This window comes from Carboxylicivirga sp. M1479 (assembly GCF_007097485.1).
In the GTDB taxonomy this organism is placed as follows: Bacteria; Bacteroidota; Bacteroidia; order Bacteroidales; family Marinilabiliaceae; genus Carboxylicivirga.
Window position 1 is genome coordinate 1 of sequence record NZ_VKDE01000019.1, and the last position, 87,338, is coordinate 87,338.

Annotated in this window: 50 protein-coding genes; 11 read left to right on the forward strand and 39 right to left on the reverse strand. The window is 38.6% G+C overall.

Annotated elements, in window-relative coordinates; genetic code table 11:
- From FNN09_RS12775 to FNN09_RS12790, 4 genes are all read right to left on the reverse strand, one after another.
- Window positions 1–725: hypothetical protein (locus tag FNN09_RS12775; RefSeq protein WP_143302758.1), on the reverse strand; the 725-nt coding region annotated here is incomplete at its 3' end.
- A 125-nt stretch (window positions 726–850) separates the two neighbouring features.
- Entirely contained in the window at window positions 851–1,270 is a 420-nt protein-coding gene (locus FNN09_RS12780) for a DUF4625 domain-containing protein (protein WP_143302759.1), read from the reverse strand.
- 255 nt (window positions 1,271–1,525) lie between these two features.
- Window positions 1,526–9,223, reverse strand: a complete 7,698-nt coding sequence (locus FNN09_RS12785; RefSeq protein WP_143302760.1) for a S8 family serine peptidase — start codon at window positions 9,221–9,223, stop codon at window positions 1,526–1,528.
- An 854-nt stretch (window positions 9,224–10,077) separates the two neighbouring features.
- Window positions 10,078–11,661, reverse strand: coding sequence for a hypothetical protein (locus FNN09_RS12790; RefSeq protein ID WP_143302761.1), 1,584 nt, complete (start codon window positions 11,659–11,661; stop codon window positions 10,078–10,080).
- Between the two features lie 459 nt (window positions 11,662–12,120).
- Here FNN09_RS12790 and FNN09_RS12795 point away from each other — a divergent pair, with 459 nt between their 5' ends.
- Entirely contained in the window at window positions 12,121–12,942 is an 822-nt protein-coding gene (locus tag FNN09_RS12795) for a nitroreductase family protein (RefSeq protein ID WP_185968984.1), read from the forward strand.
- Window positions 12,943–13,085: 143 nt separating this feature from the next.
- Here the strand turns inward: FNN09_RS12795 and FNN09_RS12800 are convergent, their stop codons facing one another.
- Complete coding sequence (locus FNN09_RS12800; RefSeq protein ID WP_143302763.1) at window positions 13,086–14,714, reverse strand: hypothetical protein; 1,629 nt, start codon at window positions 14,712–14,714, stop codon at window positions 13,086–13,088.
- A 3-nt stretch (window positions 14,715–14,717) separates the two neighbouring features.
- Window positions 14,718–15,503, reverse strand: coding sequence for an ABC transporter ATP-binding protein (locus tag FNN09_RS12805; protein WP_143302764.1), 786 nt, complete (start codon window positions 15,501–15,503; stop codon window positions 14,718–14,720).
- A gap of 158 nt (window positions 15,504–15,661) precedes the next feature.
- Between FNN09_RS12805 and FNN09_RS12810 the strand changes: the two genes are divergently transcribed.
- The 3 genes from FNN09_RS12810 to FNN09_RS12820 all read left to right on the forward strand — a co-directional run bounded on the left by FNN09_RS12810 (window position 15,662) and on the right by FNN09_RS12820 (window position 21,944).
- Window positions 15,662–18,928: a S41 family peptidase gene (locus tag FNN09_RS12810; protein WP_143302765.1), complete on the forward strand. Its 3,267-nt coding sequence runs from the start codon at window positions 15,662–15,664 to the stop codon at window positions 18,926–18,928.
- A gap of 183 nt (window positions 18,929–19,111) precedes the next feature.
- Window positions 19,112–20,395, forward strand: coding sequence for a serine dehydratase subunit alpha family protein (locus tag FNN09_RS12815; RefSeq protein WP_143302766.1), 1,284 nt, complete (start codon window positions 19,112–19,114; stop codon window positions 20,393–20,395).
- 151 nt (window positions 20,396–20,546) lie between these two features.
- Entirely contained in the window at window positions 20,547–21,944 is a 1,398-nt protein-coding gene (locus FNN09_RS12820; RefSeq protein WP_221932494.1) for a Na+/H+ antiporter NhaC family protein, read from the forward strand.
- A gap of 94 nt (window positions 21,945–22,038) precedes the next feature.
- Here FNN09_RS12820 and FNN09_RS12825 read toward each other — a convergent pair whose 3' ends face one another.
- The 7 genes from FNN09_RS12825 to FNN09_RS12855 all read right to left on the reverse strand — a co-directional run bounded on the left by FNN09_RS12825 (window position 22,039) and on the right by FNN09_RS12855 (window position 31,986).
- Window positions 22,039–22,902: an SDR family oxidoreductase gene (locus tag FNN09_RS12825; RefSeq protein WP_143302768.1), complete on the reverse strand. Its 864-nt coding sequence runs from the start codon at window positions 22,900–22,902 to the stop codon at window positions 22,039–22,041.
- 135 nt (window positions 22,903–23,037) lie between these two features.
- A complete protein-coding gene (locus FNN09_RS12830; RefSeq protein ID WP_143302769.1) occupies window positions 23,038–24,573 on the reverse strand; it encodes a sulfatase-like hydrolase/transferase in 1,536 nt (511 codons plus the stop codon).
- Between the two features lie 330 nt (window positions 24,574–24,903).
- Complete coding sequence (locus tag FNN09_RS12835) at window positions 24,904–25,806, reverse strand: SMP-30/gluconolactonase/LRE family protein (protein WP_143302770.1); 903 nt, start codon at window positions 25,804–25,806, stop codon at window positions 24,904–24,906.
- A gap of 231 nt (window positions 25,807–26,037) precedes the next feature.
- Complete coding sequence (locus tag FNN09_RS12840) at window positions 26,038–27,033, reverse strand: fibrobacter succinogenes major paralogous domain-containing protein (RefSeq protein WP_143302771.1); 996 nt, start codon at window positions 27,031–27,033, stop codon at window positions 26,038–26,040.
- A gap of 293 nt (window positions 27,034–27,326) precedes the next feature.
- A complete protein-coding gene (locus tag FNN09_RS12845) occupies window positions 27,327–29,084 on the reverse strand; it encodes an Ig-like domain-containing protein (RefSeq protein ID WP_185968985.1) in 1,758 nt (585 codons plus the stop codon).
- 427 nt (window positions 29,085–29,511) lie between these two features.
- Window positions 29,512–30,165 (reverse strand): DUF6261 family protein, encoded by a 654-nt coding sequence (locus FNN09_RS12850; RefSeq protein ID WP_143302773.1) that lies wholly within the window; start codon window positions 30,163–30,165, stop codon window positions 29,512–29,514.
- Between the two features lie 690 nt (window positions 30,166–30,855).
- The gene (locus FNN09_RS12855) at window positions 30,856–31,986 is read right to left on the reverse strand and encodes a M14-type cytosolic carboxypeptidase (protein WP_221932495.1); all 1,131 of its coding nucleotides are present in this window, start codon (window positions 31,984–31,986) and stop codon (window positions 30,856–30,858) included.
- 211 nt (window positions 31,987–32,197) lie between these two features.
- Here FNN09_RS12855 and FNN09_RS12860 point away from each other — a divergent pair, with 211 nt between their 5' ends.
- Entirely contained in the window at window positions 32,198–33,841 is a 1,644-nt protein-coding gene (locus FNN09_RS12860; RefSeq protein ID WP_143302774.1) for a M28 family metallopeptidase, read from the forward strand.
- A gap of 349 nt (window positions 33,842–34,190) precedes the next feature.
- On the opposite strand, the gene FNN09_RS12865 is transcribed toward FNN09_RS12860, so the two are convergent.
- The 5 genes from FNN09_RS12865 to FNN09_RS12885 form a co-directional block, all read right to left on the reverse strand.
- A complete protein-coding gene (locus FNN09_RS12865) occupies window positions 34,191–34,790 on the reverse strand; it encodes a MarC family protein (protein ID WP_143302775.1) in 600 nt (199 codons plus the stop codon).
- 94 nt (window positions 34,791–34,884) lie between these two features.
- Window positions 34,885–35,388 (reverse strand): lipocalin family protein, encoded by a 504-nt coding sequence (locus FNN09_RS12870; RefSeq protein WP_221932496.1) that lies wholly within the window; start codon window positions 35,386–35,388, stop codon window positions 34,885–34,887.
- 5 nt (window positions 35,389–35,393) lie between these two features.
- Complete coding sequence (locus tag FNN09_RS12875; RefSeq protein WP_143302776.1) at window positions 35,394–35,822, reverse strand: pyrimidine dimer DNA glycosylase/endonuclease V; 429 nt, start codon at window positions 35,820–35,822, stop codon at window positions 35,394–35,396.
- Between the two features lie 125 nt (window positions 35,823–35,947).
- Window positions 35,948–36,763, reverse strand: coding sequence for an alpha/beta hydrolase (locus tag FNN09_RS12880; RefSeq protein WP_143302777.1), 816 nt, complete (start codon window positions 36,761–36,763; stop codon window positions 35,948–35,950).
- A 91-nt stretch (window positions 36,764–36,854) separates the two neighbouring features.
- Window positions 36,855–37,574: a Crp/Fnr family transcriptional regulator gene (locus FNN09_RS12885; RefSeq protein WP_143302778.1), complete on the reverse strand. Its 720-nt coding sequence runs from the start codon at window positions 37,572–37,574 to the stop codon at window positions 36,855–36,857.
- Between the two features lie 341 nt (window positions 37,575–37,915).
- Here FNN09_RS12885 and FNN09_RS12890 point away from each other — a divergent pair, with 341 nt between their 5' ends.
- Window positions 37,916–39,025 carry a methyl-accepting chemotaxis protein gene (locus tag FNN09_RS12890; protein ID WP_185968986.1) on the forward strand — a complete coding sequence of 370 codons (1,110 nt, stop codon included), beginning with the start codon at window positions 37,916–37,918 and terminating at the stop codon, window positions 39,023–39,025.
- 92 nt (window positions 39,026–39,117) lie between these two features.
- Here FNN09_RS12890 and FNN09_RS12895 read toward each other — a convergent pair whose 3' ends face one another.
- From FNN09_RS12895 to FNN09_RS12920, 6 genes are all read right to left on the reverse strand, one after another.
- Window positions 39,118–39,375: a hypothetical protein gene (locus FNN09_RS12895; protein WP_143302780.1), complete on the reverse strand. Its 258-nt coding sequence runs from the start codon at window positions 39,373–39,375 to the stop codon at window positions 39,118–39,120.
- A 121-nt stretch (window positions 39,376–39,496) separates the two neighbouring features.
- Entirely contained in the window at window positions 39,497–39,934 is a 438-nt protein-coding gene (locus FNN09_RS12900; protein ID WP_143302781.1) for a DUF4625 domain-containing protein, read from the reverse strand.
- On the reverse strand, window positions 39,934–40,812 hold the full coding sequence (locus FNN09_RS12905) for a hypothetical protein (RefSeq protein WP_143302782.1): 879 nt from the start codon (window positions 40,810–40,812) through the stop codon (window positions 39,934–39,936). Before FNN09_RS12905 ends, FNN09_RS12900 begins: the two co-directional genes overlap by 1 nt.
- Before the next feature lie 25 nt (window positions 40,813–40,837).
- Window positions 40,838–42,370 carry a RagB/SusD family nutrient uptake outer membrane protein gene (locus FNN09_RS12910; protein WP_143302783.1) on the reverse strand — a complete coding sequence of 511 codons (1,533 nt, stop codon included), beginning with the start codon at window positions 42,368–42,370 and terminating at the stop codon, window positions 40,838–40,840.
- Between the two features lie 8 nt (window positions 42,371–42,378).
- On the reverse strand, window positions 42,379–45,495 hold the full coding sequence (locus FNN09_RS12915) for a TonB-dependent receptor (protein WP_143302784.1): 3,117 nt from the start codon (window positions 45,493–45,495) through the stop codon (window positions 42,379–42,381).
- Window positions 45,496–45,549: 54 nt separating this feature from the next.
- The gene (locus tag FNN09_RS12920) at window positions 45,550–53,286 is read right to left on the reverse strand and encodes a S8 family serine peptidase (RefSeq protein ID WP_143302785.1); all 7,737 of its coding nucleotides are present in this window, start codon (window positions 53,284–53,286) and stop codon (window positions 45,550–45,552) included.
- 389 nt (window positions 53,287–53,675) lie between these two features.
- On the opposite strand from FNN09_RS12920, the gene FNN09_RS12925 reads away from it, so the two are divergent.
- Window positions 53,676–55,307 carry a tetratricopeptide repeat protein gene (locus FNN09_RS12925; protein ID WP_143302786.1) on the forward strand — a complete coding sequence of 544 codons (1,632 nt, stop codon included), beginning with the start codon at window positions 53,676–53,678 and terminating at the stop codon, window positions 55,305–55,307.
- A 75-nt stretch (window positions 55,308–55,382) separates the two neighbouring features.
- On the opposite strand, the gene bglX is transcribed toward FNN09_RS12925, so the two are convergent.
- From bglX to FNN09_RS12965, 8 genes are all read right to left on the reverse strand, one after another.
- Window positions 55,383–57,662 (reverse strand): beta-glucosidase BglX, encoded by a 2,280-nt coding sequence (gene bglX, locus FNN09_RS12930; protein WP_143302787.1) that lies wholly within the window; start codon window positions 57,660–57,662, stop codon window positions 55,383–55,385.
- Window positions 57,663–57,776: 114 nt separating this feature from the next.
- A complete protein-coding gene (locus tag FNN09_RS12935; RefSeq protein WP_143302788.1) occupies window positions 57,777–59,333 on the reverse strand; it encodes a RagB/SusD family nutrient uptake outer membrane protein in 1,557 nt (518 codons plus the stop codon).
- Between the two features lie 17 nt (window positions 59,334–59,350).
- Window positions 59,351–62,677 carry a TonB-dependent receptor gene (locus tag FNN09_RS12940; RefSeq protein WP_143302789.1) on the reverse strand — a complete coding sequence of 1,109 codons (3,327 nt, stop codon included), beginning with the start codon at window positions 62,675–62,677 and terminating at the stop codon, window positions 59,351–59,353.
- 88 nt (window positions 62,678–62,765) lie between these two features.
- A complete protein-coding gene (locus tag FNN09_RS12945; RefSeq protein ID WP_143302790.1) occupies window positions 62,766–63,779 on the reverse strand; it encodes a FecR family protein in 1,014 nt (337 codons plus the stop codon).
- A gap of 162 nt (window positions 63,780–63,941) precedes the next feature.
- On the reverse strand, window positions 63,942–64,508 hold the full coding sequence (locus FNN09_RS12950) for an RNA polymerase sigma factor (protein ID WP_143302791.1): 567 nt from the start codon (window positions 64,506–64,508) through the stop codon (window positions 63,942–63,944).
- 108 nt (window positions 64,509–64,616) lie between these two features.
- Complete coding sequence (locus FNN09_RS12955; RefSeq protein WP_143302792.1) at window positions 64,617–67,052, reverse strand: GH36-type glycosyl hydrolase domain-containing protein; 2,436 nt, start codon at window positions 67,050–67,052, stop codon at window positions 64,617–64,619.
- A 10-nt stretch (window positions 67,053–67,062) separates the two neighbouring features.
- On the reverse strand, window positions 67,063–68,679 hold the full coding sequence (locus tag FNN09_RS12960) for an MFS transporter (protein WP_143302793.1): 1,617 nt from the start codon (window positions 68,677–68,679) through the stop codon (window positions 67,063–67,065).
- Window positions 68,680–68,688: 9 nt separating this feature from the next.
- A complete protein-coding gene (locus FNN09_RS12965) occupies window positions 68,689–69,423 on the reverse strand; it encodes an NUDIX domain-containing protein (protein WP_143302794.1) in 735 nt (244 codons plus the stop codon).
- 535 nt (window positions 69,424–69,958) lie between these two features.
- On the opposite strand from FNN09_RS12965, the gene FNN09_RS12970 reads away from it, so the two are divergent.
- On the forward strand, window positions 69,959–71,743 hold the full coding sequence (locus FNN09_RS12970) for a methyl-accepting chemotaxis protein (protein WP_143302795.1): 1,785 nt from the start codon (window positions 69,959–69,961) through the stop codon (window positions 71,741–71,743).
- Between the two features lie 243 nt (window positions 71,744–71,986).
- Here the strand turns inward: FNN09_RS12970 and FNN09_RS12975 are convergent, their stop codons facing one another.
- From FNN09_RS12975 to FNN09_RS12995, 5 genes are all read right to left on the reverse strand, one after another.
- Complete coding sequence (locus FNN09_RS12975; RefSeq protein WP_143302796.1) at window positions 71,987–72,172, reverse strand: DUF2892 domain-containing protein; 186 nt, start codon at window positions 72,170–72,172, stop codon at window positions 71,987–71,989.
- A 19-nt stretch (window positions 72,173–72,191) separates the two neighbouring features.
- Window positions 72,192–72,494 carry a hypothetical protein gene (locus FNN09_RS12980; RefSeq protein WP_143302797.1) on the reverse strand — a complete coding sequence of 101 codons (303 nt, stop codon included), beginning with the start codon at window positions 72,492–72,494 and terminating at the stop codon, window positions 72,192–72,194.
- Window positions 72,495–72,763: 269 nt separating this feature from the next.
- Window positions 72,764–76,030: an efflux RND transporter permease subunit gene (locus tag FNN09_RS12985; RefSeq protein WP_143302798.1), complete on the reverse strand. Its 3,267-nt coding sequence runs from the start codon at window positions 76,028–76,030 to the stop codon at window positions 72,764–72,766.
- 25 nt (window positions 76,031–76,055) lie between these two features.
- Window positions 76,056–77,132, reverse strand: coding sequence for an efflux RND transporter periplasmic adaptor subunit (locus FNN09_RS12990; protein WP_143302799.1), 1,077 nt, complete (start codon window positions 77,130–77,132; stop codon window positions 76,056–76,058).
- 34 nt (window positions 77,133–77,166) lie between these two features.
- Complete coding sequence (locus tag FNN09_RS12995; protein WP_143302800.1) at window positions 77,167–78,504, reverse strand: TolC family protein; 1,338 nt, start codon at window positions 78,502–78,504, stop codon at window positions 77,167–77,169.
- Between the two features lie 293 nt (window positions 78,505–78,797).
- On the opposite strand from FNN09_RS12995, the gene FNN09_RS13000 reads away from it, so the two are divergent.
- Together FNN09_RS13000 and FNN09_RS13005 are read left to right on the forward strand one after the other, a co-directional pair.
- Window positions 78,798–79,628, forward strand: coding sequence for a S1 RNA-binding domain-containing protein (locus tag FNN09_RS13000; RefSeq protein ID WP_143302801.1), 831 nt, complete (start codon window positions 78,798–78,800; stop codon window positions 79,626–79,628).
- A 155-nt stretch (window positions 79,629–79,783) separates the two neighbouring features.
- Window positions 79,784–80,296 carry a hypothetical protein gene (locus FNN09_RS13005; RefSeq protein WP_143302802.1) on the forward strand — a complete coding sequence of 171 codons (513 nt, stop codon included), beginning with the start codon at window positions 79,784–79,786 and terminating at the stop codon, window positions 80,294–80,296.
- A gap of 61 nt (window positions 80,297–80,357) precedes the next feature.
- On the opposite strand, the gene FNN09_RS13010 is transcribed toward FNN09_RS13005, so the two are convergent.
- Window positions 80,358–81,899 (reverse strand): acyl-CoA dehydrogenase family protein, encoded by a 1,542-nt coding sequence (locus FNN09_RS13010; RefSeq protein ID WP_143302803.1) that lies wholly within the window; start codon window positions 81,897–81,899, stop codon window positions 80,358–80,360.
- 233 nt (window positions 81,900–82,132) lie between these two features.
- Complete coding sequence (hydG, locus tag FNN09_RS13015; RefSeq protein WP_143302804.1) at window positions 82,133–83,566, reverse strand: [FeFe] hydrogenase H-cluster radical SAM maturase HydG; 1,434 nt, start codon at window positions 83,564–83,566, stop codon at window positions 82,133–82,135.
- Between the two features lie 458 nt (window positions 83,567–84,024).
- Here hydG and FNN09_RS13020 point away from each other — a divergent pair, with 458 nt between their 5' ends.
- The gene (locus tag FNN09_RS13020; protein ID WP_143302805.1) at window positions 84,025–87,201 is read left to right on the forward strand and encodes a methyl-accepting chemotaxis protein; all 3,177 of its coding nucleotides are present in this window, start codon (window positions 84,025–84,027) and stop codon (window positions 87,199–87,201) included.
- Window positions 87,202–87,338 lie beyond the last annotated feature (137 nt).

Here is an 87,338-nt window from a genome sequence, read left to right on the forward strand (position 1 = left end):
AAGTAAACATTATCGCCAGCCACTTCAAATGCATTGGCATTACTTCCCCATGGTATAAATGCAAAACCATTATAGCTTGTTATCTGGGTAAATTCAGGCGTAGCAGCACTGAAATCAATCATTGATACCTGAAATTGCCCTCCATTAAAAGTTTCTAAATATCCATTAATAAACAGCTTATTTCCAACGACTGCGAAATCAGAAGTACGAGAAGCTAAGTAATTTGTCTTTACTGGACCTAAATCACTACTGTGGTAGATATATCCACAATTTACATAGTCATTATCTTTCCAAACATCATCTTCTCCTATCCAAACATAAGTGCCATTTCCCATGCGGTATACTTCATTACGAATAGCAACAGGCGATGTAGCTACGGTAGATACTGTTCCACTTGCTAACTCCATAATGTCAGAACCAACTACATAATGAGCATTCCACGATGTACTTGAACCTGTTAAATCCATAACACTTCCACTTGTGTATGAAGGATTAGATGCGTCAACCACTTCTAATGTAAAATCAGTACTCATTGGTACTGGTTTAGCGAATTTTAATACTTCATTGGTCCCATCATCAGACAAATACACAAAGTTACCCATATAAGGTACAACTACCTGTGCCTCACCATCTGTATTACCTGCACTAGTCAGGCAAAACGTATTTTGACCAAAACTGGTCATAACAGCCATTACAGCTGCCAATAAAAGTGTAAATCTTTTCATGATTATATATTTAATTAATAAAGGTGTGGTTCCGTTGAACCACTGATTAAATTACATTACTATAGCGTGGTAAACCACCCCGCCTTTGACACCCCGCCTTGAAAAAAGGAGGGGAAGTAGTTTCTTTATTCTATCTCAATGTTTCTACTGAATTGGGTGAGGTTACCATCGCGGTCGCTCACACGCACACTAATAACATAAGCCCCAGACATAATGTCGTAGGGTATTTCGCCATTAAATACAATGTGATCTTTTACTGTCATGCTACTACCGCTAAGCTGAACTATCTCTTCGTCAGGTATCCACGCATCGTCCCATCCTTTTAATACTGAATGTATTTGTAAGGCACACTCTTTTAAGCCACTGCCCCCCTCGTCGCTAAAGTGAGCATTCAGCTTTATAATTTCGCCACGGTAATATTTTTGTCCTATGGCTGGTGTTTCCATGTCCACTATTGGGCTAATAGTATCTTTTTCCTTTTCACAAGCTGTTGCCACCATTAGTAATAGCGCCAGAGCTGAGATTATGTATTTAAATTGCTTCATATATTGTTTTCTTTAATGAATACCCTGATTTAAGCATAAATGATAAACTAAACACAGAGACGCAAAGACACAGAGTCGTTTTGGAGCCTGATTATAAAACTCTGATAATCAGTATCTCTGTATTAACTTTCTATTTTTTAAGTTTTGTCCTCGTTTTATGCATAATTACGGATATTCAAATGTTCTTTTATTGCTTAGATAAAACCGGCCCGCTAATCATGGGAATCGCTGCGAGCCGGCTTATCACAACCTAACCTACGCTTTTACAAATCGTTTTACCGTTTTATTGTTATCAGTAATAACCTCAATCAGGTATATACCTGGCGCTAAATCCGAAACATTCAGCTGAGTTGTTTCGCCTAAGCCTTCAGTAACAACCTTAATCAATTCACCCGATAAACCAAGTACTCTTACTTCTTGTAGCTCTTCACCTTGTTCTGTTAGTTGAATATTTAGTACATCGCGAACAGGGTTAGGGTACAGTACAAAATTGTTATCCATCACATCGTCAATACCTACACGACGTTGTACCCTGGCTGTTAAGTCAAATACTGCCGTGCCAAAAAAGCCATCGAAGACTGATATTTTAATACGTGCTGTTCCCAGTGCAATTGGATCTAATACAATGCTTCGATCCATTTCAAACATATTCACATAGTTCACACCTGTATTGATTACCGAATATGATATAGCATCACCATCAGGATCTTTAAAATAATCATCTAGGTTCAACTCATATGTATAGTCCCCATCCAGAATCATAACCAAATCATCCAAGGCATTCACCATTTCCGGCGCACGGTTGGTATGACTCACGTTCAGATTAATCTTTGTCATGTTGGCATTACCATGCTCGTCTCTTGCCATTATCTGTAGGCGATAAGCATCGGATGAGGACTCATAATCAGGCGTTAGGGTTAAATAAACCGCACCATCCTTCTCTTCGTATTTGGCAAAATCAACCGTTTCGAATAACTCGTAACTAAAGGCATCACCTTCAGGATCACTGGCAGTTAATACCTGTACAAGCGTATCTCCTTCTTGCATGTTAATATTCAGGAACAAATCGTTCACAAACTGAGGCCCGTTGTTCTTGTTCAAGGTCATTTCTACTTCCACTTCCTTATTGGCCGGATCATTGGTAGCAATGCTTAGTATCACCTTGTTCAAACCCTGATCGGCTTGCTCCGGATTAAACTCAACAGGCACTGTTAAGCTTTCGCCAGCCGCAACGCTACCGATATATTCAATTTGAGGAGTGGCCCAACCAGCTACTTTATAGGTTTCTTCACCAGCCATAATCATGTGCATGGCACTGCTAAAGGCCGCACCGGCAGTTATTAAGTCGGCCCACATGTTTTCATCGCCATAGTAGGAAACACCTTTCAAAGCCTCATCTAACTTAACATAGCCTTGAGGGAAGTTTATATCTCCCGGGAAAGTGAAACTGATATAAAACTCTTCATTGGGGAAAAAGGTCATTTCTTCTTCCAGTTCAATCGTAATAATCTTTCCTTCACCTGGTTCAGAAGCATCTGCTTCCTGATGCACATACTCCATGGCATACAAGACCTCTGAGTCGTTAGGGTTGGCCTCTCCTGATAAAATCTCTATCTGGATGCGGGCATTTAAGTTTTCTTCCCATACAAAGAAGTTTTGCACATGGGTTAAATTAAAGCCATTTTCAGGCGCTTTAAACTTAACAGCCGTACGGAAGGTATTACCGTTACCCCAACCAATAGCTCCATCGGGCTCACGCTTATCACTATAATCCAATAAGCGATTAAAATTAACATCGTTATAGGTCGATTTTAGCGAAGGTGAACTGTGCGCTTGCCCTCCTTTAAGCTCGGTAGTGTGCAGTATTGACTTTGAATAATTTACAGAACTTGCTTCCACCGATTCTTCAACGCGCTCATAAGCCATGCTAAAGCTATAGTTCAATTCCGATTCACCAGCTGTGTTATCAATAATCATGTTACGCATTTGCACATCGGCATCCGATTGCGCATACACATTCAAATCATCACCCGTAATTGAAATAGATGGTGGGTTAAAATAACTCACTGTTAAAGGAATTTCAATATTGGCATTCTCCGATTTATCAGTGTAAACCGTAATAACATCAGAGTACTCACCCACTAATTCAGGCGTCACACGTATGGCAAAGGTTTCACTCTGGCCTGGTCGTAAAGTATAGTTCAATAACGAATATGAAATATCGTACCAGCCATCAATAGCTTCACCTGTTCCAAATTTGGCATCATCACCCAATAAGTAGCCTTTATAAGCCGATGCGCTCTTCAATCGCAGTCCTTTTATTAAGATATCGTCGCTACCAGTGTTAGTAACAGTAAAAGTACTGTCGTAAGTCATGTAGGCACCTTCTTCTAGCGCTACCACCATCTTGCCGCCTAAGTCCATACTTGTTGGTAATTCAAGCTTTTGCTCTCCTGTTACAATTAAACTGGCAGGGATACTAAACGCTGCTTGATCAGGTGTGTTATTGCTTAAACTTATAGCTCCACTATACTCACCACCAAACACAGTGCTTGCATCAAATACCACATCAAAATCCTGATAGCTTTGTGCCGCTATGCTATAAGTCATTTTAGGCACATAGGTCAAGGTTAAACCATCGGTTAAGAGCTGCTGACCACGTTTTTTATAAGTGCTTCCTTTACTACCATCGTGGTTTTCCATGGCTACAATACCCATTTTGGATGAGTAGTCAAAAGCAGGATCATGGAACTTATACATCATTTTAATGGTGCCATCTTTGTACAATACTAACTGGAACGACATGGGTTCCCCATCCATAAACATGGTAATCATGTTGTTGTACTGGATAATCACCTTCTCTTTGTCGGCTAAAAAGTATTGACCAGGATTACGGTACCAGGCAGGATTATGCGAAGTAAGAAAGCCATGATAAGGCGCTATGTAGTTGGTGATACCAGCATTAGGATCGGGTGCCACTTCATTACCCCCATAAAATAAACCGTTAATATCTTGTCCTTCACTAAAAGTAACAACACCACCCCATCCTACATAGAGGGTATCGTATTCCATTCCATAGAAGTTGAAATCAAAAGGTAAAGCACGTTTTTCGAAGTATTCACCTGCATTAAAGAATTCACCGTATTCAATAGCGTTTTCAGGTTCAGCAATATCAAACCAATAATGTTCAGGATCATTGGCATTTGTATGCTCGATCAAATGGTATTCAAAGTCAGCACCCAGAGTATTGTTACCCTGCTCCCATATTTTTAACCATTGGTTACCAGAAGTAGATAACTCCATCGGGTTCAAGCCATCGTTATTCACCCTTAAGCTGCGTATCACCGTTTCACCCACATTTAATGTTTCGGCATAGGAAGCTACATTGGCACTTATGACCGGTGCTTCAACAATAGAAGCATCTAGGTTCAACGTAAAGGTATTGCCCTTGTCATCGGTAAAAGTGATGACATCATTAGTAGTACCTAAAGTACTGGAATCAATGCTGAATGTGTATTTGGTTTTACCATTCGGATTTAACTTGGCCGGTAAATAACCATCTATAGTATAATTTCCATTGGCACTAACAGCTGAGACGATGGTTCCAGTTGCTTTACCTTCGTTTGCTACCAGAACAGACAGTTCCTTTGTTCCACCTTGAAATACATTGCCAAAATCAAGACTGTTTTCAGACAATTGATAATCGACCACACCTCCTGAAGTAATGTTCAGCTTAGCTGCATGGAAGATACTTCCGTTAACAGGGTCGTTGGAGGCCACACCTATTCGCTCCACAAAGTCACTCACAAACAAGGTATCCGTATCAATGGTGTAGTCAATGGTTACCGACTGGCCAGCAGGTAATGTACCCGATGCATTTGTTACTGCTGTTACCGCACCATAACCCGGGCTCTTAAAACCATAGTAATAGCCTGAACGAGGTGTGACCGATGCAGGGTTATAAGATGCTGGTGCGTCAGAGATCCCTTGATAGTTATAATGCCATTGACCGGCCAGCATTAAACCATCTTCTAGTTCTTTATCTTCAATGGCTATCAGCGTTTGAAAACGACCATTAACATCATCCCCTGCTTCTCCTATATCTTTCATTAACATGTCGATATCACCACTGTCCCAAAGGATAACCTGATAAGTTATGTCCTCTTCAAATGATGGAGGAGCTATACCATCTTCTACAGACTCTCTAAAGGATTGACGAATGCCATCATATTGTACCACAAAACGGTCGGGGAACGATTGTACATAGATATGCCCCAAGTCTCCTTTAGTTACGTCCATGCTAAACATTTGCCCATTAGCCGAAATGTAACGGCGGTTATTATCGCGGTAACGATACCTTAAATTACTGGTATTAAAACGGAAGCGAGTATCAAATGTTAATAAGCCAGAGCGCTTAGTCAGGTAAATACTATCTTCGGACAGACCGAAGAAAGGAAAATCAAATCCCATCTCCACCTGATAATAGGATTCTTGTGGATTGTCCAAAAAGAAAGGTAAAATATCGGTACCTGTTGCTGCAATATCGTTCCATGTAAAGGCTGGGTTATCCAGGTTACCTTCTTTTACCACACCCGTATAACCAGACTTATGGTCCCAGCTATCGGCATCCACCACTGTTTCCTCTCCAAACTTAGGCACATAGTAGTCCAGTGGGTAACCACCAGTATTAGTTAAAGTAAACGAACCAGTTACCACATCCCCTAATGTCAAACCATTAAAGTCTGTACTTAAAGGCGTAATTTCAGCTTTTGGTGGTTCAATACCTACTCCGTATAATGTAAAGCGGTATTCATAACCTGTTTTGTCGCTGAGTGTTACTTCACAGTTTTGAGCCCCCACAACATCTGGCGAAAAGCGCACATTTAATCGAATGGTCTCCAAAGACTTAACATTAGGCCCTAGACTGTAATCCAATGAAAATAATGGGTTAGATAAAGTTACATCCAAGGCGTTGCCCTCAGAAGCAAAATGTCCATAACCCAGGTTGGCAATCTCAATTTCTTTTTCTACACTATTACCTACAAAAACGGACTGGTAATCGACAATACCAGCTGATTTTAACTGCGGTACATGTCCGCGTACTGTAAAATCAACCGGAACACGTTGCAATTCTTTTCCGGTTTCGTTAGTAAACAAACTAAGACCTGCCTGGTAGTCGCCATTGGCCAGCGTTGCAGCATCCAACTCCATGGTCACCAATTGATTTCCTCCAGCACTTACACGACCGCTATCAGGCGTTAAGGTAATGTAGTTTTCTAAGGCTTCGTATTCGCTACCAGCGCCTATTACCCATACACGATCATTCTGCCAAATCAGATCTTCAAAAATCGCCCATGATTGCCCCAAGTTGGTACTGTAATAACAATTTTCTGAATTAGCATTGAATTCCTCAATACCAGCTGCCAAAGGATGAGTTGCTCCCGCTGGAACATGCAACGCAATCCAGAAATAACTATCTGGCTCAAAATAAAACTGATCTTTCAATTCAATTTGATAGAACCAGGCACCATCAGGTTTATCCGCTTCAAACTGATCTTCATAAATAAGCTGTGCATTATTAATATCGTAACCTGCATACAGCTGATAGGTAATTGTTCTATCTAAGTCTTCTGGAATATGGTTTAAAGCTAATTCAATGTTAGTTAGATTAAACCCACTTACTACTTTATTGTTGCCACCTAAAATATCATTATTCGTATCATCACCTTTTTCAATGTAATAGCGGATAGCTGCTGAGTTAGATAAACTCAAATCTGACTCGCCCATGAACATCATAAATGGCGGAATATCCTGCCACAACCAATTATAAGTTTCTTTTTGGCCATAAGGTACTATCTCAGGTCTATCAACCTCGTAAGATGAAATTGAATGGCGTAATGGCACAGGCGCTGTATTACCAATAACAATTGGTTCATTGGCTCCAAACACATCTATTACAGATGAGTGGCGAGGTGTACTCCACCACTTTAAATCGCCTTCACCAACATTATTGATCGTAAATTCACCCTCACCCATTATTGATTGACTAGCATCAATGGCGATTGGTCCAACATTATCTGGATTAATCTCAACCGTAGGTCCCGAATTGGTGCGGCGCATCAATACATCCGTTAGAGGACCAAAATTCATAAAACGATCAACCGCACGAAGGGCAAAATAGTACTCTGTTAATGCATCCAGTTCCTCTAAGGTATGCTCCATGGCATCGCCCACCGAACGACGCTCTACTTGTATAATTATTTTTTTAGCTTGCTCTAACGTTGCCTCCGTAAAAGCAACTGTTGAGTAATATAATTCGAACTCATATGGGGTTGTATCATCTTCATCAGCTGGCACCGACCAATTTAAAATCGCATAATCCTGTGCAATGTTACTTACCTCAAAATCAACAACCGCATCGGGAGCAATACCACTGTTCTCTTTCATGGAAGCTACAGCATCAATTAAACCAGCACCCAGCTTACCCATGTACTGTTCGTTAGACTCAACACCATAAATAGCATCGTAATTAGCACCCGTTATTAAACGGCGCTTTAAATCATCACGCGTAAAGTCAGGCCCCTGGTACTTTGAAACAATCAATGCTGCTAAACCGGCCACATGGGGGCAAGCCATTGACGTTCCATTTAAATACCCGTATTTATTATCAGGCATGGTACTTAATACCCCTTCTTTATCATCGTAATCGGTATCACCTCCTGGTGCTGATAAATCAATATAAGAACCATAGTTACTATAACTAGCTCTTTCATTGTTATGTATTGATGATGATACGGCTATTGCACTTTCATAAGCTCCCGGATAATGAGGCTCTGGGTCGTTATCATTACCCGATGCAAATATTACAACACCACCGCGCATCGGACTTCCTGTGTAATCACCTGCTTCGGCCACAAAGTAATCAATGGCATCTAATACAGATTGCTCATAGATATGCGGTATGGTATAACCCCACGAATTTTGCGAAATAACCGCACCATTATCAGCCGAATACATAAAAGCCTGTGGAACATACAACTTAGATCCAGAATACCCCCAAATATCACAAGACATCAGGCGTACACCATCACCATTACCAGTACCTCCGGCAACGCCAGCGACACCAATACCGTTATTATTAACAGCAGCTACCGTACCGGCCACATGTGTTCCATGGTAACCAGGGTTAATCTCACCCATTTGGTCAGAAAAATTATAACCGTGTACATCATCAATAAAACCATTTCCATCATCATCAACTCCAACCACTCCATTGAGTTCAGCTTCATTCACCCATAGGTTATCGATTAAATCCTCATGCTCGATATCAATACCATGATCCATAATGGCCACTACCACATTATTAGCACCGGCGGTCTCTTTCCATACTTCTTCCACATTTATATCAGCACCAACCAATCCACCTGTTTGTCCGGTATTTTTATAGTGCCACTGCTGCGGTAAGTAACGATCATTAAAAACCTCATTATTTGTTCCTTTTAAAACAGTAGTATTTTCAACTATCGTTGCTTTAATAGGTCGCTGCACCTTTTCATATTCAGGCTCAGCATATTGTATTTCAGGTAATGCATTATATAAAGCTGCAATTTCCTTAGAGTCAAGACTCTCATCAATTTCCATAACGTACCACAAGTGTAAGCTATGTTTGCGATGCCTCTCATCGTACTTAGCCGAATAAGGAAATAAGCGCTTCATCTCAACAGCTTTAACATCGCTGTTTAATTTATCAATACGTTCAAAACCAGTTACAACTACACCTGTTTTGCGTGCCGACTTCATCTTACTTTCAATCCCTTGCAATTCAGGCTGAAGTTTTACCTTTATAATACCCTTTTGGATACCGTTGATAAATTCCTGACCATTAGCATTCCAACTAATCCCTATAAGGATTAATAAAAAAACTAATTGGTTGATTCGTAATAATTGTTTCATTTGATTTTATCTGTTAACTGTTGATTTAGTAGAGTGCATGCTTTTGACAATAAATTGTTCCTTATGCGTTTATTAAACGCCTTATAGTCTTCCTAATCTTTTTTAATAGACCATCTGAACTAGGCTTTAACTTTGTCTTTTTTTGATCCTCCTTTAAATGAGTCATTATTTTTTTTAATGCTTCATTTTCCAAAAGTCTCATCTCATATAAGCTGCTAATCTCTTTTTCTAACTTATCGTTTGATTGCATCTTGTTATTGGATTTTAGGATTGCCCAAATATATTAGCGCCTAATAGCAGCCCCAATTATTCAACCCCCACAACACTAGCAGAAATTAAAATTCAACCCATATTTCAATACAACACCCCAATATCAGACTACAACATTCATACAACACAAAATCCATAATAACTAATAGTCAGTACTTTAAGTAAGCACATAGAATTACATACTTTTGTGAAGATTTTGAATCTTACAACTGGCTTTTAGTACATTCGAATGGTAAATAAATAGTTATCTTTAAAGAACGAATACCCCTTCGCATGAAAGAATGAGCGGAAGTAAAATGAAGAAAAATAAGTTGATTGAAGTTCACATAACGTTACCGCAAAGGGGGAATAGCAATTGTTTTTCAAAGTGAGTCTTTGTATAAGCTTTGTTATTACAATAGTAATGCCGATGGATAAATGGAGAAACATGGTAAGATGCAATCAAGAATAAGGCTTGTTGCAATGAACAATCTGTAGAAGAGCAAAAAAATAATTGCTACTTAACTTGTACTATCTTTAAACAGGAATGAAAGATCTACTCAAATTGTCGATCTCAACTTAAGTTGTGCAAAGTTTTAACACGATTAAATATTGGATAAGTAAGTAACCAAATTTACTTCTGTATTGGTTAAATCCAGTTTCTTACGCAAGCGGGTTCGTGCAGCCTCCACGCTTCTGATATTCTGGTGGGTTATGGCAGATATCTCTTTAGTAGTCATATTAAGGCTTAAGAAAGCACTTAGTCGAATGTCATTGGGTGTCAAATCAGGGTGTGCATTTTTCAAGTTGGTGTAAAACTCTTCATGCACTTGTTGAAAACGGTATTCAAAGTCTTCCCATACATCTTTATCAGTTATACTTTGCACCTCATAAATAACACCTTGTACTTTCGTGGTTAGTTTTGAAGGCAATTCAGCTTTAAGCTCTAATAAACTATTGGTTATTGAATTAAGCACTTCATTTTTCTTTACAAGGTACATTACATTCGTAGCCAGTTCCTTATTTCTATTGACCAAGTCTCCCTCTAACTTTTCATTCTCTAGGCGTCTTTTCTTTGATTTTAAACGCGTTAGATTAAGTATTAATAAGACTATAATTAAACCAATAAATAAAAAGGCAAGTAATAATGTTATATACAAGCGTTGCTTTTTAGCCTTTAATAACTTTTGCTCTTCCAGTTTTGAGTAATCGTACTTGAGCTGCATTTTTGCCAGTTCAGCTATCTTTTTCATATTGAACAAACTATCCTGCAAGGCTCTATTTTCCTCCAAAGCACTCACTGATTCTTTAAACAAACCGAGTTGCTTTGCTGCCTTAAACTGCACTTCTGTTGCCTCGAGTCTGTGATGCATGGAATGCACCTTTTCTGCGTGTTGGTACGCTAAATTACTGTACTTATACGCTTCATCAAATTCCTCTACATATAAATGAAATATTGCTTTATGCGTTGCCGCTAAGCTTATCATTCTGCTGTCATTCATTTGAAATGCCAAATCATAAGATACTTTTGAATAATGTCGGGCACTGTCGATTAATTCAAGTTGGCGGTAGGCGTCTGCCAGGTTATTGTAAAGTGGTATGATAAAATCTTCAGCCGGATTATTTTTATAATTATTAATACCCTTATGGAAATAATTGATGGCACTTTTATAATCCTTCTTCTCATTGTAGATTAAGCCAATATTATTATAAGTTCCGCTGAGGTGCTTTCTTTCGTTTTCGACTTCTTCTGCATTAAATTCTTTAAATACATTCAGAGCTTTAAAAAAATACTCCAAACCATCATCTAAATCATCGAATTTGAGATTTAGTGTTCCCAAATTATTAAATGAATAAAAGACAAACTTCTTATAACCTTTCTCCTCTGCCGTATTTAATGCATCGAAATAATACCTACCGCCCAATTCGTAATTCCCAATGTTCACATGCAAGGCTCCCAACTTATTATTGATATCCGTAATTAAGTAGGCATGATTTATTTCATTGGCAATTTTTAATGCATCTTGTAGAATTTCAATCGCTTTTAATAAATCACTCTTCCTTAGGTGACCGGCCAAAACCAGTAAATTACGAATTTCATCTTCTCCTGCTTCTGCATTTTGAACTTCCAAGCGAAGGCTATCCTCAATAAATTTATTTTGCCCGTTTAATTTTATTGTACAACTCATAAACAGGATAAAAGTAACAACGATAAATATGAAAGATAGCTTACCCAATTAGTTCAAAGTTTAATTTATAATTAGACCTAGTATACTGCAAGTCAACCAAAATTATAAAAAATACCCATTATAAAAAATATCTATACCTATATGAAATCCCACTTTAATGAGGTGCTCAATGAAAAATACACAAAATCTATGGCTTTGTTAATTCCACACTTCTTTATTCTACAAGTCGTCTGTTTTGTAACCCATATAGTAATAAAAAAAAAGAGATTTTAAACGAGTAGTGCTTAACATCAAGAAATAGTAACCGGCAATCAAATTAAAACTATTACTGCGTATATACAACACGTTATAAGACTAATCTCTTTATGATTAAACATGATAATTTACCTTAAATACCATAGAATAAAATGGCTCTTATTAATATATTATCTACTTTCGCAGCCCAGATAAAAAGACATGATGTTAGATTTTAAAATTAACGAGGACCAGTGTACGCAATGTGGCATGTGCTCTAAAGAATGCCCAGTACTAATTATTAATGGCAAAAACGGTATTCCTGAGATTAAAGAAGGGAAAGAAAAAAATTGTATAAAATGTCAGCACTGCTTGGCAGTATGCCCCACGGGTGCTCTTTCTATTTTTGGTAAAAATCCGAATGATAGTTTATTGCTTAATTCTGAAGTACCCAGTGCAGATGAACTGGAGCGTTTGATTAAAACGCGTCGTTCTGTACGTCGATTCAAAAAGGAAGCTGTTAATCCAGAAACTATTAATAAACTGTTACAAACAGCGGCCTATGCACCCACAGGTCACAACAAAAATCAGGTTCTTTTGTCGGTAACAGATTCTAAAGAACGCCTAGCTGAAGTGAGAAACTTGGTATACGACACCATTAAACAGCTACATTCAAATGGTCAGTTACCAGAAAAGCTAGGCATGTATGGTAATTTTCAGCAAGTGTGGGAGACCAAAGGTATTGATGTATTGTTTCGCGATGCTCCTCACCTACTTATTGCCTCAGCGCCACAAAAGAATAGTAACGGAGTGGCTGACGGTGTTATCAGCCTTAGTTACTTTGAATTATTAGCTAATTCAATGGGAATAGGTACACTGTGGAATGGCTTTTTAAAAGAAGTATTTGAGAAAGTGGCTCCTGAATTAAAAACTAAAATAGGCATACCTGAAGATCATTCTATTTCTTATATGATGATTTTTGGTTACTCAGCAGTAAAATTCTCAAGGTCTATTCAATCGGAAGGATTAAACCTTAATCGCATTTAATTATCCATTTGCTGTACCATTGGTGTCAGCCATATAATAATTTCAATACAGAGGCCTTAATGGGAAATACCATTGAGGCCTCTGTATTTATAGTACGATAATCTTCTAATCCATCGTTACTTTAGGAATACAGCTTCCATTCATTAATTACTGTTACGAATAGTTCTGTAACTCAATGATATTACAAAAGGCATAAGTACACACAAAGCAATTGCTATACCTACATGCGCCATAGAAACCAGGTAAACTAAGCCTATAATCAGGCCCATCAACATTAATCCCAAAAACATTTTCATGGTGTATTCTCCTTTGTTCATCATCTCACGGCATTGAGTAAATGGCAATTTATCACCCTGTATACGTACCAATAGTACAGCCAAAGTGGTGCTTAATAAACCTCCTAACACAAACAAAGGAACCGTTGTCCATCCCCAAATAATGACAATTGGAATCAGAAATAAAACATACAATGGAAGAAAAAAGGTAAACAACAAGGACTTAACTGCACCTGAATGGATGTGGTGTTTCTTGTTGGTTGATGCCATTGAATATATCCAGGCGGCTTTGGGCGTATCAGTAAAAGATATGATAGGAATGCCGAGCGTACCAAAAAAAGCAGCCAACATAAACATCAGGTATTTTGATGACTCGCCCAATTCAACAAAATAATTTGTTTCGCTCTTAAAATCGGGCTTGAGCAAAATCACAACCATTATTAAACTATAGGCCAACATCGGATAGAGTTGCTGCTTTAGTTTTCTATCACTCTTGATATGACTCTTCGTTAATCGCCAACCTGTTTTCTCTTCTTCAGAAATACAAAGCATGTTTAATACTTTATTGAGCCATTTTCCAGTTTTAGCAAGCTTTACGCTTTTTGTTTTAGTACTGCTACTTGCACTGCCACTTTCCGATATAATGGCACTAAAACCTGATGACAATACCCTTACTAAAAGAATACTACCAAAAATAGTAACGCCCAAAGTCATTAAGAACAAATACAGATTTGAACCAATCCCTCCGGCATATTGTGTAAATCCTGCAAACCACACCGATGGCACCAAGTTAGTCCACCACGCTGATTGAAAAGTTAACTGTTCCATGTTGGCATCATCAATAAAATGAGGTACCAATTGGTAACTTCCCATAATTATAATCGCCAGCCCAATTTGGAAATAATTCAATACATCTTTAAAACGATTGACACTCACCAATTTTGAAAGCCACATATAAAAACCAACTACCAACAACAGTGTAAACCAGGCACACAGAAGCACACCGAGTACAAACACCAAAGCTAAAATCCCATGCTGAAAAGCTAAATAAATAGTAAAAGGCAGACTTAAAGCCAATGCAATATTGGACATATAAACCAATATATGCGCCAAACGCACAAGTAATAGGGTGCGCGATGATACAGGTCGGGGTAGTAGCACATGGTTCTCATGCTCATCAAAAATTACCGATGTAAACTCAGTGAGTAAAATAGTACCAGCAAACACAATTAGAAAAGCATAAAACACCGATAACTGCAACATTAAATCGGGTATCTGATACAAACTTCCCACCATAATTCCGCCCAATACACCATAGACGAGGAGCTGCTTAAGTAAGGTTTGTTTTTTACCACCTGATTGAAAACTATTAGGAGGACGTCGAAAGTCCATTTTAAGTTTGGCACCAAGCAAAACCCAAAAATGACGAACATCAACACCCAGAACCACCAGAATAACATTGACTGGCGATTGAATAATTTGTTTAAAAGTGCTCATTTCTTAGTTTTTAAAAACTTCGTCCAACACACTTGTTTCACTCTCACTTCTGTTAGCGCCGGTAAGTTTGGCAAACACTTGCTCCAATGATGCTTTGCTATCCTGTCGTAACTCATCAAAGGTCCCATCGGCCACCACTTGCCCATCATCAATTAAAATAATACGGCTCGATATTTTCTCCACAACATCCATTAAGTGAGAGCTGTAAAAAATGGTTTTTCCTTGTGCCGATAATTTCGTTAACAAGTCTTTTACCAAGATGACTGAGTTAGCATCTAAACCCGACAATGGCTCATCTAAAAATAAAATTTCAGGATTATTAATTAGGCCAGCAATGATGAGTATTTTTTGTTTCATCCCCTTGGAGAAAGTATCCATTCGCTGGTCGGCATGCTCTTGCATTTGAAAATACTGAAGCAAAGAAGTGCTTCGTTCAGCTATTAACGCAGGCGACATATCAAACAACACACCAACTAAGTTTAAATATTCATTGGGAGTAAGCGCCTCATATAAAGCACCGTTCTCTGGAACATAACCAATTAAGCGCTTTACTGCCAACTCATTTTTACGAATGGGTAATCCCGAAACTTCAATCTCGCCCTCAAAATCGGTCAGCAATCCACACAACACTTTCACAGTAGTGCTCTTACCTGCTCCGTTGGGTCCTATGTAACCTATAATCTGTCCGCGTTCAATACTAAGGTCAATACCTTTAAGCACCTCCTTTTGATCACCTTTTTTGCCAAAAGATTTACGCAATCCTTTAATACTAATGCTTGTCTGTTTCATAATTTTGGTTCAGTTCAGTAAAAGATTAACAAAAGTAGAAATTAACTCTAATTTTTCAACTTGTTACAAAGCTTTTAAATGAGTACATTTCGATGACTTTTATAAAGCACTTTAACACCATCAAACATAAAGAGTTAATACCTTAAATTATTATCACAATGTCTAAAACCTTCAAATCGTATTTCTTACTATTCGGTCTATTTTGTTGCACCGCCTTACTTTTCAACACCAAAGCACAGGGTACAAGACTATTACGCCAACCCAACTTAAATGGCGAACAAATTGTATTTGCTTATGGTGGAGATTTATGGCTAACTACCAAAACTGGAGGCTTAGCCACTCGCTTAACCAGCACAGCCGCAGTGGAAAAAGATCCATTCTTTTCTCCCGATGGCCAAACCATCGCTTTTACATCTAACCGCTCAGGTGTAGATGCTGTTTATACCATGGCATCTGCAGGCGGAAGCGCTAAACGCTTAACCTGGTACCCGGCAGCTTCGCAAGTACGAGGATGGACACCTGACGGAAAACGTATTTTATATGCTTCAAGCAGAGAAACGGCACCGAGCTCATACGACCGACTGTGGACTGTTGGTATTAATGGTGGCCCATCTACTTTATTGAGCAAACAATGGGGAACCAAAGCATCATTTTCGGCCGATGGCAAATACATGGCGCTGGATAAGATGCGCCGATGGGACTGGGAATGGCGTGCCTACAGAGGTGGCCAAAACACACCTCTCATTTTACTTAATCTGGAAACCTGGGAAGAAGAACTGCTGCCCAATGATCGAACGACCGATACGCAACCTGTTTGGGTTGATGATAAGGTTTATTTTTTATCGGACCGCGATTGGGTCAATAACATCTGGCTCTACTCTAGAGAAACAAAACAAGTACAGCAAGTCACAACCTTTGCAGCTACAGATATCAAACACCTTGCAGCTCATAAGCATGAATTGGTTTTTGAACAAGATGGCTATATCCATCTATTCAACACCACTACTCAGGAAAGCACTCAGCTTAATATTGATGTGACTGGCGATTTTCCTTGGGCAGAAACAAAATGGGAAGACCTGAGTAAAAACATCCGCCATGCTCGTTTGTCTCCCAACGGCAAGCGCGCTATCCTATCAGCCAGAGGCGAAATATTTACAGTACCCATTGAACATGGTAGCACGCGAAACATCAGCAATAACTCCTTAACAGCCGATCGCCAACCATTGTGGTCTCCTACAGGGGATAAAATAGCTTGGTTTTCCGACATGAACGGGCAATATGAATTACACATTACCAATCAAGATGGCTTGGGAGAGGTTGAGCACATTGGTTTAGGCGAATCAAAAATGATATGGGAACCAAGTTGGTCGCCCGATGGTAAACACATTGCTTTTTGCGATGATGATGTGCGCATACAGGTATTAACAATTGCCAACAAAAGCATTAAAACAATTGATACAGGTGGCAATAATCTGGAACGAGGAGACATGGGCATTACCTGGTCGAAGGACTCCAAGCACCTGGCTTATGCCAAATCTGGTGCCAACCATTTTCGACGAATCTACATTTGGTCAATGGCTAACAACCTTACCCAGGCGGTAACCAACAGCATGGCCGATGCATTTTCTCCTGCTTGGGACAAAAATGAAAAACACATATACTTTTTGGCCAGCACTGATTTAGGCCTTGCATCAAGCTATGTCAATACCAGTGTTATGTCGCCCGATGATGCTAATTACAGTGCTTTTGTTATCAACCTACAAAAATCAGAACCCTCTCCTTTTGCGCTTCGCAGCGATGAAGCTGAGCTTGTAAAAAAAGAAGAAGCAGATGATGAAAAGGACGATAAGAAAAAGAAAAGGTCAAAAAAGGATAAAAAAGAAGCTGAAGTCAAAGGCATGATCATCGACTTTGATGGCATAGAACGACGAATTATCGCCATGCCAATGCCAGCAAAAGCATACCAATATATGATAACTGGTGTTGCAGGAACTGTTTTTATTAGCGAGAGCACTGATAAAGGAAGTAGCATACATAAGTTTACGCTTAAAGATCGTAAAAGTAAAGAATTTGTGTCTGGTGCACGCTCTGTTTCCATCTCAACAAATGGCAAACATATGTTAGCGAAAATGGGCTCATCGTGGACCGTTATGGATACCAATAAACCCAACGGCAAGGATGGCAAGAAGCTGAAAACTGAATTAAAAACAAAGCTTAACCGTTACCAGGAATGGCAGCAGATGTTTGATGAGGCTTGGCGTTATCAGCGTGATTTCTTTTATGCACCAAATATGCACGGCCGCAATTGGGACGAGGTGTATGAACGCTATGCTCCTTTGGTACCATACATTCAGCACCGAAGTGACCTCAACTATGTACTCGATATGATGAATGGAGAACTTTCTGTGGGACATAGCTTTGTATTTGGTGGGGATATGCCAGAAATTGAAAAAACAATGGTAGGCCTTCTTGGCGCCAACCTAAAGGCCGAAAGCGGATACTGGAAAATTGAGCGCATTTTCAACACTGAGGTATGGAACCCGAAGCTTTCGAGCCCGCTTGAACAGCCTGGCTTAAAAGTGGAGGAAGGGCATTTTATTGTTGGCATTAATGGTCAGGAGTTAAAAAGCGACAGTGATCCATACATGGCACTCGATGGTACACGCGGTGTACAGACAGTGCTGCACATAAACGATAAAGCCTCTTTTAATGGAAGTTGGAAAATTACCGTGAAGCCAATCTCCAGTGAAGGTGCCTTACGCCAGCGTGCCTGGGTTGAGGACAACCGTCGCTTGGTTGATAAATTATCGGATGGAAAGCTGGCCTATGTGTGGGTACCTAACACCTCAGGAGCTGGATTTGTATCGTTTAACCGCTACTATTTTGCGCAGCAAGATAAAGAAGGTGCGGTGATTGATGAACGTTTTAACGGTGGTGGTCTGTTGGATGATTACATGGTTGATCTGATGAAGCGCGATCTACGTGCGGCTCTTACGAACGAAGTACCCAATGGCTCTCCCATCCTTTTACCAGCAGGTATAAAAGGACCAAAAGTTTTAATCATTAATGAATTGGCTGGTTCCGGTGGCGATTTCTTCCCATGGGCATTTAAGCAGCAGAAGATTGGACCTGTGGTTGGCGCACGCACCTGGGGTGGATTGGTTAAATCATCGGTTCACTACCGCTTGGTAGATGGTGGCGCTTTAACAGCACCCGACAATGCGGTATTTGACCCAATCAACAATCAATGGGTAGGCGAAAACGAGGGTATAGCCCCAACCATTGATGTACGCATGGATGCTGCTTCGATGCAGCAAGACGTTGACCCACAATTGGAGCGAGCAGTTAAAGAAGCCCTTTCCTTACTTAAGGAAAAGAAAAAAATAACGCCTCCGCCATATCCAAGTCCTGCTACTAAAAAATAAATAATGAAAGGCCACTCTGCAAAGGGTGGCTTTTTTCATTCTAAAGCCTCAGACTTTTTTTCTGTCCGTGTCATTTATCATATTCTGTCAATTTTAATCAAATTACTTTCGCGCCAATTCTGATATATTTCATATTAATAGGCAGATAGAGCTTGATATTGATCAACTTTAAAAAGGGCAATAATGGACACGAATGATATAAGGTACAACGCATACATTGATATACTACACGAAGAATTAATACCAGCCATGGGCTGCACCGAGCCCATTGCCATTGCCTATGCAGGCGCCATGGCACGTAAAATACTTGGTTGTGAACCCGAAAGAGTAGTCGTTGAAGCCAGTGATAACATTATTAAAAATGTTAAAAGCGTGGTGGTGCCAAATACAGGTAACCTTAAAGGCATTGAGGCCTCTGCTGTTGCAGGTATTGTGGCTGGCGATGCCGACAAAGTGCTGGAAGTAATTGCCAGAGTTGATGATGAGGGTAAAAAAGCAATTGCTGATTTCCTAGCTGCCAAAGAGGTAAAAGTTATTAACTCGGAAAGTGGCATCATATTCGACCTGATTGTGAATGTTTATAATGGAGAAGAATCTGCATCAGTACAAATATCGCACTACCACACCAACATTGTTAAAGTAACCAAAAACGACGAGACAACGATACACAAGCAACACTGTGATGACGTTGGCTCAAGCCATAAAACCGACCGCAGCATAATGACGGTTGAAGACATTATTGACTTTGCTGATTCGGTTGACTTAAGCAAAGTAAAAGATGCATTACAACAGCAGGTGAAATTTAATTCGGCCATTGCCAATGAGGGCATTTCCAATAAGTGGGGTGCCAATGTGGGATCGGTATTGCTACAATCGTGGGGCGAGAACGACATTAAAGTGCGTGCCAAAGCATTTGCCGCCGCCGGTTCTGATGCGCGTATGAGCGGTTGCGAATTACCTGTGGTAATCGTATCAGGAAGTGGTAACCAGGGATTGGCAACCTCAGTTCCTGTCATTGAATATGCCAAAGAACTTAAAGCTGACGAAGACACCATGTACAGAGCTTTATTGGTATCTAACCTGGTCACTATCCACCAAAAAACAGGCATTGGACGCTTATCAGCCTATTGTGGAGCTGTATCAGCTGGCGTAGGTGCTGGTGCTGGAATTACCTACCTGTATGGCGGAAGATATAAAGAAGTAGCACACACCATTGTAAATGCACTGGCCATTGTATCAGGTATTATCTGTGATGGTGCTAAACCATCGTGTGCAGGTAAAATTGCCTCTTCGGTTGAAGCAGGCATCTTGGGCTACCACATGTATAAAAATGGTCAACAATTTTATGGTGGCGATGGCATTGTGGTGAAAGGCGTTGAAAACACCATTAAAAACATTGGTCGACTGGGAAGTGTTGGAATGCGCGAAACAGACAAAGAAATTATAAGAATAATGCTTGGCGAATAAGCTTATTCTAATCAAAATAGACAAAGAAGCTACTCTTAAAGGGTAGCTTCTTTTTTTTTGCATACGATTATCATTGGCTACACCTGCCTATGTGTCAATTGGGATTATCAAACTTACATGGTTGCTTAAAGCATTATCCTCACGAATCAGAATGGAATTTCAGATTCATATTTCATATCTTGATGCGATGCCAGAAAATAGTATTAGTCTTCTTCCTCCTTTAGTTGCCATTCTCATTGCTCTGTGGCGAAAAAATGCCCTTATCGCGCTCCTCTCAGGGGTCATCCTAAGTTGGGTAATGGTTAATAATTGGAATATACTCCATGGCTTAGGGGAAACTGTCACATCCATCGTCTCTACCTTTCAATCCACCAGTCAGTTTTACATTATCACTTTTAGCTTGCTCATTGGTGCACTGGTTAAGCTGCTCAACACATCAGGATCTGTTAATGGCTTCATCAGGCTTTTGAGAAGAGCCAAACTGGTTACGAATAAAAAAAGTGCAGCACTCTTGCCCACCCTTATCGGCACCAGCATTTTTACCGACACCAACCTGAGCATGTTTACTGCAGGAATGGCTAGTCAGCAGCTCTTTGATAAATACAAACTAAGCAGAGCACGCCTGGCTTACCTCATCGATTCGACTTGTGCACCCGTTAGTATTTTATTTCTTATCAATGGTTGGGGAGCCTACATTCTTGGGCTACTCGAGGGCTTTAATTTAGATAATCCTGTAAAGGTATTAATCGGCACTTTGGCTTTTAACTTCTATCCCATTATTGCCTTATTTTTGGCCTATTACACAGCCATTAGCGGCAAGGTATACGGACCAATGAAGCAAAGTAATACAAAAGCAATAAGCACAACCCAAACTGATGAACAGAAAATAGCTCCCGCCAGCGTTATGTGGCTACCTCTGCTTGCCCTTTTACTTATTACACTTCTCTTACTTTGGCATACAGGCAATGGTGACCTAAGACAAGGTGCAGGTGCTTTCTCTGTTTTTTGGGCCATCATAATGAGTTTATTCATCAGCATTAGCTTGATCCTTTTCAAGCGTTTACTAACTATTCGGCAGGTATTTAAAATCAGCCTCCTAGGTTTAAAAGATATGCTACCAGCCGTTAGTATTCTGGTGCTCTCATTTACATTTGGCGATGCTATTAAGGCTTTGGGCACAGGTATTTTTGTCAGTGAATTAATGAGTATGCAGGTATCTACGATACTAATTACACCAGTTATATTTATCATAGCCGCAGTAATGGCTTTTGCCACTGGATCGTCGTGGGGTACCTATGCCATACTCATTCCCATAGCTCTACCTGTTGCATTTAGCTCAGGCTTGCCAATACCATTTGTGCTAGCTGCTGTTTTGGGAGGTGGTATTTTCGGCGATCATGCCTCGCCTATTTCAGATACAACAGTGGTAGCGTCGATTGCCAGTGGCTGTAAGCATTACGAACATGTAAAAACACAGTTACCTTATGCGCTAATAGGTGCTGGTATTAGCTTGCTGCTTTACATAGCACTTGGCTTCTTTTTTAGGTAAAGCATCAGGAAGCATACTATAAATCTTATGCATATAAAAACTGCCCCTTGAATAATCTCAAGAGGCAGTAATAATTCAATCTATTCTAATATGTCTATTGCAAAAAGTCTTTTAAGCCAAAAGCGGTAAGAAAGTTAGCATGTTGTTCGGCCACCTGCTTATTGGCCGTTTCCACAAAATCACCAGTAATAGCATCTACCACGGTACGCAATGGCCGCTTACTTTTAGGTATATCTATTAATTTCAATACAGCATCGGGCACCATTTGTGGATTAGGTTTCATGGTTTCAAACATCTGCCCCATGCCCTCGCCTATTTTCTCTGGCACTTTGGCTAAATCACCATAGCCATCAACAACCGTTTGGTCCGATCCGTATAACACTTTACCAAATATCTCTGTTGGGAAAGCACCCGGTTGAACTAAAACGACATCTACTCCCAATGGCCTTAGCTCGTAATGTAAACCTTCTGTAAGACCTTCAACAGCGAATTTAGTACTATTATAAACAGTCATAAATGGTGCTGAAAAACGACCTAAACCACTTGATATATTAACGATTAAGCCGGAGCCCTGTTTGCGCATTTGCGGTAAACTAGCTTTAGTTACGCGCCAAGTGCCTTTAACATTTACATCAAACATTTTCTCCAAATCATCTACACTAAATGCCTCTGTTAATCCTCCTCCGTAAAAACCTGCGTTGTTAACCACCACATCTAACTGACCTTCCTTATCAATAACACCGGCAACTACACTTTTAACCGTATCGCCATCTGTCACATCCAATTCAAGCACATTAATATTGTCAATGGCAGCCAACTCATTTGCCCTGTCGGCATTTCGCCCATTGGTATCTCGTATGGTAGCGTAAACAATGTAACCCTTGGAGGCTGCGCTCTTTGCCAATAAATAACCAAACCCACTATTCGTTCCGGTAATTAATACAACTTTCTTTCCCATTATTACAGATTTATGGTGATTATTAAACTAAAAGCTAAACACCACGCATCATTATTTGTTCGATATCAATAACATAGATCAAGAACAAAAAAGGACACCCCTATTTTTAAGTCAGAAGTGTATATTGGTCATACTTTATTGAGCTGGCATCATCAATGTTAATGACTCCCCCTCTTTCTCAGGGTAAAGGGCATTCATTTCATCCATCTCACTCTGTAAACCATTCATCATTATTGCCAGTTGCTCCGGGTTATCTGCTGAAAGATTGTTTGCTTCAAACGGGTCGTCTTTTAAATTAAACAACTCGTAGCGAGGGGCATCTTCTATTGGATAATGATAAATGACTTTCCAGTCTCCATCCACCAAGCTGGTAAAATAATTCGTTCGATGATTACCATGCGGAAAATGATTTAAGAAGCGTTCATCGCGTTGCTTATTAATCTTGCCCTTTAGCTGCTCGTTTAAGGCAAAACCATCTGTTTGATAGTCATCAGGCAATTGAATATCCAAAAGCTGGCAAAATGTGGATAACAAATCTAAAACTGTTCCTGTTTGTTGCTGAATAGCCCCCTGTGGCACAGGTAATTTCTTTTGCCAGTATTGTTTCACATTTGGTGTTGCCCAAGCAGCAATAAACGGAACGCGCATGCCACCTTCCCAATGGTGCCCCTTCTTACCTTTTAATGGCGATGAGCTACTATACCCCTCGTGTACTACTAATGGTGCATCCGAACCATTATCACCTAAAAACAATATTAAAGTGTTATCGCCCAATCCTAAATCTTTCACATGCTGCATTATATCACCCAAGGACTTATCAATCCCCTCGATTAAAGTAGCATAGGCCTGTGCCTTTTCCGATTTCCCTGAGTCTTTGTAGTTATCTGCAAAGCGGGCATCGGACTGAAAAGGGGCATGCACCGCATAATGCGACATGTATAGGAAAAATGGTTTGTCCTCCTCGTGTGCTTTAGAAATGGCGGCATTAGCCTCTATGGTTAAAGCCTCGGTAAGAAATATATCCTGACCATGGTACTTTTCCAATCCTGGAACTGCCCTTGCTTTCCACCCATTAATGTGACCAAAACCATCAACACCATAATAACTACCTGGTTGTCCGGCTGAATTACCACCGATATTTACATCAAACCCTAAATTAAGAGGATTTTCACCTTCACTGCCAATTGGACCGAAGTGCGCTTTTCCAGCATGGATTGTTTTATATCCTGCTTTCTGCAACTCACACGGCAAAGTAACATCGGCCTTTGTTAAGCCTTTCCAGTTCCAATCACTGGGTCCAAACTCAGTACGGTTATTACTTTCTGAATTAATCCAGTTGGTAGATGCATGACGCGCAGAATTTTGCCCCGTCATAAGCGAGGCGCGTGTAGGCGAACATACAGAGTGAGCGTAAAAATTAGTGAAACGAATACCCTGCTCGGCCATTTTTTCCATATTAGGCGTGCGATAAAAACTATTTAAGGGGTATTTTACAGGTGTGCCTGTGGCATCGCATAAAAAGGGAACCGATGAATCCATTAATCCCATATCATCTATCAGGAATACAATAATATTGGGAGCACTAACTTTGTCTTTTATGTTGGAGCAAGACAATAAGCTACTCACTAATAATAAGGTGATAAATACTGTTTGAATTTTAAATCTTGTCATGGTGTGTTTATAATTATTTCTGATATACTTTAAATCAATATTTTCCTAATTATTTTTTTCGCTAAAGCCGCGATGGCTCCAACTTTTTTCTACAGTCAAAAAAGTTGGCAAAAAGTCCGTCGGCTGCACCCACTTCTCACAAAAAACTAGGTTTCACGACTGAAATTGTTTAAACTCGACTTTTTTCGTTCCTACAAAAGCCTCAAACAGAAAACAATTTTTAATCGTCATTTCAATCCTGTTTTTTGGTTCACTGGCTGAGGCCGAGATAAAACAAGATGTATAGCATATTTTACAAAAACGTTTAGGGCGCTATTGACTGTAAATATATCATTTAACTCCTTTGGTGCGCATCTCAACTCGATAAATTGATGTACGGGCGGTAATATAAAGCTGGCTTCTGTTGGGGCCACCAAAACAAACATTGGACGGTCGTTCGGGCACGGTAATGGATTCTAACAAAACACCCGACGGAGTGTAAACCTCAACATCACTTTTTCCGCGCGGCGTAACATACACGTTACCTTTAACATCCACCGTCATGCCATCGCAGCCCAGGTCTATAAAAAGGGATTTATCCCTTAAGCTGCCATCTGCTTGAATAGTGTATCGATAGGTTTTTCCGGCGCCTGCATCGGTAATATACAGCTGCTTTCCATTGGGCGACCCTTTGATGCCATTTGGTTTTTCAAGATCATTGCACACCCTAATAACCTGTTTGTTGGGCGATATATAATAGACGTGCATGCCATCCTGCGGTATATCTTGGTCATTACCACCGTATTGAGGGTCGGTAAAGTAAATGCCTCCTTTAGCATCGAGCCATAAATCGTTGGGTTGATTAAAGCGTGTGCCTTTGTAGTGTTTTGCTACTACTGCGTACTCGCCAGTGGAGGTGGTTGAGCTGATCAGTCCATCTTCTCCTTCACAAACGAATAGCTTATCCTTGGCATCGAAATATAATCCATTGGCCCGTCCGCTATTGGTTCGGAAGGTATCCAGCTTGTTTTTAATCGACCAGGTGTAGATTTTGTGATCACGCACATCGGTAAAGTATACATTGCCTTTGGAATCGGCAGCAGGCCCTTCGGTGAAAATAAAATCACCAGCTAACTTCTTCACTTCTCCCTTAGTAATGGATGTCTGTTTATCGGTCTTATTGTTTTGCCCGCTTGCAGGCAGTAAAAAGCAAAACAAGCATAAAATACTAAATAAATTGGCGATGGATTTCATAGTGAGTATTCTTTAAAATGAATGAAAATCATTTATCGAAACCCAATTTACATATCTTTCTTTTTGGAGGTGTGATATTGTAGTATTTTTTTTGACTAAGATTTTATTTTTTGAAAAGGTCAAACAACATTGTTTAACATGCATACTCCGTCAACATTGGTCATTTTACACGTTTTTATTTCCTGATATTATTGATCGTTTACAACGGCTTTATATGGTACTTAAAGGGATTTAATCTTTTATGCATCTAACGCTTCTGCCCGAATTGATGTATCCATTATCTCCTGTTCTAAAATATTGAGCTTCTGATATAGTATTGGAATACCACACACGCCCTTCATATTGAGTGTTTTCTTCTGGAATCAAAAAATAAGCTTGTCTATTTTGAAAAGCATAAATTGAGTTTTTATCCCCAGTTAATTTAGTCCGCATACCAGCAGGAAGCGTTGTAAAACCACTTAAATTATTGGTATTGGCATGATAATAATCCCATTCTGCTGGGGCATTATATTTTAATAAGTTTCCCGCATTGTTATAACCACCAAGATAATCGATTAGAGTAGTCCACTCTTTATTATTTGGTACATGCCAACCATCGGGGCAGACATTTCGGCTGTCGAGTACCACATATGAATTATACAAGCACCCATATCTAGTCATGTTATCTACATTATCATCATAAAAACAATAGGCCCCTTCTGTGGTACTTAACCATTCATCATCCGATTGCATAGTTAACTCTGGAATCGGATCGCCATTATTATAATGCTTTACTTTTAAATTTTCTTGCATCCAAACCTGATCTCCAATCCGAACAGTTGAATAGGTATTGTTATCAATATCATTAAGCGGTTCTTCTGTTTTATCTAACCAAAGTATAAAGGAACTTTGTTCACCGTATGAAGTGCCCTCTCTATTTGTTGCGTAGGCACAAACGTAGTAATCTATATTTGATCTTAAGTTTTCCATACCAATGGTAAAACTCTCAACATTGCTTGAGTCAAATGGTAAAACATGATCTTTAGTAGATGGGTTTGGGCTTAAGCTCCAACAAATACCCATATCGATTAGATTGGCACCGCCATCGGATAAGATATGGCCATTAAACATTACTTTATTGTATTGCTTATCGGCTAATTCAAGCACACCCAACTGAGGTAATTCAAAATATTCATCTTGAGTACAAGATGTTATGATTATCAATAATAATACAGTAATATACTTCATTAGTTTAGTATTTGAATTATAGCAAAATACTAACTTTTACACTAAACTCCAACGGCTTCCGCATGAAGCATATAGAGGTTTAAGCTCATAAACTTTCCAAACTGAGCAGGGCCAAAGGCTTGAACTTGTTTTTAACTTTATTATTTGAAAACCATTTACATCTTGATCACTTTTAAAACTAATAAATATTGAACAAACACAGTCGGATGGGATGAGGAATATTGACTAGCATCCATGCAATTTAAGACACTAAAACTGTAGTGAGCCGGGCAGTGTACAAGAGCTATAAAAGTTTATTCCACATATAATAGCTTTGTAAAATACGTATTGTTGCTAAGGTGTAGCGTAACTAAATAAGTTCCTTTTTTAATGTCTGTTAATTGCAATGTTTGATCTGATACTGGAACCGATGCAACAAATTTTCCGGATATAGTTCGAAAATTAGCGCGTTGAATACGTTTCTTTGTATTTATAAAAACAGTTGAATTACTATTTGCTGGGTTAGGAAATAAAATAGCTTTTTGTTCATTCAGCAACTCGTCTATTGCAGTTGGTATTTGATTGGAAATAAGCACCGATAATGTATCTGAAACAATTCTGCCACTTACAGAAGGATCTTCCCAATAACAAATAACATTCACTGTACCATCATTTAAGGCATTTAAAAATGCGATGCTGGAATTAGTGACATCTGGAGTTACAGAAGCCAAACTTGGATTATCAACTTTCCAAAATATAGGTTCGCCATATGAAGGATAGTCATTTGATCGAAGTTGTAGCATGCCTTTATCTTGATTTATTTCAGGTGGAAGCTCACCAATAATTACTAATTCCAAACGTGCTATACGTTTAGTTTGGTTCGATATAACAACAGAAAAATCCTTTGAAGTACCATTGGGGTCGCTCGATTGAGCGGTAAACGTTGTATTCGTAGCTAGGCCATCGGCATCATTAATTGCCTGAACAATACCTGTAGTACCACCTATTGCTCCATAAATAAACTGATTATTCGACGCATTGTTTGATTGCTCCCACGTTATACTTTTGAAACTGTTATCGGCATTTTCAGGTATGAACTCTACGTCGAATTCAAGCGTACCGTAGTCGGTATCAATTTTAAATTCTCCACCTCCCTTAACCAAAACATTCAATGCTTCTAAATGAATCTTTTGATTGCTTATTGTAATATCTGCATAATCAGTTTTCTGATTGATATCGTCAATGGTGGCATATACACGCACCGTCCCATTGCTCAATGCAGTAAGTTCACCTGCTATATTAATAGTAGCCAGATCGTAATCGCTAAGAGTCCAGTGTATCAGCCTACCTTGCGCTTCAATAGGCAATAAATTGGCTTCCATCTGAAGTGTACCATAGTCTTCTGTTATTTCACTTATGCCTCCGGCCCCTTGTATTTCTATTGATGATACAACTGGATTACCGTCATCTCCTGCTTGAATTCCTTGAGATGCTACAGTTTCATAAGCCAAACTTTTTACTTCAATGGACATGTAATCTGTAACATCTTTAATATTGTAAATTTTAATAAGCAACCAGGCGTAATGTATATTGCCATCTTTCTCAAATTGAACACCTAAATATGAAAAATCCTTGTTGAGGAAATTAGGTTCATCTGTACAAAAATTATTTGCAATAATTACCTGTGTTTCTCCTGCACCTTGTACCGAACCGTTCCAATCTTCAGCACTTTGTTCAATGAATTTTTGTCCTGATTTATTGACAAAAGCCGAAAAGAGAGTAGGACTACAACCAACACCGCTTAAAAATTTTGTATTTGCTTGCTCATTACTCGCATAAACACGTCCAATAAAGATGTTATCTGCTTCAGAAGCTATTCTAAAGATCAGGTCATTAGTTCCATCATCATCAATGTCAATATTTACAAATAAATCAGGATCATGGCGCCGAATTGTTTCACTTATATTAATTTCTCTATAAACGATAGTAGACGATGGAGTATGATCGAAAGGTTGGGCATAGGAAAGTAAACTTACCCATGAAATTAAAAGTATTAAACCTATTTTATTCATATGATTATAATTTGCTTTCATTTGCCATATGGAACTCTCAAGTAAATTTTATCATCCTCCTGTGTGAAAAATTGGATAATCAAATTTACATGGGTGTTTCATATGTACTTTGCAAAGTTGTTACCTACGCTTTGTAACAATAATCATTTATACTTTGTTCGGGAAAGGCCAAGCAGTGTGCACAAAGCTTCTGCACAGCTGCATATTGCCCATGCAGCCTACTTGAGCTAAAAACACAGCTGCAGAAAGTCCTTGCAGTCATGTTTGGGCGTTCTGCAAATGTGCAGAAGCCTTATGCAGACTACTTGAGCCTTATTCAAACCTGCGGAAGCCTCAAACAGCTAGGCGTGCACTAAAACAAAAATGCAGAAACCTGTGGCATTTGGCACTGGTTTCTGCATTAAACGACATACAGACGTACTAATTATTAATTAACTGATTTGATTAACATTTCTATTTCACGATAGGCCTTAACAATGTTTTCGTTAGTGCCAATTTTAGCATGTGCAAACATAAGTGTGTATAAATCGTGTAAGCTTTCGGCCAATTGCGGTGCCAAATCGCTGGCAGCACTGGTGGTGGCCAATATGGCATTGCCCTCGATAAAGGCTTTGTTAGCCTTTTTAAAATCTTCGTTTGCATTTTTAATCAGTGGTAACCAACGCCCAATAGTTAGCGTTTCACCCTCTTGCAAATCTATTTTACTAATCTCAGTAAGCATATTATCCACTGCTGCCGTTTGTTCGTTGTAACTGTAGCGGTTGATATCGCTATACTTAGCAAGTATGACACTCAAAGTATCAATAAGTTGTGCTTTGTCCGTTTCATGAGGAAAATAAGTTTCAGACTTAACTTCTAATCTAAAGCCAGATATATACTTATCGCGTAACTTGTCTAACTCGACCTTAGTAACAGCAGGCACGTTTTCTTTTTGCATGCCTAATTTAAAGTCGCCAATCAATGACTTTACCTTGTCTGTGGCTGGTTTTACTTCGGGTATTGCTTCGCAAATACGCAAAGAGTTTTCGCCTACGGTCTGAAGTTGCTTCATCCGTAAACGGGGTAGGTTTACTATTTCCATTGTTTTAATTTTTACAGGTAATCCTGTACATCGTCAATATTAAAAGTATAAACACTAAACCAATATTCAATCTTTTGTTAAGGTGATCTTTATCATATTTTTGTTGATAACTGAGATTGACGGATGACATCTATGTAAGCAGTATACCAATATAGATGTCATCCGTTCTTTAGAAAAAAATGAGGAACTCGCCTGATTAGGCAAGTAACACACCCTGCTCAAGCCGCAGTGGCTTATCCTCTTTCTCCTTGATGAGAAAAGGATACAAAAGAATCAAGGCTACTTTTAATCTTGCCTTCTTTTTTTTCTCAAGCCCAAGTGCAACCGCGTGATCTTCGAACAAGTTCTCAGCTTCTCGGTTTTACTAAGGCTTTTTTCAAAATGAAACCAATATTAAAAGAGGCCACTATGCATGGCGCTTAGAATAAAAACCGTAATTACTTAGTTCGAACCCCTCAATGCGAAACTCTCCATCCACCACTCGAAACAATTGTTTCGAACTATTGAAAGCCAGTGATAAGAGTGGATATTGCGGAATGGCGGCCTTGACGAAGAAGATTTACGGATTACATCTATGTAAGCATTATGCCAATATAGATGTAATCCGTTTTCTAAAAAAATGAGAAATAACAACTAAAAAAAAGTCCTTATGTGAACTGGGTTTGCTTTATTCTCTAGGCGTGAATACTCTTACAAATCATCCACAATACTCAGCATGGTAGTTACCAATGACTCACCAAGTTTTATTGAACGTTCCGACGACCAGCCAAGCAGCTCATCGGGGATATTGTTGTTTTGCTTAAAAGGCATTTCTAAAGTTTGAGAAAGACATTTAAACTCTTCACCCAAATTTTTAGAGCCAATCTGCAGGTTGGCTTTGCCTGGTTCATTCTTTGGGTAGCCGTATTGGTTTTGCATATCGGGGTTAATGACCATCCAATTATTAATAAAGCTATCCGTTAGCTTGCTAAGCTTATCGTTAAACGATGGTATACCCTCTATGCCAGACAGAAAACAGTATGGTAGTCCCTCATCGCCATGCACATCTAAAACAAAGTCCATACCTATTTCTTGCATTTTTTGCTTGGTATAATATACTTCAGGACTTTTTGCAATACTCGGTTCTAACCACTCGCGATTATAGTTTACACCCAAGGCATTTACACGCAGGTTACCCAGTATACTACCATCAATATTCATATTTGGCACCAGGTAAAGGTTGGCCTTGTCTAAAAGCGAAAGGGATGTTGCATCTTCCTCATCCAACAAACGGTCGATCAACCCTAACATAAACCATTCGGCCATTGTTTCGCCTGGATGCTGACGGGCAATTACCCATAGTTTCTTCTTACTGCTATCGCCATCTCCTATTCGTAAGAATTCGATGGGCCTGCCTTGTGTGGTATGACCAATACACTCCACCGCGCACTTGGGTGATAATTGTGCGTTATCAACCAAATCAAGGTGTTGCTCGTATGAGAATGGTGCAAAATAGGCGATATAAACCGTATCATGTTCAGGGTTTAAGTTCATGCTTAATACCTGCCCATCGTATTCTGTTGGTATTTGAAACCATGTTTCGCGGTCGTACGATGCTCGAGCCTGATAATTATCCCAACCCTCGGGATAGGCAGCATCCCCAGCATTTAATAGGTTGAAACGGCAACTCTGTCCCTTGGCTCCCTGTACCCTAAAGTAGAACCATTGCAGAAAATCGGAATTGGTATCTTTTCTAATTTGTAGTTGAATATCACTGGACTTATCTGCGTTGATGACTTCAACGTTACCAGCATCAAATGTGGAGGAGATTACTATACTCATGTGAATCAATTTTTATTTCGTTTTAATTGGGTCTTAAGCAACTTTTGCCTCTGCCAAAACCAAAGATAATGCGATTTCCAATTTATCACATTAATATGGATATGTTTATAAACAGTACAGGCTAGCTCTGCAAGGTAGACTTCATTGTTATATCAGCTTATGCGTTTACTGATAAATCTTATCTTTATTGTCGTAATACAAAACCCATATCATGCGAAATAAAATTCAGATTGCCTTTGCCTTGCTGCTACTTATGGCTTGTCAAACACCCGAACAAGCGCTTAAAAATGCTGAGTCGAGCATTTCAGGCGAACGAATGAAAGAATACATACTGGAACTGGGCAGTGATGCCTATCAGGGGCGAAAACCCTTTTCTCAAGGAGAAAAACTGAGCATTGACTACCTAAAAAAATGCTTTCAGGAGATAGGCCTGGAGCCAGCCAATGGCAACAGTTACTTTCAGAAAGTACCTTTAGTAATGGTAAATGGTAAAGTGGGCACTCCCCTAAATATTACAACGCCTAATACGACTTTATCCTTTGAATACGGTCATGATTTTGTGGCTTTTTCGCGCCAGATGACTCCCGAGCTTCAAGTTCAGGACTCTGAATTAGTTTTTGCGGGTTACGGCATTGTGGCTCCTGAATACAACTGGAACGACTATGCCGAGCTGGATGTAGCAGGTAAAACAGTTGTGGTACTGGTGAATGATCCTGGTTTAGACTCAGGGCGTCAGGATTTTTTCACGGGCGATGCTATGACCTATTACGGGCGTTGGAGTTATAAATATGAAGAAGCTGCACGACAAGGTGCCGAAGCAGTTTTTATAATTCATGATGACAAGGGCGCCGGCTATCCCTGGTCGGTAGTTGTTAATTCTGCCGCGGTTGCTAAAGTGTACCCCGAAACGGATGATAACTACATGAATAGATGCAAAATAGAGGGATGGATACATCAATCACAAGCGAAAGAGTTATTTGCAGCCATGGATCTTAATCTCGATCAGATAATTGAGGAGGCGAAGAAAAACACCTATCAAGGCTTTGAAATGAAAGCCAAAGCCAAACTTAAGCTTAACAACAGCTGGCATAAAGATGTTTCGCACAATGTAATGGGTATGATACGCGGTACCGATCTGGCTGATGAGTACCTGTTTTATTCAGCTCACTGGGATCACCTGGGTATTGGTAAAACAATTGATGGCGATTCAATTTATAATGGAGCGGTGGATAATGGCACCTCGCTAGCCTGGATGATGGAAATTGCGCACGCTTTTAAAGCCATGCCACAAACGCCACGCCGATCAGTTGTGTTTTTTGCACCAACGGCAGAAGAATCAGGACTTAACGGCTCGGGTTATTATGCCGATCATCCCATATTCCCTATTCGTAAAACAGTAGCCAACATCAATAACGATTTAATGTTACCCTTTGGTCGATGCAAAGATGTGATGGTTACTGGTTATGGTAAATCAAGCCTCGACGATATACTTTTGCAAGAAGCACAAAAGCAAGACCGTTATATTTTACCTGATCCCAATGCGCATACCGGTATGTATTATCGCTCCGATCATTTTAGCTTTGCACGCGTTGGTGTGCCAGCTTTATTTGCTCGCGGCAATAACCATCATAGGGAAAAAGGAAAAGAATACATGGCTGAGAGGGAGCAATACTGGATTAATAACTGTTACCACAAACCAGATGATGAGTATCAAGATTGGTGGGATTTAAGTGGCGTGGAAGAAGATGCTAAACTGCTATTTCGTGTGGGCTGGCACATTGCCAATAGCGACGAATACCCTCAATGGAAAGAAGGATCGGAGTTCAAAGCCATCAGGGATCGACAGTTTGATTAACATGTCAATCGCATTTTAAAGTTGAATCCCTTTAGGATTCTATAATTGATAATTTTAATTTACCCCAGATTTTATCTGGGGTTATTCTTGTTCAACCACGCTGTGGTTGTTGGTGATAAACCCTGAAAAAGATTTAATATTAATAACCTGCATGGAATGCAGGGGGTATGATATATACCTTTTTAATAACAACTACAAAGTGGTTGAATCTTAAATGCCATTGCTGTGGTTTGATTAAGCTGTACCGCTTAAACTATAATAATCTATAGAGGATGTCCTCAAAAAACATCTGTTCAAGTACAAGAGGTAGTTTTGGGGAACCCTTTTCTCATGAATATTGCCAATTTACTTAAGCCTGAATACCTTTAATAAACTCCATTACAATGTTGCCAAAGTTGGTCATGAATAACTTTACCGCCATTGCCAGCAGAATAATACCGAAAAACTTCTTAAGGATATAGATTCCTCCCTGCCCTATTACGCGCTCCACAAACTTGGATGATTTAAGAACAAAAAACACAACAGCAATATTCAGGAACAGTGCAATAATGATGTTGATAGTTTCAAATTCGGCACGCAGAGATAAAAGTGTTGTAAACGAACCTGCACCAGCTATTAACGGAAACGCTATGGGTACAATGGACGCTCCTGAAGGTGAATCATACTTAAATACTTCAATGCCTAATATCATTTCAAAAGCCATGATCAGCAATACAAAAGAACCCGCTATGGCAAAGGATGCGATATCAACACCAAAGAGCCCGAGTAAAGCCTCACCTACAAATAAAAATATAATCATAATGGTGAAGGCAACTGATGTGGCCTGAAAGGCTTTAATAGGGCCACTTTTCTTTTGAAGATCAAGTATAATAGGCAGCGACCCCAGTATATCAATTACTGCAAACAATACTATAAAGGCCGAAACAATTTGTAAAAAGTTAATTTCCATCGTGTAGGTTTTTGGCAAAGGTAATTATTTCTATCATTTCAACTTATCTACCTATAACTACGATGCCCGTACAGAAGTAACAAACCTTAGCACATTATTGCTCAACCTTAATGAGTTTAGACACATCATAGCCCCGTTGGCTTATTTTAGACAACAGTTTAGTATACTCCTCATCATCCACAAAAGGAGTTCGCGATAAAATCCATAAATACTTATCCGAACTACTTCCAATGATGGCCCATTGGTAGTTATCATCCAGATCCAACACATAATAATCAGCGTAAAATATCCAGAAGAAAGAGACCTTAAGCTTGCCTTGTTCTTTTAAATCGGGGATTTTAGCTTTACCAACAGCAATGGATTCTTCTCCGTTTAATGAGTTTTTAAAACCTGCATTGACCACTTTTATCAATCCATCGTCGCGCATTGAATAGGTGGCCGACACCCCGACCAAGCCGCGCTCAAACGAATGGTCGTAACGTGCCAGTTCGTACCATTTTCCCATATAACGTTCAATATCCAGCACTTTCACTACCGTTTTATCAACTTCGTCCGATTGCCCTTTGCAGGCCATTGTTAAAAAACTGATGACTGCCATTATAATTATATTTTTTCCCATGCTTCAATATCTCCTTGTAATAACGCAAATAATGGATGCACATCGTAATTAACCACAAAACGATGCTCATTGTACTTATCTGTATCGCGCACCTTTAGTTTGTTAAGAAGATGGTTCACTTCAAAGGCTACTTGTCCGTTGGTTACAGGTATGACTGGTGTTGTTTCAATACCTACAAACTTACTCTTATCAAACTTATAATCGCGGTCAGTGGCCTCCTCCCATATCACTTGCAGGTAAAAATTAATGGCATCCAAAGGGCTGTCGGTCTTTTTAAAACGCTTCAGCTGCGGATGATTGCGGTAAGCTTTTGTTTTTCCCTCCAGCACATTTTTAGCCAGAAGGGTCTCACGCCACAAGGCTACCAGTCCTTTGGCATCAAGGTATTTCGGGTGTAAAGACCATAATCGCATATGTAGTATCTTTAATTTTTCAGCTATGGAGCTTCAACTGCTGAATGAGTTGAGCCTATAGTAAAATACTTTTTGCGATTAATTGTTTAATCATAAGTACCAGAATTACTTCTGTTTTCTTTCGATTAGGGCAACCACATCGTAATATATTCGGCCACCTCTTCCCATTTTGAATCTCCCATTATCCAATGAGCTTTACCGGCATATACTTTCAACGTGCTTTGCGGTTTATATTTTTTAGCCAACTTTTTTGATATTTGGGGAGGAGATGCCAAATCTTTTTCTCCGGCAATAATCAAAACAGGTATATTCACACGCCCATAATTTATCTTATTCGGCTTAGGACCGAACACATTTTTGATCCATATCATTTCCTTCATCACCAAACCCGATTCATAGCTCAAATCTGCATAAATTTGTTTCTGAACTTCAACTGGTAAAGTATACAATAAACTCTGTTGTGCTTGCTCAAAGGTGGGTTTTACCAAACTACTTTTCAGATTGGACTCTTTGTTAAGCCATTTTACCGATTGTATACTTTTCGGAGGCGGAATCATGCCATAATTAACAGGTGGTGCCAAAAGTACCATCTGCGATACCAAGCCCTCTGTCGCCAATCGTTGAGCCACAATACATCCCATTGAATGCGCTACAAGCACGGGTGCCTGTTCATACTCTTTGAGCAAATCTCGTATTTGTGCTATGTAATCTTCCATACTCAAACCTGCCAACCCCTTATTTTTTACATTTGAATGATACTTTAGATCTGGCAACAAACACTCGTACCCCTTGTTTGTAAAGTAATTACAATAATTATCCCATACTGCACCTGTTGACCAGGCGCCATGAATAAATACTACTTGCTTTGATTTCGTATATTGTTGACTTATGCCATTAGTAAGTACTGAAAGAAATACCAACACGCCAATTAATTGCTTCATTGTTTTTATTTTAATTGTGTTATAAAATGATGAAGCAAAAGTAGAGTGATGAGTAGCAACGCTCCTTAACCTATGGTAAGAAAAGCTAAGGTTAACTTTTTTTTCGTATGCGGCTTAATGATTCAGGAGTGACTCTTAAGTAGGAAGCAATCATGTATTGCGGTACACGCTGTGCTAATGATGGACGTTCTATAACGAGTTTTTTATAACGAGTTTCAGCATCATCAAGCATTAATGAAACTGCTTTGTTATGCCAATTTTTAAATAAAGCCTCAGCCATAAGTCTGCCTACTCGCTCAAACACCTGACTTTGTGTATACAAACGGTGGAGATCTTTTATGCTTATCACCAATAGCTCGGTATCTTCTATGCACTTCACTTTCTTTTCGGCAGGTTTGTTATCTAAAGCGCATGTGTAGTCGGCAATAAATTCGTTTTCCATTGCAAATTCGTCAATCACATTTACACCATCCTTATTGTATAAGCAAACCATACATCCTTTTAAAACAAAGCCAATTTCGTTTGCCTTACCGCCTTCCTCAATAAAGCTGTCGCCCTTTTTTAATTGCCGATATTTAAAGCATTTCATAAAACTCAATAAATCATCGCCATCAATGTTTAAAAAATGCTTAAAATGAGCTTGAACTCCGGTTCCGATTGTGTATTGCTGCTGTTCCATAAAAATAATTGACTGTACTGCATCTATAATAAATAATTGAATTGACTTTTTTTCCTCCATCACATTTTTAGCCCAAAGGGCCTCACGGCACAATGTCATCAATCCTTTGGAGTCAAGGTATTTTGGGTACATAGATTATGATCGCATTGTAAGATATTCTTAATACAATGTACTTATAACGTTTATTTAAGGTATTTACTAAACAACATGGCTTTTATAAGGTTTAATCCAAAACCTTTGAACTTGTAGTATACCTCCACCGTATACTACCAACATATTTAACTCAATACATCGACAAGGAAATTTCATGCTAAAACACAGCATATTTAACAATTAAATCAAAGTATAAATACTACTTCAAGGTGTAAAACCCCCTAAAAAAAGAAGCCACCCCCTACTTTTGGGTTGTATGTACAACAAGGAAAACCAATATTTTTGCATTCAATAATTAATTCATTTAAAAATGTAATATGATGAGTGACATGATGATTTTCTTTTTGGGCGTTGGAGGCTCTCTTATTCCTGCGGCAATTTTAGTTCGTCTAATTTTTAAGAAATCATTAATTGCAACCCTTCTTTACTTGATGCTGGTTATTATCTACACAGATATTATTGGTTTTTATTTAGTAGGAGTATACGGCATTAAATACTTTTTATATGCTCTTACCATAGGATTTATAGTTGCTATACCAGTGTTAATGGTGATTAGCAAATTAATTAAAGAGCCATTAATTGAATCGGCCAAAAATATTAAAGAAATAGCTAACGGCAACCTGACTATTAGAATGAGCGAATACAGCTTTGACAATGAAATTGGAACACTCAACAAATCACTTAAACAGCTTATCAACAACTCTACCAACATCATTGCTAATATTAAAGATGGATCAGAAAATATCGATTCGGTAAGTAATCAATTAAGTGGTGCTGCACAAACTATTTCGTCTGGTGTTAGTGAGCAGGCAGCAGGAGCTGAAGAGGTATCTTCATCTATGGAAGAGATGGTATCCAACATTGAGCAGAATACCGAAAATGCATTAAAAACAAAGGATATATCACAAAGAGCGGCCAAAGCTATGGAACAGGTATCCAAGGCATCGGAAAATAGCACTAAAGCTGTAAAAGATATATTCTCAAAAATAAATATAGTTGTTGAAATAGCTGAAAAAACAGATTTATTGGCCATTAATGCTGCGGTGGAAGCTGCCCGTGCAGGTGAAGAAGGTCGTGGTTTCGCGGTTGTTGCAGGCGAGGTTAGAAAATTAGCCGAACGCAGCCAATTAGCAGCTAACGAAATTGTTGAGTTAGCCAACCTTGGGATGCAAACAACTGAAGAATCAACTAATATGCTAAAGGGTATCCTTCCCGAAATCAAACAAACATCAAGGTTGGTTGAAGAAATAGCCGCTGCCAGTCAGGAACAAAATTCAGGTGCACAGCAAGTAAATTCTGCTATTCAACAGTTATCGATGATTACACAGCAAAATGCCTCATCATCGGAAGAGATGGCCAGTAATTCAGAAGAAATGGCATCGCAAGCGGCTCAACTAAAAGAAATAACCAGTTTCTATCATTTACGATAAATCAGATTTTAAAAACTATACCCAAACTACATGGTGTTTGAGAATATGATGAATTAAAACATTCCTTTATTTTTTTAGAAAAAGAAGATGCTCTATATGAATGTCTTCTTTTTACTTTTCCATTTGAACTGTAATAAGCTGATCAATGAAACCAGAGCCCACACTCCCTCTAATATTATAAAAGGCATATAGTGCATTAGAATGGACGCCAGGCATGCCATACCAGCACCAACAAGGTTAAGAAGTATAAATGTCAAATCACCTTTATTCAACTTACCCAGCATATTTAGCACGTAGGCCAATAATATTTGAAATACACCAATAGAACCAATCCAATCTACTCTATCCATAAAGCCATTTTTTGATGATGAATAAACAGAAGTCGCACTCATCTTGTTTTCTCAATTAGCAAAAAAACAAAAGGCTGCTCAACAAAATTGAACAGCCTTTCCCATTTAAACTTATCCCTATCTATTCAATAATAACATTTACCTCCTGACGAGCTGGGTTTTTAGCTAAATCGTAAATATCAAACCTTAAGCGATAAATACCTGATTGAATCTGGTACGGGATATCACCACCAAAAAGAACCAAGTTACTCACCTCTTGCAAAGTTTCCGACAATGGAATCACCATTTCTTCGGGTTCCCAAGGAGAGTCAATACCTTTTAAAGCAGCCCCCTCAATTGGTAACTCTTCAACAAACTCAATATTAACACGACACTCTTTTAGAGCCACATCATCTTCAAATATGGCATCCAGGCGTAAAACACCTCCACGAGCAAACTCTTGGTTATTGGTTGGTGAAAGAACTGTAACATGAGGTGGATTTTTATCACCTTCGTCTTTACTACAGCCCAAAACTATTACTAATAATACCAGGCCTATTAAATATCTCATCTTTTTCATTATTCTTCTTTTTTAATTAATTCAGTAATTGAACATGCGTCAAAAGGCATATAGCCATTGTTGTAATAAGCGAAAGCCCCCCACATAACTACTTCAATGCGTCCTTGCTCGTCATAGCTTGCTATTACATTTTCCTCAAGATGAATCTGCATATTCCCATCCTTCATCGACCACTTATAAATTTTAATGGCACCAGCATCTGGATGAGCAGCAATTTCCTGAGGAGAAAACTCAATGGTTTTGTTTTCAAAATCAACCACCCCAATAATAGTCCGTCCATACCCCCAATAGTTAAATACCTCTATTTGATTGTAAGTATTCTCGACTTGTTTGATTGTCATGTGACCATGTGTATCCCAATAGCCACTTTCTTCGCCATTTATTATTCCGTAACGAATGCTGTGGTCTATCTGGTTATAAGTGCCAAACAAATAAGTATCTTCAAAAACTGGTGGCTCATCGGTCGTAAAGCTTTTGACCTCACTAAAGGAAAAACCATTCTCGGAATAGGTGTAGGCCTTATAGAAATACTCAGTACTACCAACTAACTGATTCACCCAATACGCAAGCACTAAATCATCATGCTCAACCATAATAGTATTGGTTAATGCTTCAGAAAAGTTTTTGTCGGTACTGACAAAAAAGCCACTTTCCAAAATATTCATATCTCCATGTAAAGTTATATCGGCTCGCAACTGTGCTTTATCAAACGATATACCGTCAACATCAACATCAAACCCAGGCAATTGATCCTCCGATACTTTATTATACTTATCTGCATCAATGCTCTCCTCACACGAACTAAGCCATAGTATAGCACTTAACTGTAGTACGGCACTTAGCAATAGTCTGAAGAATCTATTTATTTCTGGTTTCATAACTATTAATTTATGCTTAAAAATATTAATCATTCTGTTCACTCTCATCAATGTGTACGTTATCCTGTATCTCACGTCGAGGAATCTGAAATACCCAATTATCAGCACCAGCCTTCACTTCAAACTGTCCGGGAATACTATGATTTGAGTTCGAATAAGCCCTGTTAATACCTTTATACAAACGCTTTAAATCAAAATAAGAGAACCCTTCGCCCCATAGCTCGATACGACGTTGATGGTATATGTATTCAACATCAACTTCAATCATATTCCAGCCTGGCTGTCGGTTCTCCATCAGAGAACGCATGGCATCTGCTGCCAAAGTCATCTCATTAATTTGTGCATAAGCTTCTGCTTCAATCAAAATCATTTCGGCAGCACGCATGTATGGATAGTCCTGAGTCCAGTCATCTTTACGACCAAACTTTAGACTGGCATAAGGATTCTGAATACTAGGCGCTGTCTCAATATCCTTCTTAAACCGTTGATAATCCTCGGGAGAAATGCCCTCCGGACCGTTAAACAATTGCTTACGCACATCCTCATCCGGAATACTTACGTACAAATCATAATCGATTAAGCGGGGAGATAAGATACCTGCATAACCTGGACTATTATTAGATATATGCGAAAACCAAGAGATTAGCGTTGTTTGCGTTTCAATGGTATGGCGGTACCCCCAAATCCATTCCGTGTTATTGGAATCCATAAAGCCACTTTTTAATTGCTCTAGACTCATCAGGTTGTAACTGGCATGTGCTTTATTCGCATGCTCAGCTGCTTTATTCCACTGCTGCGACAACAAATAAAAACGAGCCAACAAACCATGTATAACATCACTATTAATGGAACGTATATCCCCTAGCCTGTTATAGTTCTCTGATAATTGTAAGGCCATAGTCAAGTCGTGCTCAATTTGTTCAAAAACACGCTCAACAGTATTCCTGCCTTTTAAAGCTTCAGCCTCCAACTCATCAATACCATCAATGGTTGAGAAGTACAATGGTACACCAGGCGCTTGCAAGTTAATGGCATCCTTTGTTGTTACTTCCTGATATAATTGAATCAGGTATAAATACGCCATTCCTCTAACTGCATAAGTCTCAGACAAGCAGCTATTATAGAAATCCTCATCGTAAGCAATAATGTATTCAGATAACTCATCGGCCATATCGAGTAAGCGATTACCATTAGCAATAGCTGTGTAAAAGGTATTCCAGATATATGCCGTACGAACATTTGGAGCCAACCTGTAGCGATGCAAGTAATCCCACGAAAAATAGTGACTGGTAGGTTGTGAAATGTCCTGTGCCATCATATCGGTAGCATGCAAAGTCATTGCAAAGTTAAAGGAATCGTGGTCGCCCTGATAGCTTACCATAAATAGGTAAAGTCCATCAACAAGTGACTTTAATTTCTCAGGATATTCCCTTATAAGGCCCTTCAAATCATCGCCCCCAAGACCTGTTGTATAATCAGTATCTAAATCGTTATTACATGCTGTTATTGAAATCAATAACAGTAGGGCACCAATTTTAATATTCTTCAAATATTTCATAGCAATAATTATAATTGAAGTGATAATCCAAATGAAATAGTTCGTAATGCCGAATAGTTAAAGCCGACTGCTCCGTAAAGACTCTGACGTGGATCTAATCCTTTTCGAGCTGATTTTAACCAGAGGTTATCACCTGTAAAATATATTCGGCAGCTTTGCATATTCAGGCGATTAAGCACTTTACCTGACAAAGTATAACCTACAGTGACGTTACGCAGACTAAAGTATGAGGCTGAAGTATAAAAACGGTCAGATGTCATATTTGCCTGATAGTTATGCTCGAGAATTGGCACGTCAGTATTGGTATTATTGGGCGTCCATCGTTTAAGCATATCGCGGTGGTAATTAGAGCCAGCACGACTATTCATTAAGGATTGGTAGTTACTATCCATAACATATCCACCGATTTGGTACGCTGTTTGAAAAGACGCATCAAAGTTTTTAAACATTAATGATGATCCCAAACCACCTGTTAAATCCGGGATTGAACTTTTCCCTGTTTTTTGCATGGTAGCATCACCAATATCATCAACCTTGGTTATGGTTGCGTTTCCGTAATGGTCGTACTCATATCTATAATACAAAGCTCTGCCTGTTTCAACATCAACACCTGCATACTGAAAATCATAAAAATCGTAGATAGATCCACCCAGTTCACGCCAGAAAACGCCTTCGGCATAACCATTCTGATCTTTAGAACTTGGCAATTTAAGCAACTCATTCTTATAATGAAGTGCATTCAAATTGATGCTCAATTTTAAATCTTGCTTTTTAAGAACATACACATTCATATCCAACTCCACACCTGTATTGCGCATATCCAAATGATTACGCCACTGAAAGCTTGGTAACCCCTCTGAAAGCGGCAATTGATATTGGAACAATAAGTCTTTGGTGTCTTTAATAAAGAAGTCGAATGATAAATTAACACGATCAATAAAGTATGACTCAATACCCACATTAAAATTGTTGCTCTTTTCCCATGTCAAATCCGCATTACCGCGCGCACTAAACACAACAGCCGCTTGCCCTCCAATGTCTCTAACGGTATACTGATCATCATAGCCATACCAGGTGCCTATGTTATCATTACCTTGGGTACCATAACTGGCACGCAGCTTAAGATTATTTACAAAAGAAATCCCTTTCATAAAATCCTCCTCAGAAATACGCCACGATGCACCGGCCGACCAGAAATTACCCCAACGGCTATCGGGATGAAAAACAGATGAACCATCGCGACGGAAACTGGCTGACAAGTAATACTTATCAGATAAGTCGTACTCCAAGCGACTCAGGAATCCCTCTAATGCATATTCGCTATATCCCGATGTAAGGCTTCGATAGGATGATGCATTAGCAAACTCAGGATTTGAAGGGTCAAAAAAGTTAGCCATATTACCCGAAAGGTTATTATTCTTATTTTGCTTTGTTTCATGACCAAGCAATGCTTTTATGGTATGAGCACCAAAGTTTTTCGAATAATTCAATAACTGATTAAAGTTGGTAGCAGTATAGCGTTGTGACGTTTTATAGCCCAAACCTCCCGCTGCAGCTGCGTCACCTCCCAAAGGTGTTAGAAAAGTAGACATGGTGTTAAAATACAAGTCATAAGCACCATTAACAGTTAATGATAATCCGTCTATAATATTAAAATCAACAGCGCCACGCAGATTAAAATTGTCGGCCTTGTTATTATTAATATTGGCTTTTGTGGTAGCTACCGGATTGGCCATTGTACCAAATGGACGGCCTGTTTTCTCACCATAATCATAAATCGGGTTGCCATTGTGATCCAATAACTGCTCACCTGTATTAAGGTCGTACATATAAACCGGATAGATGGGCGCAACCATTTGAGTAAACATAAATACATTACCTTGACTGGCTCCTCCTGCAGATACCGAGTTCTGCAACGTTCCGGTATAAGCCACATTAGCAGATAGCTTTAACCAATTACTAAAACGCTGGTCTATTTGTAATCTGGCATTTAAACGATCAAATTCGGAACCATCAACAATACCTTCATCGGATAAATATCCAAAAGAAGTGTAATAGGTTGATTGATCTGTTCCACCGCTAAAACTTAAGTTATACTCTTCGCGAATACCATTATTAAATGGCTCTGTTTCCCATTCGTTACCCCACTTCTTATCTGTGGCAGAAGCGTTAATCCGACCTGTAAAAGGGTCAACTAACTGATTGTCGGCAACACCATTGTACACGTTATACTTTAAGCTATTACTGATAAGATCATTAGATACAGCAATACCTGCTTGAGCATAACCCATGTGACCGAGGTAACTATTTCTTAAACCTTCCCAGCTTAGCTCATAGTACTCTGCAGGATCCCTCACAATATCATAGTTTGGAACCCCACGTGAATTAACTCCATAACGTGAATCGAAGTTGATACGAAAAGTACCAGCCTTTCCTTTTTTGGTTGTTATCAAAACTACTCCATTAGCACCGCGCGCTCCATACATTGAATTAGCGGCTGCATCTTTTAGTACCGAAAGGTTATCAATATCCTGTGAAGAGATTGAATTGAGCGAACCTTCATAAGGGACACCATCTAATATAATGAGTGGTTCCTTAGAGGCCGAAATCGAACCTAAGCCGCGAACAATAATTTGTCCACCAGCACCAGGTTGACCTGAACTCTGGGTAATTTGAACACCTGCCAAACTTCCTTCCAAAGACTTAGCCAAGTTAGCTGACTGCATTTTGGTCAAACTCTCGCCTTTTACCGTACTGGCAGCTCCTGTAAATGAACTTTTCTTGGTTGTTCCATATGCGACGGCAATCACCTCATCCAATCCAACAACATCACTCTCAAGCATTACCACATAATGGTTGCGCTCATCGAGTGCTATGGTTTGCGTTTGCATACCAATAAAGCTGACTTGTATTGAAGTAAAGCTTTGTTCTATCGATAAACTAAAAGCTCCATCCATATCAGTAACAGTACCTATGGTAGTTCCAGGAACAACAATTGTTACCCCTGGCATTCCCATATCTGTTCCTTGCTCAATTACATTACCTGTAATTGTTCTGTTTTGGGCATAACAAACAGATATACTGTATATGGCATACACCCAAAATACTATTAATAGTTTCTTCATTTAACCGTAGATTAATCATATGCACCCCTTACGGGATGCATATTTTTTTGGTCACTATAGTTTTGTAAACTTGTTAGTTAGAGAAATCTCATTGGATGATAATTCCAGCATATACATGCCTTTAGTTAAAGTAGTCACCTCAATTACTGCAGAAAGATTTCCTGCACTGATAATGCCGTTTTTCACAACTTCTCCTGTTACAGATAAGATTCGGTAGTTGACATCCCCTGCAAGAAGCATGTTCGATGATACATTCAACACATCACGAACTGGATTCGGGAAAATACTCACCTTAGGTCCATCAACATCATCAATACCAACACGAACGACCACATTAATTACTGCTTCAGAAACTAATTGCGCGCCATGCGGATCTTCCGTGATTATTGTTAATGTAGTACGACCTAGCTCTAATGGTTTAACAATTAATTCATTATTACTGTAAAACAGTTCAATCTTATCATTGTCTTTAGTAACCGTATAAGTCAATTCCTCACCATCTGGATCTGTAATGTACTCGGTTAAATCAAGGTTATACTTAAGGTGCTTGTCAAGCTCATAAGTAAAATCTAATTCCTGAACCTCAACTGGTGCCCTGTTAACATTATTAATTCGAACTATGAAAGTATAATTGTTAACTAATCCTTTTGAGTCTTCACCCTTAACGACAACACGGTACAATCCTGCACTGTAATGATCAGGAACAAATTGCAAGTTCATGTTCTGACCATCAAACTCACTGTTTACAAAGGCATAATCTTGAGCCATTGTTAAGGTATAATCTAAACCTCCCAAGTGAGATGCATATAATACGAAATCTAGTGTATCATTCTCATTTATCTCAATCACAAAGTTTTGATCTATTCCATAACTTGGACCATTATTCTTGATCAACTCGGCGGCAATTCTCGATTGCTTATTATTCGGATCGTTAGAATTAACATAGATCTTAGCCTTATTAACAGTGTTAAACACACGTGATCCAAACATTTCAAAATCGATGTTCATTGATTCACCGGGAGCAATTATTCCTTCGTAAACCGATGGCATTAACCATTGTGGGTTAATCTTCTCTGTTTCGACGGCTTTTATCATCCAACCAATTTCAGGCACGCCTAATTCACTCACTTCACGGTACACAATACCCTTTGAACCAAACAAGTTACCCTCCTCATTTTTGGCTTCAATTTGACCAAGTGCAGCCGGTGAAATCATTTCAGCAGCATATATTATACGGATGTAAAATGTTTCACCACCTTGTATCAACACAGGCTTTTCTAAGTCAACTAATTCTTTAACAACCTGATTCCCATACAATGGTGCATCGTAGCTATAATTTACACGTTGACTATAGATTAATCCAGTTTTCAGAAATTCATCATCGCCAGCAAATACCTGGACAGTATAATAACTTTCAAGTGTATTGCGGTATGTAAAGTAATGCTCTAATTGGTTAAAACAGAATCCATCTTCGGGTGCAACCAAACGTGTAACGGTATGTACTTCTGCATCTGGTGTACCCCAACCAAAAGTATGTAGCACTTCATCTGAAAGCAATTGTGTTAATATACGGCTGTCGTCAGCTACTTTTAAACGTTTTGACTTAAGCTTTCCAGCATCCTGAAGTTCTGCCTCATTCCGTATTGGGCCACCATATGTTACTAAATCTTCCGATGCATAAGTATCAGACAAAGCCATGTAGATATACTCATAGCTAATATCCAATGAGAATCGTAACTCATACTTGCCGTCAGTATTGTTAATGTTAAGTGTTTCATTACCAACAAAAGTATCATCTGCAGCATAAGCCGTTATTTCATTCTTATCAAAACCTATTGATGGTACATCCACTTGGTTGGCTTTAAATGAAATATTAATTTTATACTCATCAGCAACATCACTCAGTTGCAAAGCATTCAACTCAATACGCGACATACCTTCTACAGCTGCATAATCAATAAGCACAATATCGCCTACTAGTTCCTTAACTTCATTTGGTTTTTTCTTGATATATACCCTTGCTGGCAACTCACCCTCGGCAGGAATTAACAGCGGAATTTGTTCCGGATTAAACCAGTCGGCAGTGTAGGATGGTAATTGACCAACATCTGTAAAGCCCTCAATCATAATAGCACCAAAAGGATTAGTCTTAGAATATAGGTCTACTCCTAATTCCCCTTGAAGTCCATCGCTAAATATCTTACCAATTCTAAAGTTTTTGCGTCCATTATTAATTAATGCAAAATCTAGCACCCAACTTTCATCTTCAGTAGAATTTGCTGTTACCCAACCTTCTTCTTCTACAACAAAGATTTCACCCATGTTGTACTCTTCATCAATAACTAAGTCATCATTTCCATCTACATTCAGGTTAAATGGCACTTCGAGTATTCCGTTGGCAACTGTATTATTTAATATGGTTACAGTTTCGGTATACTCGCCAGCATAAATTTCTGCTGCATCTACAATAAAATTGTGTGTTGCGCTTTCGCCAGGCTCGAGTGTTTTCTTCTCAAAAGGATAAAACTCAATAGCAGTATCATCATTTATATAGCTCGAGTTGTATGAAATTGTAATACCCTCAGTACCGTTTTCATTCTCAATACCAATAGCTGATACGCTTGGATTCATCGAAAACAGGTGCCCATTGAAATTATACTGAAACTTAAAAGAACCGTCTTTTCGTAATATTACTTGCCATGAGATTGGCCCGGTTGACATTCCAAATCCATCAGTAAATGACTGATACTGTACAATCACCTCTTCTTCAAATGCCTGATAATATACTCCGGCATTTTTATCGTTGTATAAATCGTTATACACGAAGCCAAACATCGGAGCAATTATATTATTCGGACCATCTTCAGAAGGTACTTGAATGCCGCCTCTTTCAAAACTTTCCTCATGTTCCGAGAAAGAAAGAACACCACAGTAACCAACATTCATTGTACTATATTCATTGCCATAATAGTTAAATGTCCATGGCAGTTCAACCGTATTCCAGAAATCCTCATGTGTTTTAAGATCCATCGCCTTTAGCTTGGTTCCACTGATTGAGATATCAATCCATTCATACTTAACAATTGGATTATGCTTTTGCTGAAAAGCTTGATACTGGTAATCTTTAAGCGAAGAACCTGATTTTAAGCCCAATTCATCTACATGTACAATAGCTGTACCTTTAATACCATACTCCAAAGTGCTTTGACCTGTATTTGAAACAGTTAATGCTGCTGTGGCTTTTTCTCCAGACATTACATTAACATCAACACTTGTTTTATCTGTTGAAATAAGCGGTGCTTCAATAATGATACTATGTAACGGAATAGTTACATTTTCTGAATCATTAAAGGTTATTTGAACTTCAGCGTTATACTCACCTACTTGGTCGGAAATGCCCTCTACAACAAATGTTTCGATCATTTCGGCCTTCAGCTCATATGGGAAAGTGCGTTCTGTCAGTAATGTAAATTGATCAGCATTAGTTCCAGTGATTACAATGTTTGTGATTTCACCTGGTGCTCTTCCATCATTTCTGATCAATAAGTTTTGACTCAACTCAGCTAAATGATAATTTTCACCAAAATCAAAAGCTTCTGCATCAGTACTTAATTTGGATTCGCCTCCCTCAGTCACATTAATTTCAGCTCTGAAATTAAAGAATGGTTGTTTTGGCTCGTTAGTCAATACTGGCAGATATTCAGAGTAAGTATCTTCATTCAGAATATCTGTTGCCATTGTATAATCAATGGTTACCGATTCGCCTTGCAATAATACACCAGTCGCGTTATTAACAGACTTAAATAAGCCTAAACCAGGATTAATGAATTTGATATTAGTTCCTTGGTTGATATCTATTTGCCTTTCACCAAAGTAGTTGCCAATTATTGCATCATTTTGCTCCAAATCATGAGCCCAAACCGACCACCATTTGGTATTTGTGAAGCCATCCAACTCTTTATAACGAACTTCCATATTTCCGTTCTTATGCAATACTAATTGAAAGCTCAATTCGTGCTGAACTAATTTCAATTCAACTTCATCCAGACTACCCATAGGTATATCCTGAAATTGCACAACAAAGTGATCTCCAAAATCTTGGTAAAGAACTTTACTATCTATATTAGGATCAAATCGAATAGGTTCTCCCAAAACGCAAAACGCACGTGTAGGGCTTGAACTATCTAGCGGTGCCATTGGATAACGATTGAAAGTACCATCTTTAGTAAAAGCCAAAACGCCGAATGGTGATATAAAAACTTTGCGTTCTATTTTCCCGAAGAATGGGAAGCCAAAGTTTAATTCTACTTCGTGAACTTTACGATTATTACCATCATTATTTATCAAACCAGGAATTAATGTTCCGGTTGTAGAGATGTCTTCCCAAGGTCCCCAAGACTTTTCTTCACTAAAATAACCAAACTTACTTATGTTGGTATCTTCATTATCAAATCCATCAGGCTTATCGCTAAACTTTGGTATGTAGTAGTGTAAAGGATAATCTCCACTATTGTCAATTGTAAACGAACCGTTCAATTCATCTCCAATAGCAATAGCATCAAATATTGTATCCGCAGGTGTAACATTACCAACTGGTGGATTAATGGCATAACCTGTTACTTTAATAGTGTATTCTTCGGTACCACTACTATTATAAAAACGAATGTAGTTATTAAATGGCCCTTGCGTACTTGGCTTGAATCCAATATTGAAAAACACTGAAGATAGTGCTTCAATAATTTTAGGTGACTTATATGAACTAGAACTTCCATTAAAAAGTATCTCACGGCTATTACCTTCTCGTTCACTTCTATTAAGTATAAAATCGCCTAATCCCGTATTGGTCATATACGCTTCAATATGCTTCTCTTTACCAATCATTACTCTACCAAAGTCTATTAAAGTAGTACCTGTTATGATTGGTTCGTGTCCTTCAATCGTTGCTTTTAAACGATAACTCAACAGCTCGTTATTAGCGTCATTTGTTGATGTATTTACATCAAAATTATAGGTTCCGTTTATGATGTTGCTTGCATCTATATCATAGGACACAACTTCCTGCTCATCGGCATAAATGTTTCCATCATCTTTTTGTAGAGTTATAAATGAGTTGCCTTGTGAGAAAAAACTAATTGCCTCCACCATATAAGCAAAACCATCAATGTACACATCAGCCAACGACTTCCACGACTGTCCATAATCTGAGCTGTAGAAACAATTTTCACGGCCCCAGCCGTTACCATCTTCAAAAGCAATACCTAATGGATACTTATGTCCGGTTGGTGGATGAATCACCACCCAAAAATAAGTTCCTTCTTCGAAAAACAGTTGTGTTGTTAAGGCATGCTTTGTTGTTTGCTGAAGCGTGTTCGTTTGTAAGGCCTGTCGATGACGTAATTTGGCAGATTGAATGTCACGCCCTTCAAATATCTCTGCAATAATTTCCTCATCATCTGATAGTTCAACATTTAATCTGGCAGCAATATGCGTTAAGTTAAAACCGTTGCCAGCTCCTCCATTATCCCCTGTTTGAACACGATATCGAGTAGCGGATGAACTTGGATCCTCAGGCGAAGCTTCTCCTATGTAATAATACGACGAAGCTTTAAGGTATCCTTTAAACAAGGAAGTATCAGCTACTTGATTATACTCAACTACAGTTTGAAAAGGCGATGCATCATAAACTTCTGTATTGGTACTTTGTGGAGAAACAGATCTACCATTTAAACTGAGCAATGGAGCTGTCCAGTTTGCTTCAGTAGTAAAATCGATGTTTGTAACCCACTTAAGAATACCTTCACCGGTATTAAACAGTTTAAATTGACCATTGGCTACTGAGCTAGTTTTAACATCGATTAAATGTTCAACAGTATGCTTATCAACATCAGTATAATCAACCTCTAATACCGCCTCGGGTCCGGCAGTTGTTTGTTTTTGAACTACGTTTGACAATAAAGATTTATTGCCCCATTTATCCACCGAAACGATACCCACATAATAGTTTGTTAGCGCTTGCAAGTTGGTTAGTTCAACTGTTGTTAGGGCTCCAACTTCAGATTGCTTAACGTCCATCTTCTGATGAGCAGTCATACCCAAATTGCTATCACTAAACGATGAAGAAGAATAGTAAACCTCATAATGATTTGGCGCTCTTCCGTAACCTGTTGCAGGCACTGTGAACGCCATTTCAAACATATCTTGACTAGTTAAGTTAATAGCCAAATCAGCTATTTTGTTCGGTCCATTACTGGTCTTTTCGTCGAGTGCGTAAAGAGCATTAATTCGACCAGTACCTAATTTATCGAAATGCTTATGATCCTCGGGAAATTCCCCATAAACATTATCTACCGAACCTTCTAAAATGGAAAAAAGCTCGTCATTTGTAAGGTTTTTATCCTTTAAGTAAGACACAACCAAGGCAGCCACACCAGTAACATGTGGTGTAGCCATACTTGTACCTTCAAGCCAACCATAACCACCATTGGAAACTGTACTAAAAATTCCATGGTGCATAGGATGCTCCTTTTCCTCTTGGGTCAATAATTCATCATTATCCATGTCACCTCCCGGCGCAGAAATGTTAATCCAGTTACCATAATTGGAATAACCTGCCTTTTGGTTTTTATAATGAATGGCAGCAACAGTAAATACTTCCGGCATGTATCCAGGATATAGCTCATCATCCATATTAGCATTACCAGAAGCAAAAATAACCATACCTCCTTTTAATGGACTTCCTTCATAAGCTCCTGCTTCTTCGATAAAATAACGAATACCTGCCTCTACAGACTCCTCTCTATTTCCTGGTGTGGGATAGCCCCAACTATTTTGAGAAATAACAGCACCATTATCGGCCGCATATACGAATGAAGCCCCAATACCTCCTTGGTTGTTGCCATCAAAAATCTGACAGCTCATTATACGTACGCCATCGTCATTACCAGAGCCACCGGCAATACCTGCACCTCCAATACCATTGTTATTAACAGCACTAATGGTTCCGGCAACGTGTGTTCCATGATTTCCAGCGCTTATATACCCCGTATTGGAAGCAAAATTGTAACCGTACTTATCTCCAACATAGCCGTTAAAGTCATCATCCTTATTATCACTACCATTTATTTCCGATTCATTTCTCCACATGTTAGCTTCTAAATCAGGGTGATTAAACTGCACACCCAAATCATGAACCGAAACAATAACAGAGGCATCTCCGGCATTTGTTTCCCACGCTTCAAAAAGGTTAATATGTGCAAGGTCAAATCGCTCTAATAAACCGGTTGGCGCATAATGGTAATATTGCTCGGTATATTCGTCGTTAAACTTATAGTTTGAATTGGTAGATTTTAGCGACTTTTTACTCGGGTCAAAGGGCACATATTTATGCGAATGAAGGCTCTTCTCTCTAATTTTCTCTGCTTTTTCCACCACTGACAACTCACCAAATACCTTAACGACGTTATCTAAATCGTCACCTGATGAATAATCAATTTCATACCATAAATGCAATCCATGTTTACGATGCTTAGCATCATACTGGTCATTATAGGGAAATACCCTTTTCATTTTAGTAGCACGAAAATGCGTTAAAGCATTATCCATTTCAATGATACCCACCTTAGGGTTATCAGTAGAAGCTGACTTTAGCATGGCCAGCTCAATTTCGGGCTTAATCTTTACCCGAAAAGTTCCTTGCAAATGACCTTCTTTATATATCTGCTGCGCATTTGTAGCAACAACTGACATAATAAAGAACAGTCCCAACAAAAAGAGATTTTGGTTCTTGTTCATTTTCAATGATTTTGTGATTTAATTAACTTTAGATTGTATAGACGATCTAATTGGATTTGCCTTTTAAAGAAACCATGTGATGATTTCCCGGCATTCTAAAAATCGCTTCACAAAACAGCTAGTTTTAATACCTCAATCAAAAAAATAGGCCTTATAAGAACCTCACATCTTATCAATAAAACCTCAACATCACAAACCTATCATTAAAAAACAACCTCTCTTTACTTATTTTAAACCACTCTTTATCTGCACCTTAAAACCTCTCACAATAAAATAATATGTTTACTTTCTTAAGCGTGTAAAAATCTATTATATGTTACCGCCTTGCAAATTGTTGAAGTACATTTGGAATATGATTCTCTTTGGATAGCAATAATACAAGTTGTAACATGACACTTAAATCAATTGGAAAACTACCAGGTCTTTTATGCTTACTTTTATTTGTCTCTGTTAATTCATATGCTGATAGTTTATTAAAAGAAGACAGTTTAATGATTCAATTAAACCGAACGAAAGAAAAAAAAGAACGCTACAGCATTTTAATGGCACTTATCAAACATACCAGAACATACGATTATAAAAAATCAATCTTATACTCCACCCAAGGGGAACTTTTAGCATCCAATAGAGATGATAAACAATGGTTAGCCAAGTTTTTATTTGAAGGAGGTGTAACCAATTACTACCTCACGTCATACGACACCTCATTAGATAAGTACTTAAAAGCAACCAAATACTTCGAAACAAATAACGATTTTATTAGCTTAACAAAGTGTTATAACAACACAGGCATGATCTATGACCGAATTGAAAAATATGAAAAGGCAGTTCAGTATTACCAATTAGCAATCGCAAGTTTTAATCGTTTAGATGATAAGACAAGGGAAGAATACATCAGGTTTTTACCACAGCATTATAATAACATTGCCAGTGCTTACAACAAATTAAAACAAACAAACAAGGCACAAGCATATTACAAAAAAGCTTTAGAAGTAGCTCTAAATATTGATTTTAGATATATACTGGGAGCTATTTACAATAACCTGGGAATAGTTGACATGGAAAAAGAACTGTATCCTTCAGCTAAGCAATATTTTGACCAATCAATTTTAATTCGACAAGAAGACAATGAAACCATTGGCCTTGCCCAATCATATAATATCTTATCCCAATATTACATGAATATTGCAGATTATGATAGTTGTATCTGGGCATCTAAAAAATCGTTAGAAATTTCGTCGACAAATAACCTTCTAGAACTACAAAAGTCATCGCATTATAGGTTAATAACAGCTTATGAGAAAAAAGGCATGTTAGCTGAAGCTCTGCAAGAACAAAAGAATTATAGCATAATAAACGATAGCATTGGAAATAGTCATAAGATGAACCGCCTAACGCAGCTTGAAATAGCACAAGAGGTTGAGAAAATTGAAAAGGCTAATAAGGTCAAACTAACAAAGTTAAAATACCAATATGCCATCCTGTTACTAATTCTATTCTCATTGGCTATAATCTCAATATTGACTGCTCGATTGTATAAAATACAAAAGAAAAAGCTTAACCTAGAGTACTCTAAACTTAAACTTAGTGTTGATACAAAAAATAGAGAGCTTACAACTAACGTTATGCAATTAATTCAGAAAAATGAGTTAATTAACAATGTTGTTAAAGAACTTCTAACACTAAAGAATGATATTAATAATAAATCACAACAAACACTTCATAAGATCATACTTAACCTGCAGTCACAAACAAATAAAGAAATTTGGCAAGAATTTGAATTTCGCTTTAATAATGTGCACACCGATTTTTATTCACGATTAATGCATGAGCATCCATCTATTACCGCCTCAGAAAAAAGGCTTTGTGCGCTTTTGCGCCTAAATATGACATCTAAAGAAATTGCCGCCATAACCCATCAAACATTAAGAGGAGTTGAAGTAGCCAGAAGTCGATTAAGAAAACGATTATGCTTAACCAGAAAAGATACCAGCTTAAACAGCTATTTGGAAAACTTTTAACGACATACGAAAAAGGGCTTATCTCCTTTGAGATAAGCCCACAACTTAACTGTTTAACCAAAAAATTTAAGTTGCTTATTGAATAACAAATTGTGTTTGCTGAAGTTCAACAGAGTTACCACCTACAAATAGATTAAACTGTCCGGCCTCTACTACATATTTTCCACATGGGTAAAAATACCCCAACTCTTTTTTGGATAAAGCGAATGTTACCACTTTGGTTTCACCTGCCTTAATCAATACCTTTTCAAAACCTTTCAGCTCTTTTACAGGGCGTGTGTAGGTAGCTGCCATGTCCTGAATATACAACTGCACCACTTCTTCTCCGTCAAGCTGACCTGTATTGCTCACCTTTATGCTTGCGGTTAAGGTTCCATTTTCATCCATTACTGTCTTATCCAAAACAATATCTGAATACTCGAAACTGGTATAACTTAAACCAAAGCCGAACGGAAACAAGGGTGTATTGGGTGCATCGGTAAAGCACGACCACAATACTTGCCCTGGCGCTTCGGCTTGCGGACGGCCTGTGTTTTTGTAGTTATAATAAATTGGGCATTGCCCAACTGTACGCGGAAATGACATTGGCAGCTTACCCGACGGGTTATAATGTCCCATCAGCACATCGGCAATGGCATATCCTGCTTCAGAACCTGCATGCCAGGCCTCTAGTATGGCTGGCGCTTTATCAACCAGCTCAGGAATAGCCAGTGGGCGACCATTCATGAGTACCACCACTATGTTTTTATTCACCTTATAAATGGCATTGAACAGTTCCATTTGCAAGCCCTTTAAACCAATATCTGTTTGGCTGCGACCCTCACCACTCTGAAAACAATCCTCACCAATAGCTAAAAGTACCAGCTCTGATTTCTTGGCCGCTTGAATGGCCTTGGCAAAACCAGAACGATCGCTTTCGTTATAGGTCATTTTATCAGGGAAAGTGCGCTTTCCAATCGATAGCTTACAACCCTCGGCATAGTTGATTGTTACGCTTTTGCCCACGGCAGCTTGTATACCTTCCAATAAGGAAACGGCTGAATCATATTCTCCCTGAGCTCGCCAGTTACCTATTGGCGAATCCTTATCGTTGGCCAAAGGTCCAATAACAGCAATGCTCTTCACCGATGATGCAATAGGAAGCAGTTGCTTCTCATTTTTCAACAACACCATCGATTCTCGTGCTACTTTACGTGCTGCATCGCGATGCTCAGCTGTGTATAACATGGATTTTTCATTCTCCACATTGCAATATTTATAAGGATCATCAAATAAGCCCAAACGGTATTTGATGCGTAATATTCGCCGCGCAGCATCGGTAATTTTCGCTTCATCCACTTTACCCTCTGCTACCAATTCTTCAAGATGATTAATGTAAGCGCGAGCTTCCATATCCATATCGGAACCACCTTCAATGGCACGATACGCCGATTCTTTGAGGTCGGCCGCAGCACCATGAGGAATCATCTCACCAATACTGTTCCAGTCAGACACCACAAAACCTTCAAAAGCCCATTGCTTTTTTAACAAATCGCGCTGTAAATAGCTACTGGCTGTTGCAGGCATGCCCTGTATGGTGTTAAAGGCATTCATAAAGGTAGCAACACCAGCATCGGATGCAGCCTTAAAAGGAGGCAACACAATATTTTGCAAGGTCTCATCTCCAATCTCTACTGAGTTATAATCACGTCCACTCTCGGAAAAGGCATAAGCTGCAAAGTGCTTGGCACAGGCCGCAATGCTTAATTCATCACTCAGGTCATCGCCCTGAAAACCTTCAACTCGGGCACGAGCAAAGACACTGCCTAAATAAGGATCCTCGCCAGCACCTTCCATCACTCGTCCCCAACGTGCATCTCGTCCAACGTCCACCATGGGCGAAAAGGTCCAGTGAATACCAGATGCTGCAGCTTCTTTAGCTGCGATTTTTGACGATAAATAGGCCAATTCAGGATTCCACGAAGCTGCTTCGGCTAAAGGAATTGGAAACATGGTTTTATAACCATGAATCACATCGTAACCAAAAATTAAAGGAATACCCAAGCGTGTGTTTTCAACTACGGTCTGTTGGGCTTTGCGCGTGGCTTCAGCTCCATTTACGTTCAGCATGGAACCGACCATCCCACTCTTTAACTGCTCCAATTGTGACTGCGCACCTTCATCGCCTTTGGGTGCAGGCCCTGTCATTTCCCAACGGCTGGTATATTGGTTCAGCTGCCCCACTTTCTCAGCCAAGGTCATTTGGCTCAGTAAATCTTCAATAAACCTATCCTCTTCGTTCATTGGCTTCTGTTGATTTGTGCATGCCGATAATATAAGGATTATTAGCATTATAAAAATACCAATCTTTCTCATTGTCATATTGTTTGCGTTAGACTTCAGTGCTCCTAAACATATTTCATTCAGGTTTAAGCAACAAAGGCTGCCGATGGAGGCAGCCTTTGTAATTAACGAAAATTAGTGTAATTATTAGTTATAACCTGGGTTCTGATCTTCGGTTGATATTCCTCCATTTAAGTCAATTTCCTCTTGTGGAATAGGGAATAATTCGTTTTTACCTGTTTTGAAACCACGTGAAGCCAATTCTGCTCCTGCATCACCCCAGCGAACTAAATCCCAAAAGCGATGTCCTTCAAATGCTAACTCCAATGAGCGTTCTTTTTTGATGATGTTAAAAAGATCATTTCCTACTAAGGTTTCCCAGGCGGTATGATCGGTAAAACCAGCACGCTCGCGAACATCTCTAATTAAAGGTACGGCGTGTGCATCCATACCATCGCGGTTGTAGGCCTCTGCAGCCATCAACATCACATCAGATAAACGGATTAGTTTAAAAGGCGTGTTCCAGTTAACTTCTTTTACACCGCCATCAGATGTTTCAGATGGTAAAGTAGAGTACTTCAAGCGAATATAGCCCTCATAAGCATCCCAGTTATTATTACCTCCAGGATTGTTAACTTCACCACCAGCGGCTTCAAAGTCAGCCTCTGAAATAACGGATGTTGCGGCACGCTCAGCTCCTGCTTCGGCATTTAACAAAGCACCAAACTTACTGGTAGGCACATTAAAGCCCCAACCATTAACGTAACCAATGGCATCCATGTTGTTAAACGAATCATCACCACGAGGCCCCATTAGCTGCACCACAAAGTTAGATTCAGCAGTACCATCCCATGGTCCACCCCAATCATGCGCATTTTGGCTCGAATAAAGCACTTCAAAAATTGACTCAGAACCAGCACGTTCGCCTCTCATCCATATGGTACTATAATCTTCGGTTAGTGAATAGCTTGCGTCATCTATCACATCTTGTAACAATGGATGAGCTGCAGCATAATCTTCTTGATACAAAAACACTTTGCCTTTTAATGCTTGAGCAGCACCTTTAGATACTCTAAACTTTAAGCCTTCTTCCAAATCCTTTTTAACAGGTAAAACAGCAATAGCTTCTGTTAAATCTTTATGTATCTGGGTATAAATAGTGGCTTTATCAGCACGCGGGTTATTAACACTTATCTCGGTTGTGTTCTCCAAGTAAAATGGAACATCGCCCCACATTGTTACCAACTCAAAATAGGCAAAAGCACGGAAGAACTTAGCCTCAGCCATTATCTGTTCAGCATTTTCCAAATCAGGAGAAACGGTGTTTAAAATGGCATTTGAAGCATTCACTATTTTATAATATGAGTGCCAAACATCCTTAATAGCAGGATTATCGTACTCGTAAGAAAAGTCGTTCAACTGCTGTAGCTTAGGCTGATCGGCAGAAGAACCTCCACCAGTATTTACATCGTCACCAGATAACAATTTAATAAAGAAAATACTAGACCAATCGCCATAGTTATTATATCCAATCTGTAAATAATCATACACGCCAATAATAGCTGCCTCGGCCTCGGCCTCGGTTGTAAGGTAATCGGCGCTATTGAATTTACCGATTGGTGTTTTATCCAATACACTATCTGAACATGCACCAAAAGCAAAAATCAGAAGCAATGTATATATACTTAATTTTATATTTTTCATTTTTCTTTGTTTTGGGATTAGAAATTAACGTTTAGACCAAACATTACTTTTTTAGTTGTTGGGTACAAACCTTTATCAATACCCTGGCGATTATCCTCGCTTGAACCAGCTTCAGGATCCATACCTTCGTACTTTGTAAATGTGAAATAATCATCCAAAGAAACGAATGCACGAACACGCTGTAACTTAATTTTTGCAGTTAATGACTTTGGTAAAGTATAGCCAAGCTGTATCTGCTTAATACGCATGTATGAAGCATCTTGTACAACTAAATCACTACGGTAAATGTAATCGCTTGTGTTATTAGGCTTTGGCATGCTCGCATTGTCGCCTGGACCTGTCCAACGGTCTTCGAAGAAGAAAGCAGGTTTGTTACTTAACTTACGGTCGGTACGGAACCAAGCCATAAACACTTCGTTACCAGCCATCCCTTGCATAAACAAGTTAAAATCGAAATTCTTATACTCTAAGTTAAATGTAGCACCATATAACAAATCAGGATGCGGATCACCAATTTCAGTTTGGTCAGCAGCTGTAATTTCACCATCATCATTAACATCAACAACAATTGGCTCACCTGTTGCCGGATCAATACCTGCTGTTTTGTATCCTTTGAAATAGTAAATTGGGTAACCTTCTTCAAACCAAGTCATGTTGTAACCACGTACGCTTGCTCCTGGTTGTGGAGTATCATCCGACACTTCAGTAACCTCATTCTTCAAGGTACTTAAGTTAAGGTTGATGCCGTACTTTAAACCGTAAGATGTTGTGTTACGCCATCCTAATTCAAATTCTAAACCTGAGTTTTCAACAGTACCTAGGTTAGCCGAAACATCTTCACCAAAACCAGCTGAAGGAGCCATTTTGTTTGGTTTGATCAAACCGTCGGTAATCTTCTTATAGTAATCCATAGAGAAGCTTAATTTACTACTGAAAGCACGTAAATCAAGACCAATATTTGTTTGTTCTGATGTTTCCCAACCTAAATTTGGATTGGTAGGACGTGGGCTTCTTGCACCTCCTGATAATACTTCTCCTTCGTTAGGATAGTTAATATTTTGCGATGTCCAGAATGCCATATCGGCAAACGGTACCACATTAAAAATACTACCATTTTGTCCCCAACTGGCACGTACTTTCAAATAGTCAATTGCTTCAACAGACCAAAAGTCTTCTTGCGAAATTAACCAACCACCTGATATTGCCGAAAAAGTAGCCCAACGGTTATCTTGAGGCAACACGCTTGCACCATCTCGACGTAAAGAACCTTCCAACATGTATTTACCAGCATAATTATAGCTTAAACGACCAAAGTAAGACACCTTTGTATTCTCTTCCAGGTTACCACCTACCATGTTATTATCACGGTCGGCATAGTAATCGTGGTAAGCATATTGGTCACCTTCTTTTGGCATTTCCGATTTCATGTAGTAATTCGGGTGGGTGTACTCTTCAAATGACATACCTCCTAAAAGAGTAAAGTCGTGGTTATTAAACTTTTTATTGTACGATGCAAAGTTCTCCCACAAAGCTTTGTAATATTTATCAACCCAATCCTGAGCAATATTTAAGCTATTTGAACGCTCCGATGAGAAATAGTATTTAGGAGACCATTCCTTACGAGTCACATAAGTCAATTCTAAACCAACCCGAGAGGTAATACTAAGACCTTTCAATGGTTTTAAAGTACCATAAAATGAAGCCAATAACTTGTCCGTAATCTCTTTGTTATGGGTGTTCTCCATAAAGGCAACAGGGTTAGCTGTTTCTCCTGTTACAAATCGGTTAAGTCCATAATACTCGCCCCTTGAGTTTTGCAATGGTGTGTTACCTGCTGCATATATGGCATCAATACGACTCATATCCGACTCAATAACTGGGGTATATGGATCTAATAACAAGGCACTGTTAACAATAGAACGGTACTCATCGTCCTCTGGTAATATATTACGGTTCGAATGTGAGAAGTTAAGGTTGTTCCCCACTTCCAGCCAATCAGCCACATCATTCTTCGTATTAATTCTGAAAGTATAACGTTCGTAACGAGCATCTTCGCCTCCAATAGCACCATCTTGACGCAAGTATGAACCAGACAGTAAATAGGTTGATTTTTCGCTTCCGCCAGAAAAACTTAAGCTATGACGTTGCATTGGAGCTGCTTCCGAAATTTCATCTAACCAATTAGTATCGTAATTTTCACCTGCCGGAGGGTTAATTGTTTCACCGGCTTCCTCCATGAATTGTTTGTACTGGGCAGCGTTCATTAACTCAGCATTGGTTGCTAAATTTTGAATACCATACTGGAAGTTGTATTGTATCTGTGACTTTCCTTTTTTACCACTTTTGGTTGTAATTAAAACCACACCATTGGCACCTTCGGTACCATAAATAGCAGCAGAAGCAGCATCTTTCAATATCTCCATCGACTCAATGTCATTCGGATCTAAATCGTCAATACCACCCGTTTTCATACCATCAACTATGTATAAAGGATTACTGTTTCCGTTTGATCCAGTACCTCGAATACGAATTTTAACGCCTGCACCCGGAGCACCCGATGTTGGAAGTACAGCAACACCTGCTGTTCGACCTTGAATAGCATGTTCCACACGACCGTTTGATACTTTTTCTAATTCCTCCGATTTAACCGAAGAGATAGCAGCAGTTACAACACTTTTGCGCTGCACACCATAACCAATTACCACTACTTCATCCATATCAATGGCTTCTTCAACCATGGTAATATCCATAGCTGTTTTACCTGCAATCTGAATTTCCTGAGGTTCAAATCCTACAAATGTATAGCTCACAACAGCATCCGGTGATGATAATGTAATGCTGTATGTTCCATCAACAGCGGTAATGGTACCATTGCTTGGATTAGCTTTCTCCAGAATGGTTACACCAGGTATTGGATCTCCATTAACATCGGTTACTACACCCGTTACGGTATGCTCTTGCTGAATGGCAGAAATAAATTCCGGCGCCTTAGTTAATACAATTTGATTGTCAATAATGCGATAGGTAACATCGGTAGAAGTAAATACTTTGTCAAGAACATCAAGCACCGCCTCCTTCTCAACGTTGACCGTAATCAATTCTATTTCTTCGAGTAATTGTTGGTTGTACAAAAATGTATAACCCGACTGTTTCTCAATCTCATCAATAATTTGTTCTATTGATGCATTGTTCTTCTTTAAAGAAAGAGTTGCCTCTTGCGAATAAGAGTTGGTGGCCCATATTTGCGAAACGCCAACAAGTAAAAGAATAGCTAACATTCTCATACGTCTGTAAATTTTTTGCAAGGCATAGTTATCCCATACCTTAAGTGGATTTTTTTTCATAAATTTGAAATGTTTAGTAAAACAAATTGATTTGGAGAGTGTAAGAAGGTGGTGCTTCTGACTCTCCTTTTTTATTATTCTCTCATTATTAATTCATTTTTAATACGACTTTCTGTCTTTCAAAGCTACCATCCTGTAGCTGTTTTGGTTCTATAATCTGGTATGATATTGGTGCGGTTAGCTTCATCAAGCGCAACACATCATTAATACTTTCATCTTTAAATGTGGCTCTGAATTTATACTCAAGTGGATAATTACCTTGTAGTTCTACATCCACATTATACCATTCACTTAGTTTTTCAGCCACCTGTTGTAGGTTGTCACCTCTGAAGACCAGATTACCTTTTACCCAAGCAATATGAACCTCGGCTTCAACTTCATTAACCTTCACGGTTTGATCAAGGTGTGCATAAATCAATCGTTCGCCAGGTTTTAAAAACGTTGGCTGACCATTGCTTTTGGGCACAAACTTCACCTTACCGCTTTCAAGCACCACTTCTGTTGAATTATTGTTAGGCCACATATTAGCACTAAAACGAGTACCTAAAACCACAATCTTAGATTCTTTACCTAAGACTTCAAACGGACGGTCGGCGTTATGAAAGACATCAAAAAATGCTTCTCCACTTAAATTCACGTGACGCTGAGAAAACTGGGACGAATAGCTTAACTCAGAACCTCCTTTAAGCCACCCTTTAGTACCATCGGGTAATAGAAATTGTACTTTAGAGCCTATCGGAGCATATATTGAAGTTAGGGTTTGGTTAGCTTGCTTATAATCGTTGTTCAAACTTTTTAGCACAAACAAAATAGCCAAGGGAACTATTAAAACCGCTGCAATGCGCGAGTATGTTTGATAAAGTCGTGCCATTTTACCGGCCTTAGGCGATACTTGAATATTAGTATGAATCGAATCCAGCACATGACTTAAATCCTTCTTTTCTATCTCTGCTTTCTCAGAATTCCAATCATCCTCCATCTCCTGATTAAGCTCAGAAACAGCTTCTTTATCATTAAACTGATTCATCACATAACGCTCATCCTGCGCTGTATAATTATTGCTTAAGTAGCGTTTAAATATGTCTTTATTCAATTTTGTCATGCTATTCAATTATTGGCAAACCTGCCCGGCTACATTATTTAATTACAATCGTATCTGGATTTTTCATTAGCCTCTACTAGTTATATCCCATAAAAAGAAAAATCTCCCTTGGAAAAAGGAGATTTTTTTAATATTTTTCTTAATCAACTACTAAACTGATACTTACAACAGCAAAAAAACAAATAAGATCACTGCTATTTCGCTCAAGTCAACTTGCTTCTTTAGGTAACCAATCACTTCTGAAATTTGATTATCAATTGTTTTAGGAGCTAAATCAACACGTTTAGCTATTTCTTTAGACGATAAGCCTTCGAAACGACTCAATTCAAATATTCGGCGCTTCTTTTCGGGTAGTTCATTCAACAGGTCAATCACCTGGTGTAAAATCGATCGGTAAAGAATACTCTTCTCGGTTGAGTTATCTGCAATCTCGGGAGCTAATACATCAACCACACTAGAAACGTGCCGCCGCTTCTCGAATTGCTTCTTTATTAGGTTAAATGCAATGGTAAATAGATAGGAGTGAAAAGATTTATTCGGATTGAGTTGCTCTCGTTTATTCCAAATCTTTATGAATACATCCTGAACCAAACCCTCAGCTTCAACATTTGATTTTAAATACTTAAAACCAAAAGCATAGAGCTTTGAACTATACATATCAAAGAGCTTGTCAAAAGCTTTGACATTACCTCTTGATAGCTTTTTTATCAGTGTTGGATCTGGTTTCATCGATAAGGAAATATAGCTCTATAAAGTTATTAAATAATTATTAAGAAAAACAAATGACTAAAAAATAGTGGGCAAACACCTGCTTAAATCAGATGATTGCCCTCCCTTTTATCCCATTCTAACAATTACTTCATGAGTTCCCTCTTGTAATAAAGGCACCACATTCCCTTCAATTTCATCACCGTTCACAGTAATGCTCTCAACACCTTTGCATACTCCATTAGGGTTAAGAACTTTAATGTTATAATCAACACCACGGAATTGACGCTTTACCTCAAACTCCTTCCAATCACCTGGCACGCAAGGCTCTATTTTCAAGCCATCATAATCTGGCTGAACACCTAAAATATATTGTGTGATAGCGTAATAATTCCATGCAGCTGTACCTGTTAACCACGAGTTCTTAGCTTCCCCGGGCTTGTAAGCATCTTTACCGGCAATCATCTGTGCATATACATATGGTTCGGTTTTATGCAATTCACTAATATCTTCTAAATAAGCCGGACATATCTTTTTAAAGTATTCCCACGCTTCTTCACCACGTCCTAGTTCCGTTTCCCCAATCATGATCCAAGGGTTATTGTGACAGAAAATACCTGCATTTTCTTTATAACCTTTTGGATAGGTAGAAATTTCGCCATACTCAATTACATACTTGGTAAAAGCAGGATTATTCAATACAATACCGTAGTCGGAATCCAAACGCTCCTTAACCGAGTTAAGTGATTTCTCACACATGCCTTCTTCCTTACCAATACCGGCCATGGTACACCATCCTTGTGACTCAATAAAGATCTTGCCTTCTTCATTCTCATCACTACCTACTTTATTCCCATAGAAGTCATAAGCTCGTAAAAACCAATCTCCGTCCCAGCCTTTAGTTTTTACGGCTTCTACCATTTTATCAACTTCGGCCTGAGCCCTATCTGCTTCTTCAGGTTTTCCAATACGCTTGCTCAACTTCACATATTCCTTACCATACACCACAAACAATCCGGCAATCATTACCGATTCGGCTTTGGAACCTTCCGTATTATTTTCAGTTGTTTGGAATGATTCGTTTGGATCGGTAGAGAAACAATTCAGGTTCAGACAATCGTTCCAATCGGCACGACCGATCAAAGGCAATCCATTTGGCCCTAAGTTATTAATAACATGATTAAACGAAATGGTTAAGTGATCGTACAGTGTTTTAGCTAAACTCTCATCGTTATCAAAAGGCACCATTTCATCAAGAATAGAGAAATCGCCCGATTCCTTTATGTAGCTCACAACCCCGAGTATTAACCACATTGGATCGTCATTAAAACCTCCACCAATAGCGTCGTTGCCTCGTTTAGTTAAGGGTTGATACTGGTGGTAACAACCTCCATCAGGAAACTGGGTTGAAGCAATATCAATAATTCGCTCACGAGCTCGTTCTGGTATCTGATGAACAAAACCTATCAAATCCTGGTTTGAATCGCGGAAGCCCATTCCACGGCCTATACCCACCTCGAAAAATGAAGCCGAACGTGACATGTTGAAGGTGACCATACACTGGTACTGATTCCAGATATTGACCATGCGGTTCAACTTATCATCATTGGTATTTAAAACAAACTTATTTAACAGTCCATCCCAGTATTGACGTAAATCATTTAAGGCAGCTTCTACTTTTTCGACTGTATCAAAACGATCAATAACAGCTTGAGCAGGCTCTTTATTAATCACATTTTTCGATTCCCACTTCTCCTCTTCCGGGTTTTCGATATAACCTAAAACAAAGATGTAGTCTTTAGATTCACCAGGCTGCAATTCTACCTCAATGTAATGCGATGCAACGGGCGACCAGCCATGCGCTTCAGAATTTGTTGCCTGGCCATTTTCAACAGCTTGTGGCATTGAGTACTCGTTGTACAAGCCCATGAAAGATTCACGATCGGTATCGTAACCATCTATATCGCTATTAACATGGTAAAAAGCATAATGGTTACGACGCTCTTTGTACTCTGTTTTGTGATAGATGGTGGAACCTTTCACCTCAACCTCTCCAGTGGAAAGATTTCGTTGCAAGTTATTTTGGTCATCTTCAGCGTTCCACAGGCACCACTCCATAAAAGAGAAAAGCTTTATTTTTTTCACCTCAGAAGTTGTATTGGTTAGCTTCACCTTTTGAACTTCAGCCCATGTTTTGAGCGGTACAAAAAACAGAGTCTCGGCCTCAATACCATTTTTGGCACCTGTAATTTGTGTGTAGCTCATACCATGGCGACACTCGTACTTATCCAATTCTGTTTTACAAGGTTTCCAACCTGGCGACCAAACAGTATCTTCATCTTTTATGTAGAAATAACGACCACCGTTATCCATTGGCACGTTGTTATAACGGTAACGTGTTAGGCGGCGAAATTTTGCATCCTTATAAAAAGCATATCCACCAGCTGTGTTAGATACCAAAGAGAAATAATCTTCATTCCCCAGGTAGTTGATCCATGGCCAAGGCGTTTTTGGATTGGTAATTACATACTCTCTTCTCTCATCATCAAAATGTCCGTACTTCATAATTCACTTTTTAAGCTTGCTTATCAATAGCCAGTTCGTTATTTCTTTTATCATTCAATTCATTCGTAATTGCTGTCATTTTAAGCTGTGTTAATGGATATAACAACATTACCCCTGCTGCAATAACAGCTACAACAGCAGGAATCCAACTCATTAACATTATAATACCTGGTACAGCTCCCTGTATGGCCACAGCATCTTGCCCACTATAATTGAAAACTGCCAACACAAAACCAATAATCGCACCCGCTATACCTCCTCCAAACTTGGTAGCAAAAGAGCCCGCAGAATACACCAAGCCTGTAGCTCTACGGCCATTTTTCCATTCTGAATAATCGGCAGCATCGCCTAGCATAGCGAAAAACAAAGTAGGAAATATGGCAGCTGCAAACTCCGATGTTATACCTAAAGCGAATATGGCAACGGTATTTTGTGGTCCACAAAATACTAATAAGGCATTAACAGCACCTGAAAATATTAAGGCATAAATAAACAGATTACGCTTACCCCAAAGGCGCGCTAAAGGAGCGGTGACCATAGCACCAATTATAGAAATCACCATTAAACCAACTAAATATGACGCAGCCAGCAATTCATCGTGCAAGTAATGTTTAAAATATATTACCGTAATACCTTGCTTTGTGGCATTGTAAATATTGAATAAAAGCCCAACTATTAATAACACTAACCAAGGCTTATTCTTTGTTAAATCCCTAAGATCTTTCCATAGGTTATTTTTCTGCTCAACAGAGGGTTTTATCCTTTCTTTGGTGCTTAAAAACGTGATAACCATAAACGCAGCCAAAAAAATGGATAACAAATAAATGGAATAACTATACCCCTTCTTTTGATTGATAACCGAGATGTGTTCTTCTAATAAGTTGGGTTCCCCCTCTACTATAAAATTATATCTTTCGTTTGCCTGCATGGCAAAACTCTTACCCTTAGTCGGTTCATCAGCTGTTTGTTCTTCTTGCCATACAAAAGTTGCAATTCCATGCTCTGTTTTGATATTCGCATTTGGCACATCGTGAGGCGATGATACACTTACCACATACTTATCATTGGACAGTTTCTCCAAACTAATTTGAGGATCAACATTACCAAAGTACATTACTAAATACAATAGAGCCCCTTGCACCAACATACCGCCAGCAAAAGCACCCACCATACGGTACGACCCCAGACTTGTACGCACTTTATCGTCGCCTGTCATTACAGCCATTAATGCACCATAAGGAATGTTGTTAGCTGTATAAATGAGTGTAAATAGGATATAAGTTACGTAGGCATAAATAATTTTACCAGTAGGGCCTAAGTCGGGGGTGGTAAAAAGTAATGACAAAATAGCTGCCAATGGGATAGCCGTCCATAATATCCATGGTCGAAAATTTCCATATTTCGATTTGGTTCGATCACCAACCACTCCCATAACAACATCACTAATACCATCGCTGGAACGGGCCACTAATAATAACACACCTGCTACCGCAGGCGCTATACCGAAAACATCGGTATAAAATATTAATAAAAAGGTGGCCACTCCTCGCCAAGCAATATTGGCCGCACCATCGCCTAATGCATATCCAATTTTTTCTTTAATCGATATTTTTTCCTGATTTAGCATCCTGTATTTTTATATAGTGAAATCAAATAGTTCTTTTTTGGTTTTTGTGTACACATCGCGACTAAAAACATACAAGCGTGCAGGCTTATGCGCAACGCCCGTTTGTTTCTCATCCAATGGTATCAAATATTTCATTCTGGCTACTTTCTTTCGGAAATTGCGTTTATCCAATTCAACATCCCAAATGGCCTCATACACATTTTGCAGTTGCGTAAGGGTAAACTTCTCAGGCAATAATTCAAAGGTGATTGGCTCATATTTAATTCGCTGTCTAAGTGTCCTTAAGGCCTCAGATAAAATTAAATTATGATCGAAGGCTAACTCCCCAATCTCTTTTATTGGAATCCATCGAACATTACGACCTTTCCACTCAAGCTTAATCTTATCGGTTGCCAATAATGAATAAAATCCAATGGTAACAATGCGAGCCTTGGGATCACGACCTGTGTGCTGTAACCATATTTGATCGTTGGGCTTCAATAAGCGGTTGGGGTGCGCAAATGTTTTAAACTGCTCTAAAAAAACATCTTTCAGGCCCGTTAATTCGAATAACACACGATTGGCAGCATCATCAATGGTTTCATCGACATACACATGATTGCCCGTTAGTGTTTGGTCGTTAAATATCAATTCATGAGTCTTATCATTAGTAAGTGTTCTATCTACAATTAACACTTCTAACTCAAAACCATTATAACCAAATAATACACAGTCAACTGAAATATAAGGTGAAATTTGCTCCATAGTACTTAGTGTTTATTTTACACTTATAAACAGTGACAAATATATTGGTTTATCTTTAAAATCCAAAAAACGATTTAAATGATGCAGACCTACTAGTACGCACTATTTGTTTTTTTACACAATTAGCCATCACCTTAACTACTGATAGTTAGATGGTACAATACTTATATTAACTAACGCATCACCATAAAACATGTTACTTTTTAAAGAAAACTGCAATTAACTATTACAATAGTTCAATTTTTAAAGGTTCAGAAGAATGAAAATACATGCCATTCAAATCAGTCGCAGAATATTTAACTATAATTTGTCATACAAAACTCGTTTCGGTAAGTGATTACGGAATTATTTCGTCAAATAAATTAGACCATTGATGGATTTAATCATAAAGAAAAATACCAATTCAACACTTTACTCACTGTATTTATGTGCATTAAGTGTTTTCGGACATTTTTTGTCATTACAATGAGAAATTTACATTTGTAGGTCAATTCACACATGCAATAAAAAACCATAATCTAAAACCATAGATAGAATGAAATTATTCAAAATTAGAAACCTAACTATTCGACTCAGGCTCATTATAGGCTTCTCGCTGGTAGTAGCCTGCGTTGGTATCGTTGGCCTCATTGGCAGAAGTGGCATTATCAACACAAAAAACATTGTTGAAATCGCCAATCATCTTAAACAAGGAGAGAGTAATCTTCTTAAAGCAAGAGTTTCTGTATTGTATTACATGAAATTTGCGGATGAAAACCATGTTAAAATGGCTAACTTCAACCTTGAAAGCTCGCTTAATGAGGGTAACATAGCAGATAGTTTAAGTTCTGGAAAATATAACAAGATTGATTCTTTATCGATTGAACTCAACAACTACATCAGTTCATTCCAGAAATACGTAGAGCTAGAACACAACAAACAGGATACACGCAAAAATTGGTCTAAAATAGGTGGAAAAGTTGGAGCTCTAATCACTTTTGATAGTAATTTAAAAAATTTCAATAAGCTCTCTAAAGATATTTTTTACGCCCATAGTCAAGTGCGTTTAGCAGCTTGGGAATTTGTTTCGTCTCCTGTTGATAAAAATGGTCAAACCAACGAAGCTTCGATCAAGAAAGTAAATTCGAGAATGAATAAGCTCTATACGGTTTTTGACAAGGCCAGAGACAATTACTCAAGTGACCTTATCAAATCCATTGACCATATAGAAACGAGCTATATTGAGTACGAAAAAGCATTTGAAGCATTTGTTGCAGACAACAGGAACCAGGGGCTTGAAATACGAGCAATGCAACAATCGGGCAATAAAGTTACCAAGCTAAGCAATGCCATGATTGATACCATCAACAAAGAAGAAGATCAGGCAATTGAATCGGCCATTATGTGGATAAGCATCGTGTTGCTATTGTCGATATTAAGCGGCCTTATTATTACTCGCATAACTTCTCAGAGCATTACTGTTCCGGTTAAAAACGGACTTAACTTAGCCTCCTCTCTGGCAAATGGCGAACTTTACCATTCGTTTGAAACCGAAGGCAAAGATGAGATTAGCCAATTAATGAATGCTCTTAAGCAAATGAATATAAAACTCAGGGAAGTAGTTAGTGAAATTATACAAGGTGCTCAACAGTTAAACTTTGCCAGCGAACAATTAAACCAAAGTTCGCAGGAACTAACACAGGGCGCTAGTGAACAAGCAGCATCTCTTGAAGAGGTATCTACAACTATGGAGGAGATGGTAGCCAACATTGAACAAAGCAATGCCAATGCTGGCACTAGTGAACAGCAATCAAACAACGCACTGGAAAGCATTAAAGTAACAGCTTCGGAATCTGAAAAAGCGAGCAAAGCCAATAAGCGCATTACCGAAAAAATCGCAATGATTGAAGAGATTGCCATGCAGACCAACATATTAGCACTTAATGCATCGGTAGAAGCTGCACGAGCGGGCGAACACGGCAGAGGTTTTGCGGTCGTAGCAGCCGAAGTACGTAAGCTGGCTGAACGTAGTCAGGATACTGCATCTGAAATTGTTCGCTTCGCCGATGAAAGCAATACCCTATCGGCCAATTCAAACGAACAACTCACCAAAATGCTTCCGACTATCGATCATTCAAATAATTTGATGAAAGAAATATCGACTGCAACCAAAGAGCAGCGTGATGCTGTGCAACAAATTAATTCGGCCATTCAACAGCTAAATCAATCGACTCAGCACAATGCCTCGAGTAGTGAAGAAATAGCAGGTAATGCCGAAGAGTTAAATTCACAAGCCATTCAGCTAAATGAGATGATCAAATATTTTCAATTGGAAAATTAAATTATTGACATATTCAAAAGGCGCTATTCGAACGATTCGAATAGCGCCTTTTTTCATTCACAAACAAAAAATAATATCACAAACATTGTTTTAAAAATTAAAACAACACAATCAATTTCACTTTACTATCAGCGCATTAATACGCAAACAGCAAAAGACTGTAGAATAAATTCTCTACTTAAATCTCTTTGAGAGGTACTCTAAATAAGTCTCTTCTTATTGAAAACTTATTCGTGAACATTTCTATTTGGGCACGCCCAACTTGCAAAGAATATCTGTCATTAAACACCACTTAGTTAGCGATGACTGAATTAAATTAACACCGACAAAACCAGCCAGAAACAACCAGTTAACATTAACATAAATCGATAATAAAACACTAATTAGCACCAAGGTTCCGGCTACTGCTCGTACAATTCTTTCTTGCATAATAATTTCTTTAAATTGTTTAAACTCCTTTTTCAACATCAATAACGTAAGCATTGATGTTACATTGTGGCATTTCGGCCTTGCATTGCAATAAGTTTTCTAACAAACCGTCAGCTTGCTCATTGCCCACAAAAGCGATAAATGTAATGTTATCAACACCCATTGTTTGTTTTCCAAACCAATTTCCAAGGCGATGTTGCTTTTCAATTTTCCGCATCCCTTTGGTTTCAATCTCATTATAGTATGATACCTGATGCTCGCTAAAAAACTCCTGCAAGCGCTCTCGGTATTCGGCTACTGTTATTGCTATTAATAGTTTCATCTGTTTAAATTTTGTATTTATTTGCCACATGGGACTCGCCAAAATCAACCATACTACTCTGTGAAGTTATTATCATAGCTCGTTTCATATGATTATATTTTACTTTCATTTGCCATATGGAACTCTCAAGTAAATTTGATCATCCACCTGTGTGTCAATTTGGAAAATCAAATTTACATGGTCGTTTCATGCGTTTCGTACTTGGCACGCAAGACTCAGTGCATACTCCTTATTCATATGAGAAGCTACGCACTGAGTACAGCGTACAATTAATTATTATTTTCAACTACCTCTTCCAAAACTTCAGTACTATTCGTTGGATTAACATCTTTATCCGTTTGATTTTCAGATTCGTGTTTCTTTCTCTCTGTCATAAAGAATATGAGTGGTACGATTATAAGCGTTAGTACAGTGGAAGCTATGGTTCCTCCCATTAAGGAGATGGCTAATCCCTGGAAAATAGGGTCAAATAAGATTACAACAGCGCCAATAACTACAGTACCTGCTGTTAAGAGTATCGGAGTTGTACGAACAGCTCCTGCTTCAATAACCGCTTCGCGCAATGGAACACCCTCGTCGAGCCGGATATTAACAAAATCTATCAGCAGTATGGAGTTCCGGACCATTATTCCGGCCAGTGCAATCATACCAATCATTGATGTTGCAGTAAAGAATGCATCTAGCATCCAGTGGCCTAATACAATACCAACCAATGATAATGGAATTGCCACCATCATAACAAATGGCACTTTTAAGTTCTGGAACCAACCAACAATTAATAAATAGATGATGACTAAAACCACGGCAAAAGCAGTTCCTAAATCACGGAATACCTCGTAGGTAATTTGCCATTCTCCATCCCACTTAAGTCCGAAATTATTTTCGACAAATGGCTGACCATTGTAAAATTCTTCAATGTCATATCCATCTGGTAACTGAATCTCATCCATACGCTCGCTCATATCCATAATAGCATAAACAGGACTTTCTAAATCACCAGCCACATCGGCAGTAACATACACTACTTGCTTCTGATTTTTGCGGAAGATACTCTTTTGCTTCACCTGCTCTGTGATGTTTACCAGATCACCAACCACTACCATTTCTCCGCGTTGAGATTGTATACTTATCTTCTTCAGATCGTTAATACTAGTTCTGTTTCGTTCATGCATACGCAACTTAATACCAACCTGTTGGTGATCATTCTCAGCATACAAATGCGATACATTAGCACCACGTAAAGCCATGTTAATGGACTGAATAATTTGCTGAGGAGCAACACCTGCCAATAGAGCCTTTTCTTTATCCACATCAAAGCTATATTCCACCTGGTCATCTTCCATCATCCAATCAACATCCACCACACTCTCAGTATCAGCAAAAAGTGTTTTTACTTGTCGAGCGACATCTTTCTGAGCTTCATAATCAGGACCATAAATTTCAGCTACTAAAGTTGACATAACGGGAGGTCCTGGTGGCACTTCCACAACTTTTACATTCGCATTATACAATGCTCCAATCTCTTGTAAACCTGATCGTAATGCTTTGGCAATGTCGTGCGATTGTAGTTCACGTTCCTTTTTCGAAGTCAGATTAACCTGTATATCGGCTACATTAGATCCTCTGCGTAAATCGTAATGCCTTACCAAACCGTTAAAGTTAATTGGTGCAGATGTACCAACGTATGTTTGGTAATTGGTAACCAAGTCGTGCTGACGCAAGTATGCTGCCAACTCTTTGGTTACATTCGCTGTTTCCTCCAATGTACTGCCCTCTGGCATATCCACTACTACCTGAAATTCATTTTTATTATCGAAAGGAAGTATTTTAACAGTTACCACCTTGAATAAAAACAAACTAGCCGATGCAAATAATAAAAACGTTACCCCAATAATAAATACCCAACGCTTGGTTGAGCTTTCAATCATTGGTCGCATGGTTTTATTATACATCTTGTAGATGAAAGTATTCTCCAATGAGTAATCCTTTTCATCATCCTTACCATCATCATGACGCAATAAACGATAAGCTAACCAAGGAGTAATCATTAAGGCCACCAATAAGGAAAAGATCATAGCAATTGAGGCACCAATTGGCATAGGGCTCATGTAAGGCCCCATCATGCCCGATACAAAGACCATAGGAATAACAGCTGCAATAACAGTAAATGTTGCCAATATTGTTGGATTACCTACCTCATCAATAGAACGAAGTGCTGCTTGCCAAAATGGCAATTGCTTCATTTTAAAATGGCGATGCATGTTTTCGGCAATAATAATGGAGTCATCCACCACAATACCTGTTACAAAAACCAAAGCAAATAAAGTAATACGATTTAAAGTATAATCTAAAAAGTAATAGCTAAACATGGTTAATGCAAACGTGATGGGCACCGAAATAAATACGACCAATCCACCGCGCCAGCCCATGGCCAACATCACCACAAAAGTAACTGCTACAATAGCACCTAATAAATGCAGCAATAACTCACCTACTTTATCAGAAGCTGTTTCACCGTAATTACGAGTTACCTCAACCTGAATATCAGCGGGAAGTAACTCATGACGCAAAATCTCAATCTTTTCGTTAATCTGCTCAGCCAATCGCATCGCATCAGCTCCTCGGCGTTTAGCTACAGATATTGTTACCGCAGGATATTCACCCTGAAATACACTTTTAGCATCGCTCGCCTGACCGTAACCAAATGCAACATATGACGACGGCAGCTCGGGCCCGTCTTCGATGTTTGCCACCTGGTGTAAATAAACTGGCGAATTCTGATGTACGCCAATTACTAAATTCGCCACTTCATCGGCACTTTCAAAGAACTTACCTGTTTGAACAGCATATTCGACGTTATTACTGCTAAAACTACCTGCCGACACCTGTTGGTTGGCTGCTTGCAATTGTTGCGTAATGGATAAAGGGTCAACATTTAACACTGACATCTTATCTCTATCCAACACAATTTGAATTTCACGATTACGACCACCAATTACTTTTGTTTCTGACACATCCGTTATCTTCTCTATCTCGGAAGTTAACTCTTGCGCCACACGCTTTAATTGGTAATCATCGTAATTTTCGCTCCACAAGGTTAGACCCATTACAGGCACATCATCAATCGACCGTGTTTTAACCAGCGGTAAGCTAATACCAGCTGGCATCTGGTCCATATTTTTTATTATTTCATTGTAGAGTTTGACCAAACTGCGTTCGATGTCTTCACCCACATAAAATTGAACAATTAACATGGCTTGTTCATTCAGCGACTGTGAGTACACATACTCTACACCTTTCACATTGGAAATAACTTTTTCTATAGGTGTAACTATTTTTGACTCAACTTCCTTGGGACTAGCCCCTGGATAGGCAATAAATATATCAGCAATGGGTACATCAATCTGAGGTTCCTCTTCGCGTGGAGTCAAATACGAGCTGTAAACACCAACTATCATAAAGATAACCATCAGTAGTGGTGTCAGCTTTGATTTTATAAACATTTGGGCAAATGTTCCTGCAATTCCTGTTTTCATGTGTTTAAATTTTGGATGTGGAACATTAATTTAATTCTAATTGAGCACCATCGAACAATCGACCTTGAGCAGAAGTAATCAATTGATTACCCTCACTTAAACCAGATAATACCTCGACTTTATCGCCATATGTTTTTCCTAAACGTACCCAGCGCAACAAAGCATCTCCGGCTTGGCTCACTGTCCAAATTCCTTTTAACTGACCACGTTCAACAATCATATCTTCTGAAACTAGCAACTTTGACTCTTCGCCTTTAAGATGCTTTACATGCGCAAATACCCCGCTACGGATGGCACTTCGCTGCTCTCTACTAGGCAATAGGTTAATACGAGCGTCGAATTGCGACCCTGAGAAGCGACTTGAAGGACTGATGCGAGCGATAACTCCTTTAACAGGCTTTTGGCAAGCATCCAGTATTACCTCTACCTCATCACCCTTTTCCACTTTATAAATTTCTGATTCTGGAATTTTAGCATTTACTTCAAACAATCCAGGAGCTTCAATAGCCAAAAGTGGCATTCCTGGGTTAGCCATATCACCACCATCAACAAAACGTTGTGTAATAACACCACTATAAGGGGCTCTGATATTCGCATACGAAAGCATTTCCAGCACCTCTTCTTTTGCTTTTTCAGCAGCGTCCAATTGTGCTTTTGTCATTTCGTAATGCACTGTTATATCATCCAATTCCTTTTGCGAGGCACTGTTTGAGCTACGTAAAGTCTGAATTCGATTATAATCATCCTTAGCGTGCTTAAAGGCAGCTTTTGCCTGGATAATATTCGCTTCCACTTGCTTTTGTTTGGCTTGGATATCGTTGCTTCGAATAGAGACAAGTAATTGTCCTCTTTTTACCTCATCGCCCTCGTGAACCAATACCTTACTTATTTGACCCATTATGCGAGTACTCAACGTCGACTGATTGACCGAAGAAACGGTACCCGTATAATGAAACTTTTTTGGAACAATTGTACTTGTTAGCAACTCAGCCTTTGCGTTAAGTGTTTTTACTTCTTTTACTTTTTCTGATGCATTGCTTCCGCACGCTTGAGCAAGAACAGCAACCACCATTAGAGATATGAATAAATTGATCGATTTCATTGGTATAATTTTTTAATTTTTTCTTTTGTTTGAGTTATTGTTGATTCGATTCAGATGCTAACATCTGGTATTTGAATACAGCCACATTGTAAGTATAAATAGCATTTAACTGCTTCAGTAAGCTCTCTTCAGCTTTGGTTTCAGACATTAATAGTTCAGATGTTTTTTCCAATCCCTGATCATACCTGTTACTTCTGATACGAAGCGACTCTAAAGCTTCCTCAGCTGCCATATTATAACTTAACAACTGACTTTCGGCAACAGCAATTGCTCGCGATGCCTTAGACAGTTCCATGTTCTCTTTCGCTACATAATCCTGATAAGAAACCATGGCTTTATTATAATTCGCTTTTGACTGATTGTACTTACCTATATTTTTTCCTCCATTGAAAATTCGCCATTGTAGCTTAACGCCCACCATATAACTATCGGCACCAAACCCTCCAAAATCGGCATCGTACATATTGTATGAACCAAAAGCATTTATACGCGGTGCAAACTTCAGCATGTCGCTCTTATTCATTTTTTTGTGTGCCTCTAAACCATATTGCATGGCTAGCACATCGGAACGGTTAAAAATGGATGTAGCGTTGTTAAACGAAAAACTAACCTGTGTGATTGAATCACTAACTACAATTGACTTCGTTAATTCTCTTCCAAGTAAAAAATTAAGCATCTCACTCACGTTTTCAACTTGATTCTCGGCCTCTTGAACCATTGCAGCTTGCTCGTATTGACGAACTTTAATAGCCATAACATCCACCTCTTTCAGGTATCCCTGTCCTAAATTATCTTCCGCCATCGAAAGAAATGCATCCGTTGCTTTTTGTGCTTTCTTTAAAACCTCAACTCGGTTTTTAGCTAATTGTAAGCCATAATACGTTTGCTTTACCAAAAAACGCACGTACTCTTTCGTGTACTCAGTCTTTTTTTCAGTAGCCTTTACCTGATTTGTTGCGGCTCCTTTACCTTGCCAGGCATCCACATTAATAAGTGGTTGTTCAACCATTACTTGTGTTGCAAAATGATTGGTTTGCCCTGGGGCATTAATAACACTTGGATCAAAATCTGCCATGGTAACGCCTTGTTGTTGTAGTTTAAATCCAAATGCATAAAGCGGATCATTAGAAATACTATATCCACTTGACAGTTCAACCGATGGTAAAAATGCAGCATTAGCCTGCTGACTGCCAGCCTTAGCTGCTTCAAGCTCAGCTAAAGCCTTTTGCACTTCACGATTGTTTTCATTCGCCAATTCTATCGCTCGTGTTAATGACATAACCTCATCATCAACTTCGTTTTGAGCATGTGTGAATGAGCCTATCAATAATAGACTACTCAGCACCAATCCTTGTAAAATTTTTGTGTTCATATTTTTTGTTTGTTTTTTCTGTATCCTCACTCAAAAGCTGAATGACGTTACAAATATATATACACTTTTCTACATATCCAACTTTCTAGATGTTTGGATGTGTCAATAATATTGTATTTCTCTAGTAATCAATTGGTATATAAATACCTCGAAGTCTTTTTTATTTTATTATCTATAAATTACTGCTTCTATTTTAAAAGGTCAACCAAAGAAAAACAGGTAGTGAATCATGAATATTGTTATGCTTTTACATCGGCTTTTTACTTATCTTTGCCACTTCAAATAGAAGGAACATGATAGGGAAATACAATACTTTAAGAGTCGTTAAGGAAGTTGATTTTGGGGTTTATCTGGATGGAGGCGAAGATTTTGGCGAAATACTATTACCAATTCGCTACACCCCACCTGGCTTAAAACCAGAAGATGAAATTGAAGTATTTATCTACCTCGATTCTGAAGATCGTGTGATAGCTACCACTGAAGAGCCATATGCACAAATTGGAGAATTGGCCTATTTAGAAGCCGTTTCGGTTAATAAAACTGGGGCTTTTCTAGATTGGGGGCTAATGAAAGATTTGATGGTTCCATTCAGAGAGCAGGCCGAACGCATGGTTGAAGGTCAAAAGTATGTGGTATATGTATACCTCGATGATGAAAGCCGACGAATTGTAGCTACCTCCAAACTGAACTCAGCCCTTGATAACCTAATACCAGAATACCATGAACGTGATGAAGTTGAGTTAATGGTTATTGACAAAACAGATTTAGGTTATAAAGTAGCGATTAATAATACCCATACAGGCATGCTGTATTATAACGAGTTGTTCAGGCCCATTAAAATTGGTGATAAAACAACTGGGTACATTAAAAAAGTACGCGAAGATGATAAAATTGACGTAGCCCTTGAAAAGCCAGGCTATGGAATGAAGATAGATGGTTTGGCTGGCGAAATACTTGAACAATTAAAGGCTAAAGGGGGCAAACTGGATATATCAGACAAAAGCCCTGCTGAAGTAATTTATAAAGTATTTGGAACCAGTAAGAAGAACTTCAAGAAGGCGATTGGTACACTATACAAGCAACGCCTTATTGAAATCGATAAGGAGTCCATCAAGCTCTTATAAGAAAACAAGCATCCCAAAACGCGAAAAAAAATCTAATTATAACTTTTTGTTGAATTTGTAGTGAGCGACACAAACGGTGTCGCCAGGTGAAGATGAAAAAACAATTTTTATTATTAGTGTGTTCATTGCTTATCTCGTCAGCTAATGTACAACGAATGAATGGGCAAGATAATTTTGCCCATACACAAACAAACATTCATGCTGTAAGTGTACAGTTTTTTAACACAATTGGTTACTCCGATTTCGAAGCTAGTTTTTGGTTAACAGCGTTTGATGACGCACGCCACAGTTTCAATCTCCGACTGTCGCACGAACGTTTCGAAAGTCAGTATTTTGGTATTGGATTGGGATATGGTTATGATTTAAGGCTAAAGAATCACTCGTTTCAGCCCTATTTTACGTATAACCACGATATAGAAACCTGGGAAAATGGAGCCTTGGTTAATGGCTTGTATTACACCTATGGCGGCAGATTTGATTTTGCCATTGGCACAACAACAAACTTTAATCGGCAGGGCTATGCAAATAACTCGTACTGGATTGATGCCTATTACAACATTAAAGCTTTGGGTGGCATACAGTTGGGTTTTGAGTATTGTTTTATGAGTGATTCAAATGAAAAATATTACGGTCTCATCTTTCAGAAAACACTGTGGAAGAATAAATAGAAAATACAAAGAGGCATCCAAACTATGAATGCCTCTTATCAGTAGTTCAGTTTTGAAAACTTTATTTTGTTACCCCAGCAAAGTTCAACCAATCGGATGATGCTGAATAATCTTCTATTACATTAGTTTTATTCTTAACATTAAATGAAGCCAATAATTGTTTCATATCGTGCTTTAAATGGGTTATGGCGCCATCAATTAACTCTCGAGAGAATCCCTCATTAGCCAACTGTAACACATGGTCAAGTGAAATTACCCTACTAAGTATTTGTCCCATTTCAACCAATTTACGCTGCGGAATTGAGTAATCTAATTCGAAATTAAATAGCTCTTTTACCTCCTTTGCCGCATTAGCTGTTATATCATAAGTCTTCAAAAATTCGAGCAAGTTACCCTGTTTAGCTTTGCGCATTAACTTAATTACACTCTCTGTAATTTGTGAGTAAAGCATATCGTTAGAACCCTCAAAAATCTGAAATGGTCGACTATCTACTGTTGATCGACCTGCAATATGGTTTAATTTATACCCCTTTGCTCCCACCAATTGCAATAATGTTTGCGATGCTGATTGCATCATGTCAGTGGCCAAACTTTTGACAGCATTAGCCTCAACACCCATCATTGATAAATCATTAGCCAAACCAGCTTTTTTACTGCTATTAACACAGTAAGCCGATACAGTAGTAAAATACGCCTGCAACTGACTTAATCGCTGTTGTACCTGATCATAGCCTAATAAGTTTTTGCCACTCACAAAACGTTTCTGGCAATGTGTTATGGCCTCATCCAACATACGCTGAATAAAACCCATCGCCATACCAGGGAACGACATACGACTACGGTGCAATAAATCAAGCATAAGCTTTACACCTGACTTTTCGGGCACTAATTTTTGAACTCCAGGGATTTGAACATCGATACGATTACGACCGTAAGGAATTTGATACAAGCCTAAATTTTCGAAAAACTCTTCAACCACAATGCCCTGGTTAGGCTGCGTTACATCACAAATAAAGAAGTCTAAATCTCTTGCCAAACGATCATCGCCTGTATTCTTACGCGCAGTAAGCAACCAAAAATCGGCCCACCCTGTTAGGCCAGCCCAATGCTTAGTCCCTTGTAAGTGCGCATACGATTCGTTTTCGGTGTATGAAGTACGCATACTAAGTGCATCACTTCCGAAATCAGGCTCTGTAATCATTAAACCTCCCATGTTCTGCTGCTCAATAAAACGCTTTAAAACAGCAGCTTTAGCTTCAGGCTGAGCCGATTTCATCACTGGCTGCAAAAACAAAGCCATATTAATTCCAAAGGTTAACGATAAAGCTAAAGACTCATATGATGCAGCAGCCATTAATGCGATACTTTCCTTAACATCTCCTCCTAATCCACCAAACTCGGTTGGGATAACCGCTGAAAATGGGTTAACAGACATTATTTCACGCATTACAAACGGTGGCATACCGCGATTAATTGCTAATTTATTTACATCACTTCGTTCGTGATAAACACTATTCATTTTATGCTTTAAGCCATTTAACAATTTTGTAAACTGGCTACTCAAGTCCTTGTTGTCAATATTTGACGGTTCATTTTGTTGCATTGATACTTTGTTTTGGGGACAATTGCGATGGCAATGAAATTGATGGTGCATTAACACCTTTAATGACAGAGAATCCTATTCTTAACTATCCTGTTAGACCTATGAAAACAACTCAACGCACTAATAGTTTATCAAACCTGCAGAATTTAAGATTTTTTTATCTTTTTTACCACATAAGAAATGCCTGATCAGTAAAACTCATCAGGCATCTCTCTATTTAGTAGTACTTTTATCTAAAAATATAAATCTCTTTCGCCATTCTTTATTTTTCCTAAGCGCTCAATTAACTTAGTTTTGAAACGCTCATCTTCATAATCTTTCAAGCTACTTTCTATTAACTCGTAGCCTTTAACTTTAGTATTGGCAGGAGCATAATCTTCGAGGTATTCAGCTAAAGTGAGTAAAGCATTTGGCTGACAGAATCGCTTGATAAATCCAGGTACAGAGAACTCCATAAAATGCTCCCCAGTTCTATTCAATCGGTAACAAGCTGTACAAAACGATGGAATATATCCATTGTCAACCAGCTCTTCCATCACTTCATTCAATGAACGATCATCGCTAATCTCAAATTGCTCATGATCTAAATCTTGTTCTTCCTTATGGCTGGTATAACCTTTCATTTCAATATTAGTACCTCCATCTATTTGAGATACACCATACTGTAAAATTTCATCACGAATATGACCTGGTTCGCGCGCCGTTAAAATCAATCCGGTATACGGAACTGCTAAACGTAAAATGGCTACTAACTTTGTAAAATCAGCATCGCTCACATCGTAACGTTTATCCACCTCAAAACCAGAAGCAGACTGAATGCGTGGAAAAGAAATAGTATGAGGACCAACGTTATAAACAGCTTCAAAATGGTTTACGTGACGAACCAATCCTAACATTTCAAAACGCCAATCATATAACCCCATTAAAGCACCAATACCAACGTCATCAATTCCCGCTTCCTGTGCTCTGTCTAAACCTGTAACACGCCAATCGTAATGCTTTTTTGTGCCTTTCTTATGTACCTTTTCGTAAGTAGGCTTGTGGTAAGTCTCCTGAAAAATCTGATAGGTACCTATCCCCGCTTCTTTAACAGTTTTAAATCCTTCAATCTCCAAGGGGGCAGCGTTAATATTCACACGCCTTATTTCACCATTTTCGTGCTTAACACCATAAACGATCTTAACCGTTTCAGCAATAAACTTAGCATCGTATCGTGGATGTTCGCCATAAACCAAAATCAATCGTTTATGCCCTGTATCTTCCAATGCTGTTACCTGATCAACAATATCTTGTTTCCCCAGGGTTAAACGCTCTTGCTTTTTGTTGGATGAACGAAAACCACAGTAAGTACAATCATTTATACACAAATTACCAATGTACAATGGAGCAAACAAAACAATACGCTTACCGTACACCTGCTCTTTTAATTGCTTAGCAGCCTCTTTGATAGCCTCGACCATTTCTGACTCGTTAGCATTCACTAAAACAGCAGTTTCCTGAAGACTTAGGCGCTTTTTCTGAAGCGACTTGGCAATAACCTCGTTCACCTGATCCAAAGTAGGGTTCTGATGACTTTTGAGAATTTCATGTATCTCATCCGGATCAATAAAATTCTCCATTGGCTTATCGGCCAACTTATATTGTTGAGGGTTATAAATAATTGACATTTCTAATGTATTTGCTGATGTCCCAATATTAACTCTAAGTCTCAAAATTAGAAGTTTTACCGCAATTTAAGCAATAAATTACCAGAATTATTTACCTGATTGATATCATATAATATCGCCCGAAACTCATTAGTAAATAAAGGAATACATCTACTTGCAAAATCATATCATTTAATAATTAATCATTTCAAATCAAAAGCAAATTAATCCCAGATTGTTTGATCCTGTATTTTGATAAAATAAAACTCACTGCTCGACTCCTGAAAGAGAACTTATAATTTGATAAGAGCAATTAAACTGAACTTTCAAACCAAAATAATAACCTTCTTTTGCAAGCACATAAAAACGCAAAATTATTCCAAATTTGAGAACTTTATCCTGGTTGTTGCGTATCACAACCACTCACCTAACACCAAAGAGTTACATATTAGTTAATTGGGAATAGTTTAATCGGGAAAATGAAGAATTTACATCTATTGTACACCCTGTTATTGGTGAGTTATGCCCTCACTTCACAGGCACAAAAACAACATTTGGGATATCCTATTGTAGATATTTACGAAGCATCGGAATTCTATGGGGATTCGCAAAATTGGGATATTATTCAAGATAACAACGGAATGTTGCTCGTTGGTAACAATACCAACATAAAAGAATTTGATGGCGTCGAGTGGCGGAATATTTCGGTTAAACAGCGCCGTTTAAGAAATTTTTCTAAAACGGAAAGTGGACGGATTTTTCTATCTGCCTATGGTGAGTTCGGTTATTTAGCTTACGATGAATATGGTAGTCGACAATTTGTATCATTATTAGATAAGCTAAAAAAAGAAGATCAACCCAAAGAAGAAGTCTGGCACTGTGAAGCGACAGATAAAGAAGCTTACTTTTCAACTTATGAAAAAGTATACTATTACGATCACAACAAAGTTGAACCTCTTACATTTGAACCCGCATGGCCTCATGTTAATAAAGTTGGCAGCAATATATTTTTATTCGAAACTGAGGCTCGATTTAGTCTCTTAAAAAATGGTAAAAAATACACACTTCCACATTTGGCAAAAGCCATTAACAATGAAAGAGTTCAAAATGTGTTACCATATAAGAATGATAAAATTCTTATCTACACATACAGCAATACATTTATTGTTTATGATTTAAAAAAGCTGTTAGAAACACCTATTACTAATTGGTCAGAAACAACAATACAGCCCTCAATTCTAAAAAACATCAGCAACCAGCTAGATGATTTTTTACGCAATTTACACAGGCGCTATGCTGTTTCATTAAACGGAGATGGCTATGCCTTTGCTGGTAATAGCTTGTTAATTATCACAGATAATGATTTAAAAATTCGTAAGTCTATTGATAAAAACCTTGGAACAGATCGTGAAATAATTTATAAAATGCTTTGCGATAATGTTGGAAACTTATGGTGTACCCATAGCAAGGGTATTAGTATGATTAAACTCAACTCACCTGTTGCATTGTACGATAAACGATCGGAATACGATGAATACACCATGAATTTCACCAAATTTAAAGGTGAATATATTGCCAGTGCATGGGATAAAATGGTTACGCTCAAACCTAATAAATATGCTAAGTACAACTATGCTATTGAAACCTTACAAAATGAACAGGCATGGTCTTATTGTCCTATGGATGATCGACTTTTATACGGTACAACAGTCGGTATTTATGACTTTTATAATCAAAAGCGAAACTTAATCTTTGAAAGTAAACAATCAACTATATATGCTATTCAACAGTTAGATAAAAAGCCTGATTGGCTGGTAATTGGAGAGCAAGGACTTTCTTTATTAAAATTCAAGAAGACAAGCTCACGAAGACCCATCACCATCAGCGACACCTTAAAAATCAATGAAATAAAAGATGATGTACGCATCATCGTTCAAGATGACAACGGTGACATTTGGTTTAGAACAAACCCTTTTGAGTTATTTGTTCTACGCATAAATGAAAACACGACAAAGGGCTATGAGCTTCATCAAATTAATGATGGCAGCAAAGAGATCTTGAATGAAATAGCTTTTTACGATTCAAAATTATTGGTTAGTAAAAGCGGAAAGCTTTTTTCTTTAAAATATGATAAAACAAAACTTGGTAACTTTGAATTAGTAAATCACCAACTAACTGATTCGTTAAGCTCTAGCTACGTAACCTTTTTAAAAACTCACAAAAATGAACTTTTTGTCGGTACAGACGAGGGTATTGTTATCGTTACGCAAGACAAACAATCCAACTTTCAATTAAACAGAGATCAATTTATAGGTGTTAATCAATTAAAAGAATTTTTCTGTTTTGACGGTGATTTATGGGGAATTAGTTCGGATGCTATTTTTAATTTAGATCGTGAATTTAAACCCAAAAAGAATACACTTTTTAATGCAATTGTAAGACAAGTTACGATTAATGGCGACTCGTTAATTCAGTATGGAACATATGTGGATGACACCAAGTTCAAAGATAGCCTGTATTACTTCAATTCGTTTATTCAACCTGAGTCAATGATTCCTGAACTTAAATACGAAGACAACACAATATCGTTTGAGTTTGGTACAAACAATTACGACAAAGAGAACGCTTTAAGTTTTTCGTATCAGTTACAAGGTTATGACGATGACTGGAGCTCATATTCTGATGAAACGAAAAAAGAATATACCAACTTACCCGAAGGCGAATACTCGTTTGATTTACTCTGCAGCGATTCAAGAGGTGCAATTAGTAAAAAGGCTAGCTATCGGTTTGTTATTCAACCGCCCTGGTACCGTACATGGTATGCATACCTAATATATTTCATATCAGCGACATCCATTATTTACCTGATAATTTTCATTAGCCTGCGAAGTTTGCGTAAGAACAATAAAAAGCTAGAACAAGCTGTTAAGGAGGCGACCGACCGAATTGAAGGACAAAACTCTAAATTAAAGGAGGCTCAATCGCAATTAACCGAAGTAATGTCGGCTGTAAAAGAAGAACTTGGACAAACATCAGTAGAACTTAGGGACGCAACAAATAACCAAGCAAGCACTGTTGAAGAGTTAGCTTCGTCAATTGGCTTAATGGCTGAAAACATTGACAATACGGCGGTAAAGTCAACACAAATGCTCACAAAAGCTAAAAGTGTTGAAGAAAACGCCCAACAGAGTGTTGATACCGTTTTGAAAACTGTTGAAGCGATTGAACACATCACATCTGAAATTAGTTTTGTGTCGGAGTTTTCGCGCATGACCAACCTGTTGTCAATTAATGCGGCAATTGAAGCAGCACGAGTAGGAGAATATGGAAGAACCTTTTCTGAAGTAGCTAAACAGGTAAAAAGCTTGGCCGAAAAGTCTCAGAAAGCAGCTGTTAACATTACAGAACTATCTGACTCGGGATTATCCCTTTCTCAGAATGCCAACGATAAAATAATTGAGCTTAAGGAATACATCAACCAAACTGTATCCGCCATATCTGAAATTCAGGAATACAGTCAGGAACAAGCTGCACAATCGAATGAAATTAATGGAGCTATTCAAAGTATCTCCAACCATATTCAGGCAACATCTAATTTGGCCGAGAAATTAGATGACGCAATAAAATCCCTATCGATTGATGACACTGAACATTAATTAGTCAAACCTTAAAAGTGACTTAGGGAGTTGATATTCAGTAGATAATACATCTCATTAAGTTTCTTGTTCTGCAAGCAATTGTGTATTTTAGTAACAAAGCTTGCAGATATGGTTGGAAAACAAGACAATACCCC

Excerpts from the sequence above, each read along its gene's own strand:
- FNN09_RS12780 (WP_143302759.1), bottom strand. The coding sequence starts at position 1,270 with ATGAAGCAATTTAAATACATAATCTCAGCTCTGGCGCTATTACTAATG.
- FNN09_RS12785 (WP_143302760.1), bottom strand. The coding sequence starts at position 9,223 with ATGAAACAATTATTACGAATCAACCAATTAGTTTTTTTATTAATCCTT.
- FNN09_RS12790 (WP_143302761.1), bottom strand. The coding sequence starts at position 11,661 with ATGAGTTGTACAATAAAATTAAACGGGCAAAATAAATTTATTGAGGAT.
- FNN09_RS12795 (WP_185968984.1), top strand. The coding sequence starts at position 12,121 with ATGTTAGATTTTAAAATTAACGAGGACCAGTGTACGCAATGTGGCATG.
- FNN09_RS12800 (WP_143302763.1), bottom strand. The coding sequence starts at position 14,714 with ATGAGCACTTTTAAACAAATTATTCAATCGCCAGTCAATGTTATTCTG.
- FNN09_RS12805 (WP_143302764.1), bottom strand. The coding sequence starts at position 15,503 with ATGAAACAGACAAGCATTAGTATTAAAGGATTGCGTAAATCTTTTGGC.
- FNN09_RS12810 (WP_143302765.1), top strand. The coding sequence starts at position 15,662 with ATGTCTAAAACCTTCAAATCGTATTTCTTACTATTCGGTCTATTTTGT.
- FNN09_RS12815 (WP_143302766.1), top strand. The coding sequence starts at position 19,112 with ATGGACACGAATGATATAAGGTACAACGCATACATTGATATACTACAC.
- FNN09_RS12820 (WP_221932494.1), top strand. The coding sequence starts at position 20,547 with ATGGAATTTCAGATTCATATTTCATATCTTGATGCGATGCCAGAAAAT.
- FNN09_RS12825 (WP_143302768.1), bottom strand. The coding sequence starts at position 22,902 with ATGGGAAAGAAAGTTGTATTAATTACCGGAACGAATAGTGGGTTTGGT.
- FNN09_RS12830 (WP_143302769.1), bottom strand. The coding sequence starts at position 24,573 with ATGACAAGATTTAAAATTCAAACAGTATTTATCACCTTATTATTAGTG.
- FNN09_RS12835 (WP_143302770.1), bottom strand. The coding sequence starts at position 25,806 with ATGAAATCCATCGCCAATTTATTTAGTATTTTATGCTTGTTTTGCTTT.
- FNN09_RS12840 (WP_143302771.1), bottom strand. The coding sequence starts at position 27,033 with ATGAAGTATATTACTGTATTATTATTGATAATCATAACATCTTGTACT.
- FNN09_RS12845 (WP_185968985.1), bottom strand. The coding sequence starts at position 29,084 with ATGAATAAAATAGGTTTAATACTTTTAATTTCATGGGTAAGTTTACTT.
- FNN09_RS12850 (WP_143302773.1), bottom strand. The coding sequence starts at position 30,165 with ATGGAAATAGTAAACCTACCCCGTTTACGGATGAAGCAACTTCAGACC.
- FNN09_RS12855 (WP_221932495.1), bottom strand. The coding sequence starts at position 31,986 with ATGAGTATAGTAATCTCCTCCACATTTGATGCTGGTAACGTTGAAGTC.
- FNN09_RS12860 (WP_143302774.1), top strand. The coding sequence starts at position 32,198 with ATGCGAAATAAAATTCAGATTGCCTTTGCCTTGCTGCTACTTATGGCT.
- FNN09_RS12865 (WP_143302775.1), bottom strand. The coding sequence starts at position 34,790 with ATGGAAATTAACTTTTTACAAATTGTTTCGGCCTTTATAGTATTGTTT.
- FNN09_RS12870 (WP_221932496.1), bottom strand. The coding sequence starts at position 35,388 with ATGGCAGTCATCAGTTTTTTAACAATGGCCTGCAAAGGGCAATCGGAC.
- FNN09_RS12875 (WP_143302776.1), bottom strand. The coding sequence starts at position 35,822 with ATGCGATTATGGTCTTTACACCCGAAATACCTTGATGCCAAAGGACTG.
- FNN09_RS12880 (WP_143302777.1), bottom strand. The coding sequence starts at position 36,763 with ATGAAGCAATTAATTGGCGTGTTGGTATTTCTTTCAGTACTTACTAAT.
- FNN09_RS12885 (WP_143302778.1), bottom strand. The coding sequence starts at position 37,574 with ATGTACCCAAAATACCTTGACTCCAAAGGATTGATGACATTGTGCCGT.
- FNN09_RS12890 (WP_185968986.1), top strand. The coding sequence starts at position 37,916 with ATGAGTGACATGATGATTTTCTTTTTGGGCGTTGGAGGCTCTCTTATT.
- FNN09_RS12895 (WP_143302780.1), bottom strand. The coding sequence starts at position 39,375 with ATGGATAGAGTAGATTGGATTGGTTCTATTGGTGTATTTCAAATATTA.
- FNN09_RS12900 (WP_143302781.1), bottom strand. The coding sequence starts at position 39,934 with ATGAAAAAGATGAGATATTTAATAGGCCTGGTATTATTAGTAATAGTT.
- FNN09_RS12905 (WP_143302782.1), bottom strand. The coding sequence starts at position 40,812 with ATGAAACCAGAAATAAATAGATTCTTCAGACTATTGCTAAGTGCCGTA.
- FNN09_RS12910 (WP_143302783.1), bottom strand. The coding sequence starts at position 42,370 with ATGAAATATTTGAAGAATATTAAAATTGGTGCCCTACTGTTATTGATT.
- FNN09_RS12915 (WP_143302784.1), bottom strand. The coding sequence starts at position 45,495 with ATGAAGAAACTATTAATAGTATTTTGGGTGTATGCCATATACAGTATA.
- FNN09_RS12920 (WP_143302785.1), bottom strand. The coding sequence starts at position 53,286 with ATGAACAAGAACCAAAATCTCTTTTTGTTGGGACTGTTCTTTATTATG.
- FNN09_RS12925 (WP_143302786.1), top strand. The coding sequence starts at position 53,676 with ATGACACTTAAATCAATTGGAAAACTACCAGGTCTTTTATGCTTACTT.
- bglX (WP_143302787.1), bottom strand. The coding sequence starts at position 57,662 with ATGAGAAAGATTGGTATTTTTATAATGCTAATAATCCTTATATTATCG.
- FNN09_RS12935 (WP_143302788.1), bottom strand. The coding sequence starts at position 59,333 with ATGAAAAATATAAAATTAAGTATATATACATTGCTTCTGATTTTTGCT.
- FNN09_RS12940 (WP_143302789.1), bottom strand. The coding sequence starts at position 62,677 with ATGAAAAAAAATCCACTTAAGGTATGGGATAACTATGCCTTGCAAAAA.
- FNN09_RS12945 (WP_143302790.1), bottom strand. The coding sequence starts at position 63,779 with ATGACAAAATTGAATAAAGACATATTTAAACGCTACTTAAGCAATAAT.
- FNN09_RS12950 (WP_143302791.1), bottom strand. The coding sequence starts at position 64,508 with ATGAAACCAGATCCAACACTGATAAAAAAGCTATCAAGAGGTAATGTC.
- FNN09_RS12955 (WP_143302792.1), bottom strand. The coding sequence starts at position 67,052 with ATGAAGTACGGACATTTTGATGATGAGAGAAGAGAGTATGTAATTACC.
- FNN09_RS12960 (WP_143302793.1), bottom strand. The coding sequence starts at position 68,679 with ATGCTAAATCAGGAAAAAATATCGATTAAAGAAAAAATTGGATATGCA.
- FNN09_RS12965 (WP_143302794.1), bottom strand. The coding sequence starts at position 69,423 with ATGGAGCAAATTTCACCTTATATTTCAGTTGACTGTGTATTATTTGGT.
- FNN09_RS12970 (WP_143302795.1), top strand. The coding sequence starts at position 69,959 with ATGAAATTATTCAAAATTAGAAACCTAACTATTCGACTCAGGCTCATT.
- FNN09_RS12975 (WP_143302796.1), bottom strand. The coding sequence starts at position 72,172 with ATGCAAGAAAGAATTGTACGAGCAGTAGCCGGAACCTTGGTGCTAATT.
- FNN09_RS12980 (WP_143302797.1), bottom strand. The coding sequence starts at position 72,494 with ATGAAACTATTAATAGCAATAACAGTAGCCGAATACCGAGAGCGCTTG.
- FNN09_RS12985 (WP_143302798.1), bottom strand. The coding sequence starts at position 76,030 with ATGAAAACAGGAATTGCAGGAACATTTGCCCAAATGTTTATAAAATCA.
- FNN09_RS12990 (WP_143302799.1), bottom strand. The coding sequence starts at position 77,132 with ATGAAATCGATCAATTTATTCATATCTCTAATGGTGGTTGCTGTTCTT.
- FNN09_RS12995 (WP_143302800.1), bottom strand. The coding sequence starts at position 78,504 with ATGAACACAAAAATTTTACAAGGATTGGTGCTGAGTAGTCTATTATTG.
- FNN09_RS13000 (WP_143302801.1), top strand. The coding sequence starts at position 78,798 with ATGATAGGGAAATACAATACTTTAAGAGTCGTTAAGGAAGTTGATTTT.
- FNN09_RS13005 (WP_143302802.1), top strand. The coding sequence starts at position 79,784 with ATGAATGGGCAAGATAATTTTGCCCATACACAAACAAACATTCATGCT.
- FNN09_RS13010 (WP_143302803.1), bottom strand. The coding sequence starts at position 81,899 with ATGCAACAAAATGAACCGTCAAATATTGACAACAAGGACTTGAGTAGC.
- hydG (WP_143302804.1), bottom strand. The coding sequence starts at position 83,566 with ATGTCAATTATTTATAACCCTCAACAATATAAGTTGGCCGATAAGCCA.
- FNN09_RS13020 (WP_143302805.1), top strand. The coding sequence starts at position 84,025 with ATGAAGAATTTACATCTATTGTACACCCTGTTATTGGTGAGTTATGCC.